Origin of the sequence: Streptomyces sp. NPDC088794, assembly GCF_044750545.1 — a bacterium.
GTDB lineage: Bacteria > Actinomycetota > Actinomycetes > Streptomycetales > Streptomycetaceae > Streptomyces.
Map to the genome: position 1 here is coordinate 230687 of NZ_JBIVKB010000013.1, position 114315 is coordinate 345001.

The window sequence follows — 114315 nt, forward strand, 5'->3', positions numbered from 1 at the left end:
TGGCCTACGGCGTGCCGGTGGGCCTCGGCTCGCACGTGCACTGGGACCGCAAGCTGGACGCCCGCCTCGCCGGTGCCCTCATGGGCATCCAGGCCATCAAGGGCGTCGAGATCGGCGACGGCTTCGAGCTGGCGCGGGTGCCCGGCTCGCAGGCGCACGACGAGATCGTGAAGACCGACGAGGGCATCCGCCGGGTCTCGGGCCGCTCCGGCGGCACCGAGGGTGGCCTCTCGACCGGTGAACTGCTGCGGGTACGCGCCGCGATGAAGCCCATCGCCACCGTGCCGCACGCCCTGCGGACCGTCGACGTGGTCACCGGCGAGGCCACGCAGGCCCACCACCAGCGGTCCGACGTGTCCGCGGTGCCGGCCGCCGGCATCGTCGCGGAGGCGATGGTCGCGCTCGTCCTCGCGGACGCGGTCGCGGAGAAGTTCGGCGGCGACTCGGTCCCCGAGACCCGCCGCAACGTGCGCTCCTACCTCGAGCACCTGGCCATCCGGTGAGCCCCGCACCCGTGGTCGTGCTGGTGGGCCCGATGGGGGTCGGCAAGTCGACCGTCGGACAACTGCTGGCCGAGCGCCTCGGCGTCGGCTACCGGGACACCGACGACGACATCGTCGCCGAGCAGGGCCGGACCATCGCCGAGATCTTCGTCGACGGGGGCGAGCCCGCCTTCCGGGCGATCGAGAAGGAGGCGGTGCGCCGGGCGCTCGCCGAGCACGACGGCGTCCTCGCCCTGGGCGGCGGCTCGGTCCTCGACGAGGACACCCGCGCGCTGCTGGCCGGGCAGCGGGTCGTCTACCTCTCGATGGACGTGGAGGAAGCCGTCAAGCGCACCGGCCTCAACGCCGCTCGCCCGCTCCTCATGATCAACCCGCGCAAGCAATGGCGCGAACTGATGGAGGTCAGGCGGCACTTGTACGAGGGGATCGCCACCGCGGTCGTGGCCACCGATGGCCGTACGCCCGAAGAGGTCACCCAAGTCGCCCTGGACGCACTGGAGTTGAAGGAAGCATGAGCGAGGCAGTGACCCGGATCCAGGTCGGCGGCACAGCGGGCAACGAGCCGTACGAGGTCCTGGTGGGCCGTCAACTCCTGGGCGAGCTCGCCGGGTTGATCGGCGAGAAGGCCAAGCGCGTGGCCGTCGTGCACCCCGAGGCGCTCGCCGAGACCGGTGAGGCGCTCCGCGCGGACCTGGCCGAGCAGGGCTTCGAGGCCGTCGCCATCCAGGTGCCCAACGCGGAGGAGGCCAAGACCGCCGAGGTCGCCGCCTACTGCTGGAAGGCGCTCGGCCAGTCCGGCTTCACCCGCTCCGACGTCATCGTCGGCGTGGGCGGCGGGGCCAGTACCGACCTGGCCGGATTCGTCGCCGCGACCTGGCTGCGCGGGGTGCGCTGGATCGCCGTACCGACCACCGTGCTGGCCATGGTGGACGCGGCCGTCGGCGGCAAGACCGGCATCAACACCGCCGAGGGCAAGAACCTGGTCGGCGCCTTCCACCCGCCGGCCGGCGTGCTGTGCGACCTGGCCGCGCTGGACTCGCTGCCGGTCAACGACTACGTCTCCGGACTCGCCGAGATCATCAAGGCGGGCTTCATCGCCGACCCGGTGATCCTGGACCTCATCGAGGAGGACCCCGAGGCGGCCCGCACGCCCGCGGGCCCGCACACGGCCGAGCTGATCGAGCGCTCCATCCGCGTCAAGGCCGAGGTGGTCTCCTCGGACCTCAAGGAAGCCGGTCTGCGCGAGATCCTCAACTACGGCCACACCCTGGGTCACGCCATCGAGAAGAACGAGCGCTACAAGTGGCGGCACGGCGCGGCCGTCTCCGTCGGCCTGCACTTCGCGGCCGAACTCGGCCGTCTGGCGGGCCGGTTGGACGACACGACGGCCGACCGCCACCGCACGATCCTCGAATCGGTCGGCCTGCCGCTGCACTACCGCTACGACCAGTGGCCCAAGCTCCTGGAGAACATGCGGGTCGACAAGAAGTCCCGCGGCGACCTGCTCCGCTTCATCGTCCTGGACGGCCTGGCCAAGCCGACCGTCCTGGAGGGCCCCGACCCGGCCGTCCTGCTCGCCGCGTACGGCGAGGTGGGTGAGTAAGTCCACTGGAGCGCCGTCCGTCCGAAATGCCGATCTGCCCTTGTGGGCACGGGCACTTCGGACCGCCCCCGGCCGTTCACCAAACGGCGGCCGGGGAAGGTACCGTTCGGTAGGGAGTGGGGGCCAGCCCCCGTCGCCAGCGCCAATTGCCTGTACGAGACGGAGTGGCACCGGATGCAGCACGCAGTGGGTTCTCCGCTGCCGCCGCCCCATCAGCCGGGGCACGGACCCGCCGCCGGCTGGTCGCCGGCCGCGCACCACCCGGGTCACCCGGGCCCGCACCAGGGCGCGGCCCCCGTGCCACCGCCGCCGCAGGCCCCGGGCTACCCGGGAGCGCCTCCTGCCATGGCCCCGCCGCCCGCACCACCCCAGGCCCCGACGCCGCCGCCACCGGTCCCGGACACCACCGGCCATGTCCCGCTGCCGCCCGGCGGCCCGGTCGCCATGCCCAGCGTCCCGCCGACCGCCACGGCCGGCGCGGACCCGACGTCCACGACCCTCGCCGTGCTGCTGATCGGCCCCGCGGGCGCCGGCAAGACGAGCGTCGCCAAGTACTGGGCGGACCACCGTCGGGTCCCCACGGCCCACATCAGCCTCGACGACGTGCGCGAATGGGTCCGCTCGGGCTTCGCCGACCCCCAGTCCGGCTGGAACGACCACTCCGAGGCCCAGTACCGCCTCGCCCGCCGCACCTGCGGCTTCGCCGCCCGCAACTTCCTCGCCAACGGCATCTCCTGCATCCTCGACGACGCCGTCTTCCCGGACCGCCCGGTCGTCGGCCTCGGCGGCTGGAAGCGCCACGTCGGCCCCGGCCTCCTCCCCGTCGTCCTCCTCCCCGGCCTCGAAGTGGTCCTGGAACGCAACGGCGAACGCGCGGGCAACCGCCGCCTCACCGACGAAGAGGTGGCCCGCATCCACGGCCGCATGGCGGGCTGGTACGGCTCGGGCCTCCCCATCATCGACAACTCCCAGTTGGACGTGGCCCAGACGGCAGCGGTCCTGAACGACGTATTGGCCCGCTCCATCGCAAGCCCCCCGAACTGGTAGATGCCGGGTGAGTGCACGTCCCTCAAGGGGCGCGGGGAACTGCGCGGCCAGCCCCCACCGGCCGTCAGTCGGGACACAACCGTCACCACCCCCCGCGTCCCCCAAACGGCACCCCTCCAACCGGCACAAATCACCCACCCCTCCTACGCTCATCTCATGTCAGAGATGTACGCGATCCGCCGAACCCGGCTCAGGGAACAGTGCAACGCCGCCGGCAACACGGCCGCGCTCGTCTCCCGCCCGGCCAACGTCCGCTACCTCGCAGGCGCGTCGCCCAAAGGCGCGGTCCTGCTCCTGGGGAAGACAGAAGACCTCCTCCTCTGCACCGGCCCCCCGGACGAAAGACCCACGGACGGCCGCCCCGACGAGACCATCCGCGTACAGAGCCTCCCGAGCAGCGCAGGCGACCCCGCGGTCGCGGCCGCGGGCCTCGCCAGGACTCAGGGCGCGGAATCCCTCGCCGTGGAGGAACACCACCTCACCGTCGCCCGGCACCGAGAGATCCGCTCGGTCGCACCGCGCATCCGCGTCGCAGACCTCGGCGGGGCGGTGGAACAGCTCCGGGTCGTCAAGGACGAGGAGGAGATCTCCTGTCTCCGCATCGGCGCGGAGATCGCCGACCAGGCCCTGGGCGAACTCCTGGAGTCCATCCTCGTCGGCCGCACCGAACGCCATCTCGCCCTGGAGCTGGAGCGCCGCCTGGTCGACCACGGCGCCGACGGCCCCGCCTTCGCCACCTCCGTCGCGACCGGCCCCAACGCCGGCCGGCGCGCACACCTGCCCACCGACCGCCGCGTGGAGGAGGGAGATTTCCTCTCCGTCTGCCTCGGCGCGAGGTACCGCGGCTACCGCTGCGAGATCGGGCGTACGTTCGTGATCGGGACCTCGCCGGCCGACTGGCAGATCGAGCTCTACGACCTCGTCTTCGCCGCCCAGCGCGCCGGCCGCGAGGCTCTGGCGCCCGGCGCCGCCTACCGCGATGTGGACCGGGCGGCACGCCAGGTACTGGACTCGGCGGGGCATGCGGAGAGGCTGTCGGCGCTGATGGGGCACGGGGTGGGGCTCGAAATCGACGAGGAGCCGCAGTTGGCCCCCGCGGCCATGGGTAAACTGGACGCCTGCGTGCCGGTCACCGTCGAACCGGGGGTCCACCTCCCGGGCCGGGGCGGTGTCAGGATCGATGACACGCTCGTCGTCCGCCCCGAGGCGGACGGCGGACCCGAGCTACTCACCATCACGACCAAGGAGCTCCTAGCGCTGTAACGCGCGTGCCCCGTGGTCGTCCACGTCAGTCCAGGAGATTCCGCAACCGTGGCTTCCACGAACGACCTCAAGAACGGCCTGGTGCTCAAGCTCGACGGAGGCCAGCTCTGGTCCGTCGTCGAGTTCCAGCACGTCAAGCCCGGCAAGGGCCCTGCCTTCGTGCGCACCAAGCTCAAGAACGTGCTGTCCGGCAAGGTCGTCGACAAGACGTTCAACGCCGGCGTCAAGGTCGAGACGGCCACTGTCGACAAGCGCGACATGCAGTTCTCGTACATGGACGGCGAATACTTCGTCTTCATGGACATGCAGACCTACGACCAGCTCATGGTCGACCGCAAGGCCGTCGGCGACGCCGCCAACTTCCTGATCGAGGGCTTCACGGCCACCGTGGCGCAGCACGAGGGCGAGGTGCTCTTCGTCGAGCTGCCGGCCGCCGTCGAGCTGGTCGTCCAGGAGACCGAGCCGGGCGTCCAGGGCGACCGCTCCACCGGCGGCACCAAGCCCGCGACGCTGGAGACGGGCCACCAGATCCAGGTCCCGCTCTTCATCACCACCGGCGAGAAGATCAAGGTCGACACCCGCACGAGCGACTACCTCGGCCGGGTGAACAGCTAACCGTGGCTGCTCGCAACACGGCCCGCAAGCGCGCCTTCCAGATCCTCTTCGAGGGCGACCAGCGCGGAGCCGACGTCCTGACGGTCCTCGCGGACTGGATCCGACTCTCCCGGGACGACACCCGGCAGCCGCCGGTGAGCGAGTACACGATGCAGCTCGTCGAGGGCTACGCCGAGCACGAGCGGCGCATCGACGATCTGATCTCCCAGTACTCGGTCGGCTGGACGCTCGACCGGATGCCGGTCGTGGACCGCAACATCCTGCGGCTGGGCGCGTACGAGCTGATCTGGGTCGACGAGACCCCGGACGCGGTCGTCCTCGACGAGATGGTGCAGCTGGCGAAGGAGTTCTCGACGGACGAGTCGCCCGCGTTCGTCAACGGTCTGCTGGCCCGCTTCAAGGACCTGAAGCCCTCGTTGCGCCGGGACGAGGAGTAGGCCTTCCGGTACGAAGAACGCCGGGGGCCCGCAGCGTGCTTGCTGCGGGCCCCCGGCGTTCTTGTCCGCCCAGGGGGTGGGTGGTGTCGTTGTAGGGCGGCTGCGGGCCGTCTGGGGCTTGTCGCGCCCGCGCGGCGGAGCCGCATATCGACACGGCCCCGCGCCCCTGGGAGCTGCCCTCACGTCTCCCGAGACGTGAGCGGCGATGGAGCACCGACAAAAGAACGCCGGGGCGCCCGGAACCCTAAAGTTCCGGCCACCCCGGCGGCACGTTTCTGCTCTTGTGCGGTACGGCTCAGTTCTCCTCGTGGGAGGCCACCGCGCGGCGGGCGTCCGCGTCCAGGACGCCCCAGCTGATCAGCTGCTCGGTGAGGACCGAGGGGGACTGGTCATAGATGACGGCGAGTGTGCGCAGGTCGTCCTGGCGGATCGACAGCACCTTGCCGTTGTAGTCGCCGCGCTGGGACTGGATCGTGGCCGCGTACCGCTGCAGCGGGCCCGCCTTCTCGGCCGGCACCGTGGCCAGCCGCTCCAGGTCGAGGACCAGCTTCGGCGGCGGCTCGGCGGCACCGCCCGGGGTCGTGCCCGGCAGCAGCTCCTGCACCGGCACACCGTAGAAATCCGCCAGCTCGGCGAGGCGCTGCACGGTCACGGCACGGTCACCGCGCTCGTACGACCCGACCACGACCGCCTTCCAGCGTCCCTGGGACTTCTCCTCGACACCGTGGAGGGAAAGGCCCTGCTGGGTGCGGATGGCCCGGAGCTTGGCCCCGAGCTGTTTGGCGTATTCGCTGGACATATAGCTCCCCGGACACTGGATCGACGCGACCGATGGTGTTTCCGAGCCGCGCGTCTGGTAACTCACTGTGAGGTTACGCAGCGTGACTCTCGCCCGTCAAGCCGAATGGTCCACACCGCCTCTTCTGGGGAACCCGTGGCTGATTACGCCAGGGGGGTGATCAGGGACGTCGTCCGGGCCTGCTACCGTGGATGGCGCAAATCCGACGTCCTTTAACGTCCGTCCCGTGAGGCGGAGAAGGAGGTCCGTTTCATATGGACAAGCAGGACAAGCACGACACGTACGCCTCCGATGCCCGGCCCGTGCTCGAAGGACCCGACATCGCGCGGGTGTTGACCCGCATCGCCCACGAGATCGTCGAACGCGCCAAGGGTGCCGACGACGTGGTGCTCCTCGGCATTCCGACCCGAGGCGTCTTCCTCGCCCAGCGGCTGGGCGTCAAGCTGGAGGAGATCACCGACCGCAAGATCCCGGTCGGCGCCCTCGACATCACCATGTACCGCGACGACCTGCGCATGCACCCGCCGCGTGCGCTGGCCCGCACGGAGATCCCCGGCGACGGCATCGACGGCCGCTTGGTCGTCCTCGTCGACGACGTGCTCTTCTCCGGTCGCACCATCCGCGCCGCCCTCGACGCCCTGAACGACATCGGGCGTCCGCGCGCGGTGCAGCTCGCGGTCCTGGTCGACCGCGGCCACCGCGAACTGCCCATCCGCGCCGACTACGTCGGCAAGAACCTCCCCACGTCGTTGCGGGAGACGGTCAAGGTCCTGCTCGCCGAGGAGGACGGTCGCGACACCGTGCTGCTCGGTGCGAAGCCGGCCGCCCCGGGCGCGTCGCAGTAGCACTCCGGCTCCCGCCGAAGTGCGCTCACGTATGCCCGTATGCCCGAAAACTCCTGAATTGCCTTACGGAGCCTGACAGATGCAGCGTCATCTCATCTCGGCCGCCGACCTCACCCGCGACGACGCCGTCCTGATCCTCGACACCGCCGAGGAGATGGCCCGGGTCGCCGACCGGCCGATCAAGAAACTGCCGACCCTGCGCGGCCGTACCGTCGTCAACCTCTTCTTCGAGGACTCCACGCGCACGCGTATCTCCTTCGAAGCCGCCGAGAAGCGCCTCTCCGCGGACGTCATCAACTTCACCGCCAAGGGGTCGAGCGTCTCCAAGGGCGAGTCCCTGAAGGACACCGCCCAGACCCTGGAGGCCATGGGTGTCGACGCCGTCGTCATCCGGCACGGCGCCTCCGGAGCGCCCTACCGCCTCGCCAACTCCGGCTGGATCGACGCGGCCGTCATCAACGCCGGTGACGGCACCCACCAGCACCCCACGCAGGCCCTGTTGGACGCCTTCACCATGCGCCGCCGGCTCATCGGGCGGGACGCCGGGATAGGGCAGGACCTGGACGGCAAGCGGATCACGCTCGTCGGCGACATCCTGCACAGCCGTGTCGCCCGCTCCAACGTCGACCTGCTGCACACCCTCGGCGCCGAGGTCACCCTCGTCGCCCCGCCGACCCTGGTGCCGGTCGGCGTCGAGTCCTGGCCCTGCGAGGTGTCGTACGACCTCGACAGCACGCTCTCCAAGAGCGACGCGGTGATGCTGCTGCGGGTCCAGCGCGAGCGCATGAACGCCGCCTTCTTCCCGACCGAGCGCGAGTACTCCCGGCGCTACGGCCTGGACGGCGACCGCATGGCGAAGATGCCCGAGCACGCCATCGTGATGCACCCCGGGCCGATGGTCCGCGGCATGGAGATCACCGCCGAGGTGGCCGACTCCGAGCGCTGCACCGCGATCGAGCAGGTCGCAAACGGAGTCTCCATCCGGATGGCCGTTCTGTACCTCCTGCTCGGCGGCAACGAACCCGCCGTCTCCCACGCCCGCACCATCGAGGAGAAGTAAGTCCCATGAGCAAGATCCTGATCCGTGGTGCGAAGGTGCTCGGCGGCGAGGCGCAGGACGTCCTGATCGACGGCTCGGTCATCGAGGCCGTCGGCCCGGGGCTGTCCGACGAGGGCGCCGAGGTCGTGGACGCCGAGGGCAAGGTGCTGCTGCCGGGCCTGGTCGACCTGCACACCCATCTGCGCGAGCCCGGCCGCGAGGACTCCGAGACGGTGCTGACCGGCACGCGCGCGGCGGCCTCCGGCGGCTACACGGCCGTGTTCGCCATGGCCAACACCTTCCCGGTCGCCGACACCGCCGGCGTGGTCGAGCAGGTCTACCGGCTCGGCCAGGAGCACGGCTACTGCGACGTGCAGCCCATCGGCGCCGTCACCGTCGGCCTGGAGGGCCGCAAGCTCGCCGAACTGGGCGCCATGCACGAGTCGGCCGCCGGCGTCACCGTCTTCTCCGACGACGGCAAGTGCGTCGACGACGCCGTGATCATGCGCCGGGCGCTGGAGTACGTGAAGGCCTTCGGCGGGGTCGTCGCCCAGCACGCGCAGGAGCCGCGGCTGACCGAGGGCGCCCAGATGAACGAGGGCGTCGTCTCCGCCGAGCTGGGCCTGGGCGGCTGGCCGGCGGTGGCCGAAGAATCGATCATCGCCCGGGATGTCCTGCTCGCCGAGCACGTCGGCTCCCGCGTCCACATCTGCCACCTCTCGACCGCCGGCTCCGTCGAGATCGTCCGCTGGGCCAAGTCCCGCGGCATCGACGTCACCGCCGAGGTCACCCCGCACCACCTCCTGCTCACCGACGAGCTGGTGCGCAGCTACAACCCGGTCTACAAGGTCAACCCGCCGCTGCGCACCGAGCGGGACGTGCTCGCCCTGCGCGAGGCCCTCGCGGACGGCACGATCGACATCGTCGCCACCGACCACGCGCCCCACCCGCACGAGGACAAGGACTGCGAGTGGGCCGCGGCCGCCATGGGGATGGTGGGCCTGGAGACCGCGTTGTCAGTGGTGCAGGAGACCATGGTGGACACCGGGCTCCTCACCTGGGCCGGGGTCGCCGAGCGCATGTCCGTCAAGCCTGCCGAGATCGGGCGGGCCAAGGGCCACGGCCGTCCCGTCTCGGCTGGTGAGCCCGCCAACCTCACGCTCGTCGACACGGCATACCGTGGGTCGGTGGACCCCGCGGGCTTCGCCTCGCGCAGCCGGAACACCCCGTACGAGGGGCGTGAGCTGCCGGGCCGTGTGACGCACACGTGGCTCCGGGGCAAGGCCACGCTCGTCGACGGGAAGCTCACGTGACATCTGCAACTCTGCTCGCCGCCGCATCGCTCGCCGCCGAGAAGAAGTCGGCCGACGTCACCGACTGGGCCGCCCGCATCGGCTGGCTCGTAGGCCTCGGCCTCTTCGTCGCGCTCGTCTACTGGCTGATGCGCGAGGGCTGGAAGTGGCGCGGCACGCTCCAGGGCGACCTGCCGGAGCTGCCCACCGCGCCGGACGACCCCGGTCCGGCGAAACTGACGATGAGCGGCCGCTACCACGGCTCCACCACGGCCGGTCAGTGGCTGGACCGCATCGTGGCGCACGGCCTGGGCACCCGCAGCCGGGTCGAGCTGACCCTGACGGACGCCGGCCTGGACGTCGTACGCCCCGGAGCCACCGACTTCTTCGTCCCGGCCGAGGCGCTGCGCGAGGCCCTGCTCGGCAAGGGCATCGCCGGGAAGGTGCTCAGCGAGGGCGGCCTGCTGATCGTCACCTGGGCGCACGGCGACAAGCTGATCGACTCCGGGTTCCGCTCCGACCACGCGGCCGAGCACGCCGAGTGGGTCGAGACTCTGAACAGCATGATCAACAACACGGAAGGCGCACGATGACGACCTCCATCCAGGGAGCGGCCTCGCAGAGGCACAAGGCAGCTCCCGCCGTACTCGTCCTGGAGGACGGCCGGATCTTCCGCGGCCGTGCCTACGGGGCCGTGGGGGTGACCTTCGGCGAGGCCGTGTTCTCCACCGGGATGACCGGCTACCAGGAGACCCTCACCGACCCGTCGTACGACCGTCAGATCGTCGTCGCGACCGCCCCGCAGATCGGCAACACCGGCTGGAACGACGAGGACGACGAGTCTGCCCGCATCTGGGTCTCCGGCTACGTCGTCCGCGACCCCGCGCGCGTGCCGTCCAACTGGCGGGCCAAGCGCTCCCTGGACGCCGAACTCGTCGCGCAGGGCGTGGTCGGCATCTCCGGCATCGACACGCGCGCGTTGACCCGGCACCTGCGCGAGCGCGGCTCGATGCGCGCCGGCATCTTCTCCGGCGAGGCCATCGTCCCCGAGACCGAACTGGTCGAGCAGGTGCAGGCCCAGCCCCAGATGAAGGGCGCCTCGCTGTACGAGGAGGTCGCCACCAAGGAGGCGTACGTCGTCCCCGCGATCGGCGAGAAGCGGTTCACCGTCGCCGCCGTCGACCTCGGCATCAAGGGAATGACCCCGCACCGCATGGCCGAGCGCGGCATCGAGGTGCACGTGCTGCCCGCCACCGCGAGCGTGGACGACGTCTACGCCGTCGAGCCGGACGGCGTGTTCTTCTCCAACGGCCCGGGCGACCCGGCCACCGCCGACGGCCCGGTCGCGCTGATGACCGCCGTCCTGGAGCGCCGGACCCCGTTGTTCGGCATCTGCTTCGGCAACCAGATCCTCGGCCGCGCCCTCGGCTTCGGCACCTACAAGCTGAAGTACGGCCACCGCGGCATCAACCAGCCGGTGCAGGACCGTACGACCGGCAAGGTCGAGGTCACCGCGCACAACCACGGGTTCGCCGTGGACGCGCCGCTCGACCAGGTCAGCGAGACGAAGTTCGGCCGCGCCGAGGTCTCCCACGTCTGCCTGAACGACAACGTCGTGGAGGGGCTCCAGCTGCTCGACCAGCCCGCCTTCTCCGTCCAGTACCACCCCGAAGCAGCGGCGGGCCCGCACGACGCGGCCTACCTGTTCGACCGCTTCACGTCTTTGATGGAGGGCCAGCGTGCCTAAGCGCACCGATATCCAGTCCGTCCTGGTCATCGGCTCCGGCCCGATCGTCATCGGCCAGGCCGCCGAGTTCGACTACTCCGGTACGCAGGCGTGCCGCATCCTGCGCGCCGAGGGCCTGCGCGTCATCCTGGTGAACTCCAACCCGGCGACGATCATGACCGACCCCGAGATCGCCGACGCCACCTACGTCGAGCCGATCACCCCGGAGTTCGTCGAGAAGATCATCGCCAAGGAGCGCCCCGACGCGCTCCTGCCCACCCTGGGCGGTCAGACGGCCCTCAACACGGCCATCTCCCTGCACGAGGCCGGCACGCTCGACAAGTACGGCGTCGAGCTGATCGGCGCCAACGTCGAGGCCATCAACAAGGGCGAGGACCGCGACCTCTTCAAGGGCGTCGTCGAGGCCGTCCGCCAGAAGATCGGGCACGGCGAGTCGGCCCGCTCGGTCATCTGCCACTCGATGGACGACGTCATCAAGGGCGTCGACACCCTCGGCGGCTACCCGGTCGTCGTGCGCCCCTCCTTCACCATGGGCGGCGCCGGCTCCGGCTTCGCCCACGACGAGGAGGAACTGCGCCGCATCGCGGGCCAGGGCCTCACGCTCTCGCCGACCACCGAGGTGCTCCTGGAGGAGTCCATCCTCGGCTGGAAGGAGTACGAGCTGGAGCTGATGCGCGACAAGAACGACAACGTCGTGGTCGTCTGCTCCATCGAGAACTTCGACCCCATGGGCGTGCACACCGGCGACTCGATCACCGTCGCCCCGGCGATGACGCTGACCGACCGCGAGTACCAGAACCTGCGGGACATCGGCATCGCGATCATCCGCGAGGTCGGCGTCGACACCGGCGGCTGCAACATCCAGTTCGCGATCGACCCGGTCGACGGCCGGGTGATCGTCATCGAGATGAACCCGCGTGTGTCCCGCTCCTCGGCGCTCGCCTCCAAGGCGACCGGCTTCCCGATCGCCAAGATCGCCGCCAAGCTGGCCGTCGGCTACACCCTCGACGAGATCCCGAACGACATCACGCGCGAGACCCCGGCCTCCTTCGAGCCGACCCTCGACTACGTGGTCGTCAAGGCCCCGCGTTTCGCCTTCGAGAAGTTCCCGTCCGCCGACTCCACCCTCACGACCACCATGAAGTCGGTCGGCGAGGCCATGGCCATCGGCCGGAACTTCACCGAGGCCTTCCAGAAGGCGCTGCGCTCCCTGGAGAAGAAGGGCAGCCAGTTCACCTTCGTCGGCGAGCCCGGCGACAAGGTCCAGCTCTTGGAGGAGGCCGTACGGCCCACCGACGGCCGGATCAACACCGTCATGCAGGCCATCCGCGCGGGCGCCACCCAGGAGGAGGTCTTCGACTACACGAAGATCGACCCCTGGTTCGTCGACCAGCTCTTCCTCATCAAGGAGATCGCGGACGAGTTGGCCGCCGCCCCCAAGCTCGACCCCGAGCTGCTCGCCGAGGCCAAGCGGCACGGCTTCTCCGACCAGCAGATCGGTGAGATCCGCGGGCTGCGCGAGGACGTCGTGCGCGAGGTCCGGCACGCGCTGGGCATCCGCCCGGTCTACAAGACGGTCGACACCTGCGCCGCCGAGTTCGCCGCGAAGACCCCGTACTTCTACTCGTCCTACGACGAGGAGAACGAGGTCGCCCCGCGCGAGAAGCCGGCCGTCATCATCCTGGGCTCCGGGCCCAACCGCATCGGCCAGGGCATCGAGTTCGACTACTCCTGCGTCCACGCCTCCTTCGCGCTGTCCGCCGCCGGGTACGAGACCGTGATGGTCAACTGCAACCCCGAGACCGTCTCCACGGACTACGACACCTCCGACCGCCTCTACTTCGAGCCGCTGACGCTGGAGGACGTGCTGGAGATCGTCCACGCGGAGCAGCAGGCCGGACCGATCGCCGGTGTCATCGTGCAGCTCGGCGGCCAGACCCCGCTCGGTCTGGCGCAGGCTCTGAAGGACAACGGCGTGCCGATCGTGGGCACTCCGCCGGAGGCCATCCACGCCGCCGAGGACCGCGGTGCCTTCGGGCGCGTGCTCGCCGAGGCGGGCCTGCCGGCCCCCAAGCACGGCACGGCCACCACGTTCGTGGGTGCCAAGGCCATCGCCGACGAGATCGGCTACCCGGTCCTCGTCCGGCCGTCGTACGTCCTCGGCGGACGAGGCATGGAGATCGTCTACGACGAGACCCGGCTGGAGTCCTACATCGCCGAGTCGACCGAGATCAGCCCCTCCCGGCCGGTCCTGGTCGACCGCTTCCTCGACGACGCCATCGAGATCGACGTCGACGCGCTCTACGACGGCCAGGAGCTCTACCTCGGCGGTGTCATGGAGCACATCGAGGAGGCCGGCATCCACTCCGGCGACTCGGCATGCGCCCTGCCGCCGATCACCCTGGGCGGCTTCGACATCAAGCGCCTGCGGATTTCTACGGAGGCCATCGCCAAGGGCGTCGGCGTGCGCGGCCTGATCAACATCCAGTTCGCGCTGGCCGGCGACATCCTCTACGTCCTGGAGGCCAACCCGCGCGCGTCCCGCACGGTTCCCTTCACCTCCAAGGCGACCGCGGTCCCGCTCGCGAAGGCCGCCGCCCGCATCTCGCTGGGCGCGACCGTCGCCGAACTACGCGCCGAGGGGCTGCTGCCGGCCAACGGCGACGGCGGCGAGCTGCCGTTCGACGCGCCGATCTCCGTCAAGGAGGCGGTCATGCCGTGGTCGCGCTTCCGCGACATCCACGGGCGCGGTGTCGACACGGTGCTGGGCCCGGAGATGCGCTCCACCGGCGAGGTCATGGGCATCGACTCCGTCTTCGGCACGGCGTACGCCAAGTCGCAGGCGGGCGCCTACGGTCCGCTGCCGACCAAGGGCCGCGCCTTCATCTCGGTCGCCAACCGCGACAAGCGCTCGATGATCTTCCCGGCCCGCGAACTGGTCGCGCACGGCTTCGAGTTGCTCGCGACCTCCGGCACGGCCGAGGTCCTCAAGCGCAACGGCATCAACGCCACGATCGTGCGCAAGCAGTCCGAGGGCACCGGCCCCAACGGCGAGAAGACCATCGTCCAGCTCATCCACGACGGCGACGTCGACCTCATCGTCAACACCCCGTACGGCACCGGCGGCCGCCTCGACGGCTACGAGATCCGTACGGCGGCCGTGGCGCGGTCGGTCCCGTGCCTGACGACGGTCCAGGCGCTCGCCGCCGCCGTCCAGGGCATCGACGCCCTCAACCACGGTGACGTGGGCGTCCGTTCACTCCAGGAACACGCCGAACACTTGACCGCGGCCCGCGACTAGCAGCCAAGAGGGGGACACCGGAAACGGTGTCCCCCTCTTCATGAGGACACCATGTACAAGATCTTCTTCAATCTCGTCTTCAAACGGATGGACCCGGAGCAGGCCCACCACCTCGCCTTCCGCTGGATCCGCCTCGCCGTCCGCGTCCCGGTGCTGCGCACCTTCGTCGCCGCCGCCCTCGCGCCCCGCCACAAGGAGCTGCGCACCGAGGCCTTCGGGCTGCGCATGCACGGCCCCTTCGGGCTCGCCGCCGGCTTCGACAAGAACGCGGTCGCCATCGACGGCATGACGATGCTCGGCTTCGACCACGTCGAGATCGGCACGGTCACGGGGGAGGCGCAGCCGGGCAACCCCAAGAAGCGCCTGTTCCGCCTCGTACCGGACCGCGCGCTCATCAACCGCATGGGCTTCAACAACGAGGGCTCGCTGGCCGTGGCGGCCCGTCTGGCGGCCCGTGAGCCGGTCTTCAGGACCGTCGTGGGCGTCAACATCGGCAAGACGAAGGTCGTGCCGGAGACGGAGGCCGTCGGCGACTACGTGAAGTCGACCGAGCGTCTCGCGCCGTTCGCCGACTACCTGGTCGTCAACGTCTCCTCGCCCAACACGCCCGGACTGCGCAACCTCCAGGCCACCGAGGCGCTGCGTCCGCTGCTGAGCGCCGTGCGCGAGGCGGCCGACCGTACGGTCACCGCTCGCCGTGTCCCGCTCCTGGTGAAGATCGCGCCCGACCTCGCCGACGAGGACGTGGACGCCGTCGCCGACCTGGCCGTCGAACTCGGCCTGGACGGGATCATCGCCACGAACACCACCATCGCGCGCGAGGGCCTCGGCCTGACATCCGAACCCTCACTGGTGAAGGAGACCGGCGGCCTGTCCGGCGCTCCGCTGAAGGCGCGCTCTCTGGAGGTGCTGCGCCGCCTCTACGCGCGCGTGGGCGACCGCATCACCCTCGTGGGCGTCGGCGGCGTCGAGAACGCCGAGGACGTCTGGCAGCGCATCCTCGCCGGCGCCACGCTCGTACAGGGCTACAGCGCGTTCATCTACGAAGGGCCCTTCTGGGGCCGCGCCCTTCACAAGGGACTCGCCGCGCGCCTGCGCACGAGCCCGTACGCCACCCTCGCCGACGCGGTCGGCGCCGACGTAAGGAAGCCGGTATGAGTCCTCTCGAACCCTTCGGCGCGCGACTGCGCCGGACCATGGACGAGCGCGGCCCGCTCTGCGTCGGCATCGACCCGCACGCCTCCCTGCTCACCGAGTGGGGCCTCAACGACGACGTGGCCGGCCTGGAGCGGTTCAGCCGCACGGTCGTCGACGCGCTGTCCGAGCGGGTCGCCGTCTTCAAGCCGCAGAGCGCCTTCTTCGAGCGCTTCGGTTCGCGTGGTGTCGCCGTCCTGGAGAAGACGGTGGAGGAGGCGCGGGCGGCCGGCGCGCTGGTCGTCATGGACGCCAAGCGCGGCGACATCGGCTCGACCATGGCCGCGTACGCCGAGGCCTTCCTGCGCAAGGACTCCCCGCTGTTCTCCGACGCGCTGACCGTGTCGCCGTATCTCGGCTACGGGTCGCTCTCGCCGGCGATCGAGCTGGCGCGCGAGAGCGGCGCGGGCCTGTTCGTGCTGGCGCTGACCTCCAACCCTGAGGGCGGCGAGGTGCAGCACGCGGTCCGCGCGGACGGGCGGACCGTCGGCGCGACGATGCTGGCCCATCTGGCGGCCGAGAACGCGGGGGAGGAGCCCCTGGGTTCCTTCGGGGCCGTCGTCGGCGCCACGCTGGGCGATCTGTCGTCGTACGACCTGGAGATCAACGGCCCGTTGCTCGCGCCGGGCGTGGGTGCCCAGGGAGCCACGCCGGCCGACCTGCCCGCGGTGTTCGGGGGCGCGCTGCCCAACGTCGTCCCGAACGTCAGCCGGGGCGTGCTGCGGCACGGACCCGACACGGGCGCGCTGCGGGCGGCCGCGGATCGTTTCGCCGAGGAGATCCGGGCCGCGCTCGCGGCCGCATGAGGTTCATGACCGGGTGAGTTCCGTGGTCGCGTGCGGCTCGTGACCGTATGAGGCTTTCGCGACGGTCGTCGCAGGCGTTCGAGCTGGTCGTCGGAGTCCTCCGATGAGTGGCTCGGTGACGGTCCGGGGAGCGCTTGAGCCTGAATACATCCTCAAATCCTGGGCATTATGTCCCTAATGTCCGGCCTGGCGGAGGCTGACCAGGACTTTTCCGCTGTTCTCGCTGACTCTGGCGTACTTGGCCGCTAGTCTCCGAGCAGAGTTAACGGGCAAGCGTGTTGCTCGTAGCTCCCCAGGTGTGGGGCGACTAGGTTCCTCACCGGTCCGTATCCGACAGTTCGACATCCGAGGTGACGTAGGCGTGGCTCTTCCGCCCCTTACCCCTGAACAGCGCGCAGCCGCGCTCGAAAAGGCCGCCGCGGCTCGCCGGGAGCGGGCCGAGGTCAAGAATCGACTCAAGCACTCCGGCGCCTCCCTGCACGAGGTCATCAAGCAGGGCCAGGAGAACGACGTCATCGGCAAGATGAAGGTCTCCGCGCTGCTCGAGTCGCTGCCCGGCGTGGGCAAGGTCCGCGCCAAGCAGATCATGGAGCGACTCGGCATCTCCGAGAGCCGCCGAGTGCGCGGTCTCGGCTCCAACCAGATCGCTTCCCTGGAGCGTGAGTTCGGCAGCACCGGCTCCTGAGTCCTGATCACTAGGACAGGGAGTCCCGGGCAGTCCGGGATTGCTGGAATAATCGCTGCATGGCTGCAACATTCCGGGGGACGACCCCCGAGCCCCCGGACGTACGTCCGCGGCTGACCGTGCTCTCCGGCCCCTCAGGGGTCGGCAAGAGCACGGTCGTCGCTCATATGCGCAAGGAACACGACGAGGCCTGGCTCTCGGTGTCGGCGACGACCCGAAAGCCCCGCCCCGGCGAGAAGCACGGCGTCCACTATTTCTTCGTCACCGACGAGGAGATGGACAAGCTGATCGCCAACGGCGAGCTGCTGGAGTGGGCCGAGTTCGCCGGCAATCGCTACGGCACACCGCGTGCGGCCGTGCTGGAGCATCTGGAGTCCGGCGTGCCGGTTCTGCTGGAGATCGATCTCCAGGGGGCCCGGCAGGTCCGCGAGTCCATGGCGGACGCTCTGCTGGTGTTCCTGGCTCCGCCCTCCTGGGAGGAGCTGGTGCGCAGGCTCACCGGACGGGGCACCGAGCCGCCCGAGGTGATCGAGCGCCGTCTGGAGGCCGCGAAGATCGAGCTGGCCGCCGAGCCGGAGTTCGACGTGACCCTTGTCAACACCTCCGTCGAGGACGTAGCACGCGAGCTGCTAGCCTTGATGGAAGTTGTGTGATCGTTTTTCCGATCTCATCCCATCTTTCGGAAGGCAGAGCGTGTCCTCTTCCATCACCGCTCCCGAGGGCATCATCAACCCTCCGATCGACGAGCTCCTCGAGGCCACCGACTCGAAGTACAGCCTCGTGATCTACGCCGCCAAGCGCGCCCGTCAGATCAACGCGTACTACTCGCAGCTCGGCGAGGGCCTCCTCGAGTACGTCGGTCCGCTCGTCGACACCCACGTCCACGAGAAGCCGCTCTCCATCGCCCTGCGCGAGATCAACGCGGGTCTGCTGACCTCCGAGGCCGTCGAGGGCCCCGCGACCTGAGACGTGTACGGCGTCGGCGGATAGTCGTATCCGCAGATCGCGACAGCTTTGTCCACAGGCCCGGCAGCGCGACTGTCGGGCCTGTGGTGTGTCATGGGGTTGTACGGTTTCCGAGCTCGGGGAGAGACGGTGGACAAGCCGAGGGTCGTGCTGGGGGTCAGCGGTGGCATCGCGGCGTACAAGGCGTGCGAGCTGCTGCGCAGACTGACGGAGTCGGGCCATGACGTCCGTGTCGTGCCCACCGCCTCCGCACTGCACTTCGTCGGCGCCGCCACCTGGTCCGCGCTGTCCGGGCACCCGGTCTCGACCGAGGTGTGGGACGACGTCCACGAGGTCCCGCACGTGCGCATCGGCCAGGGCGCCGATCTGGTCGTCGTGGCTCCCGCGACGGCGGACATGCTCGCCAAGGCGGCGCACGGCCTCGCCGACGACCTGCTCACCAACACCCTCCTCACCGCCCGCTGTCCGGTCGTCTTCGCACCCGCGATGCACACGGAGATGTGGGAACACGCGGCCACCCAGGAGAACGTGGCGACACTGCGCCGCCGTGGCGCCGTCGTCATCGAACCGGCGGTCGGCCGGCTCACCGGCGTCGACACCGGCAAGGGACGGCTGCCCGACCCCGCCGAGATCTTCGAGGTCTGCCGCCGCGTGCTGGCCCGCGGAGTGACCGAGCCGGACCTCGCGGGCCGGCACGTCGTCGTCAGCGCCGGTGGCACTCGCGAACCCCTCGACCCGGTGCGCTTCCTGGGCAACCGCTCCTCCGGCAAGCAGGGTTACGCCCTCGCCCGCACCGCCGCCGCGCGCGGCGCCCGCGTCACGCTCGTGGCCGCGAACGCCGGACTGCCGGACCCCGCGGGCGTGGACGTCGTCCCGGTCGGCACGGCGGTGCAACTGCGGGAGGCGGTCCTGAAGGCGGCCGCGGACGCGGATGCCGTCGTCATGGCCGCGGCCGTCGCCGACTTCCGCCCGGCGACGTACGCGACCGGGAAGATCAAGAAGAAGGACGATCACGACCCCGAGCCGATCGTCCTCGTACGGAATCCGGACATCCTCGCGGAGATCTCCACCGACCGCGCCCGCCCCGGGCAGGTGATCGTCGGCTTCGCCGCGGAGACCGACGACGTCCTCGCCAACGGACGCGCCAAGCTGGCGCGCAAGGGCTGCGATCTGCTGGTGGTGAACGAGGTGGGGGAGCGCAAGACGTTCGGCTCCGAGGAGAACGAGGCGGTGGTGCTGGGCGCCGACGGCAGCGAGACCCTCGTGCCGCACGGCCCCAAGGAGGCCCTGGCCGAAATCGTCTGGGACCTGGTGACGGGACGCCTGAGCTGAATGTTTCATTCGCCTCTCGGTCACCTCAAACCTCGACGACGAGGCGTGGCGACTCTGGCCAAGGCCGCTCGGTATTGGGCAGAATGCGCGTGCCGCAGGTCACAGCACTCCCGAGGCGCGAGACAGGGGGGCCGTTGGCCGAGTGCGACCGATAAACTGTTCTCGGACGATGCCGGGCGCAGCCTCCGAGCCCGTCCGCCAATGATCAGCCAGCAGCCGCTGCAACCCCAGGGAGCGTTGTGTCCCGTCGCCTGTTCACCTCGGAGTCCGTCACCGAGGGCCACCCCGACAAGATCGCTGACCAGATCAGCGACACCATTCTCGACGCGCTTCTGCGTGAGGACCCGACGTCCCGCGTCGCCGTCGAGACGCTGATCACGACCGGCCTGGTGCACGTGGCCGGCGAGGTCACCACCAAGACCTACGCGGACATCGCGACCCTCGTCCGCGGCAAGATCCTCGAGATCGGCTACGACTCGTCCAAGAAGGGCTTCGACGGCGCCTCCTGCGGCGTGTCGGTCTCCATCGGCGCGCAGTCCCCGGACATCGCGCAGGGCGTGGACACGGCCTACGAGAACCGGGTCGAGGGCGACGATGACGAGCTTGACCGCCAGGGCGCGGGCGACCAGGGCCTGATGTTCGGCTACGCGACGGACGAGACGCCGACGCTGATGCCGCTCCCGATCTTCCTGGCGCACCGCCTCGCCAAGCGCCTCTCCGAGGTCCGCAAGAACGGCACCATCCCCTACCTGCGCCCCGACGGCAAGACGCAGGTCACCATCGAGTACGACGGCGACAAGGCCGTCCGCCTCGACACGGTGGTCGTCTCCTCGCAGCACGCCTCCGACATCGACCTCGAGTCGCTGCTCGCGCCCGACATCCGCGAGTTCGTGGTCGAGGCCGAGCTGAAGACGCTCCTGGACGAGGGCATCAAGCTGGACACCGACGGCTACCGCCTGCTCGTGAACCCCACCGGCCGCTTCGAGATCGGCGGCCCGATGGGCGACGCCGGCCTCACCGGCCGCAAGATCATCATCGACACCTACGGCGGCATGGCCCGCCACGGCGGCGGCGCCTTCTCCGGCAAGGACCCGTCCAAGGTCGACCGCTCCGCCGCGTACGCCATGCGCTGGGTCGCGAAGAACGTCGTCGCCGCGGGCCTCGCCTCCCGCTGCGAGGTCCAGGTCGCCTACGCCATCGGCAAGGCCGAGCCGGTCGGTCTCTTCGTCGAGACCTTCGGCACCGCCAAGGTCGACACGGACAGGATCGAGAAGGCCATCGACGAGGTCTTCGACCTCCGCCCGGCCGCGATCATCCGCGACCTCGACCTGCTCCGCCCGATCTACGCCCAGACGGCGGCGTACGGCCACTTCGGCCGCGAGATCCCCGAGTTCACCTGGGAGAGGACGGACCGCGTGGACGCGCTGCGGAAGGCTGCGGGGCTGTAGGTCCCGCGACACCTTTCGAGGCCCGGTTTCCTTCGGGGAGCCGGGCCTCGGCGCGTCCCGGTCCTGGGCGGCCGGTCCGCCGATGTCAGTGCGGTTTGGTAAGAATGCAGGCGTGAGCAGCGAAGACGGGCAGGGGGGTGGCGGGGCCGAGGGGGCGCCGCCTGAGCAGCTTGCGTTGATTCGGGAGAGTGTGCGGAAGGCCGAGGTGCCGCGGGCCAAGCCGCGGACCTGGCGTGGGGCCGCCTTGGCCAAGGAGCTGCCGGTCGCGCGGGTGCTGGTCGACAAAGGGGTGCTGCATCTTGACCGGTACTTCGACTATGCCGTGCCTGAGGAGCTGGATGCGGACGCGCAGCCCGGGGTGCGGGTGCGGGTGCGGTTCGGGGCCGGGCGGCATCGGGTGCGGGACGGGCGGCGTGAGGGCGGGGGGCTGATCGACGGGTTTCTCGTCGAGCGGCTTGCCGAGTCCGATTACTCGGGACCTCTTGCCGCGCTGGCCCAGGTTGTTTCGCCTGAGCGGGTGTTGAGCGAGGAGTTGTTGGGGCTCGCGCGGGCCGTTGCCGATCGGTATGCGGGGAGTCTTGCCGATGTGTTGCAGCTTGCTGTGCCGCCGCGCAGTGCTCGGGCCGAGCAGCGGCCCTCGCCCGAGCTCTTGCCGCCGCCTACGGTGCCGGAGGCGGGGAGTTGGGTGCGGTACGAGCAAGGGGCCGCGTTCGTGGCGGCGCTGGCCTCGGGGGGCGCGCCGCGGGCCGTGTGGAACGCGCTGCCCGGGCCCGAGTGGAGCGACGAGCTGGCGCGGGCCGTGGTGGCTACCCTCGCGTCCGGGCGTGGGGCGCTCGTCGTGCTGCCCGACGGACGGGCCGTTGCGCGGGTCGACGCCGCGCTGACCGCCTTGTTGGGCGAGGGGCGGCACGCTGTGCTCACCGCCGACGCCGGGCCCGAGAAGCGGTACCGGGAGTGGCTGGCGGTACGGCGGGGGGCCGTACGGGCGGTGGTGGGGACCCGTGCTGCCATGTTCGCGCCGGTTCAGGATCTTGGGCTTGTGGCTATTTGGGATGACGGGGACGACAGCCACAGCGAGTTGCACGCGCCTCAGCCGCACGCGCGTGAGGTGTTGTTGCTGCGGGCCGCGCAGGACAAGTGCGCGTTTCTGCTGGGCAGTTGGAGCTGCACCGTGGAGGCCGCCCAGCTGGTCGAGAGCGGGTGGGCGCGGCCGGTGGTCGCCGGGCGGGAACAGGTGCGGGCGGCGGCGCCGCTCGTGCGGACCGTCGGGGATGGGGATCTGGCGCGAGACGAGGCCGCCCGGGCCGCTCGCCTGCCTACGCTCGCCTGGCAGGCCGTCAGGGAAGGGCTGCGGCACGGGCCGGTGCTGGTCCAGGTGCCCCGGCGGGGGTACGTGCCTCGGATGGCCTGCGCCAACTGCCGTGCGCCCGCGCGCTGTCGGCACTGCGCCGGGCCGCTGGAGGGGCAGGAGGCGGGGGCCGCGCTGCGGTGCGGGTGGTGCGGGCGGGACGAGAGCGCTTGGCACTGTGCCGAGTGCGGTGGGTTCCGGTTGCGGGCACAGGTGGTGGGGGCTCGGCGGACCGCCGAGGAGTTGGGGCGGGCCTTTCCCGCCGTGCCCGTGCGGACCTCGGGGCGCGAGCATGTGCTGGACACCGTGCCGGGCGCTCCCGCGCTGGTCGTGAGTACGCCGGGGGCCGAGCCCGTCGCCGAGGGCGGATATGCGGCGGCGCTGTTGCTGGACGGCTGGGCCATGCTCGGGCGGCCCGATCTGCGGGCCGGCGAGGACGCGCTGCGGCGGTGGATCGCTGCCGCCGCGTTGGTGCGGCCGCAGGGGGGTGCGGGTGCGCAGGGCGGTGGCACGGTTGTTGTCGTCGCCGAGCCGACGCTGCGGCCTGTGCAGGCGCTGGTGCGGTGGGATCCCGTCGGGCATGCGGTGCGGGAGCTTGCCGAGCGGGCCGAGCTGGGATTTCCGCCGGTTTCGCGGATGGCGGCCGTCACGGGTAGCGCGGAGGCTGTCGCGGAATTTCTGCGTACGGCTGAACTGCCGCGGGAGGCCGAGCTGTTGGGGCCCGTGCCGGTGCCGGACACTGCCGTGGGGCGGCCGCGGAGGGTGGGGGCGCCGCCGGTGGGGGAGCACTGGGAGCGGATGTTGGTGAGGGTGCCGCCGGGGAGCGGGGCTGCTTTGGCGGCTGCCTTGAAGACTGCGCAGGCTGCTCGGATGGCTCGGGGGAGTGGGGGCGGGGGTGGGAGCGGGGGGAGTGGCGGGGATTCTGTGGTGCGGGTGCGGATTGATCCGCCGGATATTGGGTGATGCGGAGGGTGCGTGGGGGTGCAGAACTCCTTTCACGCGTCTGCCCTCCCGGGGAGTTCCGGGAGGGCAGGAGAGGGAGGTGGGTCAGCCGTTGCGCGGGCCGGGGAACGCCGTGGGTCTGGCCTCGTCGCGCAGGACCGGGTCGCGCAGGACCGGACTGCCCGCCGTCGGCTGGGTCGGCATCGAGCGGGCCGCGGGGACCGTCGGCACGGTGGGGATACCGGTGTTGACACTGACCGGTCGGGCTCCCGTCGCCTCCGTGGTGCGCTCGGCCTCGGCGGCTGCCTGGGTCGCGGCGCGGCGTGCGCCGTAGCGGCGGTGCACCGCCTGCTTCGTGACGCCCAGCGCGGAACCCACCGCGTCCCACGAGAAGCCGAGGGAGCGGTCGAAGTCGACGGCGGCCGTGACCAGGGTCTCGACGCTGTCCCGGAGCTCCTGCGCGAGACGGACCGTGGGGGCGGGGGCGCGGCCGTAGACGACGAAGCCCGTGGAGGGGCCGGAGCGGCGCGGGCGGTAGACGTTGCCCAGCTGGGCGGTGAGCGTGCGCAACGCGTCCACCTGCCGGCGGACCCGCTCGATGTCCCGCACCAGCAAGTGCAGGCTGGCCCGAGCCTGGGCGTCGTGGGTTGCGTGGTCGGCCATGAACAAGCCTCTCGAACCGGCGTGAAAATGATCGGGCCGCGTGGTAGGCGGCCCGTTGTGGTCAACTCTTTCTTGACCAACGCGGGATCGCTCCGCGGGTCACGCAATGGGGGCGTGTGGGCATATGCGTACGCCCCTGGGGGTGGGTTTACGCCTCGGCCTTCGGCCATCGGGCGATCCTTTGCCCACCCACGCACCACCCGTTTCCAGTTGGGCAAGAAGCCAAGGTCGCCTGTGGGGGTACTGCGCCGTTGGCGGCTGATCCGCCGCGGCCCCTGGGCCGCTTCCCCTCGTCATAGACTGGGGCGTTGACCCGCCGTTCCCTCCCCCGTCCCACCCCGTCCGAGAGGCCCCCATCCACCCATGAAGCTTGTCTTCGCCGGTACGCCCGAGGTTGCCGTTCCCGCTCTGGACGCTCTTATCGCCTCCGGGCGGCACGAGGTGGCCGCCGTTGTCACGCGGCCCGACGCGCCGGCCGGGCGGGGGCGCAGGCTGGTGGCGTCACCCGTGGCGGAGCGGGCCGTGGAGGCCGGCATCGAGGTGCTGAAGCCGGGGAAGCCCCGTGACCCGGAGTTCCTGGAGCGGCTGCGGGAGATCGCACCGGACTGCTGTCCCGTCGTCGCCTACGGCGCCCTGCTTCCCCGGGTCGCCCTCGACATCCCCGCCCACGGCTGGGTCAACCTGCACTTCTCGCTGCTGCCCGCCTGGCGCGGGGCCGCGCCCGTGCAGCACTCCATCATGGGGGGCGACGAGATCACCGGAGCCTCCACCTTTCTGATCGAGGAAGGCCTCGACTCCGGGCCCGTCTACGGCACCGTCACCGAGGAGATCCGGCCCACCGACACCAGCGGTGACCTGCTGACCCGGCTCGCCTTCGCCGGCTCCGGGCTGCTCGCCGCCACCATGGACGGCATCGAGGACGGCACCCTGAAGGCCGTACCGCAGCCCGCCGACGGCATCACCCTGGCGCCGAAGATCACCGTCGAGGACGCCGAGATCGACTGGGCCGCGCCGGCGCTCCGGGTGGACCGGGTCGTGCGCGGGTGCACGCCCGCTCCCGGTGCCTGGACCACCTTCCGCAACGAACGGCTCAAGCTGATCCAGGTGGCCCCGGTGGCCGATCGGACCGACCTCCTGCCCGGGCAGCTCGCCGTCGGCAAGAACAGCGTCCATGTCGGGTCCGGGTCGTACGCCGTCGAGCTGTTGTGGGTGCAGGCCCAGGGCAAGAAGCCGATGCGGGCGGCGGACTGGGCGCGTGGCGTTCGGATCGCCGACGAGGAGCGGCTCGGCCGGTAGCCGGTAGCCCTTAGCCGGTGGCAGTCAAGTGGATGCCGTCGGCCGAGAGGGCAAGAATGTCCCGCCGACGTACCCTTGGTGCGTATCCCGCGCGCTGTCGTCGCGCTCTCGTCCTGATGTCCGGAGCACCTTTTTCGTGAGCGACACCTCCCGTCGGCCCCGTCCCAGCGGCAAGCCCTACCGGCGGCCCAAGAAGGACCCCGTCCGCATGATCGCCTTCGAGGCGTTGAGGGCGGTGGACGAGCGGGACGCCTACGCGAATCTCGTACTGCCTCCGTTGCTGCGCAAGGCGCGGGAGAAGGGTGACTTCGACGCGCGGGACGCGGCGCTCGCGACCGAGCTGGTGTACGGGACGCTGCGGCGGCAAGGGACGTATGACGCGATCATTGCGGCTTGTGTCGACCGGCCGTTGCGCGAAGTCGATCCGCCCGTGCTCGATGTGCTGAGTCTCGGGACGCATCAGCTGCTCGGGACGCGGATTCCTACGCATGCTGCCGTCTCCGCCTCCGTCGAACTCGCTCGGGTCGTGCTCGGGGACGGGCGGGCGAAATTCGTGAACGCCGTGCTGCGCAAGGTCGCTCAGGACGACCTCGACGGGTGGCTCGCGAAAGTTGCGCCGCCCTATGACGAGGATCCTGAGGATCATCTTTCCGTCGTGCACTCGCATCCTCGCTGGGTCGTCTCCGCGCTGTGGGACTCGCTGGGCGGCGGGCGGGCCGGGATCGAGGAGTTGCTGACGGCCGACAACGAGCGGCCCGAGGTGACGCTGGTCGCGCGGCCCGGCCGTTCCACCGTCGAGGAGCTGCTCGGCGAGGAGGCCGCTGTGGCCGGGAGCTGGTCGCCGTACGCCGTGCGGTTGTCCGAGGGCGGGGAGCCGGGGGCCGTCGAGGCCGTGCGGGACGGGCGGGCCGGTGTGCAGGACGAGGGCAGTCAGCTCGTGGCGATCGCCCTCGCCAACGTCCCGCTGGACGGTCCCGACGAGAAGTGGCTCGACGGGTGTGCCGGGCCCGGGGGCAAGGCCGCGTTGCTGGGAGCCCTCGCCGCCCAGCGTGGCGCCATGCTCCTCGCCGCCGAGAAGCAGCCGCACCGGGCCGGGCTCGTGGCCAAGGCGCTGGCCGGGAATCCCGGGCCGTACCAGGTGATCGCCGCCGACGGGACCCGGCCGCCGTGGCAGCTCGGTTCCTTCGACCGTGTGCTGATGGACGTGCCCTGCACGGGACTTGGCGCTCTGCGGCGGCGGCCCGAGGCGCGTTGGCGGCGCCGTCCCGGGGACCTGGAGGGGTTCGCGCCGCTTCAGCGCGCCCTGCTGCGTACCGCCCTGGAGTCCGTGCGGGTCGGCGGAGTCGTCGGCTACGCGACCTGCTCGCCGCATCTCGCCGAGACCAGGGCCGTCGTCGACGACGCGCTCAAGCAGTGGCCGGACGCCGAACTGATCGACGCCCGCCCGCTGTTGCCCGGCGTGCCGGACCTCGGCGACGGTCCCGACGTACAGCTGTGGCCGCATCTGCACGGGACCGACGCCATGTATCTGGCGCTCATCCGGCGGACCGGTTGAGCGCCGGATAGTCGACGGTCAATCGGCGGTCATTCGGAGGTCTGGCCGACCCGTTCCGCCTCCGTCGGTGCCGGGGTGTCGTCGTGGGCCAGGCGATGTGGCCACCAGACCTTCGGGCCGACGTCCAGGAAGAGGGACGTGACCAGGACGGAGCGGACGATGAAGGTGTCCAGGAGGACGCCGAGGGCGACCGTGAAGCCGATCTCCGCGAAGGCCACCATCGGGAGCGTGCCCAGCGCGGCGAAGGTGCCGGCCAGCACCAGACCCGCGGAGGTGATGACCGCGCCGGTGGCCGCGAGGCCCGTCACCACGCCCGTGCGGGTGCCCTGGTGGCCGGCCTCCTCGCGGATGCGGGTGGTCAGGAAGATGTTGTAGTCGATGCCCAGCGCCACCAGGAAGACGAAGACGAACAGCGGGAAGTCCGTCTGCTCGCCCGCGTAGTCGAACAGGTGGCGGAAGGCCAGTGCGCTGGCGCCGAGAGCCGCCGCGAAGGACAGCACCACCGTGCCGATCAGCAGCAGCGGCGCCACCAGGGCGCGCAGCAGCAGGCCCAGGATCAGCAGGACGACCACCAGGACCGCCGGGATGATCACCAGGTTGTCGTGCGTCGTCGCCGCCTCCATGTCGAGCAGCGACGCGGTGCCGCCGCCCACCCGGGCATCCGCGTCCGGCACGGCGTGCACGGCGTCCCGGACCCGGTCGACGGTGTGCTTCGCGGCTTCGCTGTCGGAGGGATCGGACATCGTCGCCTCGAACAGCACCTGACCCTCGTACGACGGTTTCGTGCCCGGTGGTACGGCGATGCTGTCGGGCACCACGCCCTTGGTGCCGGCGACCGCGGTGCGGACCTGGTCGGCCTGGGCCTCGTTGGAGACGATCACCAAGGGGTCGCCGCTGCCCGCGGGGAAGTAGCGCTCCGAGACTTTCTGGCCCGTGATCGAGTCCGGGGTGCCGGTGAAGGCGTCCGCGTTGCTGATGCCCTCGGCGCGCAGTTGCAGCAGGCCCAGGGAGAGGGCGGCCAGGACGAGGGCCGTGGCGGCCCAGACGGCGCGCGGGCGGCGGGCGATGGAGCGGCCCATCCGGGCCCAGATCCCGCGCTCGGTCGGGTCGGCCGAGCCGAAGTGCGGGATCGCCGGCCAGAAGATCCAGCGGCCGAAGATCAGCAGCAGGGCCGGGAAGAGCGTGATCATCGCCAGGAGGGCGACGGCCACGCCGATGGCGGCCACCGGGCCGAGGCCGCGGGTGGAGTTCATCTCGGCGGCCAGCAGCACCAGCATGCTGACGACGACGGTGGCGCCGGAGGCGAGGACGGCCGGGCCCGCGCGGTGCAGGGCGAGCGCCATCGCCTCGTGCCGGTCCTCGTGACGGCGCAGCTCCTCCCGGTAGCGGGCGACCAGGAGCAGGGCGTAGTCCGTCCCCGCGCCGAAGACGAGGACCGTCAGGATGCCCGCGCTCTGGCCGTTGACCGTCAGCCCCGCGTGTTCGGCCAGGAGGTAGATCAGCGCCTGGGCGGTGAACAGGGAGACGACCACGCCGATCAGCGGTACGAAGATGAGCGTCAGGCTGCGGTAGGTCAGCAGCAGCATCACGATCACGACGCCCATCGCCGAGAACAGCAGCGTCGAGTCGATGCCCTCGAAGGCCTTGGAGAAGTCGGCGGAGACACCGCCGGGGCCGGTGACGTGGACGGAGAGCTCGCCCGTGCTCTTGCCCGTCCGATCGCGGATGGAGTCGACGGCGGGGGCGATCTCCTCCCAGCCCTTCTCGTCCATCGTGATCGGGATGTAGATCTGGGCGGCCTCGGGCGCGGACTCGCTGTTGTAGACGGGACCGCGGACCTCGGAGCCGCGGATGCCGTGCGCGGTCAGCTTCTTGATCTGGTCCGCGTCCTGCGCGATCTTGTCCCGGTCCTGCGCGGTGAGCCCGCCCTCGCGCGCGTAGACGACGACGGCCGGGATCTGCTCGGGCCGGAAGCCGTTCGAGGTGTTGAGGACCTTGGTCGACTCCGCCGAGCCCGGCAGCCAGGACGCCGCGTCGTTGTCCTGGGCGTCGGTGAGCTTCGAGGCGAGCGGCGCGGCGACCACCAGCACCACCAGCCACAGGGCCACGATGACCCACTTGCTGCGGTGCCCGGTCACAAAGCCGATGAACCCCTGGCGGACATGGCGCCCATGGCCTTTGCCGTCCGTCTTCGGGCCCGTGTCCGTGTCCGCTTTGGCGTCTGCGTTGGTGTCTGTGTTTCCGTCCGTCATGGCGACCCCCGTCGACCTACGTCGTGCCGATCGGCGGCCCAGCATGGCACGCACGGTCCCGGTACGACATCCGATGAACGTCTTAGGTCTGGACCGGCGCGAACAAACGTGCCCGGACATGGCAGGCTTGGGGCATGGCCGCGCAGATCAACCCCAGCATCCTGTCCGCCGACTTCGCCCGCCTCGCGGACGAGGCGCAGGCGGTCGCGGGAGCCGACTGGCTCCACGTCGACGTCATGGACAACCATTTCGTCCCGAACCTCACGCTCGGGGTTCCGGTCGTAGAGTCGCTGGCCCGTGCGACGGACACTCCGCTGGACTGCCATCTGATGATCGAGGCCCCCGATCGGTGGGCGCCCCAGTACGTCGAAGCGGGTGCCTCTTCCGTCACCTTCCACGTCGAGGCGGCCGCCGCGCCGGTGCGGCTCGCCCGGGAGATCCGGGCCAAGGGTGCCCGCGCTTCCATGGGGCTGAAGCCCGCGACGCCCATCGAGCCGTACGAGGACCTGCTCCCCGAGCTCGACATGCTGCTGATCATGACCGTTGAGCCGGGCTTCGGCGGGCAGGCGTTCCTCGACATCATGCTCCCGAAGATCCGGCGAACCCGCGAGTTGATCAGCAAGCACGGTCTTGAGCTGTGGCTCCAGGTCGACGGCGGGGTCTCCGCGTCCACCATCGAGCGCTGCGCCGAGGCCGGCGCCGATGTCTTCGTCGCCGGTTCGGCGGTGTACGGCGCGTCCGACCCGGCCGCGGCGGTACGTGCACTGCGCACCCAGGCGGAGGGGGCGATCGCCCAGGCGTCCTGGGCATGCGACCACTGAGCCACAGGACGGTGAACAGCTACGTGAACGGCGCCCATCAGGGCGGATCAAGTGCGCCGGATCTGCAAGGATGAACGGCGAATCCAGAGTGTGAACAGCAGTGAGGAGAACGCCGTGTCGGGTATGTCGGCGGGCCGGTCAGCCGTGCGGATGGGACCCGCTGAGCTGGTGCAGGCGGCGGCCATGGCCCGCCGCTTCTACCTCGAGGGCAAGTCCAAGATCCAGATCGCGGAGGAGTTCGGCGTCAGCCGCTTCAAGGTGGCCCGGGTACTGGAGACTGCCCTCGAACGAGATCTCGTACGCATCGAGATCCGTGTCCCGGCCGAACTGGACGCCGAGCGCTCGGACGCGCTCCGCGCCCGCTACGGCCTGCGGCACGCCGTCGTGGTCGAGTCCCCGGCCGAACCCGACGAGTCGCCCGACCCCGAGAACCTCGGCGAGGTGGCCGCGGAGCTGCTCGGCGAGCTGCTGAACGAGGGCGATGTGCTGGGCCTCGCCTGGGGTCGCTCCACCATCCACATGGCCGCGGCGCTCGACCGGCTGCCGCCGTGCACGGTGGTGCAGTTGACGGGGGTGTACGACGCCGGGACCGCCGAGCGCGGCTCGGTGGAGGCGGTGCGCCGGGCGGCGCAGGTCGCCGGCGGCGACGCCCACCCGATCTACGCGCCGATGCTGCTGCCGGACGCGGCCACCGCGGAGGCGCTGCGCCACCAGACCGGGATCGCCCGGGCCTTCGAGTACTTCGACAAGGTCACGGTCGCCTGCGTCTCCATCGGCTCCTGGGAGGCCGGCATCTCGACGGTGCACGACATGCTCAGCGACGAGGAGCGGGGCCACTACGCCTCGCTCGGTGTCGCCGCCGAGATGTCCGCGCACCTCTTCGACGCGCAGGGCCGCCGGGTCGGGCGGGACCTCGGCGAGCGGTGCATCACGGTCAAGGCGGACCAGCTCCGCCGTATCCCCGAGGTCGTGGCGATCGCGGGCGGGGCGCGGAAGGCTGCCGCGATCGACGCGGTGCTGCGGTCGGGTCTGGTCACCAGCCTGGTGACGGACACGTCGGCGGCGGACGTGCTGATGACGTCGGGGCCGACGCCGAAGTCGGCGCTCAGCCGGACGGATCCGGACGGTCCCTGACGGGTCTTGACGCAGAGCGTGAGGGGACGGGTGGACCGGCATCGGTGAGATGCCGGTCCACCCGTCCCCTGTGTGCTTCCGGGCGTGGTCGTTCGCCGCGGTTCAGTTCTGGCGGTGGTCCCGGATCACCTCTTCGACGATTCTCGCCGCCTGTTCCGGGTGCTCCTCGAACCAGGTGCCGAGGTGTTCCTCGACGGCCTCTGCGACGCAGGCGCGCACGGGCGTATTGCCCAGCAACGTCCGTGTGGCGCCGCGGAATTCGAGATGGTCGAGCTTCACCGACACGACCGCCGTGAGGCGTGCGCCGACCCGGTCGTGGTCGAGTCCGGGATCCGGTGCCGACAGCAGCTCTCGCTTTCGCGCGTACGCGGTCATCGCGGCCGTCACTCCGTCGTAGAAGCCCTCCAGATGCGTGCCGCCCTCGTGAGTGGCAATGCTGTTGGCGAAGCTGTGCACCCGCTTGTGGCGGCTGTGCCACACGAGGGCGACCTCCATCGTCCCCGCCATCCGCGGGTCCTCCCGCTCGAAGCCGACGATGTCCGGAGGTGCGCCCAGCCCCGTCTCCGCATCCAGAGCGGCCGCGAAGTCCCTTACGCCCTCCGGGAATTGGAACCGCACCGACCGTAGCCCTCCCGTCGGGCGTTCGTCGGTCAGTGAGATCCGCAGGCCCCGATTGAGGAAGGTCACCTGTCGCAGACGCTCCGCCAGTACGGCGAACGAGCACTGCGTCGGCTCGAAGATCTCGGTGTCGGGCCAGAAGGTGATGGTCGTCCCGCTTCCGGTCGCCGGTCCCACGGTCGTGGGTGGGGCGAGAGCGACACCGCGCGCGTACTCCTGGACCCGATGCGTCCCCACGCGCCGCACCTCGGCCGTCAGTCGGCTCGACAGGGCGTTGACGACGAAGAGCCCCACACCGAGAGGGGCGAGGAACACGATGTGCCGACCGCTGGACTCGGGTCCGGTGCGCAAACTGGTCAGCAGGCTTTCGAGGCCCGGTTCACCGGTGACTCCCTCGTCCGGGTCCTCGAAGGGGACTCCGGGCCCGTCGTCGGCGACCCGCACTCCGCCGTCGGCCGTGAGCGTGACGTCGATATGTCCGCCTCCCTTGGCCACCGCTCCGTTCACTGCCTGGCGCACGGCATCGAGCACCATCTGCTGCAGGCCGCGTTCGGTCGTCGACCCGACCCACATCCCGGGCCGTTTGCGTACGGCCTCCAGCCCGTCCAAGACCTCGATCCGGGCAGCCTCGTACCCCGTGCCATCCCCACTCACGAAAACCCCTCCCATGGCGTCCGGCAGATGTCTCCACCCTAGGAGAAATCCAGGAAAACACCAGGTCAGAGCCCTCTTGTGGAGGTCGTGTACGGGCGGGTGAGGGCCCGTCGGAGGGAGCCCGGAACAGGGCGCGCGCACTGCGTCCGTCGTCCGTCCGGGGGCCCGCCCAGGCCGCGTACGACCCCGTTCAGGGTGCCGCTGAGGCCGCTGATTTTGCTCAGCACGTGGGTTCGAGATATCGCCGATGACGGTGGTGGACGGGCCCGGAGGTGCGTTCTGGGGCTTCGCGTACGTAAGAACAATCACCGGGCGACCACCCGGCTCGACGCAGGGAGAGCTCATGTACGGGGAAGAGGCAGCGAAGACCCACTTCGCTCAATGGCTGCTGGGCCACGCCCGGTCGGCCGGGTACGACGTGGAGGCCGCCGGTATGCGCGCGACGCTCCTGATCGTCACGTCGATGGCCCTGTCCGGTGGCCTGGACGCCGCGATCACGGCGAGCATGGCGGCCGGACTCGCCGTCACACCACAGGAGTTGACCGACGCCTACACCGAGGAGATGCACGAGTTCCTGCGCGCCAGACGGGAGTCGGAACTCGCGGACCTCCGGTCCCATCCGGACCTGGCCGGCCTGGAGGAGACGCTGGACCGGGTCGAGCGCGGCGCGTAGGGCTGTGCCGGTGCCGGTCGGCGATCCGGGCGCACTTGTGGGTCGGCGTCGAGTCGGTCGAGGGTAGTGGTGCGGGGCCCTGGGCCGGGATACAACTACGTGGGTGATCACCACAACTCGTTCAGGGCGGTACTGAGATGACGGACGACCGGCTCACGCAGGTGCTCAAGGGCAACGCGTCCGCGGGAGTCCTGTCCTGGCCCGCAGGCATGACGGCCGACGCGGCGCTGCGCGAGGCGCGTGACGCGGGCTGGGAGACGGCCGTACTGGATCTGTCCGGAGTCTCGGACAAGGCCGGTCTCATGCGGGCCTGCGCGGTCGCCCTGCGGCTGCCCGACTGGTTCGGCGCCAACTGGGACGCCCTGGCCGACTGCTTGAGCGACCTGGAGTGGTGGCCCGCGCAACGGGGGCGGCTGATCCTCGTCCGGAACTGGCAGGCGTACGCGACCGTCCGCCCCGAGGAGTGGGGCATTCTGCAGGAGCTCTTCGCCGACGCGGCGGCGCGCTGGCGTGACAGCGAGACCGGGCTGGTCGTCCTGATGGCACTCGACTGAGCGTGACCCTCCAGGAGTTCCGCGGCCAGTTGGAGCTCTTCGTGCTCGCCCAGCGGGCCCTCCGCCTCGGCGTGGCCCACTTCCCCGAACTGAGCGCCCTCGTGGAAGGCGCCTTCGTGGAACTGCCCTCCTTCGTGCAGCTCGCCCTCGCCGTGAGCGCCGAACCCGGCCTCCCCGTGACCGGCGAACTCGGGCTGTTCCGCGTGCGCGCCGAACTCCGCCTCGGCGCCCTGCGTCTCGTACTCGCCGGCCCCCTGCCTCTCGTACTCGCCGGGGATCTGCGCCTCCGCGCCGAACTCCAGCTCCTGCTCGTAGGACTCGCTCTCGTGGTAGGGGGTGAGCCCGTACTGCTGCATGCTCATCAGCTCCTCCCGGTCGCGGCGACCGTGGTCGGCCGGGCCCTCACCTGGGCTCCGGCCGCCAACGTAGGGAGACCGGCCGGGGGACCGCGTCAGTGACGGGCTCCAGGGCCGCCCCGGGATCCCGGGACCCGGTGGCCGGGGTGGCGGCCGGGGGTGGTCCCCGGGTCCGCCCGGGGGGCCGCCCAGGTCTGGGAGGATGCGACGAACGGGCCGCCCACCCGCCTGGACGTTCCGACCAGGCAGCGCATACCCGCCGACATGGGACAATGAAGTACGTGCTCTTCCCCCTGGCTGACCTGTCCGGGGACCACCTCTGATCGACTGGGATGTGCAGCACGTGCGTTTCCTCAACGACATCCAGCCCCCGTACGACCTGACCTACGACGACGTCTTCATGGTCCCGAGCCGTAGCGCGGTCGGCTCGCGGCAGGGCGTGGATCTCAGCTCCCCGGACGGCACGGGCACCACGATCCCGCTGGTCGTCGCCAACATGACCGCGATCGCCGGCCGGCGCATGGCCGAGACCGTGGCCCGGCGCGGTGGGCTCGTGGTCATTCCGCAGGACATCCCGATCGAGGTCGTCACCGACGTCGTCTCCTGGGTGAAGAGCCGCCACCTGGTTCTGGACACCCCGATCCGGCTGACCCCGCACCAGACCGTCGCCGACGCGCTCGCCCTGCTGCCCAAGCGTGCGCACAACGCCGGTGTGGTCGTCGACGACAGCGGGCGGCCGGTCGGCGTCGTCACCGACCAGGACCTGACCGGCGTCGACCGCTTCACCCAGATCGACCTGGTCATGTCCCGCGACCTGCTGCTGCTCGACGCGGACATCGACCCGGGCGAGGCCTTCAACCGGCTCGACGCGGCGAACCGGCGGTACGCGCCGGCGGTCGACAAGGACGGCCGGCTCGCCGGCATCCTCACCCGCAAGGGCGCCCTGCGCGCCACGCTCTACACCCCGGCCACCGACGCGCACGGCAAGCTGCGCATCGCTGCCGCCGTCGGCATCAACGGCGACTTCGTGCAGAAGGCGAAGCAGCTGCTGGACGCGGGCGTCGACACGCTCGTCATCGACACGGCCCACGGCCACCAGGAGTCGATGATCAGCGCGATCAAGCAGGTACGCGCCCTCGACCCGCGGGTCCCGATCGCGGCCGGCAACATTGTCGCCGCGGAGGGGGTCCGGGACCTGATCGAGGCGGGCGCCGACATCATCAAGGTCGGGGTGGGCCCGGGCGCGATGTGCACCACCCGGATGATGACCGGCGTCGGCCGGCCGCAGTTCTCCGCGGTGCTTGAGTGCGCGGCCGAGGCGAAGAAGTACGGCAAGCACGTGTGGGCCGACGGCGGTGTCCGGCACCCGCGTGACGTCGCGATGGCGCTGGCCGCCGGGGCGTCGAACGTGATGATCGGCTCCTGGTTCGCGGGCACGTACGAGTCGCCGGGCGACCTCCAGCAGGATGCCAACGGGCGGCTCTACAAGGAGTCCTTCGGCATGGCGTCCGCGCGGGCCGTGCGCAACCGCACCTCGGACGAGTCGGCGTACGACCGGGCCCGCAAGGCGCTGTTCGAGGAGGGCATCTCCACCTCCCGCATGTTCCTCGACCCGGCCCGGCCGGGCGTCGAGGACCTGATCGACTCGATCATCGCGGGCGTCCGCTCCTCCTGCACCTACGCCGGCGCCGGCTCCCTGGAGGAGTTCGCCGAGAAGGCGGTCGTCGGCATCCAGAGCGCGGCCGGCTACGCCGAGGGCAAGCCGCTGCACGCCAGCTGGAGCTGACCCGAGTCCCTTCTCGACGGCCCCTGTCGGACGACGGCCCCTGTCGGACGACGGGGGCCGTCGGTGTGTCCGGGGCCGAGGGATGGGATGCGGCCTCAGACACGACGCGTCAAGCCCCCTTGACGTCAAGCCTGCTTGACGAGAATCTGGAGCCATGACGACACCCCGGAGCATCGAGCCGCAGCACACCCTGCTCACCGCCGTCGCCCGCCTCGACGATCTGCGCATCCGCGAGTCTCTGGGACCGGAAGACCTCGAACGGGCCGAGCTGCTCGAACTGCTCGCGCTGAGCGAGGTCGTGGCCCAGAAGGCCGCGTACGGGCGGCAGTTGACGGTTCGGGCGGCTCGGGAGGCCGGGGCCTCCTGGTCGCAGATCGGGGCCGCGCTCGGCACCAGCAAGCAGGCCGCGTGGGAGGCGCACACCCGGTGGATCGACACGCAGGAGGCGGCCCACGGGCGGCCCGGGCAGCTGGGGTTCGACGCGGCCGACGCCGCCGAGGCGCGCGCTCTCGCCGGGGAGCCGGACGAGCGCTGAGCAGTGCTCGCCCGTGGTCTACTTCGTATACGGTCGGCGCCGCATCACCAACGGCCGCCGCCGCTTCCGTATTCGCGCCACCCGAGAAGTGAACGACCCACTGTGCTGAACGATCTCGACGAACGCATCGTGCACGCCCTCGCCGAGGACGCCCGCCGCTCCTACGCGGACATCGGGCAGCTGATCGGCCTGTCGGCGCCCGCCGTGAAGCGGCGGGTGGACCGGCTGCGGGCCAGCGGCGCCATCACCGGCTTCACCGTGCGGGTGGACCCGGCGGCGCTCGGCTGGGAGACCGAGGGGTTCGTCGAGATCTACTGCCGGTCCAACACCTCCCCGGAGACCATCCAGCGGGGCCTGGAGCGCTACCAGGAGGTCGTGGCCGCCTCGACCGTCACCGGTGACGCGGACGCCGTCGTGCAGGTCTTCGCCTCCGACATGCGGCACTTCGAGCGGGTCCTGGAACGGATCGCCGGGGAGCCGTTCGTCGAGCGCACCAAGTCGGTGCTGGTGCTGTCACCGCTGCTGCGCCGCTTCTCGTCGGGCTCGCCCACGTAATCCCGGGAGTAATCCCCGGACGGATCCGCCGACCGTGTCTACCATCGGTGACATGACCTGGCGACATTGATCCACCAGCCGTGCCTCCCGAGGACCGCCTCGGACGCCGTACCTCCGGCATCCGATCCGTCCCTGCGGGAAGGCCTCATGACACTCTCACCTGCGCGTGTGCCCGTCGGCACCGGCGTCCGCCGGCTCACGGCCACGCTGTACGGCTATGCGTTCCTGGACGACTTCGTCCTGCTCTACCCGGTGTACGCGCTGCTGTTCAGCGACACCGGACTGTCCGTCTGGCAGATCTCGTCCCTCTTCGCCCTCTGGTCGCTGACCGGCGTGTTCCTGGAGGTGCCCTCGGGCGCCTGGGCCGACGCCGTGTCCCGGAAGCTGCTGCTGTGGCTCGGTCCGCTGTTCACCGCGGCCGGCTTCGCCCTGTGGGTGCTCACGCCCTCGTACTGGGCCTTCGCCCTCGGCTTCGTGCTGTGGGGCGCGCGCGGAGCGCTGGGTTCCGGCGCGCTGGAGGCGCTTGTCTACGAGGAACTGGAGCACCTGGGTGCGGGCGACGGGTACGCACGCGTGATGGGCCGGGCCCGGGCCGCGGGCCTGGTCGCGGTGATGGCGTCGATGGGGCTCGCCGGTCCGGTCTTCGCGTGGGGCGGCTACCCGGCCGTGGGCGCGGCGAGCGTGCTGGCCTGTCTGGCGACCGCGGCGACGGCGACGCGGTTCCCGGAGCACCGGGTCGTCTCCCCTTCCGGAGGCGGGAGTTGGGCGGCGACCCTGCGCTCCGGGCTCGCCGAGGTCCGCAAGGACCGGTCGCTGCGCGGGGCGCTCCTGCTGATCCCGGCGGTGGGTGCCGTCTGGGGCGCCCTCGACGAGTACACACCCCTGCTGGTGCGCGACACCGGCGTCGCGGAGACGGCGGTGCCGTATCTGCTGTTGCTGATCTGGACCGGGGCCACGGCCGGGAGCCTGCTCGCCGGATCCTTCGAGCGGTTGGGTACGGCGGGACTCGCGGTGGTGCTCGCCGGTGCCGGGATCGCCCTGGCCGCGGGGGCGCTGACGCGGACGACGGCCGGTCTCGGCCTGGTGGCGGTGGCCTTCGGCGGCTTCCAGCTGGCGACCGTGCTGGCCGACGTCCGGCTCCAGCAGCGCATCGACGACGACGCCGGCCGGGCCACCCTGACCTCGGTCGCGAGCCTGGGCACCGAACTGGGCACGGTCGCCGTCTACGCCGGGTACGCGACGATCGCCACGGGCGCCTCCAACGGCACCGCTTTCGCGCTGTTCGCGGTGCCGTATCTCGTGACGGCGGCGGTGCTGGCCGTCGGCCGGTCGGCGCGGTCCCGGCGGACGGTCCCGTAGCTTGTGCGACGATTCACTACCGGTGAGTAGGAACAGTCGGTAACGTCATCCGCAAGGAATTCCGCACCTCTCGGGCAGCCGGTCACGCAGGCGCTGGTGCTGCTGCCCGAAGGGGTGTTGGCTGAGGGCGAGGACGGCACGTCTCGGCCTCCCCGCGTGGCCCTCGCGGCCCCGCGCGAGGAGAACTCCGAGGAGACGCGCGCCGCCTTCGGGGCCTTCCGACCGGGTCTCGCCCGAGGCCGCCGAGGCTTGCCCCCTGGACTCCGACCCCACGTGGCGAACCGACAACGAGAAAGGCAAGGCCCCCCGATGCCCCGTGACCGGAGGACCCCTGAACCCGCCCTCAGTCCCGCCACCCCCGCCGACACCCCGGGCACCGGCCTCGGCTGGCTGCTCGACGACCTCGTCGCCCGGACCGGCCAGGTCCGCCAGGCCGTGCTGCTCACGGCGGACGGCCTGCCGCTCAGCGCCTCGGACGGCATGCGCGCCCGGGACATCGAACACCTCGCCGCGATCTGCGCCGGCTTCCACGGACTGGCCGGTTCGGCGGGAGAGCGGTTCGGGGCGGGGGAGATCCGGCAGACCATGGTGATGCTCGACGACGCCTACCTCTTCATCACCCCGGCAGGCGACGGCAGCCGGCTGGCCGTGCTGAGCGAGGCCCGGACGGACGTCGGTCAACTCGCCCACGAGATGGGCCTCCTGGTCCGCCGCGTGGGCCGCCACCTGGCCGCCGCCGTACGGTCGGCCGAGGCCCCGGCAGGCCCGTGACCCGACGGTGAGAGACGAGCACTGGTACGAGGGCGAGACCGGGGCACTGGTACGCCCCTACACCGTCACCCGGGGCCGCACCCGCCCCTCCGGCCGGCATCACATCGACCTCATGTCGCAGGTCACGGCGCTGCACCCGGCCGGTAGGGCACCGGGCCCCGACCACGCGGCCGCGTGTCTGCTGGCGCTGCTCCGGCGCGGCCCGCGGCCCGTCGTGGAGCTCGCCGCGGACGCCGACCTGGCGCTGACCGTCGTACGCGTCCTGCTCGGCGATCTGGCCGAGGCCGGTCTCGTACGGATCGACCCGCCTCGGCCGGCGTCGACGGTGCTGCCGGCCGCCGACCCCGAGTTGCTGCGGGAGATCGTCGAGCGGTTGCGGGAGATCTAGCGCTCCGAACGCGGGGAGCTTCAGGGTCCTGTGTCTGCTTCAGGACCCCGGGTCTAGAAGTTCGGCTCCCACGGCACCACCGTGAAGTCGCCCGTGCCCTGCTTCACCTTCTCGAACGGGGCCGAACTGATGCATTTGGGCAGGTCCTTGGGGCCCAGGTCCTCGGTCGTGGCCCAGCTGTAGCCGAGCCGGTCGTGCCGGCCCAGGTCGTGGACCGTGACGCCGACCCGGGTGCCCTTGGCGACGGGGAGGTCGGAGTCGGTGACGATGCCGGAGACGACGGCCACCTTGCCGCCGGTGACCAGGCAGTCGACCTTGGCCTTCGCCCAGGCGCCGTCGCCGTTCAGATAGTGGCTCCACTCGAAGGTGCCGGTGGCCTTCATCGGGTCGGCGTTGTCCTTCGCCGCGAGGTGGGCGTCGAAGGAGAAGGTGATGTCGTCGCCGAGCGAGCGGTAGAGCTTCGCGGTACCGGTGAGGGCGGCGGCCTCGCGCTGCGGCCTGCCCTCGGCGCCGGACGCCGTGGCGGATCCCGCCGCCACGGCGGAACCCGTCAGACCGACGGTGAGCAGGAGCGCGACCCCGAGCACGGCGACCTTCGTACGACGCTGCATGACGGACCTTTCTGCAGGTGAAGCGGACGGTCACCACTCTCCCGGCGCCACCCCGCCGCCACATCGCGCCCGAGTAGGCACCCCACCTCCGCCGTCCGGCGGGGAACCGGCTGTGACCTGCGTCCCAAGGAGGACCGGAGGTGGTCCCCGGGGCGCGCAACGAATCTCCGCCGGACGGGTGGCCCGCGCAACGAACCGCTCACCGGCGCGCAACGGCTCCTTCTTGTCGCGCCGCCGTCCACGCCCGTACCGTCTAAGTGGGTCCCATAGGTGGCCCTTCCATCTTTTCCGGCACTTCGCCCCTCTCGTCCTGGTGAGGAACACGCATGCGCACCGCCCTGCTCCAGAGCTCCGGCCGCCCCGGCTCGATCGTCGAGAACCTGAAGGTCCTCGACGAGGCCGCGGGCCGGGCCGCCGCCGCGGGTGCGGCGCTGCTCACGGCGCCGGAGATGTTCCTCACCGGGTACGCGATCGGCGACGACATCGGCCGCCTCGCCGAGTCCGCCGACGGGGAGTCGGCCGACGCGATCGCCGAGATCACCGGTCGGCACGGACTCGCCATCGCCTACGGCTACCCCGAGCGGGACGGCGAAGCCGTCTTCAACTCCGCCCAGCTGATCTCCGCCGACGGCACCCGCCTCGCCAACTACCGCAAGACCCACCTCTTCGGCGGCTTCGAGCGCGACCACTTCACACCGGGCGAACAGCCGGTCGTCCAGGCCGAGTTGGACGGCCTGACCGTCGGACTGATGATCTGCTACGACGTCGAGTTCCCGGAGCCCGTCCGCGCCCACGCCCTCGCCGGTACCGACCTCCTGCTCGTCCCGACGGCGAACATGCACCCGTTCCAGATCGTCGCCGAGTCGGTGATCCCGGTGCGGGCCTGGGAGAACCAGATGTACGTGGCGTACGTCAACCGGATCGGCCGGGAAGGGGAGTTCGACTTCTTCGGCCTCTCCACGCTGGCCGGGCCCGACGGCATCGCCCGCGCCCGGGCGGGAGTCGGCGAGGAACTGACCTTCGCCGACGTCGACCGCGCCCAGCTCAACGCCTCCCGTGCCGCGAACCCGTATCTGACGGACCGCCGCCCCGGTCTCTACGGGTCGCTGTCCTGACGCGGGCCTTCCCCCCAACTTCCCTTCACCTTCGGTCTTTTCCAGCTTTTCGCGCAAGGAGTCCCACCCCATGACGTCCACGGTGCCCAACGCCGTCGAGCACGCCGACGAGCAGCAGCAGCCGCCGATCACCATGTTCGGGCCGGACTTCCCCTACGCCTACGACGACTTCCTGGCCCACCCGGCGGGCCTCGGCCAGATACCGGCGACCGAGCACGGCACCGAAGTCGCCGTCATCGGCGGCGGGTTGTCCGGCATCGTGGCCGCGTACGAGCTGATGAAGATGGGCCTCAAGCCGGTCGTCTACGAGGCCGACCGGATCGGCGGCCGGCTGCGCACCGTCGGCTTCGACGGCCCCGGCACCGAGGAACTGACCGCCGAGATGGGCGCGATGCGCTTCCCGCCCTCCTCCACCGCCCTCCAGCACTACATCGACCTGGTGGAACTGAAGACCCGGCCGTTCCCCAACCCCCTTGCGGAGGCCACCCCTTCGACCGTCGTCGACCTCAAGGGCGAGTCGCACTACGCCGAGACGGTCGCCGATCTGCCCCAGGTCTACCGCGATGTCGCCACCGCCTGGAACAGGTGCCTCGAAGAGGGCGCCGACTTCTCCGACATGAACCGCGCCCTGCGCGAGCGGGACGTGCCGCGCATCCGCGAGATCTGGGCGAAGCTGGTCGAACGGCTCGACAACCAGACCTTCTACGGCTTCCTCTGCGACTCCGAGGCCTTCAAGTCCTTCCGGCACCGCGAGATCTTCGGCCAGGTCGGCTTCGGCACCGGCGGCTGGGACACCGACTTCCCCAACTCCATCCTGGAGATCCTGCGGGTCGTCTACACCGAGGCCGACGACCACCACCGCGGCATCGTCGGCGGCTCCCAGCAACTCCCGGTCAGGCTCTGGGAACGCGAGCCGCAGAAGATCGTGCACTGGCCCTACGGCACCTCGCTGGCGTCCCTGCACGTGAACGGCGAGCCCCGCCCCGCGGTGACCCGGCTGCACCGCAGCGCCGGCAACCGGATCACGGTGACGGACGCGAACGGCGACATCCGCACCTACCAGGCGGCGATCTTCACCGCCCAGTCCTGGATGCTGCTCTCCAAGATCGCCTGCGACGACTCGCTCTTCCCGATCGACCACTGGACGGCGATCGAGCGCACGCATTACATGGAGAGCTCGAAGCTCTTCGTGCCTGTGGACCGGCCGTTCTGGTTGGACAAGGCCGTCGACGACAGGGGGAACCCGACCGGCCGGGACGTCATGTCGATGACCCTCACCGACCGTATGACGCGCGGGACTTACCTCCTGGACGACGGTCCGGACAAGCCTGCGGTCATCTGCCTCTCGTACACCTGGTGCGACGACAGCCTCAAGTGGCTGCCGCTGTCGGCCAACGAGCGGATGGAGGTCATGCTGAAGTCGCTCGGCGAGATCTATCCGAAGGTCGACATCAGGAAACACGTCATCGGCAACCCGGTGACCGTCTCCTGGGAGAACGAGCCTTATTTCATGGGCGCGTTCAAGGCCAACCTGCCCGGTCACTACCGCTACCAGCGGCGCCTGTTCACGCACTTCATGCAGGACCGGCTGCCCGCGGACAAGCGGGGCATCTTCCTGGCCGGCGACGACATCTCCTGGACGGCCGGCTGGGCCGAGGGCGCGATCCAGACCGCGCTGAACGCGGTGTGGGGCGTCATGCACCACTTCGGCGGCGGGACGGACGCGACCAACCCGGGTCCGGGTGACGTGTACGACGAGATCGCGCCGGTGGAGCTGCCGGAGGACTGAGCGGGGACGCGGCGCCGGTGTCAGTCGGGCAGCGGCGTGAGCATCATGCGGCTCGCGAAGCCCACCGCCGCGTCCAGCCGCTCGGTGAACTCCTCGGCCACATCGGGCAGTCCGCGCAGCGCCCACAGGGCCCGGGCCGCCGTCCAGGTGGCGTCCCGGGCACGGTCCAGACTCCACGAACCGAGCAGGTGGGTGAGCGGGTCGGCGATCTGGAAGAGGTCGGGGCCCGGCATCAGATCTTCGCGGATGCGCTCCTCCAGCGAGACGAGGAGATCACCCACGCGGTCGAACTCGTCCTCCACCTCGGCGGGTTCGCAGCCGAGCGTACGACACGTGTCCACCACGGCGAGCGCCAGATCGTGGCCGATGTGCGCATTGATGCCCGCGAGGGCGAACTGCAGCGGGCGTACGCCGGGATGACGGCGGAGCTGGAACAGCGGGCGCCAACAGGCGGGCGGGCGCCGGTCGTCCGTCGCCGCCTCCACGGCGGCCAGGTACCGCTCCGCGAACCGCACGTCCAGCGTGATCGCGGCCCGCGTGTCCCTGAAGGTCCCGGCGTCGATCCGCCGGTCGACCGCCTCCGTCACGGCGAGGTAGACGCGGTTGAAGACCGCGATCCCGTCCCGCCGCGGAAGAGCCGCGTCCAGGGCGCGCATCCGGGAGACGACGACGTCCACAGGTGTGGTGATCTGTTCCAATTGCGGCATGGGGGAAGGGTCCCAGTCATACGCTGACCGAAGTGCCGGCGGGACCGACGCTTCCCCAGAACGGGGGAACGCACCCGCCGTGGGGGAGGGGACACACCACCGTGTCAGGCTTGCGTGCCCAGCGGCTGGCCGAGCGCAGGGCCGAGCGCCGCCGCGCGACCCGGCGCTCCGCCATGCTCGCCGCTGCCTCCGTCGTGGTCGCCGTCGGCACCGCGACCGGCATGCTGTCCGCCCTCGGCGACGGACGCGGCACGGACCGGGCCGGATCCGAAGTGACCGACTCGCCGAAGGTGGAGCGCCTGCCCGTGGTGCCGTCCCCGTCGGCGACCGGCACCAAGGCCTCGCCCTCGCCGTCGCCCAAGAAGGCGGGTCCTTCCCCGAGTTCCTCCCCGAAGAGGTCGAAGAAGCAGCCGGCCGCCCCCGCTGCCGAAGGCCTCTACCGCTACCCGGACTCCCAGATCCTGGACTGGGTGCGCGCCAACCCCTCGGACCCGCGCACACCGGTCATCGAGTCCCGCATCGCCGACCGGCCGGCGGCGGTGTGGTTCGCCGAGTACGCGCCGGACACCATCGCCGCCCGCGTCCGCGCGGTCACCTCGGGCGCCGCCGGTCAGGACCGGGTGCCGGTCGTCGTGCCGTACGCGATCCCGGACCGCGACTGCGGCGGTGCCTCCCAGGGCGGGGCGCCCGATCTCGACGCGTACGACGCCTGGATCGACGCCTTCGCGCGCGGGCTCGGCTCCGCCGAGGTCATCGTCGTCCTGGAGCCGGACTCCATAGCCCAGGCCGACTGCCTCGGCGCCGGTCAACGGGCCGACCGCTTCGCCTCGTTGGCCCGGGCCGGCCGCGTCCTCAAGGCGGCCGACCCCAGGGCGCGGGTCTACTTCGACGCCGGCCACTCCGGCTGGAACCCCGCCGGCAAACAGGCCGAACTGCTCCGCCAGGCGGGTGCCGCCTCCACCGCCTCCTCCGACGGCGTCTTCAGCAACGTCTCCAACTTCCACACCACGTCGAACGAGATCGCCTACGACCGGCAGGTCCTCGCCGCGCTGGGCGGCCCCGCGAGTCTGGGCGCCGTCATCGACACCAGCCGCAACGGCAACGGCGCCCCGGCCGACGGCGAGTGGTGCGACCCGGCGGGCCGCAAGATCGGCCGCACGCCGACGCTCGGCACCGGCGAGGCCCGCATCGACGCCTACCTGTGGGTGAAGCTGCCGGGGGAGTCGGACGGCTGCAAGGGGAGCCCCGGGACGTTCAGCCCGTCGTACGCGTACGACTTGGCGTCGTCGTAGCGGACCCCGCAAACCGTTTCCGTACATGAATGCTGTCCGGACCATTGCCACAGCTATGGCCGAGATCTACGCTCGCACGGTCCTACTCATGAACTCTGTTCACATTCATGACCGTTCATGATCCGATCGCCTTTCTGGCCCACCGCTCTACGGATCGGAGTGTCTAGATGAGTGGAAGATCCCGTGCGGCCGTCGTTCTCGCCGCCGTGGTGACTCTCGCAGCCGTGCTCGTCCCCTCCGCACAAGCCACCAACACCATGCACACCAAGGGCAGGACCCCGGACACCGCCGTCCTCGACGGCGCCCGCCTCCAGCAGACCAAATCCCGGCTCGACCGCGGCGACACCCAACTGCGCCGCTCCGTACAGAACTTGACGACCCGCGCCGACAACTGGCTGAACCAGGGCCCCTGGACGGTCGTCGACAAGCCGAAGCCCGCCCCCGGCGGGGATGTTCACGACTATCTGAGCCAGGCGCCCTACTGGTGGCCGTCGACGACCCCCACCGCCGACAACCCCTGGGGCTGCCCCTACGTCCAGCGCGACGGACAGCGCAACCCCGAGGTCGACACCGGCACCGACCGCCAGGACGTCGAGAAGGTCTTCGACTCGACGTACGACCTCTCGCTCGCCTGGTACTACACCGGCAAGAAGAAGTACGCCGAGAAGGCCGGGCAGGTCCTGCGCACCTGGTTCCTGAACCCCGCCACGAAGATGAACCCCAACCTGAACCACGCCCAGTTCATCCCCTGCAAGTACGACGGCCGGGCGATCGGGATCATCGACTTCTCGCAGTCGTACACCAGCGTCGTCGACGCGCTCGCGCTGCTCGCCACCGGCGCCCCCGGCTGGACGAAGGCCGACCGCACCGGAATGAACCGCTGGAACTCCGACTTCCTCGACTGGCTGGTCGACAGCGACTTCGGCAAGCAGGAGGGGGCCGCGGCCAACAACCACGGCACCTTCTACGACATGCAGGTCGCCGCCCTCGCCTACGCGACCGGTGACACGGGCCTGGCCCGGCGGACCGTGCGCGACGCCGCCGCCAAGCGCCTCGACCCGCAGATCGCGGCCGACGGGAGCCAGCCGCAGGAGCTGGCGCGGACGCGGAGCTGGCACTACTCGACCTTCGACCTGGTCGCCTACACCCGGCTCGCCGCCATCGGCCGGCACGTCGGCGTGAACCTCTGGGCGCATCAAGGGCCGGACGGGCAGAGCCTGTTCAAGGCGGTCGACTATCTGCTGCCGGCCGCGACCGGAGCCGCGCCGTGGCCGCACCCGGAGCTGGAGTTCTACCGCTTCGCGGCCAGCGACGTGGTGCACGCGGCGGCGGACGCGGGCGACAAGGCCGCGCAGAAGGCCGTGCCGAAGCTGGAGGCACCGCCCGGCGGCGACCTCTGGGCGCTGCGCCCGGCCGCCGAGCAGCTGGACTCGATAGCCGGCTGACCGGAGCGGATCGACCGAGCCGACCGACCGGAACGGATCGACCGAGCCGGCTGACCGGAGCGGATCGACCGAGCCGACCGACCGGCGTGGATCGACCGGAGCCTGCTGACCGCACTGGGCTGACCTGGCCCTTCCCGACAGGGGCTCCTGAGCGTCCGCTTAGGATGGAGTGTCCCCACCGCTTCATCCGTGACGCCCAGGAGCCCCGCCGTGACCGCCGAAGCCCCGACCTCCGCCCCTCTGTCGTACGGCCGGCTCACCCCCGTCACCGTCCACTTCGACGACCTGGACGCCCTCGGCCTGCTGCACAACGCCCGCTACCCGCTGCTGGTCGAGCGGGCCTGGGGCGAGTTCCTGGAGGAGCACGGGTTCCGCTTCGCGGGCGACTGGGTGGCGGCCGGCGACGCCTGCAACGCGGTGAAGGAACTCCGGATCAGCTACGAGGCACCGGTCACCGAGCCGGGTACGTACGCCGTCCATCTGTGGCTGGACCGGCTCGGCACCACGGGACTGACCTACGGCTTCCGCCTCTGCTCGGCGGACGGCTCGGTGACCTACGCCCGCGGCACCCGGGTCCTCGTCCGGCTGGACCCGGTCACCAGGCGCCCGGCGCCGTGGAGCGAGGACTTCAGGGCCGCGGGTCGGGCACTGCTGCGCTCGGCCGACTGACCTTCGGCCGGTCCCGGTCGCCGGCCCGCAGCACCCCCGCGAACACGACGAGCCCGCTCGCCAGCACCGACACCAGCACGAACGACACCACCAGGCTCGACGCCTGCGCCACCCCGCCGATCAGGCTCGGCGCGATCAGACCCGAGGTGTACGTGATGGTCGCGACGCCCGCGATGGCCTGACTGGGGTTCGGGCCGCTGCGCCCGGCCGCCGCGAAGCACAGCGGTACGACCACGGCGATGCCGAGGCCCATCAGCGCGAACCCGGTCATCGCCACCGCCGGATGCCCCGCGACCACCACGAGCAGGCCGCCCGCGGCCGCGAGGAAGCCGCCGATGCGGACCGTGCGGACCGAGCCGAAGCGGTTGACCACCGCGTCGCCCACCAGCCGGGCCACCGCCATGGTGAGCATGAAGCCGGTCGTGCACGCCGCCGCCAGGCCCGCCGAGGAGTCCAGTTGGTCACGGAGATAGACCGCCGACCAGTCCAGGCTCGCGCCCTCCGCGAACACCGCGCAGAAACCGACGGCACCGATCAGCAGCGCCGACTTCGGCGGCAGCGCGAACCTCGGCGGCGGCTCCTCGTCCTCGGCCGGCTGAAGGTCGAGCACCCAGCGGCAGAACAGCATGCCGAGCGCGGTGAGCGTGGCCGCCGCCAGCGCGAAGTGCACGCGCGCGTCCGAGTCCAGGTGCGCGGCGAGGGTGCCGCCCGCCGAGCCGATCAGGGCGCCGGCGCTCCACATGCCGTGCAGCCCGGACAGGATCGACTTGCCGAGCAGCGCCTCGATCTCCACGCCGAGCGCGTTCATCGCGACGTCGGCCATGCCCGCGCTCGCGCCGTACACGAACATCGCCAGGCACAGCGTGTACAGGTTCGGCGCGAGCGACGGCAGGATCAGCGACAGGGTCCACAGGGCGAGCAGACCGCGCAGCGCCGTACGACTGCCGAAGCGGTGGCTGATGCGGCCCGCCAGCGGCATCGAGCAGGAGGCGCCGAACGCCGTGAAGGCGAGCGCGAAGCCCAGCTGGCCCGCGCTGAGATCCGCATGCTCCTGGATCCACGGCACACGGGTCGCGAACGAGCCGGTCACGGCGCCGTGCACGGCGAACACGGCGGCCACCGCGTACCGGGCCCGCCTCACCTCGTGCGCGTCGTATGCCACGTCGCTCATTCTCCGGTCCCTCCCAGAATCTCTTCGGCTCCCCACCTGCGCCGCGTAAACTATCAGGAACCCTGCCTGATAGATAGGGCAATAATGGCCGCGGGCGCTCGGGCCGAGTACCCGTCCCAACTGCCGTACGGCAGCGCCGATCTGGAAGGATCTCGGCATGCCCGCATCACCGAGCACCGCCCGGGCCATCAACGACCGGGCCGCCCTGCAACTGCTCCAGCAGGAGGGCCCGTTGACGGCGGGGCAGCTGAAGCAGCTGACCGGGCTGTCCCGCCCGACGGTCGCCGACCTGGTCGAACGGCTCGCCGTCTCCGGACTGATCACCGTCGTCGGCGAGGCGGGCGAGCAGCGGCGCGGGCCGAACGCGAAGCTGTACGGGATCGTCACCGACCGGGCCCAGTTGGCCGCCCTGGACGTGCGTACCGAGGGCGTCTGGGTGGTCGTGTCGGATCTCGTCGGGCAGGTTCTCGCCGAGGCGTCCGTGCCGATCGGCGACGACACCGGGACCGGACCCGCGGTGGAGCAGGCGGTCGCCCTGGTCGAGCGGGTGGTCAAGGAGGCAGGCGCCGACCGTCTGCACACCGTCGGCATCGGCGCGCCCGGCCTGATCGATCCGGTCACCGGCGAACTCCGTGACTCCTCCGGCCTGCCCGCCTGGCACCGCCGACTGGCCACCGCCCTTCAGGAACGGCTCCCCGAAGCCCGCGTCAGCGTCGAGAACGAGACCAACCTCGCGGCCCTCGCCGAGCAGCGCGACGGAGCGGCCCAGGACCGCGACACCTTCGTCCTGCTCTGGCTCGGCCACGGCACGGGTGCGGCGGTCGTCCTGGACGGCACCCTGCGCCGCGGTGCCTCCGGCGGCACGGGCGAGATCGGCTTCCTGCCGGTGCCGGGGACGGCGGGCCTGCCGTCCGCCACCGACTGCGAGGGCGGCTTCCACACGCTGGCGGGGTCGTCGGCGATCGCCGAACTGGCCGAGGAACACGGGGTGACGGCGGAGGCGGGCCCGTACGAGCCGGTCGCCGCGGGGCTCGTACGCGCTGCCGTGACCGATCGCGGTGCCGATGCCGACCGTTTCCTCGACGCGCTCGCCGACCGTGTCGCCGTCGGTGTCGCCTCCGTCGTCGCGATCCTCGACCCCGGCTGCGTGGTGCTCGGCGGTGAGGTCGGGCAGGCCGGGGGAGCGGAGCTGGCGGGGCGGGTGGAGGCGCGGCTGCGCCGGATGTCACCGCTGCCGACGGAGGTGCGGGCCGGTGCGCTGGGCGGTGGGGCGGTGCTGCGCGGGGCGCTGCTGACGGCGCGGGACCGGGCGCAGGAGGAGCTGTTCGCGCCGGGGCGGTGAGCCGTGCGCGCTCTCGATCGGCCGCTCGCCGCTCGCCGCGGCACGCGTTGGGTGGCCCGGCGACGGGCAAGGGCCGTCGTCACCGTCGCCGGACCGGTTCAGGGTACCGCGGAAAGGACTAGACCAAAGGGTTCCTCAAGGAATGCCCTGTTGAGAAGTCCAGCGACGTCGCCTGTGAGCCACCCCACATCGTTCGCCCGTATGGACCTGGATCAGGCGTGGCAGACTGGCCGTGTACCAGAAGCAGCGCACTCCGGGGTCGGTGAAAGTCCGAACCGGCGGTTACAGTCCGCGACCCGGTCACTTCCAGTGACCGGTTGACCAGGTGAAATTCCTGGACCGACGGTTAAAGTCCGGATGGGAGGCAGTGCGCGGCGGGCGAGCATCGTTTGTGTGCGCGCCGCCGTATCTGGGCTCGTCCTCTCGGGCGGGTCCCTTCGGCGTCGCCCCGGTGTTCTCGTTCGTTTCATTCTGTCGTCATCGACAGGCCCCGGAGTCCGTGCCCGATGTGGCAGGAGGACCCGGGAAGTGTTCACCGGAATCGTCGAAGAGCTGGGTGAGGTCACCGCCGTCGAGAATCTCGGCGACTCGTCCCGCTTCCGTCTGCGCGGCCCCGTCGTCACCGACGGAGCGAAGCACGGCGACTCCATCGCCGTGAACGGGGTCTGTCTCACCGTCGTCGAGCACGAGGGTGACGAGTTCACCGCCGACGTCATGGCCGAGAGCCTCAACCGTTCCAGCCTCGGTGCCCTCGCCGTCGGCTCCCGCGTCAACCTCGAACGCCCCACCGCCGTGGGCGACCGCCTGGGCGGGCACATCGTGCAGGGGCACGTGGACGGCACCGGCGCGGTGCTGGAGCGCAAGCCGTCCGAGAACTGGGAGATCATCAAGATCTCCCTCCCCGCGGACCTGGCCAGGTACGTCGTGGAGAAGGGTTCCATCACCGTCGACGGCATCAGTCTCACCGTCGTCGACGCGGGCCCGGACTACTTCACCGTCAGCCTGATCCCCACCACCCTCGCCCTGACCACGCTCGGCCTCAAGCAGCCCGGCGACCCGGTCAACCTCGAGGTGGACATCGTCGCCAAGTACGTCGAGCGGCTGCTCGCGTCGAGTCAGGGAGCGGGCAGGTGAACTCCCTCAACTCGGAGGCCTTCGTCCTGTTCGGCCAGCACATCCTCTGGTCGGACATGATCGGCAACATCCTCGGCCTGATCGCCCTGGCCCTCGGCTGGCGGCGCAACCTGTGGAGCTGGCCGGTGCAGTTCGCCTCCGGCCTCATCCTCTTCGGCGCCTTCTACGGCCACCTGACCGGCAGCGCCGGCAAGCAGGCCGTCGTCATGGTCGTCGCGCTGTACGGCTGGTGGCAGTGGAACCGCAACAAGGGCACGGCCGAAAACGGCGGTGACGGTCACATCGCCCCGCGGTTCGCCACCTGGCGCGAGCGCGGCGCGATGATCGGCGCCGCCGCCGTCGGCACGGTCGCGGTGGCCCTGCTCTTCAAGGCCTACCCGACCCTGTCCTGGGACCCCTGGCCGGACGCCTACATCTTCGTCGGCACCGTCGTCGCCATGTACGCCCAGGCGCGCGGCATGGTCGAGTTCTGGTTCGCCTGGCTCCTGGTCGACCTCGTCGGCGTCCCCCTCAACTTCGCCAACGGCTACGCCTTCTCCGGCTTCGTCTACGTCATCTACGGCGCACTCGTCCTGTGGGGCATGCGCGACTGGTGGCTGCGCTCCCGCGACGGCGCGCGGCCCGTCCTGGAAGGAGCGCCGGCATGACATCGGCACCGATTCTCTACAGCACAGACGGCATCGAGGACTGGTCCCTCGACCCGGTCGAGCAGGCCATCGCCGACATCGCGGCCGGCCGCCCGATCGTGGTCGTCGACGACGAGGACCGCGAGAACGAGGGCGACCTCGTCGTCGCCGCCGAGAAGGTCACGCCCGAGATCGTCGCCTTCATGATGAGCGAGTGCCGCGGCCTGATCTGCGCCCCCATGGAGGGCGCCGAGCTGGACCGGCTCCGGCTCCCGCAGATGGTCGAGGACAACACCGAGTCGATGAAAACCGCGTTCACAGTGTCGGTCGACGCCTCGGCCGTTCACGGTGTGACCACCGGTATCTCGGCCGCCGACCGCGCGACCACGCTCCGGCTGCTCGCCAGCGGCACGGCCCAGGCCGACGAACTCGTCCGCCCCGGCCACATCTTCCCGCTGCGCGCGCGGGACGGCGGCGTGCTGACCCGCAACGGCCACACCGAGGCCGCCGTCGACCTCGCCCGCCTCGCGGGCCTGCGCCCGGCCGGCGCCATCGTCGAGATCGCCGGCGAGGACGGCCGCATGCTGCGCCTGCCCGAACTGATCCCGTTCGCCCGCAAGCACGGCCTGACGATCATCTCCATCGAGGACCTGATCGCCTACCGCCAGGCCGCCGAGCCCACCGTCCGCCGCGAGGCCGAGGTCCGCCTGCCCACCAAGCACGGCGAGTTCACGGCGTACGGCTACCGCTCCACCGTCGACGGCGTCGAGCACGTCGCCCTCGTCCACGGCGAGATCGGCGAGGGCGAGGACGTCCTGGTCCGCGTCCACTCCGAGTGCCTGACCGGCGATGTCTTCCACTCCCTGCGCTGCGACTGCGGCCCCCAGCTGGAGGCCTCCCTGGAGCGCATCCAGGAGGAGGGCCGAGGCGTGGTGGTCTACCTGCGCGGCCACGAGGGCCGCGGCATCGGCCTGCTGTCCAAGCTCCGGGCGTACGAGCTCCAGGAGCGCGGCCGCGACACCCTCGACGCCAACCTCGAACTCGGCCTGCCCGCCGACGCCCGGGACTACGGCGCCGGCGCGCAGATCCTGGAGGACCTCGGGGTGCGCAGCGTGCGGCTGATGACCAACAACCCCGACAAGACGGACGCGTTGCTGCGGCACGGGCTCAAGGTCACCGGCCGAGAGCCGATGCCCGTACAGGCGGGCGAGCACAACCTCCGCTACCTGCGCACCAAGCGGGACCGGATGGGCCACGACCTGCCCTGGCTGGACGCGGCCCCCACGGCACCCCTCTCCACCTGCAACAACCAGTAACCGCAAGATCATTCGAGCCGGCCCGGGCCGGCACAGAGGAGACAAGAGAACGTGAGCGGCAAGGGCGCACCGGACCTGTCCGTACGCAACGTCGGAGACCTGCGGGTCGCCGTGATCGCGGCACAGTGGCACGAGAAGGTGATGGACGGACTGGTGGACGGCGCCCTGCGCGCCCTGCACGACCTGGGCATCGACGAGCCGACCCTGCTCCGGGTCCCCGGCAGCTGGGAACTCCCGGTCGTGGCAAAGGTGTTGGCGGGCCGGGGCTACGACGCGATCGTCGCCCTCGGCGTCGTCATCCGCGGCGGCACCCCCCACTTCGAGTACGTGTGCCAGGGCGTCGTGCAGGGCCTCACCCAGGTCTCGGTCGAGACCGGCGTCCCCGTCGGCATGGGCGTACTGACCTGCGACACCGAGGAGCAGGCCCTGGACCGGGCGGGCCTCGCGGGCTCCAACGAGGACAAGGGACACGAGGCGGTGACGGCGGCGGTGGCGACGGCGGCCACGCTCCGCTCAGTATCTGAACCCTGGAGGTAAGGGCCGCGCACTTGCGCATAGGCTTAGCCCCATCATGTCCAATAAGACGTTCGAGGAGCTCTTCACCGAGCTCCAGCACAAGGCCGCCACCGGCGACCCCGCCACTTCCCGCACCGCAGAACTGGTCGGCAAGGGCGTCCATGCCATCGGCAAGAAGGTCGTCGAAGAGGCCGCCGAGGTCTGGATGGCCGCCGAGTACGAGGGCAAGGAAGCGGCCGCCGAGGAGATCTCGCAGCTGCTGTACCACGTCCAGGTGATGATGGTCGCCCGCGGAATCTCGCTGGACGACGTCTACGCCCACCTGTAAGTCTCCAGGCCTGCAAGTCTCCTGGTTCCCCGTAAACCCGTACAAACCCGTCACGCGAAGGAAGCCGACCTCATGCTGCGCATCGCCGTCCCCAACAAGGGTTCCCTCTCAGGACCTGCGGCGGACATGCTCCATGAGGCCGGCTACCAGCAGCGCCGCGAGTCCAAGGAACTGCGGATCGTCGACCCGGTCAACGAGGTGGAGTTCTTCTACCTCCGCCCCCGTGACATCGCGATCTACGTCTCCTCCGGCCGCCTCGACATCGGCATCACCGGCGGCGACCTGCTGATCGACTCCGGCGCGAGCGCCGAGGCGATCCTGCCGCTCGGCTTCGCCCGCTCCACGTTCCGCTTCGCCTCCAAGCCGGGCGCCGCGAACACCCTCGCGGACCTCAAGGGCAAGACGGTCGCCACCTCCTACGAGGGGATCGTCGCCAAGTACCTCGCCGACAACGGCGTCGACGCCTCCGTCGTGCACCTGGACGGCGCCGTCGAGACCGCCATCGAGCTGGGTGTCGCCGAGGTCATCGCGGACGTCGTCGAGACCGGCACCAGCCTGCGCAACGCGGGCCTGGAGGTCTTCGGCGAGCCGATCATGAAGTCCGAGGCGATCGTGATCCGCCGCACCGGCGCGGACGCCGACGAGGCCGCCGAGCCGAAGGTGCAGCAGTTCCTGCGCCGCCTCCAGGGCGTCCTGGTGGCCCGCACGTACGTGATGATGGACTACGACTGCCGCGTCGAGCAGCTGGAGAAGGCCGTCGCGCTGACCCCGGGTCTGGAGTCGCCGACCGTCTCCCCGCTGCACAACGAGGGCTGGGTCGCCGTCCGTGCCATGGTGCCCTCCAAGGAGGCCCAGCGGATCATGGACGACCTGTACGACATCGGCGCGCGCGCCATCCTGACCACGGCGATCCACGCCTGCCGGCTCTGAGGGACGTACGAGTCATGTCCGATCTGCCTGTTCTCCCCGTCACCTTCCGGCCGGGCCGTACCCGTGCCGTGCTGCTCGTCGCCGGTGCCGTGATCTTCGTGGTCATCACGACGGTCGCGATGCTCCTGGAGCAGCTCGGCCCCGGTGAACGGCTGAGTTTCATCGTCACGGCCGCGTTGCTCTTCGGTGTCCTCGCGATGCTCGCCCGGGTGAAGGTCGTCGCCGACGAGGCCGGGGTGACCGTGGTCAACATCGCCAGCCGCCGCCGGCTCGCCTGGGCGGAGATTTTGCAGGTCAACCTGCGGCCGGGCGACCCCTGGGTGTTCCTCAACCTCAGCGACGGCACCAGCCTGCCCGCGCTCGGCATCCAGCCGGGCATCGCCAAGCAGCACGCCATCGCCGACGCGCGCGCCCTGAGGGCGCTCGCCGAAGCCCGCTCGACAAGGGATCTGCCCTAGAGACCCATGTCTTGATTAATCTGTTGGCGGAGGCGTTTTCGTTGCGCCTCCGCCACTGATGTTCCCACCGGTCCTCAGAGGCCCCCTGCTACCCGAGGAGTGACTCCCTCCAGCGATGGACGGATCGTCCTGTAGTACCTGCGCCGCCCCCTCACGACATATCGAGGCGGCGGCATCATGACCATCCCCTTGCTGCTTCTCGGAGCGGCATTCCTGTTGATCCTCGCCAACGGCTTCTTCGTGGCGGCCGAGTTCGGCCTGGTCACGGTCGAGTCGACGGACGCCGAGAAGGCCGCGGCCGAGGGCGACCGAAGGGCCCGCAGAGTCGCGGAATCCCTCAAAGAACTCTCCTTCCAGCTCTCCGGCACCCAGCTCGGCATCACCATCACCTCCCTCGTCGTCGGCATGCTGGCCGAACCGGCGCTCGCCGAGCTGCTGCACGGCCCGTTCACCGCGATCGGCCTGCCCGAAGGGGCAGTCCCGAGCGTCTCGGTGATCGTCGGCATGCTGCTGGCCTCGGCCGTGCAGATGGTGATCGGCGAACTCGTGCCCAAGAACTGGGCGGTGTCCAAGCCCATGCAGGTCGCGCGCTTCGTCGCGGGCCCGCAGCACGCCTTCGCCCGGCTGTTCCGCCCGGTCATCGCCGCGCTGAACACCGTGGCCAACCGCCTGGTGCGGGCCCTGGGCGTCGAGCCCGCCGAGGAGCTGGCCTCCGCCCGCACCCCGGGCGAACTCGTCTCCCTCGCCCGCCACTCGGCCCAGGCCGGCACCCTGGAACAGGACACGGCCGACCTCTTCGTACGGACCCTGTCGCTCGCCGAACTGACCGCGCAGCACGTGATGACCCCGCGCGTGAAGGTGAGCGCGCTCCAGTCGTCGGCGACCGCCGAGGACGTGGTCAACCTGACCCGCGCCACCGGCCTGTCCCGCTTCCCCGTCTACCGGGAGAAGATCGACGAGGTCGTCGGCATGGTCCATCTCAAGGACGCCCTCGCGGTCCCCGCGCACGACCGCCTGCGCACGCCCGTCGGCCGCATCGCCCGCCCGGCGCTGCTGGTCCCCGAGACCCTGCCGGTGCAGCCGCTGCTCAGCCAGTTGCGCAGCGAGCAGCCCATCGCGGTCGTCGTCGACGAGTACGGCGGCACGGCCGGCGTGGTCACGCTGGAGGACATCGTCGAAGAGATCGTCGGCGAGGTCCGCGACGAGCACGACGGGCAGGACGTGCCCGAACTCGCCGCCGCTCCGCCGGAGGACGGCAGGCTCGCGTGGGACGCCGACGGCAGCTGCCGGGTCGACATCCTGCAACGCATAGGCCTGGATGTGCCCGAGGGCCCGTACGAGACCGTCGCCGGTCTCGTCGCCGACCTGCTCGGCCGGATCCCGGCCGCCGGCGACCGGGCCGAACTGCCCGGCTGGCGGCTCACCGTGCGCCGCGTCGGCCACTACCGCGCCGAACGAGTCCGCCTGGTGCGGACCGGGTCGGTCGTGGAGGTCGCCCGATGAGCGTGCTCCAACTCCTGTTCGCCGGACTGCTCGTGCTCGCCAACGGCTTCTTCGTCGGCGCCGAGTTCGCCCTCGTCTCCGTGCGCCGCAGCCAGATCGAACCGCTCGGCACGGCCCGGTCCCGCCAGGTGCTGTACGGCCTGGAGCGGCTGCCGCAGATGATGGCCGCGGCCCAGTTCGGCATCACCGTCTGCTCGTTGACCCTGGGCGCGGTCGCCGAGCCGACGGTCGCCCACCTGCTGGAGCCGGTCTTCGAGTGGGTCCACCTGCCGCACGGCATGATCCACCCGCTCGGCTACGTCATCGCGCTCGCCGCCGTCGTCTTCTTCCACCTCGTGATCGGCGAGATGGTCCCGAAGAACCTCGCGATGGCGGCCCCGGAGAAGGTCGCGCTGTGGCTCAGCCCCGGCCTGGTCGCCTTCGCCCGCGTGTGCCGGCCCATCACCGTCGCCCTCGGCGCCTGCGCGGGGGCCATCCTGCGGCTCTTCGGTGTCGAGCCCAAGGACGAGGTCGAGGCGGTCTTCACCAGCGAGCAGCTCAACCGCCTGGTGGAGGACTCCGGTCAGGCGGGCCTGCTCGACCCCGAGGAGCAGGAGCGCCTGGAGGACGCCCTGGAGCTGGGCTCCCGCCCGGTGACGGACGTACTCCTCAAGCGCGAGTCCCTGATCACGGTCAGCCCCTCGGTCACGCCGGGGAAGATCGTCGAACTCACCGGCCGCACCGGCTACTCCCGCTTCCCGATCGCCGCCGACAACGGCGCCTTCATGGGCTACCTGCACGTGAAGGACGTCCTGGACCTGGAGGACTCCGACCGCGCGGTGCCGCAGCAACTGTGGCGCCCGATGACGACTCTGCGGGCCGAACTCCCCCTGGACGACGCCCTCACCGTCATGCGCCGGGCGGCCACCCACCTCGCCCAGATCGCGGACAACTCCGGCAAGGTACTGGGACTGGTGGCTCTGGAGGACGTTCTGGAACTCCTGGTGGGCGAGGTCACGGACCCGGCGCACCGAGAGACTCCGGAGGTCAAGGTGACGGAGCCGCGCGCGAGCGACAACGCGGAGCAGGCTTCGACCACCGCCGACTCGGAGCAGGCCTTGGCGCGCTGAAGCAGGCGGTGCCGACCGACGCAGTTCCCCCGCACCCACCCAGGGGCGCGGGGAACTGCGCGACCAGCCCCCACGCACCTGCAGCCGCGCATCACACAGAACCAACCGAGCTCTCGCGACCGCCTACATCCCGGCAGGGTCCTGCGGCCCCCGCCCGGACAACACCTCTCCGTACGCCTGCATGAGATCCGGCAGCCGCAACGTCGACAGATCATCGCGCGTCAGCACACCCGGATACGTCGACAGCCGAAGATCCCGATACGCGCAGCTCTTCTCGTAAAGCGTGCGCAGGAACCGCCCGTTGCCGAGTTCGTCGATCCACCCCTGATCCACCACGTGCCCCGCGATGGACCGCAGCTCGTCAAGAGCTTCCTCGTCCCACACGTCACCGTTCTCCGCCGCCAACACCTCGCCGATGGAGGTGAGTTCGAGGGGACGGTAGGACGGGAAGTCGACCCGGGTCGTGAAGCGCGACGACAGACCGGGGTTCGCGGCGAGCAACCGGTCCATCCCCTCGGGATACCCGGCCAGTATCACCACCAGGTGGTCGCGATTGTCCTCCGCCCGCTTCAACAGCACCTGCAACGCCTCGTCGCCGTACGCATCCCCTTTGCCGTAACCGGAGTTGGAGAGCGAGTACGCCTCGTCGACGAAAAGGACCCCGCCGATGGCGGAGTCGATCAGCTCGTTGGCCTTCACGGCGGTCTGCCCGAGATACTCGCCGACCAGGTCGGCGCGCTGGGCCTCCACGAGATGGTCGCCGCCGAGCAGGCCCAGCGCGTAGAAGACGCGGCCCAGGATGCGGGCGACCGTGGTCTTGCCGGTGCCGGAGGGCCCGGAGAAGACGAAGTGCCGCTTGGGCGGCTGGACCGGCAGGCCCTGCCCGGCCCGCAGTCGGGCCATGTTCAACTGCGCCGACAGCGCCTTGACTTGGCGTTTCACGGGCTCCAGGCCCACCATGCGCTCCAGTTCGGCGAGCGCCTCCTCGAGTAACGCGGGGTCGGTCGGACCGGTGGGCAGCGCCGACGACGACGTGGCGTTCTTCTCCCGCACGGTCGGATCGATCACCGACGGCAGCGGACCGGTGGGCGGCAACTCCGGCTCGGACAGCCGAAGGTCGCGGCCCTCGACGCCGAAGAGCGGGTCCAGGCTGTCCGGTCCCTCCAGCGCGTCCGCGCCGCCGGAGAGGGTGATCGCCGCGAGGTCGGTGGCCTCGTCGTACCCGTCGCCCTCGGAGATCGCCGCGAGCCGGGCCGAGGTGTCCATGAAGGCGGGGTCGACGCGGTGCACGGCCCGGTAGAGGGGGAGTGCGGCGGCGGAGCGGCCGGTGCCCTCGTGGGCCCGGGCGAGCCAGTAGCGCAGCTCCTTGCGCTGCGGCTGTTCGCTGCGACAGCGCATCAGCGCGGACGCCAGCAGCGGCTCGGCCTGGCCGTACATCTCCAGGCGGACCCGGGCCATGCCGCCGAACAGGCCCGCCTCGATGCCGAGCAGGGCGTCGTCGATCAACGGGTCGGTGTGCCGGACGAGTTGCTCCCAGTCCTTGACCAGGTAGGCCCGGCAGGCGTGCAGGAAGCGGACCTGGTGGTCGGCGTCCACCGGCGGCAGGCCCGCCAGGGCCCGGTCCAGTTCGGGGACATGCCGTCCGTCCAGCCAGTGCGAGGCGTGCGCGAGCAGCAGATCGCGCGGGCTCTCCAGCACGGGCTGCACCCACCAGCCCAGCCAGTACCAGGAGTTGAGGGAGCGCCGGTGCCGGGCGCGCTGTTCGCCGAAGCGGTCGCGGTGCCGGAACATCCGCAGCAGCGCGGTCGTCGTGTCGACGCGCAGCGCGTGCAGACCGAGCCATCCGTCGGCCATCCCGGGATCCATCCGCACCGCGGCCCGGAACTCCTCCTCCGCCTGCGGATAGGCGCCCATCGTGTAGGCATCCACACCTCGCAGCCAGGCGAGGTCGGCCGGGGCCTCGGGGCCCCGCGTGCCGAAGTCCATCACGTCCCCCACAAACCGTGCCCCCGTCGGTTGGCCGGCGGGCCGTTGCCCGTCGACCTCCTTGATCGAACCGCCGTGCCGCGGACCGGAGTTGCGGTGCGCGCAGCCGTCCGAAGGTCGCACCGAGGGCATCGTACCTGCGCAGGTGTCGCCCGCCGTAGGGTGCCGCACAGGCCGTTTGACGAGGTGGGAGCAGATGGGGCGCATCGGGAACGGTCACCGTGCGTGAGCGAATTGCGCCGTACAGCGTCCGGATGGCGGGACGCGGGCAGAACGAAGCCCCCGATCACGGGGGAACAACCGGGGGCTTCGCGTTTCTGGGCGGCTTCGCATGGCCGCACATTCAGAACGTAAGTCCTGTACGGCCCCCCGGTCAAGCCGAGTTGAGGCACTCCGGTAAGTTGCCGAACAGGCGTCTTCACAAGTTCAGCACAATGCGGATGGTCCGTCACCCAGCGTGAGTTCCTGGTCCGGTCCAGAGGTGTTCATCGGCCCCTGGAGCACCTCGTACCCCTTCGGACACTGCCGTACCAGGGCGTCGGCGAAGGGCCGTGAAGGATCCTCGGCGAAATGCAGGCGCTCCGCCGAGACCCATTCGCCCCAGAACTCCCGCTGTTCCTCCCCGTCCCTCCGGCGTCCTCGTGTCCACGACTCCTCGGCGGGCAACTCCATCCACAGCAGACACGCCAGATGCGGGCGCAGTGCGCGGCGGCCCGCGCCGACGCCCTCGATCAGGACGACCGCGGCGGGTGGGAGCCTGCGGGGCGGTCCGAAGCGGCGGGTGTGCCAGTCGTAGGGGTTGTACTCGGCGGTCTCGCCGCGGTGCAGCGGCTCGAGCGCCTGCGTCAGCAGTCGCCGGGTCCACGCGAACGGCTCGTCGTGGCTGGCGATGTCGTCGAGGTGCAGCACCGGGGCGTCGTCGAGGGCACGGCTCAACTCCCCGGCGAACGTGGTCTTTCCGGAGCCGGCGTGCCCGTCGACCGCGACCAGGCGGACCGGGCCGCAGGAGGCGGGGAGGCGACGGAGTCGGGAGGCGAGCTCGTGGATGGCTGATCCTTGGCTGTGCGGTGATGAAATGGGCTGATATGAGCTGAGCGGTGAGCAGTGTCTCACGGGGGTGTTCGGGAAGGGGTTCCCGGGGACGTTCCCCGCCGCGCCACCGAGTCGGTCACTCCAGTGGTCGAGACCAATATTCGTGGGCGTGCCATGGACGAAAGTGCTGTCAGGAGCTGTCACCTGCGGTCATAGTTGGCCCACAACCGTGCAGCACACCGTGCATGGGACCAGCATCGAATCGGACACACGGGGGTCTCTCCACCTATGAGCAGAGCCGAACAGCCGTCCCGCAGAACCGTCCTGGCCGCCGCCGTCGCCGCGGCCGTGGTGGGCAGCGCCGGGCCCGCGGTCGCCGCCGACGCGACCGACTCCGCGGACGCCGCCGACACCCCGGCTCGGCAGGGCCGCCAGGTCGACTACCGGGCCTGGACGACGTACACCGACTGGCGCGGTGGTAGCGCCAAGGGGGCCCGGGCTCTCGCGGGCGCCCGGCCCGGCGTGGTGATCGCGAAGCCGGCCGGTACGACCGACTACACCGACCCGCACACCGGCACGACCGCCGCCTGGGAGTACGCGACCTGGACGTCCCCCGTCCACCGGCTCGCCGTCCCGGCGACCGAGGTGATCTCCTCCTGGAACGCGCACACCCCGGCCGGCACCTGGCTCCAGGTCGAGCTGACCGGGACCTACTCCGACGGCACGGCCACGCCCTGGTACGTCATGGGCCGCTGGGCCGCCGGTGACGGGGACATCAAGCGGACCTCGGTCGACGACCAGACCGACGGCAAGAGCACCGTCTGGACCGACACCTTCGCCATCGACGACGCCACCACAGGGCTGCGCCTGGTGTCGTACCGGCTGCGGCTGACCCTCTACCGCAAGCCCGGCACCCGGCTCACGCCCACGGTGTGGCGGCTCGGCGCGATGGGCTCCGACGTCCCGGACCGCTTCACCGTGCCGGCCTCGACGCCGGGCCTGGCCCAGGAGTTGATCGTCCCGCGCTACTCGCAGGAGATCCACGTCGGCCAGTACGCCGAGTACGACAACGGCGGCGAGGCCTGGTGCAGCCCCACCTCCTCGCAGATGATCATCGAGTACTGGGGCGGCCGGCTCACCCCCGCGCAACTGGCCTGGGTGGACCCGGCGTTCGCCGATCCGCAGGTGTGCCACGCGGCCCGCTACACCTACGACTACCAGTACGCGGGCTGCGGCAACTGGCCGTTCAACGCGGCCTACGCGGCCACCTTCAAGGGTCTGCAGGGCGTGGTCACCCGCCTCGGCTCGCTGACCGACCTGGAGACGCTGATCGCCGCCGGCATCCCGGCCATAACGTCACAGTCCTTCCTCAAGGAGGAACTGACCGGGGCCGGGTACGGAACCTCGGGGCACCTGATGACGGTGATCGGCTTCACGGCCGACGGCGATGTGATCGCCAACGACCCCTTCTCGCCGAGCGACGCGGCGGTGCGGCGCGTCTACAAGCGACGGGAATTCGAGAACATCTGGCTCAGGACCAAGCGGTACAACGCCTCCGGCAAGGTCGTCTCCGGCACCGGCGGGGTCTGCTACCTCTACTTCCCGGCGGATCTCACCCACCGCCGGCGCAAGGCGCTCGCCGCGGTCGGCGTGCGCTGACCGGACCGCACCGGTGGGGGCCTCGGGAGACCGGGGCCCCCACCCGCATGTGACCAAGCTCTCGGCCGCAAAAGGGCTGATCAGTGGCAAGGTGGACGGATCGGTGGGGGGAATCCACCCAATGCATCCGACCTCAGCGAGCAGCCATGACGACACACTCAGCCACCGCCGCCCGTGCCCGTACCGGCGGCCCCAAGGACGACGGCCCGAAGGTCCTGGAGCACGTCATGGGCTGGACCCTCGTCGTGGTCGTCGCGATGCTCGTGGCCCAGCTCGGACTGCTGTGACCTGACACATACGACCTGCCATACTGCGGATGTCCCACCGCCCTTTGGAAACAGGGTCGAATTTGAACATCAGCCACCAGAGCGACGCTGTCCGCCCACGGGCGCGCGGCACGGAGCGCTCGCTGGCGCGCCGCGCCGAACTCATCGCCATCGGGCGGAAGTTGTTCGCCGACACGTCGTACGACGCGCTCTCGATGGACGACATCGCCCGGCAGGCGCATGTCGCCAAGGGGCTGATCTACTACTACTTCCAGTCCAAGCGCGGCTACTACCTGGCGATCATCCACGACTCGGTCGCCGACCTGATCACCTTCGCCGCGAGCGGACTCGAACTGCCGCAGGTGGACCGGGTCCAGCGCACGATGGACAGCTATCTGCGCTGGGCCGAGAACAACCAGGCCGCGTACCGCACGATCGTCAGCGGTGGCGTCGGCTTCGACGCCGAGGTGCACGCCATCCGGGACGGGGTGCGCGAGGCGATCGTCGCGACCATCGCCGACGGGGCGTACGGCCGTACCGACATCGCGCCGCTGCCCCGCATGAGCCTGTTCGCCTGGGTGTGCGGTGTCGAAGGGGCCACCCTCGACTGGATCGACCGCCCCTCGCTGTCCCGCGAGACCATGCGCGAGATCCTGGTCAAATCGCTCGGCGGCGCCATGCGCGCCACCGAGGAACTGGACCCCTCCTACCCGGCCCCGGCACCCGCGCGCCGCGACACCTGACGGAGAAGATCCGCCGGAGCGACTGACTGCGGGGCGGCGGTCCGTGGCCGGACCGCCGCCCCGAGTCACCCTCTGTTGAAGGTCAGTTGATGGCCCTGATCAGCTCGCCGTTCGTGGTGTCCCCGCTCAGCTCCCAGAAGAAGGTGCCGCCGAGGCCCTGCTGGTTCTTGTACGTCATCTTCGTGCCGATGGTCGCCGGGGTGTCGTAACTCCACCAGTTGTTACCGCACTTGGCGTACGCGGTGCCCGCCACGGTGCCGGTCGCCGGGCACTTGGTCTTGAGCACCTTGTAGTCGTCGATACCGGCCTCCCACGTGCCCGTCGCCGGGCCGGTCGCGGTGCCGCCGGGTGTCGCCTGCGTGACGCCGGTCCAGCCGCGGCCGTAGAAGCCGATGCCGAGCAGCAGCTTCGAGGCGGGGATGCCGAGACCCCTCAGCTTGGTGATGGTCGCCGAGGTGTAGTAGTTCGCCGTCGGGATGCCCGAGTAGGAGTTCAGCGGCGAGTGCGGCGCCGTCGGTCCGGTCGAGGCCCAGGCGCCGAAGTAGTCGTACGTCATCGGGTTGTACCAGTCGACGTACTGGGCCGCGCCCGCGTAGTCGGCCGCGTCGATCTTGCCGCCGGCGGTGGCGTCGGCGGTGATGGCCGAGGTGACCAGGTTGGAGGAGCCGAACTTCGAACGCAGCGCGGACATCAGGTTCTTGTAGGCGGCCCGCCCGCTGGTGTCGCAGGACAGCCCGCAGGAGTTCGGGTACTCCCAGTCGATGTCGATGCCGTCGAAGACGCCGGCCCACTTGGAGTTCTTCACCAGGTCGTAGCAGGACTGCGCGAACGCGGCCGGGTTCCTCGACGCCTCGCCGAAGCCGCCGGACCAGGTCCAACCGCCGAAGGACCAGAGGATCTTGAGGTTCGGGTGCTTCTTCTTCAGCTTCAGCAGCTGGTTGAAGTTGCCGCGCAGCGGCTGGTCCCAGGTGTCGGCGACACCGTCCACCGACTCGGCGGCGGTGTAGGTCCGGTCGGTCGCCGCGTAGGCGTCGCCCATGGCGCACTTGCCGCCGGTGACGTTGCCGAAGGCGTAGTTGATGTGCGTGAGCTTGGCCGCCGAGCCGGAGGTCTCGACGTTCTTGGCGAGGTACTTGCGGTCGTAGGTACCCCACTCGGTGAAGTAGCCGACGACCTTGGATCCGGCGGCGGCCTGCGCCGCGGGCGCGGCCGGTTTCGCGGTGGCGTTGGTGGCGCCGGCCAGCAGCCCGGCGCCGAGGACCGCGCAACACGCGGCCGAGAGGAGCGCCCGGAAGGGGGCGCGGGAGAAGTGCGGACGGTGCATCGGTGTCTCCTCCTGGGGGAGAGGGGAACGCACGGCGATTGGCATGAACGCGGTAAAGCGTTGGCAATGAACAGTAGGAGGACTAGACCAGTTCGGTCAATGGTGCGGACCAATCCAGCGGTGGTGCGGACCAACCCGGCGGCGCTGCGGCGGGGCTTGTCGGCGGCTCGCGATAGTCTTGAAGTGAGCGGTCGTTAACTGGTGACTGGCTGCCTTGGATCGGGCATACTCACAGCGCACAGCCGCTGGTCAGCAGCTTCCGAGACCCGGAAGCGGAGTACCGGCCAGGCTCCAGTACGACCCGGCGACGCCGCGTCCACCCAAGGCGCACGTCCGCCGATGTGCCCGAAACAGGGAGGAGAGCGTCGACATGCCCGACCGCGCCCCGCAGCCGGTGGACCGGCAACTGCCCACGGACGAGGCCCGGGAGCTGATCTCGCTCGTCCGCGACATCGCGCAGCACGAGATCGCCCCGAAGGCGGCCCAGGAGGAGGACTCCGGCCGCTTCCCGCGCGAGGTCTTCACCCTCCTGTCGCAGTCGGGACTGCTCGGACTTCCCTACGACTCGGAGTACGGCGGCGGCGACCAGCCCTACGAGGTCTACCTCCAGGTCCTCGAAGAGCTCGCCGCGGCCCGTCTCACCGTCGGCCTCGGTGTCAGCGTGCACACCCTCGCCAGCTACGCGCTCGCGGCCTATGGCACCAAACAGCAGCAGGTCGAGCACCTCCCCGCAATGCTCGGCGGCGGACTGCTCGGCGCCTACTGCCTCTCCGAGCCCTCCTCCGGCTCCGACGCGGCCTCCCTGCGTACGAAGGCGGTCCGGGACGGCGAGGAGTGGGTGATCACCGGCACCAAGGCCTGGATCACGCACGGCGGCATCGCCGACTTCTACACCGTGATGGCCCGCACCGGCGAGGAGGGCCCCCGGGGCATCACCGCCTTCCTGGTCCCCGGCGACGCCGAGGGCGTCAGCGGCGCGGCGCCCGAGAAGAAGATGGGCATGAAGGGCTCGCCCACGGCGCAGGTCCACTTCGACGGGGTCCGGGTCGGCGACGAACGACGGCTCGGCGAGGAGGGCCAGGGCTTCGCGATCGCGCTGGCCTCGCTCGACTCCGGCCGGCTCGGCATCGCGGCCTGCGCCATCGGCCTCGCCCAGGCGGCCCTCGACGAGGCGGTCGGATACGCCACCGGGCGCGAGCAGTTCGGGCGGCCCATCGCCGACTTCCAGGGGCTGCGGTTCATGCTCGCCGACATGGCGACCCAGATCGAGGCGGGCCGCGCCCTGTACCTGGCGGCGGCGCGACTGCGGGACGCGGGACGGCCGTTCGCCAAGCAGGCGGCCATGGCCAAGCTGCACTGCACCGACACGGCGATGAAGGTCACCGTCGACGCCGTCCAGATCCTCGGCGGGTACGGCTACACCGCCGACTTCCCGGCCGAGCGCTACATGCGCGAGGCCAAGGTCCTGCAGATCGTCGAGGGCACCAACCAGATCCAGCGGATGGTCATCGCCCGCCACCTAGCGGGTCCGGAGACCCGCTGAACTGACCCGGGGCGACCGTCGGGGCGGCCAGCCTGACCCACTCCGGGTCGTACCGCCCCGGCAGGGTGCGGCCGCGGTCGGACCAGGTGCGCAGCAGATCGCGGTAGATCGGCGGATCCAGCGGCTGCGGCGGCTGCGGCGCAGGCTGAACCGTTCCTGCGGGTGCCGGGACGAAGATATGGCGCCGTCTCTCGGTCGCCGGGTAGGCGGGGCTCGTGGGGGTCATACCAGGGCAACGCGGGGCGACCGGACAGGTCACCGATGCACGGAATCGAGCGTGAGTTCGCGGCCCGTCGGGTGCCGGTCCCGGCATCGGGCCCGGCCACCCGCGACCAGGTCCGGGTGCCGGTCCCCGCACCGAGTCTGGCCACCCACGTCCATCTGACGTACCGTCAGCCCAGCCGTCTCCAGGGAGGTTTGGCGTGGCCGACGACCGCCCCGTACCGCTCGACGAGTACCCCGTGCACCAGGTGCCCCTCTCCATGAAACACATGGCCACGGGCGACCGGAACGCCTACGACCGCTGCATCTTCCACGTCCTCGACCACGAGGGCCGGGCCCTGCTGATCCTCGGCCTCGGCGTCTATCCGAACGTCGGCGTGATCGACGCCTACGCGACCCTGCGCACCGGCGACACCCTGCACGCGGTCCGCGCCTCCGACGCCCTCGGCGAGGACCGCATGCGGCTCGAAGTGGGACCGCTGCGCATCGAGGTCGAGGAGCCGCTCGGCCGGCTGCGGCTGGTCTCCCGGGACGACTCACTGTCGTACGACCTCACCTGGACCGCCGGCTTCCCCGCGCTCTGGGAACCCCACCACCTCCAACGCCGGGGTGACCGGCTCACGTTGGAGGGGCGGCGCTTCGTGCAGGCGGGGAGCGTGGAGGGTTTCGTGCGGGCCGGAGGGGAGGAGTTCCGGGTCACCGCGGGGGAGTGGACCGGTACCCGTGACCGCAGTTGGGGGGTGCGGCCGATACCGGGGGAGGAGGGCGGCCGGCTCGCCGAGGAGCGCCCGACCGAGGGCTTCCACTGGATCTGGTGCCCGGTCCGCTTCGAGGACCGGTTCCTGATGGTGATCGTCCAGGAGGACGCGGACGGCTACCGCACGCTGAACGACGCGACCCTCGTCCGCCCCGGCCACCGCGACCGCCAACTCGGCTGGCCGCGACCGGAGATCACCTACCGCTCCGGCACCCGCCATCCCGAACGCGCCCTGGTCCACCTCGGCGACCCGCGCAAACCGCAGGAGCTGGAGGTGGAGATCCTCACCTCCTCCCCGCTCGCCCTCGGCGCCGGCTACCCGCCCGCCGACGACTGGCAGCACGGCACCTGGCAAGGCCGCGGCTGGACCGACCGGCGCACCTACGACCTCACCGAGGCCCACCCGCTCGCGGGCTACGGGGTCACCGACCACGCGGCGCGCTTCCGGCTGGACGGCCGGGTCGGCCACGGAATCTTCGAGCACGGCTCGTTCGGGCGACACGATCCGAGCGGCTTCACGGACTTCAACTCGGTCGCACCATAAGGGGGTTGCGCCATGGCCACGGCACCACGTCCGCGCACCAGCACCCGTGACCCGCAGGAGATCGGCCGTCGGCTCACCGCCTGGCTCGATGCCCGGCTGCCCGGCGCCAAGGCCACCGGGGTCACCGTCCCGGCCTCGAACGGCATGTCCAGCGAGACCCTGCTCTTCGACATCGAGCACCCCGAACCGCCCTTCACCGCCTGCGCGTTGCGGCTCGCGGCGGACCCGGGGGCGTACACCGTGTTCCCGGTCTACGACATGCCCCGCCAGTACCGCACGATGCGCGTGGTGGCCGAGCACTCCGACCTGCCCGTGCCGAAGGTGCGCTGGCTGGAGGAGGACCCGGGCCCGCTCGGGGCGCCGTTCTTCGTCATGGAGCGGGTCGAGGGGCGCGTCCCGCCGGACGTCATGCCCTACACGTACGAGGGCAACTGGCTGCACGCGGCGAGCGACGCCGAACGCGAGCGTCTGGAGGCCGCGTCGATAGGGCTGTTGGCCCGCCTGCACGACCAAGTCCCCTTGGAGGAGGCCGAGTTCCTGGCGTTCCCCGGCGAGGGTGACGCCCTCCGCCGTCACGTCACGGCCCAACGCGCCTACTACGACTGGGTGGTGGCCGGAGTCGCCCGCTCACCCCTCATCGAGGACGCCTTCGACCGGCTGGAGGAGCGATGGCCCGGCGACCCCGGCCCACCGGTGCTCAACTGGGGCGACGCACGCATCGGGAACGTCATCTACGACGGGTTCGACCCCGTGGCCGTCCTCGACTGGGAGATGGCGGCCCTGGCCCCGCGCGAGGTCGACCTCGGCTGGACCGTCTATCTGGCCCGCTTCTTCCAGGACCTGACCGCGGCCTTCGGACAGCCCGGCCTGCCGGACTTCCTGCGCCGCGACCGCGTCGAGGCCCGCTACGCCCGACTCACCGGCCACACACCGCGCGACATGGACTTCTACACCCTGTACGCGGCGCTGCGGCACGCGATCGTCATGCTGCGCGTCGCCTACCGACAAGTGCACTTCGGCGAGGTCGCCGTCCCGGCGGACCCGGACACACTGATCCTGCACCACGGCAGCCTGCGAGCCATGGTGCAGGGCAGTTACTGGGACTGAGCGAGGCGGCGGAAGAGTCAGGCGGCCTGGCGGCGCATCACCGGCACGCGCATCGGGCGCGAGCCCGCGCCGCCGACGTGCGAGAACGGCTGGGTCCGCCAGTCGAGTCCCTGAGGGAGCGTCAACAGCAGGGCGGTGTCCTGCTCCTGGGGCTCGGTCGACTCGTCGGCGGACGGCGCGTCGGACGCGCTGCGGCCGGTACCGGCACAGACCGTCAGCCCGAAGGGGTTCCACGGCGAGGCGCACAGCGCGTGCTCCGGCAGGACCTCCTCGTCCGCCAGCAGCGCGATGGGCTGCACGCAGTCCGGGCAGACCACCCGGTACATCTCGAACGTCTCGTACGCGTCAAGCTCGTCCACGTCGTAGTCGTCGGCTTCGACGCCCTCCGGTTCGGCCTCGACGACCGAGTGGAGGCGCTTGGGCGCGGTACGACCAGGGCGCTTAAGACTCTGCATAGGTTCTCCCCCTAGGGCTGGGCCGTGAAGGCGCTGCGGCCTCGACCACAGCAAGCACTTCCCGCCCCGTCTCGGCGGTAATCACGAGACCATCACGGAGAATCCCCGACGACTGTGGCGTTCGTCACATGCCGTCCGCAGGTGCCCGCCGCGGCCGTTTTGTCCCTCGGGCGACTCACAGGCCGCTCTCGGCCACATCACGAACCGGGTATGACCTGCGCCGCTCGGCTATCCCAGGAGATCAAGAGCCCTGTAGGTTCTTGCGCCATGGAGGAGCTGGACCGACAAATCGTGCAGCTGCTCGTCAAGGACGGGCGGATGAGCTACACAGACCTGGGCAAGGCCACGGGCCTGTCCACGTCGGCCGTGCACCAGCGGGTGCGGCGGTTGGAGCAACGGGGCGTCATCCGCGGATACGCGGCGGTGGTCGACCCCGAGGCCGTCGGGCTGCCGATGACCGCCTTCATCTCGGTGAAACCGTTCGACCCCAGCGCCCCCGACGACATCGCGGACCGCCTGTCCGGCGTCCCCGAGATCGAGGCCTGCCACAGCGTGGCCGGCGACGAGAACTACATCCTCAAGGTCCGCGTCTCCACCCCGCACGAACTCGAGGAACTGCTCGCCCGCCTGCGCTCACTGGCCGGCGTCTCGACCCGCACGACGGTGGTCCTGTCGACGCCGTACGAGGCACGCCCGCCGCGCATCTGACCGCCGCCGCACCGCGGCTCGCCGTTCCCGGTCCGGGCAACGGGTGACCTGCGTGCAACGGCGTCGTACCGAGGCGCGAGACTGTTCCCCATGAGTGAGCGCACCGACCCGCACCGCACCGTCCTGCTCCGCCGGGGCGAGGTCCACAGCCCCGCCGATCCCTTCGCGACCGCGATGGTCGTGGAGCGCGGCCAGGTGGCCTGGGTCGGCTCCGAGGGGGCCGCCGACGCCTTCGCGGACGGCGTCGACGAGACCGTCGATCTGGACGGCGCCCTGGTCACCCCGGCGTTCACCGACGCCCACGTGCACACCACGGCGACCGGCCTCGCCCTCACCGGCCTCGATCTGTCCGACGCGCCCTCGCTGGCGGACGCCCTCGTTCGCGTACGGGACTTCGCCGCCGCCCGCCCCGACGACCGCGTGCTGCGCGGCCATGGCTGGGACGCGGCCCGCTGGCCCGGCGGCCGCCCCCCGACCCGCGCCGAACTCGACGAGGCGACCGGCGGCCGCCCGCTCTACCTCAGCCGGATCGACGTCCACTCGGCGGTCGTGACCACCGCCCTGCTCGATCTCACCCCCGGCCTGGACGCGGCCGACGCCCCGCTCACCGGCGACGCCCATCACGCCGTCCGCGCCGCCGCGCTCGCCGCCGTCACCCCGGCCCAGCGCACCGAGGCCCAGCGCGCCGCCCTCGCCCACGCGGCCTCCCTGGGCATCGGCTCGCTCCACGAGTGCGCCGGGCCGGACATCTCCTCCGAGGACGACTTCACCGGCCTGCTCCGGCTCGCCGCCGAGGAGACCGGACCGCGGGTCGTCGGCTACTGGGCCGAGCAGGACGTCGAGAAGGCGCGTGCGCTGGGCGCGAGGGGCGCGGCCGGCGACCTCTTCGTGGACGGCTCCCTCGGCTCGCACACCGCCTGTCTGCACCAGCCCTACACCGACGCCGACCACACGGGCGCCGGCTACCTGGACGCCGACGCCGTCGCCGCCCATGTCGTCGCCTGCACCGAAGCGGGCCTTCAGGCGGGCTTCCACGCGATCGGCGACGCCGCCCTGGCCGCGGTCGTCGAGGGCGTCCGCGCGGCCGCCGAGAAGGTCGGCCTCGCCCGGATCCGCGCCGCCCGCCACCGCGTCGAGCACGCCGAACTGCTCACCCCCGAGACGATCGCCGCTTTCGCCGAACTGGGCCTCACGGCCTCCGTCCAGCCCGCCTTCGACGCCCTGTGGGGCGGCGAGGACGGCATGTACGCCCAGCGTCTGGGTGCCGAGCGGGCGCGCGCCCTGAACCCCTTCGCGGCCCTCCTGCGGGCGGGCGTGCCCCTCGCCTTCGGCTCGGACAGCCCGGTCACCCCCCTCGACCCGTGGGGCACGGTCCGCGCCGCCGCCTTCCACCGCACGCCGGAGCACCGCGTTTCGGTGCGCGCCGCGTTCACGGCGCACACGCGGGGCGGCTGGCGGGCCGTCGGGCGCGACGACGCGGGCGTCCTGGTGCCGGGCGCGCCCGCGGACTACGCCGTGTGGCGCACCGACGAGCTGGTCGTGCAGGCCCCCGACGACCGGGTGGCCCGCTGGTCCACCGACCCCCGCTCGGGCACCCCCGGCCTGCCCGACCTGACCCCGGGCCACGACCTCCCCGTATGCCTGCGCACCGTCGTCGGCGGCCGGACGGTGTTCGTAGGGCCGGGCGAGTGATCTCCCGGGGTGGCGCGGCTCGGATCTTGGGCCGCCGCCTCGACGCGCGACCTGCGCATCCTCTGCCCTGACCAGGCCATCGGCGAAGTATGAGCAGGTCAGACGGCTGTTGACAGGCGGCCGCAACGGGCCGGTAGGTTCGGCCGAGTCCACCACCGGACGCCCGACCGGGGAACGTCCGCGCACTCGTCGCGGCGCCGCTGGGTCAGGGACGGTGTGCCGCACCGGGGCACCGCCACTGGGAGCCAGGCTCAGTGCCCGCGCCGCAGCGAGGGAACGTTCCGGCCGGTCGGGGAGGTGTGACCCGGGTGGGGCCCGGACGCTCAGTAGACAACGGCTTTCGGTCGACCCGCAGCCAGCGGGCCCCAGGTCGGCCCGAAGGGCGCCGGGCCCCCATCCGCAGTACACGGGCGATCCACAGCTGACAAAAAACCCGAAAAGCCCATGCTTACCCAGCTCTTGTGGAAACGACACTGCCATACGAACGTTCTGTCACGTCATCGCAGGCGGCGGCCACTATGGTGGATGTCTGCGTACGGACACGAAGGGGCAGTAGTGAACGACGGCGACGGGACCCTCGCGGCATCGGACCGGGGGAGGCAGTTCGGGCCGCTCGGCACCGCCTTGGTGATCATCCCGACCTACAACGAGGCGGAGAACATCAAGGCGATCGTCGGCCGGGTGCGTGCCGCCGTCCCCGAGGCGCACGTCCTCGTGGCCGACGACAACAGCCCCGACGGCACCGGCAAGCTCGCCGACGAACTCGCCGTCGAGGACGACCAGGTCCAGGTGCTGCACCGCAAGGGCAAGGAAGGCCTCGGTGCCGCCTACCTCGCGGGTTTCCGCTGGGGTCTGGAGCACGGTTACGGCGTGCTGATCGAGATGGACGCCGACGGCTCCCACCAGCCCGAGGAACTGCCCCGGCTGCTCACCGCCCTCAAGGGTGCCGACCTCGTGCTCGGCTCCCGCTGGGTGCCGGGCGGCCGGGTGGTGAACTGGCCCAAGAGCCGCGAGGCCATCTCCCGCGGCGGCAGCCTCTACTCCCGGCTCGCCCTCGACCTGCCGCTGCGCGACATCACCGGCGGCTACCGCGCCTTCCGCCGCGAGACCCTCGAAGGCCTCGGCCTCGACGAGGTCTCCTCCCAGGGCTACTGCTTCCAGGTCGATCTGGCCCGCCGCTCGGTCAAGGCCGGCTACCACGTCGTCGAGGTCCCCATCACGTTCGTCGAGCGCGAGCTGGGCGACTCCAAGATGAGCAAGGACATCCTCGTGGAGGCGCTGTGGCGCGTCACCGCGTGGGGCGCGACGGAGCGGGTCGGCAAGGTCCTGGGACGCGACAAGAAGCAGCCCTGACGGCGGTACAGGCGGGCGGGTGTGCACGGCGTAGGGCTTCACAGCCCCCGTTGATCACCCGCTTATCCCGTACTGAGCCGGGTCCAGGCACACTGGATGCATGACGACTGGTGCGCAGACCCCCACCCATCCGGCCCGGCCCCGGCGCTCACGGCTGCGGACCTACCTGCCGCTGGGCGTCGCCGCCTGGCTGGTGCTGGAGATCTGGCTGCTGACCGTGGTCGCGGGCGCCTCCAGCGGGTTCACCGTGTTCCTGCTGCTGGTCGCCGGCTTCGTGGTGGGCTCCGCGGTGATCAAGAAGGCGGGCCGCCGTGCCTTCCAGAACCTGAACGAGGCCGTCCAGCGGGGTACCGCGCCGGCGAGCGGCGGCGGCAACGGCCTGATGATGCTCGGCGGCCTGCTCCTGATGATCCCCGGCCTGATCTCGGACGCGGTGGGCCTGCTCCTGCTGATCCCCCCGGTACAGAAAGCGCTGAGCCGCCTGGCGGAGCGCACGGTCGAACGCAAGCTGCGCGCGGCCGGTGCGGGAAGTCTGGGCGACGCCTTCACGCAGGCCCGCATCCACCGCCCCGACGGCAAGGTGGTCCAGGGCGAGGTCATCCGGGACGAGCCGAACGACTCGGCGCCGGAGCAGGGCCCGAGGCGCCCGCTGACCGGCTGAGCGCACTTGTATTTTTTCAGCCCGTCCGGCGTTTGAGGACGAGGCCCTCTGGGGCCGACGGGGGTCTGGGGGCGAAGCCCCCAGGAACCGCAGCCCCCACTCGGCCGCACCAAAGTCACCAGCCGCACCCAGCACAAACCGAGGGCGCCGTACGCAGACTTCGCGTACGGCGCCCTCGGTAACTTACGTGCGCTTGTGTTCCCCGCTCAAACCCCGTAGGGACTACGCCGACTTGCGGCTGTCCCTGGGGTGTACCGCGATATTCATCGCGCCGGAGCGGAGAACGGCCAGACGCTCCTCGAGGACCTCTTCGAGCTCCTCTCGGGTGCGCCGTTCCATCAGCATGTCCCAGTGCGTACGCGCGGGCTTGGCCTTCTTCTCTTCAGGGCCGTCGCCGTCAACGAGGAGAGCTTGGGCCCCGCAGACCTTGCACTCCCACTCCGGCGGGATCTCCGCCTCGACCGAGAAGGGCATCTCGAAGCGGTGCCCCTTCTCGCATGCGTACTCCACGGCCTGGCGCGGGGCCAGGTCGATGCCGCGGTCCGTCTCGTAGCTGGTCACCACGAGGCGCGTGCCGCGAAGAGCTCGCTCACTCATGAATCGTGCCTCCCGGGCTTGTCGCCCACAGGACAGGTGTCGCTGTCGTCGTCATCCGGTCAACGTCCGGTCGGCGGTAAAGATTCCCGTTCCGAGTCCCGTTCCGGGTCATGCGTCACCGTCGTAGTCGCCCCTTGTTGTACCCACCAGTGCCCTGTTTGTCACATCTGCTAGCAGATGTCACCCAGCGTTTCGGCATCTTTGACGCGCAGTAACGGTACGCCTGGCAGGCCAAACGCGTACACTACCGCCCTTTCGCGTCGAACGCTAAATCCTCTCGGGAACAGGATTGCCCGCGTCGCCGATCGCCCGCCGTACCGGGACCCGTGCGAGCAGCACGAACCCGATGACGAAGAAGGCCACCAGGGAGATGATCGCGTCGCGATAACTTCCTGTCAGCTGGTAGGTGATCCCGAACAGCAGAGGACCCAACCAGCTCATGCCCCGGTCGCTCATCTCGTACGCGGAGAAGTACTCGGCCTCCTTGCCGGGCGGGACGAGATGGGAGAACAGGGAGCGGGACAGGGCCTGGCTGCCGCCCAGGACGAGGCCGATGCCGGCCGCGAGGACGAAGAACCACACCGGCGCGCCGGCCGGCAGGAAGTACCCCGCCGCCAGCGTCACCGTCCACGCCACCAGGGAGCCGAGGATCGTGCGCTTGGCGCCGTACGTCCGGGCGAGTCGCCCCATGCCCAGCGCGCCCGCCACCGCCAGCACCTGGACCAGCAGGATCGCGGCGATGAGGGTGGACTGGCCGAGGCCGAGTTCCTCGGAGCCGTAGACCGAGGCCTGGGAGATCACCGTCTGGATGCCGTCGTTGTAGACCAGGTAGGCCAGCAGGAAGGAGAGGGTCAGCGGGTGCCGGCGCATGTGGCGGACCGTCGCCGCCAGTTGGCGGAACCCCGGGGCGGTCGGTTCGGTCCGCGGCCCGGAGCGGCGGTCGCGCAACCGGCTCAACGGGATCAGCGTGAAGGCGCCCCACCACAGTCCGGCCGAGGCCAGGCAGATGCGGACGGCCGTGGTCTCGGAGACACCGAAGGTGTCGTGCGCCAGATAAAGCACGAGGTTGGCGATCAGCACCAGTGAACCGGCCGCGTAGCCGAAGGCCCAGCCCCGGGAGGAGACCGCGTCGCGCTCCTCGGGCGGCGCGATCTGGGGCAGGTAGGAGTTGTAGAGCATCATCGCGACGGACTGCGCCGCGTTCGCGACGATCAGCAGCAGGCCGCCGAGCAGATAGCGGTCGCCGTCCAGGAAGAACATGGCGGTGGTCGCCGCCGCGCCGACATAGGCCGCCGCTCCGAGCAGCGGCTTCTTGCGCCCCGAGCGGTCGGCCGCCGCACCCACCAGGGGCATCACCAGCACGGCCACGATCACCGACAAGGACACCGAGTACGCGAAGAAGGACCCGGCGCGCACCGGTATCCCCAGCGGGTGCACGAACCCGTCCGCGTCCGCCGCGTCCTTGGCGACCGACGTCAGATAGGGGCCCAGGAACACGGTGAGCACGCTCGTCGAGTAGACGGAGCAGGCCCAGTCGTAGAAGTACCAGCCGCGCTGCTCGCGCCGCCGGTCCAGGCCTTCCGCCCGCACGGTGTCGGTGCTCACCCGTGCCCTCGCTTCCCCGCTGAGGTGCGAAGGCTCGGCGGGGTGGTCCAGGGCCTCAGGCCCAGACGCCACGCTCTTCCATGACCTTGCGCAACGTGTCGATGTGATCGGTCATGATGCCATCCACCCCCAGGTCCAGGAGCCGGTGCATGCGATCGGGTTCGTTGATGGTCCACACGTGCACCTGAATCCCGCGCGCGTGGGCGGTGCGGACGAAGCGCCGGTCGACGACCTGGATGCCCGACTGGGCCTCGGGGACCTGGGCGGCGATCGCGGAGCGGCGCAGCGCGGCGGGGACGCCCCAGGAGCGCAGCCGCAGATTGAGCACCCCGCGCGTGCCGTACGACGTCGCCAGGCGCGGTCCGGCCAGCCGCTGGGCGCGGATGACGCGCGCCTCGGAGAAGGAGCCGACGCAGACGCGGTCCCAGGCGTTCGTGCGCTCGATCAGCTCCAGGAAGGGGTGCAGCGAGGCCTCGGCCTTGAGGTCCACGTTCCAGCGCGCCTCCGGGAAGGTCTCCAGGAGCTCCTCGAAGAGCGGCACGGGCTCCTTGCCCGCCACGCGCGCGTGGCTGACGTCCTTCCACATCAGGTCGCCTATGCGTCCGCCGCCGTCGGTCACCCGGTCCAGCGTCGCGTCGTGCAGGGCGACCAGTTTGCCGTCCGCCGTGGCGTGCACGTCGGTCTCCAGATAGCGGTAGCCCGCCTGTACCGCCCGCCGGAACTGCAGCGCGGTGTTCTCCAGACCGTCCGCCGCCCCGCCCCGGTGGGCGAAGGGGATCGGGCCGGGGTGGTCGAGGTAGGGGTGGCGTATCGGCGTGCTCACCGACGCAGTATCGCCCGCCGCGGTTGCACGCCGGCAACGACCGTGCTGCCGCCGGATGCCGCGGGGACGTCGAACACCCGCAGGAAGAGCTGGGCCAGCGGTCCGATCGACACCGCGTACAGGACCGTGCCGATGCCGACGGTGCCACCGAGGGCGAAGCCGGTCGCGACGACCACGATCTCGATCGCCGTCCGCAGCAGCCGGATCGAGCGGCCGGTACGCCGGTGCAGTCCCGTCATCAGGCCGTCCCGCGGTCCCGGGCCGAGGCGGGCGGCGATGTAGAGGCCGGTGGCCGCGCCGTTGACCACGACGGCGGTGAGCATCAGGGGGATCCGTACGGCCAGGGAGTGCGCCTCGGGGACGAGGGCGAGCGTGCCGTCCATGGCGAGGCCGACCACGAAGACGTTGGAGACCGTACCGAGGCCCGGTCGCTGGCGCAGCGGGATCCACAGGAGCAGCACGGCCGCGCCGACGATGATCGACACGACACCGATCGTCAGCCCGGTGAGCTCGGCGAGGCCCTGGTGCAGCACGTTCCAGGGTTCGAGCCCCAGACCCGCCACCACGAGAAGCGCGGAGCTGGCTCCGTACAGGACGAGCCCGACGTACAGCTGGATCAACCGTCTCGGGAGACGGCTCTTCGTGGACAAGGGGATCCTCCAGTGGTCCTAGTGGCCTGCTTCGTGTCACCCTGTGGCTTGGGTGGGGACATCATCCATGGCCAATTCGAGGAAGGTGGACTGGTTTCCATGGCGCAGTGGACCTCGGCGATGGGGGCGGCTCAGCTCGCCCGGCTGCTCAACTCCCAGCAGGACCGCCCCGCGGGCCCCGGCACCCGCCGGCCGCCGGCCTACCGGGCGCTCGCCGACGGCGTACGGCTGCTGGTCCTTGAGGGCCGGGTGCCGGTGGCCGCCCGGCTGCCCGCCGAGCGCGAGCTGGCGCTGGCCCTGTCCGTCAGCCGTACGACGGTCGCGGCGGCCTACGAGGCGTTGCGCGCCGAGGGGTTCCTGGAGTCCCGGCGGGGCGCGGGCAGTTGGACCGCCGTGCCGGCCGGAAACCCGCTTCCCGCGCGCGGGCTGGAGCCGCTGCCCCCCGAGGCGCTCGGCTCCCTCATCGACCTGGGCTGCGCGGCCCTGCCCGCCCCCGAGCCGTGGCTGACCCGGGCCGTCCAGGGCGCCCTGGAGGAGCTGCCGCCGTACGCGCACACGCACGGCGACTACCCGGCCGGGCTGCCCGCGCTGCGCGCGATGATCGCCGATCGGTACACCGCGCGCGGGATTCCGACGATGCCCGAGCAGATCATGGTCACCACGGGAGCCATGGGCGCCATCGACGCGATCTGCCACCTCTTCGCGGGCCGCGGCGAGCGGGTCGCCGTCGAGTCGCCGTCGTACGCCAACATCCTTCAGTTGATGCGGGAGGCGGGGGCGCGTCTGGTGCCGGTCGCGATGGCCGAGGGGCTGACCGGCTGGGACCTGGACCGCTGGCGGCAGGTGCTGCGCGAGGCCGCGCCGCGCATCGCGTACATCGTCGCCGACTTCCACAACCCGACCGGCGCGCTCGCCGACGACGACCAGCGCCGCAAGCTCGTGGAGGCGGCCCGTTCCGCGGGGACGGTGCTGATCGCCGACGAGACGATGACCGAGCTGTGGCTGGACGACGACGTCGAGATGCCGCGGCCCGTCTGCGCCTTCGACCCCGCCGGGTCCGCGGTGATCACCGTCGGCTCGGCCAGCAAGGCCTTCTGGGCGGGCCTGCGCATCGGCTGGGTGCGCGCCGCGCCGGACATCATCCGCAGCCTGGTCTCCGCCCGCGCCTATGCCGACCTGGGCACACCGGTGCTGGAGCAACTGGCCGTGAACTGGCTCTTCGGAACCGGCGGTTGGGAGCAGGCCGTGCAGGTGCGGCGCGCGCAGGCGCGGGAGAACCGGGACGCCCTGGTCGCGGCCGTGCGACGGGAGCTGCCCGGCTGGGAGTTCGAGGTGCCCAGGGGCGGACTCACGCTGTGGGTGCGCACCGGGGGACTGTCGGGCTCGCGGATCGCCGAGGCGGGGGAGCGGGTCGGGGTACGGGTGCCGTCGGGGCCGCGGTTCGGGGTCGACGGCGCCTTCGAGGGGTATGTGCGACTGCCGTTCACCGTGGGGGGCGCGGTGGCGGAGGAGGCGGCGACCCGGCTGGCCGCCGCGGCGAAGCTGGTGGAGAGCGGGGGCTCCGGGACGGGCGAGGCGCCCCGCACGTTCGTGGCGTAGGACGTGTGAAACGGCGGAGCCCCGGGCGACCGACAGTCACCCGGGGCTCCGACCGACGATCCGCTACGAGCCCTCCGTCGCCATGACGTCCGCGGGCACGGGCTCCGCTCCCGTCGGCTCCTGGGCGGCCTCCACGCCCTCGGAATCCGCCGGTGTCGTCCGCGGCGGCAGCAGCGCCAGTACCGCCTGCCGGTCCGCGTCGCTCGTCGCGTCGTCGTAGGGGTCCGGGGTCGCCGGGACCTGGAGGCGATGGACCGGGCCCGTGCCGAGGCGGGCGTAGCCGCGGCCGGGCGGGACCTGGGTGACCGGCGTGGTGTGCGGCGGGGTGCCCAGGACCGCTTCCAGCTGGCCGGCGGTCGCCGGTCCGAGGACGACACGCGCGCGTGTGTGCTGCCGTACCGGCTCGCTCAGCGCGTCCGCGGTGTCGAACTGGTCGGCCACCACCACCGTCACGTTCGCCGCGCGGCCGTGCCGCAGCGGCACCTGGAGCAGGGACTGCGGGTCCCGCTGGGCGTCGGCGGCGGCGAGGTGGGTGAAGGCGCTCGGGCGGTCCAGGAGGATCCACAGCGGGCGCTTGGTGTCGTCCGGCGGCGGGTGGCCCGCCTGCCGGGCGCGGTTCAGCGCGATCAGTCGGCGCTCCGTCTCGTGGGCGGCCCACTCCAGGCTGGCCAGCGCCCCGGCGAGCCCGCACTCGACGGCGAGAACACCGTCGCGGCCGGTCAGGCACGCGTACTCGCCGGTGCCGCCGCCCTCGACGATCAGGACGTCGCCGTACTGGAGGGCCTGCAGGGCGATGGAGCGCAGCAGGGTCGAAGTGCCGCTGCCGGGCTGGCCGACGACCAGCAGGTGCGGCTCGGTGGAGCGGATGCCGGTGCGCCAGACGACCGGGGGGACGTCGCGCCGCTCCTCGCCGTGGGTGAGCGGGAGCGTGCGCTGGACCTCGGAGGGGTCGGTGAAGCCGAGGACCGTCTCGCCCGGTGCCGTGACGAAGCGCTGGGCGGCGATGTCGGTGGGCAGCGGGGACAGGACGGTGATGGTGAGCTGGTTGCCCTCCTCGTCCCACGCGAAGCGGTACTCGCGGCCGCGGCCCGACTTGGCGTGCAGCAACTGCTCGATCCGCGCGCGGGAGTCGGGCTCGCCGTCGGTGAAGTACGCCGGGTAGCGGACCGTGAGATGGGTGACACGGCCCGACCCGTCGAACTCGTAGGCAGGGAAGGCCTTCTCCCACTCGCCGCCGTGGGCGAAGAGCGGGGCGGGGTCCTCCGGGATGGAGAAGTACGGCACCAGGGCCTCGTACAGGGACTGGAGGCGCTGGGTCTGCGACTCGTCCGGGCCGTCGGGCTCCGGCTCGGTGCGGTCGCGGCCCTGCCATGCTGCCGCCGCCATCAGGGCGATGACGGCGAGCAGCGGACCGTACGGCACCAGCGCCACGACCAGGACCACCGACGCCACGAAGAACAGCAGCGGCCCGCGCTTGTCCTTCGGGGTGTCGGCCCATCTGCGCCGCCCGGCCGCCGCCAGCCGGCGCAGACCGCGGGAGACCGTGATCAGCGGATGGAGGACATCGGTGGCGCTGTCGGCCGCCGTCCGGGCCAGCTCCCGGCTCCGGGCGATCTGCGTGCTGCCTGTGCTCAGGATGCGGGGGAGGGGGCGCCGGGCCACTGCTGTCTCCTGAAGGTGCGTACGGACGGAGGGAACGGCGTCAGAACTTGATGCCGCCGAGCAGACCGGCCAGGCTCTCGCCGCCGGCCTTGATGCTCGGGGCGATCGCCGTGCTCGCCAGGTAGAAGCCGAACAGCGCCGACACCATGGCGTGCGACGCCTTCAGGCCGTCCTTGCGGAAGAAGAGGAAGACGATGATGCCGAGAAGGACCACGCCTGAGATGGACAGGATCATTTGGGATCTCCTGGTTCGCGGGGACAGTCACCATGAGTACTTCCAGGCTCACAGGATGTATCCATACGATAAAAGGTGCAACAAGGTGAATTTCGGCGAATTTCCCCCGGATGGCGGAGCGCTTCGGGGGCGTTGAGCAGGGCACTTGCGTCCGACCGGGTCTGCCGTGATCTTTACCTCGGGCACTTCGGGTCATGTACGTCGTGAGCCAGTACCCTGGCGATTCACCTGAACGGTTGTATGAGAGGCGGACCGGCCGATGACTGAAGCCCCCGACCCCGAGGTCGTGGAGCTGGCGACCAAGATCTTCGATCTGGCCCGACAGGGGCAGACCGAGGCGCTCGTGGCGTACGTCGACGCGGGCGTTCCGGCCGACCTCACCAACGACCGGGGCGACTCCCTCGTGATGCTCGCCGCCTACCACGGGCACGCGGAGGCGGTACGCGCGCTGCTCGCCCGGGGTGCGGAGGCGGGCCGGATCAACGACCGGGGACAGACCCCGCTCGCCGGAGCCGTCTTCAAGGGTGAGACGGAAGTGATCGAAGCCCTCCTGGAAGGTGGCGCCGACCCCTCCGAGGGCACCCCGTCGGCCGTCGACACGGCCCGGATGTTCGGCAAGACAGAACTGCTCGAGTTGTTCGGCGCACATTGATCCGCATGTTCTGACCAGCGAAGACACAGACAACGGGGGAGGCGGTACAAGGCCGCCGAAATTTCGGTCGCGGCAGGCCGAAGTGCCGGGTCATCATGACGTCGTGATTCACGGACGCGATGGCTGGGCAGGTGTTGCCGCACCGCGCGGGCCGTGATGCGGTCCGCATGGGCCACCGACGAGAGGCAGAGGAAGATGGTCTACAGCAAGCAAGAGACGGCGGGCGCTCCGACGTTGTGTCACGCGGCCAGGTAATGCGTGCTCCCCGGTTGCGTCGACGCTTGATGTGAGGCTGTTTCCCATGTTCGATCCGGTCATAGCGCCCAGCGGAACCCTGCTCGGCCTCCTTCAGAGGGGCCGTGGCGACGGCACGCTGCACGCGCTCACCGCACCGCGCGCCGAGGCGCTCGCGGCACTGAACCACTGCGTGCTGCGCGATCCACGCCACGACTGGCAGGTGGAGAACCGCTCCCTGTACTACGCCCGTCTCTACCTCGACCTCAACGGCGAGCTGGACGAGATCGAGGCGCACCTCTTCGATGTCGAGGACGTCTTCGACACCGAGGAGTCACGCACCGGCCTGGCCCTCGCGGTCCTCGGCCATCTCGCCTCCTACGGCAGGCTGGACGCGCTCGAACTGCTGCGCAGGTACGCCGCCTCCGGCTCCAACTGGGCCTGGGCCCTGGACGAGCTGGCACTGCGGGACGACGACGCCGGGCTGCGTGCCCTGGCCGCGCCCGTGCTGGCCCGGTTCGCCACCGACGCCGAGGGCGAGGCCGAACTCGCCGCCGTCGTCCGCGACGCCTTCGAGCCCCGGCCGTGGCGGTTGTGGGCCGACGATCCGCGCGAATCGGTCGCCACGCGTGTGCGTGCCGCACAGGAGGCCGGCTGCTTCGACCGCTGGCAGCGGCAGATGCGACCGAGTGGGCCCCGTCCGGGGTGGAGCGTGCAGGCGGTGTTCGAGTGGGCCCAGCAGGGCCTCGAACGCGGTACCGAGCTGCACATCCCGGCCGCCCGCTGCCTCATGGCCGTCGCCGGGCCCGAGGACCGGCCCGAGATCCTGCGGGCCGCCGTGGACGGCACCGACGGAGCCCGCTGCACGGCCGTGCGGTATCTGGCCGACAGCAACGACCCGGACGCCCTCGACCTGATCGAGCGGGCCGTGACCACCGGTTCGCCGACTGTCGTGGAGGTCGCCGTCGCCGCCTTCGAACGGATGCGCACCGTCGCCGCCGTCGACCGCGCCCGCGGCTGGGCCCACCGGCCCGACCCGCTGGGCGCCGCCGCGGGCCGCATGCTCGCCTGTCGGGGCGGTGTCGAGGACCGGGACCTGGTCCTGGGCGCCCTGCGCGAGGCCGTACGAGGCGAGGGTCCCGACGCCCCGACCCTGTGGACCCTCGTCGACGGCACCGGCCGGCTCGGCATCGTCTGCGCCGCCCCCGTCCTGCGCCACATCTATCGCGAGACCGCCTCCTCCCAGCTCCGAGGCCGGGCCGCCCGCGCCCTCGCCGCCACCGACCCCTCCTTCCCGGCAGGCTTCGCCGTCGAGTGCCTCTGGGACTGCGAGGAGACCACCCGGGAGATCGCCGCACGGCACGCCGAGACCGGTGACACCCGCGTCGTCGAGCAACTGCGCCGACTGGCCGCCGACCCGGCCGAGGAGGCCGAGGTCCAGACCGCCGTACGCAGCCGGATCGGACCGGACGGACCCGCCGTTTGACCCGCCGTTTGACCCGTCGTTTGAGCCATCTCCGACGCGGAGAACAGGCGTCGGCGCGGGCTCCGGATGAACGAGAGGTGACCCGCGGGTCAGCCGGGCGTGGACGCGGTCCGACCTGCTCGGGCGTGGCGTGCAACGCTCATGGGACGTTTGTATTTCGTAAAGATCCACTTTGACGCGTCCACGTCCGGCGCGGCGACAACACGGGTATGCGTGTCGTCATCGTGACCGAATCCTTTCCCCCCGACGTGAACGGCGTGGCCCACTGCGCGCTCCAGACCGCCCGGCACCTCGTAGATCGCGGTCACGCCCCCGTCGTCGTTGCCCCGGCCCCCGCGCCCGGCAACCGGCCCGACGCCTCGGCGCCGTGCCCCGTCGTCCATGTCCCCTCCCTCCCGCTCCCCGGCTACCCCCAGGTGCGCGTCGCCCTCCCCAGCCGACGCCTCGCCGCCACACTCGTCGAGCACCGTGCCGACGTGGTCCACCTGGCCAGCCCCTTCATCCTCGGCGTCCGCGGCATGGCCGCCGCCGCCCGGCTCGGCATCCCCGCCGTCGCCGTCTACCAGACCGACCTCGCCGGCTACGCCCGCACCTATGTGGGCGCCGGCGAGGCCGCGGCCTGGCGTCGTATCCGCTCCGTCCACTCCGCCGCCGACCTCACCCTCGCCCCGTCCAGCGCCGCGATGCACGACCTGGAGGCACACGGCGTGCCCCGGCTGCGGCTGTGGCAGCGGGGCGTGGACACCGTGCGCTTCCGTCCCGACCTGCGCGACGAGGCGATTCGTCGCGAACTCGCCCCGAACGGCGAGCTGATCGTCGGCTACGTCGGCCGGCTCGCACCGGAGAAGCAGGTCGAACTGCTCGCCGGCGTGTGCGCGCTGCCCGGCGTCCGGGTCGTGGTCACCGGCGACGGACCGAGCCTGCCGAACCTCCAGGAACAGCTGCCCGGCGCCGTCTTCCTCGGCCGCCGCACCGGCGACGAACTGGCCAGGATCTACGCCTCCTTGGACGTGTTCGCGCACACCGGGCCCTTCGAGACCTTCTGCCAGACCGTGCAGGAGGCCATGGCGAGCGGCGTGCCCGTGGTCGCCCCCGCCGTCGGCGGTCCCCTCGACCTGGTCGACCACGGCCGCACCGGGTTCCTGGTCCCGCCGCGCGACGCAGACGCCGTGACGCAGGCGGTGGCCTCCCTGGCCGCCGACGCCGGGCTGAGGGCCTCCTTCGGGGCCGCCGCGCGCACCACCGTGGAGGGCCGCACCTGGGCGGCCGTCGGCGACCAGCTGATCGACCACTACGGGGCCGTCCTGGCCGCGCGCAAGACGGTGGTGGCGGCGTGAGCTCCCTGCGCATCGTGCGGCTGGCGAACTTCGTCGCCCCCTCCTCCGGGGGCCTGCGCACCGCGCTGCGCGAGCTGGGCAAGGGCTTCAAGGAGGCCGGGCACGACCCCGTGCTGATCGTCCCCGGCGAGCGGGCCGACGACCGGGAGACCGAGCAGGGGCGCGTGATCACCCTGCCCGGTCCGCTGCTGCCCGGCACGGGCGGCTACCGCGTCCTGACCGACAAGCGGCGCGTGGCCGGGCTCCTGGAGGAGCTGGCCCCCGACCGCCTGGAGGTCTCCGACCGTACGACCCTGAGGTGGACCGGCAAGTGGGCGCGACGCGCGCGCGTGCCCGCCGTGATGGTCTCCCACGAGACCGCCGACGGCGTCCTGCGCACCTGGGGCCTGTCCGAGGCGGCGGCCCGGTGCGCCGCCGACGCCCTCAACGTCCGTACGGCACACACGTACTCGCGCGTGGTGTGCACCACCGAGTTCGCCGAGCGCGAGTTCGTCCGGATCGGCGCCCGCAACGTCGTACGCGCCCCGCTGGGCGTCGATCTGGTCGAGCGGCATCCCTCGCTGCGGGACCCCGGTCTGCGGGCCCGGTACGCGCGCGTGGACGAGACGCTGCTCGTGACGTGCACCCGGATGTCCGTGGAGAAGCGGCCCGGCACCGCCCTCGACGCCCTGGAGTCGCTGCTGCGGCGCGGCCGCAAGGCGGTGCTGGTGGTCGCCGGGGACGGGCCGCTGCGGCCGCGGCTCGAAGAGCGGGCGCGCGAGCGGCGGCTGCCCGTGACCTTCCTCGGCCATGTCTCCGACCGGGACGCGCTGGGCGCGCTCCAGGCCTCGGCGGACGTGTGTCTGGCGCCCGGGCCCGCCGAGACCTTCGGGCTCGCCGCGCTGGAGGCGATGGCCTGCGGCACGCCCGTGGTGGTCAGCACGTCGTCCGCGCTGCCGGAGGTGATCGGCTCCGCCGGCGCGGTCGCGGCCGACCGCGGGGACGCCTTCGCGGACGCCGTCGACATGCTCCTCGAACTCCCCGAGGGGCAGCGGCGGGAGGCCGCACGCGCGCGTGCGGAGTGCTTCGGCTGGCACACGGCCGTGGACGCCTTCCTCGCCGCGCACGACGCGGCGGTGCCGGTACGGCCCTACGCGCCCGGGGGCGTGGCATGAGAACGGTGCGTTTCGTGGCCCTCGGTGACTCGCTCACCGAGGGCGTGGGCGATCCCGTCGGCGACGGGTGGCGCGGCTGGGCGGCGCTGCTGGCCGACGGGCTCGCCGAGCGGGGAGCGGGGGCCGAGGGGGCGGCCTGGACCATGAAGTCCACGGAATCCCTTGAGGACCTGACCTCCGTGGAGTTCACCAACCTCGCGGTCAGCGGGGCGCAGACGCGGGAGGTGCTGGAGCAGCAGACGCCGGCCGCGCTGGCCCTGCGCCCCGACGTTGTGTCGGTGGTCATCGGCGTCAACGACACTCTGCGCTGCACCTTCGACATCCACGCCGTCGCCGAACGGCTCGACAAGGTGTACGCCGCCTTCACCGAGCAGGGCGCGGTCCTGCTCACGGCCTGTCTGCCCGACCCGGGCGTCACGCTCAACCTGCCGGGCGCGCTGGCGCGTCCACTGGCCCGCCGGCAACGGGCGGTCAACACCGTGGTGCACGCGCTCTCCGAGCGGTACGGCGCGGTCCATCTGCACGCGGCCGAGGGCGCCTGGCTGATGGACCGGGCGATGTGGAGCGCGGACCGGCTGCACCCGGGCGAGCGGGGACACCGGCAACTGGCGCTCCGCTTCCACGCGTTGCTGGCCGAGGAGGGCCTCGCGACGGGCACCGCGCCCTCGCCCGAGCCCGAGTTCCCCGAGCCCACCACGTCGGCGAGCCTGCTGTGGCTGGCCACCGCGGGCACCGGCTGGGTGGCCCGCCGCTGCACCGACCTGCTGCCGCAGCTCCTCAGGCTCGCCGCCGACGAGATGCGCCACCGCGCCCGCGGCACCAGCGCCCGACTCGACCTGCGGACGGCGGCAGCGGTGTCGTCGGCCCTTGCAGCGTTGTCGGTGGGGGAGCAGCGGCAGCCGGACACGGCGTAAGGCGTGGGCGGGGCGGGCCGGAGAACCACGTCACGGCCGCGACCTTGCTCGCGTAGCCACAGTCGGTCGCGGCGATGTGGGCGCGCCGACCGCGCCGGGAGACGTGGAGCGGGCGGTCCGGGCGTGGGCGAGCGGCCTTTGGCGCGGATGGGCGCATGCCGGTCCGGGCTACGGGCGTACGCCTGAGCGCGTCCCCTGGGCCCGGAACGCCGACCGCTCCCTCGACGCCCGGCCCGCCCCAGCGGCTCAGCGCCTCCGTACGGTCACGAAGCGGACCGGTGTGCCCGGTGCCGCCTGGGCCGCGGGTGGCAGGTCGACCGCGTGGACGACGGCGATCACCGGGTAGCCCCCGGTGGTCGGGTGGTCGGCGAGGAAGACGACCGGTCTGCCGTCGGGCGGGACCTGGACCGCGCCCAGGACCATGCCCTCGCTGGGGAGTTCACCGGTGCGGGCGCGTTCCAGGGCAGGGCCCTCCGTACGGAGGCCGATGCGGTTGCTGGACGGGGAGACCCGGTACGCGCGCGAGGTGAAGGCGCGTACGGCGTCCGGGGTGAACCAGTCGTCGCGCGGGCCCGGGGTCACCCGCAGCACCAGCTCCTGCGGGGGAGCCGGCTGCGGGGCGACGTCCACGCGTGCGTAGTGGCCCTGTGGATCCCCCAGGGGCAGCACCTGGCCGTCCGCGAGCGGTGGCGGGCCGAGGCCGGACAGCAGGTCCGCGGAGCGGCTGCCGAGCACCGGTTCCACGGCGATACCGCCGCGGACCGCGAGGTAGCTCCGTACGCCCCGGATCACCGTGCCCACCTCCAGGACCGCGGCGGCCGGCACGGGCACGGGCGCTCCCCAGGCGACCGGCCGGCCGTCCACCCTGACCGCGCACGGGGCGCCGGTGACGGCCATGGTGACCGTCGAACGGGGGCGTACGGCACAGCCGTTGACGGTGGTCTCCAGGACGGCCGCGCCGGGCGCGTTGCCGACCAGGCGGTTGGCGAGGGCCGCCGCGGGGCCGTCCAGGGCACCGGAGTGGGGCACGCCGAGGTGGGCGTGCCCGGGACGCCCCCGGTCCTGGACCGTCGTGAGCGCTCCCGCCCGTACGACGAAGAGCGCGCTGTCCGTCATGAGGGCCCCACCGGGACGAAGCGCACGCGCGTGCCCGGTGACAGCAGCGCGGCCGGCACGCGCGCGTGGTCCCACAGGACGACGTCCGTGCGCCCGATCAGCTGCCAACCGCCGGGCGAGGAACGGGGGTACACGCCCGTGTAAGCCCCCGCCAGCCCGACCGAGCCCGCCGGGACGGCCGTACGGGGTGTCGCCCGGCGCGGGACGTCGTAGCGCGGCGGCAGGCCGGTCAGGTAGCCGAAGCCGGGCGCGAACCCGCAGAAGGCGACGGTGAATTCGGTGTCCGCGTGGATGCGGACCGCCTCCCGTTCGTCGACGCCCCAGAGCGCGGCGACGTCGGCCAGGTCCGGTCCGTCGTAGCGCACCGGGATCTCGATCGCCGTACCCGCGCGTGGGGGAGCGGGCGGTACCTCGGACGCGGTCAGGTCGGAGGCGAGGCGGGCCGGGTCGTCCAGTCCGTCGAGGAGGACCGTGCGGGCCGCGGGGACGATCTCGCGGACCGCCAGCGTGCCCTCCGCACGGCGACGCAGCAGCTCCGCGTGCAGCGCCTGCGCCTCCTCGCCGGAGGACACCTCGACGAGGAGGGCGTGGTCGCCGACGGGCAGCGCCCTCATACGAAGGCCTCCACCCGCACGCCCGACGACTCCAGACGCGCCCGGACCAGCCGGGCCAGCTCGACGGCCCCCGCTGTGTCCCCGTGCACGCACAGAGAACGCGCGCGTACGTCGATCCGGTTCCCGGAGCGGGAGGTGACCGCTCCGTCGCGGGCCAGGCCCACCGAGCGCTCCACGACCGCCGCCGGATCGGTCACCACGGCGCCCTCCTCGCCGCGCGGCACGAGCGTGCCCTGATCGGTGTACGCGCGGTCGGCGAACGCCTCGGTGACCGTCGGGAGCCCTGCCTTGCCCGCCAGGTCGAGCAGCCGGGAGCCGGGCAGGCCGAGCACGGGCAGCGTGGCGTCGGCGAGCCGCACGCCGGCCACGACCGCGCCCGCCTGTTCCTCGTCGTGCACGACCCGGTTGTAGAGCGCGCCGTGCGGCTTGACATACGCCACGCGCGTGCCCGCCGCCCGCGCGAAGACCTCCAAGGCGCCGATCTGGTACGCCACTTCGGCCGTGAGTTCAGCGGACGGCACGTCCATCGCGCGCCGCCCGAACCCCGCGAGGTCCCGGTAGGAGACCTGGGCGCCGATCCGCACCCCCCGCTCGGCGGCCAGCTCGCACACCCGCCGCATGATGACCGGGTCCCCGGCGTGGAATCCGCACGCCACGTTGGCGCTGGTGACGACGGACAGCAGCTGTTCGTCGTCGGTCAGCCGCCAGTGGCCGAAGCCCTCGCCGAGGTCGGCGTTCAGGTCGATCGCGGTCATGTGTCCATTCTCTGCTCAGGCCACGCGGTACTGCTCGTCGCGGGCGTCGGTCAGCAACATCTGCCCCGGTGCGTGGGTGATGGCGAAGGGCGGACGCGAGGCCATCACGGCCGCCTGCGGGGTCACTCCGCAGGCCCAGAAGACCGGGATGTCGTCCGGCTCGGCGGCCACCGGGTCACCGAAGTCGGGCCGGTCGAGGTCGCCGATGCCGAGCCCCGCGGGATCGCCGCAGTGCACGGGGCTGCCGTGCACCGCCGGGAGCAGGCTGGTCTCCCGGATCGCCGCCGCCAGCCGCTCCGGCGGCACCGGCCGCATGGACACCACCAGCGGGCCGTGCAGCCGTCCCGCCGGGCGGCACTGCCGGCCGGTCACGTACATGGGGACGTTGCGTCCCTGCTCGATGTGCCGGATCGGCACGCCTGCCTCGCCCAGTGCCCACTCGAAGGTGAAGCTGCACCCGATCAGGAACGACACCAGGTCGCCGCGCCAGTACGCGCGCACGTCCGTCGGCTCGTCCACCAACTCGCCGTCCCGCCACACCCGGTAGCGCGGCAGATCGGTGCGCAGGTCCGCCCCGTCCGCCAGCACGGTCGTGAAGGAACCGGCGTCGGTGACGTCCAGCACCGGGCAGGGCTTGGGGTTGCGCTGACAGAACAGCAGCATGTCGTACGCCCAGTCCGCGGGCACCGAGATCAGGTTGACCTGGGTGTGGCCCGCCGCGACCCCGGAGGTCGGCCCGGTGAGCCCCCTGCGGAAACGGGCCCGGGCGCTCTTCGGGCTCCACGCGTGCGCGTGCTCGTCGACGAGGGTCAAGGGGCGGTCTTCCGTACGGTTCACGCGAGTTCCCGCCCCTTCGTCTCCGGCAGGCCGAACAGGGCCAGTGCCGCGATGCCGTAACCGATCGCGCCGAACACCAGCGCGCCGCCCACACCCCAACTGTCGGCCAGGAAGCCGACGGTGGTGGGGAAGACGGCGCCCACGGCGCGCCCGGTGTTGTAGGTGAAGCCCTGGCCGGTGCCCCGGAGGGCCGTCGGGTACAGCTCGCTGAGGAAGGACCCGAAGCCGCTGAAGATCGCCGACATGCAGAACCCGAGCGGGAAACCGAGCACCAGGAGCAGGCCGTTGGCGCCGTCCGGGATGTTCGCGTACGCCAGGATGCAGACCGCCGAGAGCAGGGCGAACAGCCAGATGTTGCGCTTGCGGCCAAGCCGGTCGGTGAGATAGCCGCCGGTCAGGTAGCCGAGGAAGGCGCCGGAGATCAGGAACGTCAGATAGCCGCCGGTGCCGACGACCGAGAGGCCGCGCTCGCTCTTCAGGTACGTCGGCACCCAGGTGGCCAGCGTGTAGTAGCCGCCCTGGACGCCGGTGGAGAGCAGCCCGGCGAAGATCGTGGTGCGCAGCAGTCCGGGTTTGAAGATCGCCGTGAACGAGCCCTTCTCGGTGCTCTGTTCGCGTACGGCCACCGCCTGCGGGGCGTCGTGCACCCGGCGCCGCATCCAGATCACCAGCAGCGCCGGCAGGGCGCCCGTCCAGAACATGATCCGCCAGGCCAGGTCGTCGCTCGCGAACGAGAACACCAGGGTGTACATGATCGCGGCGAGCGCCCAGCCCACGGCCCACGAGCTCTGCACCGCGCCGAGGGTGCGGCCCCGGTGCTTGGCGCTCGCGTACTCGGCGACGAGGATCGCCCCGACCGCCCACTCACCGCCGAAACCGAGGCCCTGGAGGGCCCGGAAGACCAGCAGGGTCTCGTAGTTGGGCGCGAAGCCGCAGGCCACGGTGAAGACCGCGTAGGTGATCACCGTGATCATCAGCGCCTTGACCCGGCCGACCCGGTCCGCGATCACTCCCGCGAGGGCGCCGCCGACCGCGGACACCACGAGTGTGACGGTCGTGAAGAGGCCGGTCTGGCCGCTGTCCAGGCCGAAGTACGCGGCCAGCGCGACCATGCTCAACGGGAGCGTGAAGTAGTCGTACGAGTCCAGGGCGTAGCCGCCGAAGGCGCCCGCGAAGGCGCGCCGGCCGCGCGGTCCGAGGGCGTGCAGCCAGTCCAACGCGCCTTCTTTTTCGGTGAGTTCACCGGTGGGCGGGTCGGTGGTCAGGGCCTGGGGTGGAGGGGTCGTGCTCATGGGCACCTCGCAGTGGGAGGACGGAGGGTGCGTGATTGAGCCGTGCGGTGAGAAGCACCTTAGGGAATCGTTCAACGATTGAGCAAGGGGTGTGTTGTTTCGTTCTCGTGTCTGCGGTTGAATTCCGGGCATGGCAGAGCAGTTGAGCGAACTGGCCGACGACCGCGCCCTCCTGGGCCGCACCAGCACGGCCGAACGGGTCTCGGACGTCCTCAGAAGCCGCATCGCCGAGGGCTACTTCCCGCCCGGCACCCGGCTGTCGGAGGACAGCATCGGAGGCGCGCTCGGGGTCTCCCGCAACACCCTGCGCGAGTCGTTCCGACTGCTCACCCACGAACGCCTGCTCGTCCACGAACTCAACCGGGGCGTCTTCGTCCGGGTCCTGAGCGTCGAGGACGTCGAGGACATCTACCGCACCCGCGCCCTCGTCGAGTGCGCCGTCGTCCGCGGCCTCGGCGCACCGCCGTACGCCCTCGACGCCCTCACCGCGGCGGTCGACCAAGGGCGGACGGCGGCCCGCGAAGGTGACTGGAAAACGGTGGGTACGGCCAATATCCACTTCCACCGCGAACTCGTGGCCCTGGCCGGAAGCGAGCGCACCGACGAACTCATGCGCAGCGTCTTCGCCGAACTGCGCCTCGCCTTCCACCTCGTGGACGACCCACGCCGCCTGCACGAGCCGTACCTGGCCCGCAACCAGCAGATCCACGAGGCGCTCCAGGGCGGCGACAAGGGCGAGGCCGAAAAGCTGTTGTCGGTCTACCTCGGCGACTCCCTGGAACGCGTGGTCGAGGTGTACCGGCGAAGGGTCGGCGACGGAAACACTCCGTAGCGATTCGATCACTTGGTGATACCCGTGAGGTGATCCGAGTCGTTTGGGCCGATGTCAGACCGAGGACCTAGTCTGTGCACCGTGACTTCGCCTGCATCGACGGACAGCGTTCCGCCCCAGCTCAGCGCGGGGCCGCGCCCCGCACCAGGGCCAGCCGCCGACGAGGGACTGGCGCGGCGGCTGCGCGCGCTCGCCTGCACCGCGCCGCTGCACGACCTCGACGTGCGCAAGGCCAATCTCGCCGGTGAGTACTCGGTGTACGGCATGGCAGAGGTGGCCCTGGCCGCCATCGACCTGGTCACCCTGAACATGGACTTCGACACGGGCGCCGACCACGACCAGATAGTGGCCAGGCTCATCCCGCGCATCGCCGCCCAGGCCCCGCAGCGCCCCGTCGCCGAGCACGAGCGCGTGGCCCGCTGGGTCCTTGAGAACCTGATCAACGTCGGCAGCGTCGACCGCGGCTTCCGCGCGGTGTACGGCACGTTCACGCCGGAGGGCAACTACGTCCGCCGCGACTACGACTTCAAGCTGATCGAAGAGGTGCCGGGCCCCGGCGGCACGGTCTACCTCCGCACCACGGACGAAGCCGTCAACGTCCTGGTGGGCGCACTCGACACGGACGTCACCAGCGCCCAGATCGCGGCCGAGGTCAAGCTGGAGGTCCTGATCAACCGGGGCCGGCTCGCCGACGCCCAACTCGCCGCCGAACAGGCCCGGTACCGGACCGTGCAGTACTCGGAGACGCTGCGCCGCGCCCTGGACGCCACCCGGCGCAACGTCCGCGCGGTGGACTGGCTCAACTCCGTGCCCGACATGATCGCCGAGGCTCTCGACCACGTGGCCGACCGCTACCGCCACGAGAACGCGATCCTCACCAACATCCGCAAGGCACGCGACGAGACCGAGGACGCCGAGCACAAACGGCGGGCCGCCGAGCTCGTCGACATCGTCAAGGACTGCATCCGGCGCCACACGCAGTTGCAGTCGCGCCTGCTGGAGGCGGGCCCCCTGTTCCGCGCCGAGCAGGACCGCCAGGCGTTCGCCACCCCGATGGCGTCCTCGGGGATAGACCTCTACGGGCATCTCGTCGCGCCCGTGCTGCCGTTGCCCCTGGAACAGGCGGTCCGGGTCACGGACGCCTTCTTCGCGCGGGGGACCGGGCTGCGTACCCCGGCGTCCGTGCGGGTCGGCGACCTCGTCGACATACTGCTGACGCCGCCGGTGGAGCGGGAGCACCTCGGCGCGGAGATGCCCGAGCCGGACCTGATCGCCACCCCGGACGACAGCCGCTTCAGCGAGGAACAGCTCACCGTGGCCAAGGAGTTGCTGGACCTGCCCGCGGACGCGCCGCGCCGGCTGTCCGGGCTGCTCGCCGAGGCCCGCCGCAAGGATCCGGAACTGCCGTACCTGGTGGCGCTGTTGGCGGTCCACGCGGCCAGCCCGGCGGTCGGCACCGCCTACCGGCAGGGCGAGGAGAAGCTGTTGTTCGCCGTGGACGACGGCATGGAGCTGGACGACCCGGAGTTCGGCGGGGCCGATCTCATCGTCGGCACGGCCCTGCTCGACTCGGCGGGGATGGCGGCGGACAGGACGGAAGCGGCATGAGCCGGACCGGAAACCGTATGCGTATGCGTAGGCACGAGCAGCACAGCGACAGGGGGTACCGACCGTGAGCGAGATCGCCGACCGGAGTGAGACGGATGTCGCCGCCGCACCGGCGAGCGCCGCTGTCACACCCGCCGACGCCGCCGACGCGGCCCGGCTCGTCGCGTTCGGGCTGCAGCCCAAGACGCAGCCCGCGCGCGACCAGGAGTACGCGGAACTGCTGCGCCGCTACCGCGAGGACCCGCCGTTCGCCCGTCTCGCGGACGCCGTGGCCGCCGGGCTCGGTCTGGTGGTCCTCGAGGTGTCCCCGCGCGCGGGGATGGCGGTGACCGCCGCCGAGGACTCGGTGTTCGCCGTCCGCATGGGCGACTACGCGCGTCGCACGTCCGCCGACGGCAGCGACCGGTTCCTGCACGGCCTGGCCCATCTCGCCGTCGCCGCCATGGCGTTCCCGCGGCCCGAGGACCTCGCCGACGACGGCTACATCGGGCGCGTGACGGTCAACGGCGTCGACACCTTCGTACGGCAGGCCTGCCGTCGGCTCGAGGAGCGGGCCGAGGAGCACGGGGAGAACACCGACCCGGCGACCGACGCGCCAGGCCTTGAGGCCGCCTGGCGGGTCTGGGCCAGACGCAGCGCCGCCGGCGCCACCAAGGACGCGCGCAGACTCGCCGGGTCCACCACCGGCATCGTCGGCAAGGCCGCCGCGTTCCTCACCGACTCCGGCTTCCTCCAGCGCACCGGAGACGACCACGGCGGCACCTACCGCACCACGGCCCGCTACCAGCTCCAGGTGCGGGACATGGCGGGTACCGCGGCCCTGACCGAACTCCTCGAACTGGGCGTCGTCCCGGTGACCGACGGCACCCCCACCCTGCTGCCCGCCGAGGACACCGACGCGTCGGAGCTGGTGGCCGACGCCGGACTGCCGTTCCACTCCTGAACCCCCCTGCCCTGCCGAAGACTTACGAGAGTCCGCCATGTACGAGCTGTCCAGGGTCCGCCTCTACTCGATCGGACCCGCCGGTGCGCGCTACGCCGACACCGTTCTCGACCTGCGGGGCGTCGGCGCGCCCGTGCCCGACCCCGCGCCCACCCAGGCGGAGTTCTTCGCGGACGAGCCCGTCGGCCCGCCGCGCCGCCCCGCGCCCGCCGGCGTGCTCTTCCTGGAGAACGGCGGCGGCAAGTCCGTCCTGCTGAAGCTGATCTTCTCCGTGATGCTGCCGGGCCACCGCAACACCCTGGGCGGCGCCAGCTCCGGCGTGCTGCGCAAGTTCCTGCTCGCCGACGACTGCGGGCACGTGGCCCTGGAGTGGCAGCACACGCTGACCGGCGAATGCGTCGTCGTCGGCAAGGTGAGTGAGTGGCGCGGGCGCCAGGTCTCCAACGACCCGCGCAAGTTCGCCGAGGCCTGGTACTCCTTCCGGCCCGGACCCGGACTGAGCCTCGACAACCTGCCCGTCGCCGAGGCGACTTCCGTACGGCCGCCCGTCGAGGGCGCCTCCGGAGCGCAGGGGCGACGGCGCACCATGAAGGGCTTCCGGGACGCCATGACGGAGGCGACCAAGGCGTATCCGCACCTGGAGGTGCACTGGGAGGAGATCCACGACCGCTGGATCGAGCACCTCGGCGACCTCGGCCTGGACCCCGAACTCTTCCGCTACCAGCGGGAGATGAACGCCGACGAGGGCGAGGCCGCAGGACTCTTCGCGGTCAAGAAGGACTCCGACTTCACCGACCTGCTGCTGCGGGCGGTCACCGACACCCGGGACACGGACGGCCTTGCCGACCTGGTCGGCGGGTTCGGCAACAAGCTGGGGCGGCGGGCCGAGCTGATCGCCGAACGGGAGTTCACCGCGGGCTCCGTCGACCTGCTCGGACGGATCGTGGAGGCCGCCGAGGCGCGGGCACGCGCGCGTGACATCCACACCGCCGCCGAGCGCCGCACCCGCACCCTGGCACGGCGGCTGTCCGCGCGGGGCGGGCAGGAGCGGGTACGGGCCGCCGAACTCGCCCGGCGCGTCACCGAGACCGCGTACACGGTCACCCAGTCGGAAGCGGCGCGGGAGCGCAGTGCGCTGATCGCCGCCGAACTCGCCTACCGCAACGCCTCGTTGGCGCTCGCGGTGGCGGAGAAGTCGGCCGCGGCGCAGAAGCGCGAGCTGGCCGACGCGCGCACCCTGCACTCCGCCTGGCAGGCCGCCGAGGCCGTGCTGCGCCACCGCGCCGCCGCCGACCGCGGCGCGCGCGTGGCCGCCGCCATCCAGGAGGCCGAACGGGACGCGGCCCCGGCGCTCGCCGCCCGCGCCAAGGCCGCCGTGGATCTCGTACGGGCCCTGCACGGGGCCGCCGAGAGCGCCGAGAACCTCGCCAACGAGGAGGAGGAGCGGTCCGGCTCACTCCAGGAGGTCGGCGAGTCGGCGCACCGGGACGCGACCGCCGCCGCGACCCAGGCGCAGCGCGCCCGCAGCGAGGTCGGGCATCTGCGCCAGCGGCTGAGCGAGGTCGAGCAGGAGACCGCCGAGGCGGTGCGGGCCGGCTGGCTCGACGACAGCGCGCCCGACGCCGACCCGGCCCGCGCCGCCCTCGCGGCCAGCGACGCCGAGAAGTCGGCCGTCACCGCCTGGGACGCGGCCCGGGAGGCCTCCCGCAAGGCGACCGAGCACGCCCGCGAGGCCGCCTCCGCCGAGTCCCGCGCCGAACTGACGGCGGCCCGCGCGGCGGACGCGGCGACGGCTGCTCGGCGCTCGTACGAGGCCGAGCGCCGGATCGCCGAGGCGCTGGCCGCGGAGGAGCGGCTGGCCGAGCTGCTGAGCCTGTCCGGCACCGGACCGCGGTCCGGGGTCCCGCATCCCCGGCACGAGGTGGAGGACGCCGAGGCGGCCTTCACGCCCGAGGAACTCGACCGCTTCGCCGACGAGTTGCGCGAACTCCTCGACGACTCCGTCTCCGCCGCCGAACGGCAGCTCTTCGAGCTGCGCACGGCCGCCGCCGACGACTCCCGGATCCTCGGCGCGCTCGGTGACGGCGGGCTGCTGCCGCCCGGGCCCGATGTGCTGGCCACCGTGGAGTTCCTCGGCGAGCGCGGCATCCCGGCGCTGCCCGGCTGGCGCTACCTCGCCCAGGCCGTCGACCCCGCCGACCACGCGCGCGTGCTGGCCGCACGCCCCGAGCTGGTCGACGGCGTGATCATCACCGACCCCGACACACACGCGCGTGCCCGTGACGCCCTCGGCGACGCGGCGCTGCTGCCGCGCTCGGCCGTGGCCGTCGGCACCGCGGCCGCCCTCCTCGCGCCCACGCCGCCCGACGACGGCACTCCGGGCGACGTCTTCCTCGTACCGCCGAACCCGGCCATGCACGACGAGCACGCCGCCGACGAGGAGCGGCAGGCGCTGCGCGGGCGGGCGACCGAGCGGGACGAGGAGATCCGGACGCTCGCCGCGCGGCTCGGCAAGGACCGGGAACTGGCGGCACGGCTGGCGTCGTGGCGTACCGGCTGCCCGGCCGGACGACTCGTCGAGCTGGCGCAGGCCTCGCACGACGCGGGCGAGTTCGCCGAGGAGTCCGAGGCGGAGCTGGCCGAGGCGCGCACCGCGCGGGCCGAGGCCGACGAGGCCGCCGCCGAGACCGGGCAGGTCCGGGACGAGCGGCAGGAGGCCGCGCAGAAGGCCCGGCGCGCCGCCGACGCCCTCGCCGGGCTCGCCTTCCGGCTGCGCGAGCGGGCCGGCTGGCAGGTCAAGCTGCGTGAACTGGCCGACGAGGCCGCCGAGTCGGAGGCCCGCGCTCAGGCCTGCCTGGAGCGTGCCCGCGCCGCCGACGAGGACCGGCGCGCCGCCCAGCGGGCCGCCGACGACGCCCGCCGCACCGCTCGCGCGCTGCGCGCCGAGCGCGCCGAGGTCGCGGGCGCGCCCGACGACGTGCCGGAGGGCGACTCCGACGACCCCAGCGCGTCGCTGCCCGCCTTCCGCGAGGCCTATCGGGCCGCGTCCCAGTTGTACGAGAAGGTCGGCGTCGGCGCCGATCTGCGCGCCGAGCAGGCCCGCGCGGAGAGCGACGAGAGCGCCGCCCGGACCGACCTGGACCGGCTGAGCAACAAGGTACGCACGCGTGCCGCGCAGCTCCTCCAGTCGCCGGACGGCTCCGACGGGCCCTCCCGGCAGGCCGCCGTCGCCCGGGCCGAGGAGCTGGTGCAGCTCCTGGAGACCCGGATGTCCACCGCGAGCGAGCAGCTCGGCCGGCTGCGCGGCGAGGCCGAGCGGCACGCGCCCGAGGACGGCGAGACCCACACCGAACTGACCGAGGAACTCCAGCCGCGCGACGCCGAGCACGCCCAGGCGCTGCTGCGCACAGCGACCGCCGAACTCGCTACGCGCGCCGAGACGTTGACCCAGGCGCGCGAGGCGCACGCCGAACTCCTCGACTCCCACCGGGCGGCCGAGGACGGGGCCGGCGGCTTCGAGGAGGTCGCGGCGATGCTCCGCGACCTGCTGCGCGAGCACATCTCCGACGACGAGCAGGAGGAGCCGGAGCCGTATCCCGGCACCCTGGAGGAGGCCCGGCACTCCGCCGCCGAGGCCCGCAGGTCGCTGCGCGGCTGCGCCGCCGATCTGTCGGCCGCCGAGTCCGGTGTGCGCGAGGCGAGCGACATCCTCGTCCGGCACGCCAACGCCACGCGCTACGAGCAGGTCCGCACCCCCGCGCGCCAGCAGATCCGCGAGCTGCCCGCGTCCTCGCTGCCCGAGCACGCCCAGAAGTGGGCGGACGCCTTCGCGCCCCGACTGCGGGTGCTGACGGACGAGTTGGCGCAGCTGGAGCGCAACCGGGACTCGATCGTGGACCGGCTGCGGGGGCTCGTCGAGTCGGCGCTGGCCACCCTGCGCTCCGCCCAGCGGCTGTCCCGGCTGCCCGAGGGGCTCGGCGAGTGGTCCGGGCAGGAGTTCCTGCGCATCCGCTTCGAGGAGCCCGACCAGGCCGTCCTCACCGAGCGGCTCGGCGAGGTCGTCGACGAGGCGACCCGGGCCGCCGTGAAGAAGAACTCCGACCTGCGCCGGGACGGCATGTCCTTGCTGCTGCGCGGTGTGGGCGCGGCGCTCCAGCCCAAGGGGGTCGCCGTCGAGATCCTCAAGCCGGACGCCGTCCTGCGCGCCGAGCGCGTGCCCGTCGGGCAGATGGGCGACGTCTTCTCCGGCGGCCAGCTGCTCACCGCGGCGATCGCGCTGTACTGCACGATGGCCGCGCTGCGCTCCAACGACCGGGGGCGCGACAAGCACCGGCACGCCGGCACGCTGTTCCTCGACAACCCGATCGGGCGGGCCAACGCCACGTATCTGCTGGAGCTCCAGCGGGCCGTGTCGGACGCGCTCGGTGTGCAACTCCTTTACACCACCGGCCTGTTCGACACGACGGCGCTGGCGGAGTTCCCGCTGGTCATCCGGCTGCGTAACGACGCGGACCTCAGGGCGGGGCTGAAGTACATCAGCGTGGAGGAACACCTCCGGCCGGGGCTCCCTGAGGAGGGCCCGGCCGGAGAAGGTGACGCGGTGCGCAGCGAGATCACGGCGACGCGGATGTACAAGCGGCCGGCGCCGAGCACAGGTTGATCAACCTGTTGATCAATGTCTGTGCGGACAACGTGACTAGGCATCCTCCTTGATCAAGTCCGCGCACTTCTCGCCGATCATCATCGTCGTGATGCACGGGTTGACCGAGATCAGGTCCGGCATCGCCGAACCGTCCGCGACCCGGAGTCCCTCGACCCCCTTGACCCGCAGGCGCGCGTCGAGCGGGGCCGAGGGGTCGTCGTCCGCGCCCATCTTCACGGTGCAGGACGGGTGGTAGACGGTGTTGTGGGTCTTGTGGATGTAGTCGAGGAGCTCCTCGTCGGACTGCACGTCCGGACCGGGGGCCAGTTCGGCGCCCGCCCAGCCGCTCAGCGCGGGTTGGGAGGCGATCTTCCGGGCCAGCTTGAGGCCGAACGTCATCACGCGCGCGTCGTGCTCATGGGTGAAGTAGCGCGGGTCCACCTTGGGCTTGTCCCGGTAGTCGCGGGTCCGCAGCCGCACCGTGCCCCGTGACTTCGCGCGCGTCACGTTCGGGGTGAGACAGAAGGCGTTCTCCGAGGTGGGGTAGCCCCAGCGCGCGGTGTTCATGTCGAACGGCACCGACCCGTAGTGGAACATCAGGTCGGGCCGGTCCAGGCCCTCCTCGGTGTCGTAGAAGATGCCCGCCTCCCACCACTGGCTGGACGTGGTGGGCATCGGCTGTCTGGCGTCCCACATGATGACGCCCTCGGGGTGGTCCTGGAGGTTCTCGCCGACGCCCGCCGAGTCGACGACCACCTCGACGCCGACCTCGCGCAGGTGCTCGGCCGGACCGATGCCGGAGAGCATCAGGAGTTTCGGGGTGTCGATCGCGCCGCACGACACGATGACCTCGCGCCGGGCCCGTACCGTCCGATGGTGGATCAGGTCCGGGTCCAGGTACTCGGCGCCGACGCAGCGCCGCCCTTCGAGGACGAGCTTCTTGGCGCGTACGCCCGTGCGCACCTCCAGGTTGGGGCGCTTGCCCAGGATCGGGTGGAGGTAGGCCACCGAGGACGACTGGCGGGTGTTGTTCTCGTCGGAGTTGATCTGGAACCAGTTGGCGCCCCGGATCACCGTCTTCCCGGTGTTGAAGGCGGTGGTGGGGATGCCGGCCTGGGCGCACGCCTCCAGCAGGGCCGTGCCGCACGGGTCGTCGCTCTTGAGCGTGCGCAGCTTGACCGGGCCGTTGCGGCCGTGGTGGTCGCCGGGGGCGTCGTTGTTCTCCAGGCGCCGGTAGAGCGGGAAGAGGTCCGCCGCGCTCCAGCCCGTACAGCCCTCAGCCGCCCAGTCGTCGAGGTCCTCGGCGGGCGCCCAGAAGGCGATACAGGAGTTGTGCGAGGAACAGCCGCCCAGCACCCTGGCACGCGCGTGCCGCATGAAGCTGTTGCCGCTGGACTGCGGCTCGACCGGGTAGTCCCAGTCGTAGCCGGACTCCAACAGGCCCATCCAGCGGTCGAGTTTGAGGATGTCGTCGTCGCCGACGTCGCTGGGTCCCGCCTCCAGGACGCAGACGGTGACCGACGGATCCTCGGAGAGCCGGGCCGCCACCACGTTGCCCGCGGTGCCGCCGCCGACCACGACGTAGTCGAACTCATCGGTGCTCATGAGTTGTTGACCTCCTTCAGTCGGCCGCCGGAGCGGCGAAGGGAGTGGCCACGTCGGCCTCGTTCTCCAGGCGGTGCTCCGCGAGCACGCCGGTCCGGTGCCGCTGGACGAACCAGTAGTAGGCGAAACCGCCGCCCATGATCACGCCGACGAACAGGAGCGCGCCCCACTGGAGGTACCAGTGGAAGGGGGCGGTCGCGTTGTAGACGGCGGCGCGCGGCCAGATCAGGTTGAGCGTCATGCCCGCGCCCCACAGCACGGCCACGATGTTGACCAGCAGACCCCAACGGCCCAGTGAGAACTTGCCGTCGCCGGCCGGCTCCCACTTGCCGCGCAGCCGCGCCACCAGCATCGGCCCGGTGACACCCAGGTAGGCGAGGTAGATCATGATGATGCCGATGCTGGTGACGACCGTGAAGATCTGCGGCTGGCGGATGTTGACCACCAGGATCGCCAGCGCCAGGATGCCGATGATCACGGCCGGCAGCACCGGCGTCTTGAAGCGCGGGCTGACCTTGGCGAGCTTGGAGGACGCGGGCAGGTTGTTGTCCCGGGACATCGCGAACGCCAGCCGGATCGCCGCCGTGTGCACGGCGAGCGCGCAGACGGTGACCGCGATCAGCACGCACCACAGCATCGCCTTGCCGGCCGTGGAGCCGAGCACGTCCAGGACGATGTACTGCAGACCGTCGACGGACAGCTTCCCGCTCTTCAGGCTGGACACGCTCATCAGCGCGAGCAGCAGGACAAGGCCGCCCAGGACGAAGGACGCGACGATCGCCCGGATGATCGCGCGGGGCGCGTTGCGGGACGGGTCCACGGACTCCTCACCCAGCGAGGCCGCCGTGTCGAAGCCGTACATGACGTACGCCGAGGCCAGCGAGGCCACCAGGAACGCGCCCAGATAGCCGGCGCCGTATCCGGCCCCGGTGCCGTTGGTCTCCATGACCACCTGCGGGCCGCGGGTGATGTGGACGGCGAACAGGACGATCAGTACGACCGTGGCGATCAACTCGATGAACACGCCCGCCGAGTTGATCGTGGCCATCAGCTTGACGCCGAAGGCGTTCACGAGGGTCGTGAACAGGATCAACACCGCGGCCAGGATGACCGCGTTGGTCGCCACGTCGTACTTGCCCGTTCCGTCGCCGACGATCTGGAACACGTGGGAGATCTGCGGCAGCGTGAGCTGGTAGGCGAGTGCCACGGCCGCGATCGACACGATCGACGCGATGAGCATCGTCCAGCCGGCCAGCCAGCCCAGGTGCGGATTGCCTATCTTCTTCGACCAGTTGTAGACCGAGCCCGCGACGGGATAGCGGGCGGCCAGTTCGGCGAAGCAGAGGGCGACCATGAACTGGCCGACGAAGACCATCGGCCACGACCACCAGTAGGCGGGGCCGCCGCTGCCGTAGCCGAAGTAGAACAGCTGGAAGGTGCCGGTCAGGATCGAGATGTAGCTGATCCCGGCGGCGAAGGTGTGGAAGTTGCCGAGGGTGCGCTTGAGCTCGGGTTTGTAGCCGAACTCGGCGAGTTCGGTGTCGTCGTGGCCGTGTGATCCGGATGGTGGTTGCTCGGTTGTCGTCATGAGCGGACTCCTGGTGGGCCTGGGGAGGGAGGGGAGCGGCTCTGCGGGTGCCGGGACCGGTGCGGGGGGGTGATCGATCAAGAGTTGATCGGTGAGGGGTTGGTTATACGTGGGGCTCATGTGCGCGTTGTTACGCGGGAGTTAGGCGCATGCGCCTCGCGGCGCTAGTCGAACCAGCCCTGCGGCTTGGGGGCCGTGTTGCGCCAGATGTGCTTCGTCTCGCGGTACTCGGCGAGTCCGGAGGGTCCGAGTTCGCGTCCGAAGCCGGACTGCTTGAAGCCACCCCATTCGGCCTGCGGCACGTACGGGTGGTAGTCGTTGATCCAGACCGTCCCCAGACGCAGCCGCGAGGCGACGCGCGCGGCCTTGCCCTCGTCGGTCGTGAACACGGCGCCCGCGAGACCGTAGATCGTCCCGTTGGCCAGTCGTACGGCCTCGTCCTCGTCGCTGAAGCGTTCCACGGTCAGCACCGGTCCGAAGGACTCCTCCTGCACCACGTGCATCCCCACGGAGCAGTCGCCCAGGACGGTGGGCGGGTAGTAGAAGCCGTCGTCGTACTCCGCGCCGGTGGGCCGCGCGCCGCCGCAGCGCAGCACCGCGCCCTCCTCCAGCCCCCTGGCCACGTACGCCTCGACCTTGGCCCGGTGTGCCGCCGAGATCAGCGGCCCGGCCTGCGCGCGCTCGTCGAAGGGGCCGCCGAGCCGGATCTCCTGGGCCCGGCGGACGACCTCGTCGACGAACCGGTCGTGCAGCGAGTCCTCCACCAGCAGGCGCGCCCCCGCCGAGCAGACCTGCCCGGAGTGCAGGAAGACCGCGGTCAGCGTCATGTCCACGGCCGTGTCGAAGTCGGCGTCGGCGAAGACGACGTTGGGGTTCTTGCCGCCGAGTTCGAGGGCGACCTTCTTGACCGTCGGAGCCGCCACCGCCATCAGATGGCGGCCGGTCTGCAGGCCGCCCGTGAACGACACCATGTCGACGTCCGGGTGGTCACCGAGCGGGGCGCCCGCCTCGGGACCCGCGCCGAGGACCAGGTTGGCCACGCCCGCCGGCAGCCCCGCCTCCTCCAGCAGCCGCATCAGGTGGATGGCCGTGTGCGGGGTCAGCTCGCTCGGCTTCAGGACGAAGGTGCACCCCGCCGCGAGGGCCGGGGCGACCTTCCAGGCCGTCTGGAGGAGCGGGTAGTTCCACGGGGTGATCAGCGCGCAGACGCCGACGGGCTCGTACACCACCCGGCTGTCGACGCCCTCGGCCCCCGTGTCGATCACCCGGCCGGTTTCGCTCGCCACGAGTCGGCCGAAGTAGCGGAAACAGTTGACGATGTCGTCAATGTCGTACTCGCTCTCCACATACCGCTTCCCGGTGTCCAGGGACTCGGCACGCGCGAGTGCCTCCTTGTCGCGGGCCAGGAGGTCGGCCACCCGCAGCAGCAGATCGCCGCGCTCGTTCGGGGAGGTGCCCGGCCAGGGGCCCTCGTCGAAGGCGCGCCGGGCGGCCGCGATGGCCTCCACGGTGTCCTTGCCGCCGGCCTCGTCCACCACGGCGACCAGGGAGCCGTCGGCCGGACAGCGGATCTCGCGCGTACGTTGATCGACCGCGCTCCGCCAGCTTCCGTCAATGAACAGGTCCGGCATGGCCGCCTCCCAGCTGCTCCAGGACCCACTCGTGGAAGATCCCGATGTGGTGCTCGTTGGGAACCAGCACACCACCCCTGCGGTACGCCCGCGACGCCATGGCCGGTTGTGTCCGTTCACATGCTTCGAAATCCTGTTCGTTCACCCTGTGGAACAGCTCCACCGACTTCGAGACGTCGGCGCCCGAGGCGACCACCTCCGGCGCGTACAGCCAGTCGCACTCCACGATCGTGCGGTCCTCGGCCAGCGGGAACATGCGGTGCAGGATGACGTGGTCCGGTACGAGGTTGATGAAGACCGTCGGCTTCACCGTGATGGCGTAATAGCGCCGGTCCTGGTCCGCGGAGACCTGCGGCAGCTTCGCGAAGCCCTCGCTGCCGTCGACCGTGAAGCCCTTGACCTCGGCGCCGAACTCGGCGCCGTGGCCCACGTAGTACTGGGCGGCGTAGCCCTCCGCGAACTCCGGGAGCACGTCGGTCAGTTCCGGGTGGATCGTCGCGCAGTGGTAGCACTCCATGAAGTTCTCGACGATCAGCTTCCAGTTCGCCTTCACGTCGTACGTGATGCGCTTGCCGAGGGCCAGGTCCTCGGTGCCGTAGTGCTCGATCGCGGCCGGGTCGCCGAGCCGTTCCACGGCCGCGTGCGTGACCGTGTCCTCGAAGGAGGGCGGCTCGTCCGCCAGGCACACCCAGGCGTAGCCGAGCCACTCCCGCAGTGACACATTGATCAAACCGTACTCGACCCGATCAACATCAGGCATCTTGATCAAGTTGGGTGCGGCGATCAATTTGCCGTCCAGGTCGTACGTCCATGCGTGGTACGGGCACTGGAGGCTGCGCCGGACCTCGCCGGCCTCCTCCATGCACAGCCGGGCCCCGCGATGGCGGCAGATGTTCAGGAACGCGCGCAGCTCACCCTTGCGCGTCCGGGTGATGATCACGTTCTCGCGGCCCACCTGGACGGTCCGGAACGCGCCTGGTTTGGCCAGGTCGGCGCTGCGGACGGCACAGATCCACATCGACTCGAACAGGCGCTGCTGCTCCTGACGGAAGATCTCCGGGTCGGTGTAGTAGTGCCCGGGGAGGGTGGAGATCAGGCTGGGGGTGTCGGGGAGGGGGACGGGGGACATCGGGATCGTCGTCACGAGGCTGCTCCTCAGGCGGGCGCGGCGGCGAGGCGGGCGGGGTCGAACAGGCCGATGGGGTGCTCGGTGGCGCCGGTCAGGGCCAGATCGGCGACGATCTCGCCGACGACGGGTACGAACTTGAAGCCGTGCCCCGAGAAGCCGCAGGCCACGGTCACCGACTCCGGGTGCGCGGGGTGCCGGGCGATCACGAAGTGCTCATCGGGGGTGTTGGAGTACATGCAGGTCGCGGCCTTGAGGAAGGTGCCGGGCAGATCCGGGATGCAACCGGCCATGTGGCCGGCCATGACCTGGATCTCCTCCTCGTGCACGGTCCGGTCGATGGTCTCCGGGGTGGTGACCTCGCCGCCCTTGCGGAAGAAGGCGACCTTCGCGCCCAGTTCGGGACCGTCGATGGCCGGGAAGCCGTACACCTGGACGCCGGCCGCGTCCTCCCAGATGTAGATCGGGTGGTTCGCGGGGACGAAGGGATCGACCCCGCCCCTCGGCTGGAACCAGTACATGACCTGCCGCTCGATGGTGAACGGCACCCCGAGGTCGGTCAGCAGCTGCGGTGCCCAGGCACCCGGGCAGATCACCAACTGCCCTGCCGTGTAGGTGTTCTCGGAGGTGTGCACGCGGACGCCGTCCTTGTACGGCTCCCAGCGCGTCATCGGCTCCTCGAAGTGCAGGTCGGCGCCCTGCCGGGTGGCCAGTTGGAGATGGGCCGCGACCGTGTTCTCGGGCCGCAGCAGCCCCGCCTTCTTCTCGTACAGGGCGACCTCGTCGTCCTTCGGCGCGAGCGTGGGGAAACGGCGGCGGATCTCCTTGGCGTCGAGCATCTCGTGCGGCAGGTCCCACTGTTGGGCCGACAGGAGCGACCCGGAGACGGTCCGCGAGTCGGGACGGCCGACCATCACACCGCCGGGCAGGATCGCGACCTCGCGGCCGGTGGCCCGGTGCAGGTCCTCGTACAGCTCGTAGGCGCGCAGCAACAGCGGTACGTACGCCGGGTCCTCGAAGTAGGACTGCCGGGTGATCCGCGAACCGCCGTGGCTGGAGCCGCGGTTGTGGACCGGGCCGAACTTCTCCAGGCCGAGGGCACGGGCGCCACGGGCGGAGAGGTGGTGGGCGGCGGCGCTGCCCATGCCACCGAGACCGATGACGATCACGTCGTAAGTGGGGGACACGGACTGCCTCCTATCGGCGGATGCGGGTCATCTTCGGGTCGAACAAGGGCTCTTCGGCCACGGTCGCCGGGACCTTCTCGCCGAAGTACTCGATGTGCACGGCGGCTCCGGTGGGGAGCACCGGCAGCCAGGCGTACGCGACGCAGCGGCCCAGCGTGTAGCCGTACGAGGCGCTGGTGACGTAGCCGGCGGGGGCGCCGTCGACGAGGACGGGCTCCTTGCCGAGGACCACGGCGGCGGGGTCGTCGAGGAGCAGCGGGGTCAGCTTGCGGGTGACCGGCGTGTCCGAGAGGGCCTCGCGGCCGACGAACACCTTGTCCATGCGCACCGCGAAGCCGACGCCCGCCTCGAACGGGCTGTGCTCGTCGGTCATGTCGGTGCCCCAGGAGCGGTAACCCTTCTCCAGGCGCAGGGAGTTGAAGGCGGAGCGCCCGGCCGCGACCACGCCGTGCTCCTGGCCGGCCGCCCAGAGTGTGTCCCACAGGCGCAGGCCAAGGTCGGCGGTGGTGTACAGCTCCCAGCCCAGCTCACCGACGTACGACAGGCGCATGGCGGTGACCGGGACGTGCCCGATGTACGTCTCCTTCGCGCGGAAGTAGCCGAAGGCCCCGTGCGAGAAGTCGTCGCGGGTCAGCGGCTGGACGAGGTCGCGGGCGAGGGGGCCCCAGACGCCGATGCAGCAGGTGCCGGAGGTGATGTCCCTGATGTGCACGCCCTCGGGGGCGTGCCGGGTCAACCAGTCGAGGTCCGCGGGGGAGTTGGCGCCGACCTGGAAGCGGTCCGGGGCGAGGCGGGCCACGGTGAGGTCGGAGCGGACACCGCCGGTCTCGTCGAGCAGGAGGGTGTAGGTGACCGCGCCGGGCTTCTTGCGCAGGTTGTTGGTGGTCATGCGGTCGAGGAAGTCGAGGGCGCCGGGCCCGGTGACCTCCAGGCGGCGCAGCGGGGTCATGTCGTACAGGGCGACCTTCTCGCGGGTCGCGCGGGCCTCGGCGGCGGCGATCGGGGACCAGTAGCGGGCCGACCAGGCATCGCGCTCGGGGAGCGCGTCGAGGCCGTCCACGAGCGGGGCGTTGGCCTCGTACCAGTGCGGCCGCTCCCAGCCGCCGCCCTCCAGGAAGAACGCGCCGAGCTGCTCCTGGCGGACATGGAAGGGGCTGACGCGGAGCGGGCGCGGGCTCTCCATCGGCTGGAGGGGGTGCAGAACGTCGTACACCTCGACGAACTGCTGTGAACCGCGTTCACGGACGTACGACGGTGAACGCTGTGCTTCCTCGAACCGCGTGAGGTCGCACTCGTGCAGGTCGAGCGAGGGCCGCCCGTCGACCATCCACTCGGCGACCGCCCGCGCGACCCCCGCGGAGTGGGTGACCCAGACCGCCTCGGCCAGCCAGAAGCCGCGCAGCGCCCGTGACTCGCCGAGGACCGGCATGCCGTCGGCGGTGAAGGAGAAGACGCCGTTGAAGCCCTCCTCGATCTCCGCGTCCCGCAGCGCCGGGACCAGCCACCGGCAGTCCTCCCAGCTCGGCGCCCAGTCCTCCGCGGTGAACGGGAACGAGGACGGCATGTCCATGTCCCGGGCGCGCGCCTCGTCGTACGGCAGGATCGCGAACGGGTCGACGGGCAGCGGCTGGTGGGCGTAGGAGCCGATGCCGATGCGGTCGGCGTGCTCGCGGAAGTAGAGGTCGCGGTCCTGGAAGCGGAGGATGGGCCGGGTGGCCTCGGCCGTGGCTTCGGCGAGTTCGGGCAGCGGCTTCGTCTTCGCGTACTGGTGCGCGAGTGGTTGGAGCGGTACGTCGAGGCCGGCCATGCGTCCGATCACCGGGCCCCAGAAGCCGGCCGCGGAGACGACGTGGTCGGCGGGGAAGGTGCCCTGGTCGGTGATGACGCCGGTGACGCGGCCGTTCTCCTGCTCGATGCCCGTGACCGTGTGGCGCTCCAGGAACCGGGCGCCCCGCTCGGTGGCCCGCTCCAGCTGGGCGCGGGACGCGAGCAGCGCGCGGGCCAGGCCGTCGTCGGGGGTGTGGAAGCCGCCGAGGACGACCGACTCGTCGACCAGGGGCCACAGTTCCTTGCAGCGGGCGGTGCTCACGACCTCGCCGCGGATGCCCCAGGCCGCCGCGTAGCCGGCCCGGCGGTGCAGGTCGGCGAGGCGCTGAGGGGTGGTGGCCAGTTCAAGGCCGCCGACCTGGTTGAAGCAGGGGACGCCGTCGACCTCGAGCGAACTGAACTTCTCCACCGTGTACTTGGCGAACTCGGCGAGGGTCTTGGAGGGGCTGGTCTGGAAGACGAGACCGGGCGCGTGCGAGGTGGAGCCGCCGGGGGCGGGCAGGGGGCCCTGTTCGAGGACGGTGACGTCGGTCCAGCCGCGGGCGGTCAGTTCGTCGGCGAGCGAGCAGCCGACGATGCCGGCGCCGATGACGACGACACGGGGACCGTGCGGGCGGGTTTCGGGCGTGCTGGACATGCCCCTCCTTGCCGGGGTGGGGGTGAACGCGCTGGGGGAGTAGGGGTGTTGAGGGGACGGGGGCGTTCAGACGGCGGCGGTCACAGGACGACCACCGAGCGCAGTACCTCGCCGCGGTGCATCTTGGCGAACGCCTCCTCGACCTGATCGAGGGCGATCGTCTCGGACACGAAGGCGTTGAGGTCGAGGAGTCCGTACAGGTACTGGTCGATGAGATAGGGGAAGTCGCGGCTCGGCAGACAGTCGCCGTACCAGGACGACTTGATGGCGCCGCCGCGCGAGAAGACGTCGATCAGCGGGAGTTCGACCTTCATCTCGGGGGAGGGGACGCCGACCTGGACCAACAGGCCCGCGTGGTCGCGCATGTAGAAGGCCTGGGTGAAGGTCTCGGGGCGGCCCACCGCGTCGATCGCGATGTCGACGCCGTGTCCGTCGGTGAGTGCGCGGACGGCCTCGATCGGGTCCGTGCCACGGGAGTTGACGGTGTGCGTGGCGCCGAACTTCTCCGCCTGGTCGAGTTTCCTGTCGTCGACGTCGACGGCGATGACCTTCATCGCGCCGTTGAGGCAGGCGCCCGCGATGGCCGCGTTGCCGACGCCGCCGCAGCCGATGACGGCGACCGAGTCGCCGCGCCCGACGTTGCCGGTGTTCACCGCGGCGCCGTAACCGGCCATCACACCGCAGCCGATGAGACCCGCGGCCTCGGGGCGGGCCGCCGGGTCGATCTTCACCGCCTGCCCGGCCGCGACCAGCGTCTTCTCCGCGAAGGCGCCGATGCCGAGGGCATTGCTGAGCGGGGTGCCGTCGAGCAGGGTCATCGGCTGCGTGGCGTTGCGCGAGTCGAAGCAGTACCAGGGGCGGCCGCGGCGACAGGAGCGACAACTGCCGCAGGGCGCGCGCCAGGCGAGCACCACGTAGTCGCCGGGCTTGAGATCGGTGACGCCCGCGCCGACCTCCTCGATCGTGCCGGCCGCCTCATGGCCCAGCAGGAAGGGGAAGTCGTCGTTGATCGCGCCCTCCCGGTAGTGCAGGTCCGTGTGGCAGACACCGCAGGCCTGTACGGAGACGAGGACCTCTCCGGGACCGGGATCGGGGACGACGATCGTCCGCACCTCGACGGGTGCGCCCTTTTCGACAGCGACTACGGCACGGACCTCGTGTGGCACGACCAAGCTCCTCTGCTGTTGCGCAGTGCACTTTGGGTTGCGCGATGAGGAACATATTGAGAACGCCATCATGGGGTCGTCAAGAGGTGGGCGTTAACCCTTGGCAAAAGGAACGGGGCGGCCGAAATCTGCCGGATACACAGCGGCGCGGGACCAGGAGATTCCGGTCCCGCGCCGTCGGCGGTTCTCTCGCGTGTCTGCCCCGGGGTCGGTCAGAAGCCGTACCCCATCCGGCGGGACAGGTCGGCCCCCGCCGCCACCGTGCGTTTGGCCACCTCGGGCAGCCGGTCGCCGTTCAGCCGGTACACCGGGCCCGAGACGCTGAGCGCGGCGATGACCTTGCCGTCGTGCGCGCGGACCGGGACGGCCACCGCGGCGAGCCCCAGCTCCAGCTCCTCGATCGTGACCCCGTAGCCCTGCTCGACGACCGCCTCCAACTCGCCGCGCAGCGCCGACGACCCGGTGATGGTCCGCTCGGTGAAGCGCGGCAGGGTGCGGGCGAGCAGGCCCTCGCGCAGGGTGGGCGACATGTGCGCGAGCAGCACCTTGCCGCTGGAGGTCGCGTGCAGCGGGGTGCGCCGGCCGAGCCAGTTCTGCGCGGTCACGGACGCGGTGCCGCGGGCCTGCATGATGTTGACGGCCGCGTCGTCGTCGAGGACCGCGATGTTCACGGTCTCGCCCAGCTCGTCGGCGAGTTCCCGGCACACCGGGACGCCCTCCTGCGAGATGTCCAGGCGTACTGCCGCCGCCCCCGCCAGGCGTAGTACACCGGCCCCCAGGTAGTACTTTCCGCGGTCCTTCGCCTGGGCCACCAGGCCGCGGTTCTCCAGGACGCCGAGCAGTCGGAAGGCGGTGGACTTGTGCACGTCCAGCTCGTCGGCGATCTCGGTGACGCCCGCCTCTCCGTGCCGGGCGAGGATCTCCAGCACGCTCACGGCACGGTCCACCGACTGGACGGCGCTGGCCGTGCCTCTGCCGCTCTGCTTCTCCGAGCTTCCCAAGGGCTCCTCGCCACGGTCAGGCTGCTTCTGCGTTCGGGTCATGGGTCAACTCTCACCACCTGACGGCCATCTTTGGGCCGCATCTTCGGGAAACCCTTGACGCGACGGTTGTCCCGACCGGATTCTGTTGCGCATGGCGCGGGTTCGTGCGCTATACGAAACTTCATGTTACCGAAGCGTCCGATCTCCGGAAGGGGGCCGGACCGCCCGGACCTGTGAAGGTCCGGCACATCCCGGCCGCCGGACCGAAGACGCCCCGGTGCCTGTACCACCGCCGGACCGACGAAGGTCCGCGCTCCCGAACCGCACTCCTGATCCGCATCCGCCAGGACCACACAGGTCCCGGACCGAGTGTCCCGGACCGAGAGGGGGGCCCGTGATTCCCGTCTGCCGCCTCGAAGACCTCCCCCAGGGCGAATCCGTCCGCCTCGAGACGACCCCGCCCGTCGCGGTGTTCCACACCGACGAGGGCGAGTTGTACGCCATCGACGACACCTGCACCCACCAGGACGCCTCCCTCTCCGAGGGCTGGCTGGAGGGGTGTCTGGTCGAATGCCCGCTGCACGCCGCCTCATTCGATCTCCGTACCGGCGAGCCGACCTGCCTCCCGGCCCGTCGCGCCGTCCGCACCCACCGCGTCACCGTGGACGACGGTGTCGTCCATGTCCACCTCGCCGCGCAGGAGGGCACCGCCGCATGAGGACCGTGACCGTCGTCGGCGCCTCCCTCTCCGGCCTGTACGCCGCCCGGGAACTGCGCGCCCAGGGCTTCGACGGCAGGCTGGTGATCGTCGGCGACGAACCCCACCGCCCCTATGACCGTCCCCCTCTCTCCAAGGACTTCCTCACCGGACGGGCCGACGAGGACCACCTCGCGCTCACCGACGACGAGGAGACCGGCGAACTCGACGCCGAGTGGCTGCTGGGCACCCGCGCCCGCGGACTCGACGCCCGCGGCCGTACCGTCCTTCTCGACGGCGGCCGTACGGTCTCCACCGACGGTGTCGTCATCGCCACCGGCGCCCGCGCCCGCCGCCTCCCCGGCGACGACCTGGCCGGCGTCCACACCCTGCGCAGCCTCGACGACGCCCGAGCCCTGCGCGAGGAACTCACCCGGGGGCCACTCCAGGTCGTCGTGATCGGCGGCGGATTCATCGGCGCCGAAACCGCGTCTTCCTGCGCCGCCCTCGGCCACACCGTCACCGTCGTCGAGGCCGCCCCGCTGCCGCTCGTGCCCCAACTCGGCGCCGAGATGGCCGCCGTGTGCGCCACCCTGCACCGGCGCGGCGGCGTGGACCTGATCACCGGCACCGGCGTGGCCGGACTGCGCGGCACGGCGGCCGTGACCGCCGTGGAACTGTCCGACGGCCGCACCCTCCCCGCCGACGTCGTGATCGTCGGCATCGGCGCCACCCCCAACACCGGCTGGCTCGCGGGCTCGACGCTCGCCCTGCACGACGGTGTCCTGTGCGACGACGGCTGCGTCACCTCGCTCCCGCAGGTCGTCGCCGTCGGTGACGTGGCCCGAGTCGGCGGAGCCCGCGCCGAGCACTGGACCTCGGCGACGGAGCAGCCCCGGGTCGCCGTGGCCAACCTGCTCGCCGGGCGCACCGCGCGGACCGCGCGCTCACTGCCGTATTTCTGGTCGGACCAGTACGGCGCCCGCATCCAGTTCGCCGGCCGCCGTCAGGACGGCGACACCGTCCGGATCGCCGAGGGCGAACTCACCGACGGCGCGTCGGCCGAGGGCGGCTTCCTCGCCCTCTACGAACGGGACGGCCGTACGACCGCCGTGCTGTCCATGGACCGACCGCGCCCCTTCACGCGGGCCCGCCGTGAACTGGCGCGCGCGGAGAACGAGACGCAGCAGGAGCCTGCGGCGCTTTGAGGGTGCGTGTCTTGAGGGCACGCCCCCTCGGGGGCGGCGGACTCCCGCCCTCCGGGCCCGAGGACACCCGCCCCGGCCACCGGAGGGCACGCACGCTCAAGACCTCAAGAGTGCGAGAGCTGGCCCGCGTTGCCGCCGCGCCTGCGTATCCGGGCCTGCGCCCGCTCAGTGGCCCTCGCCTGGCGGCGGGCCTGACGGCGCTCGCGGCGCAGGGTGCGGGCGGTGCTGCTGGGAATCGACACCACGCCGTTGCGCTGGTTCCAGACCTGGCGGGTCACCCAGATGTCGAGCGCGCCCCAGGTGGCCACCACCGTGCTGACGATGGCGCTGATGACCATCGGGAAGGCCAGCCAGGACTCGGCCATGGTGCAGAAGAAGGCGACCATCGCCAGGAGCAGGGTCACCGCGATGATGATCACCGCCCGCACCGCCGACGTGCGGACCGGGTCGGGCATTCGGCGCCGCTTGGCCGGCTCCTCGATCCACAATGGCTGGTAGGCAGACTGCACCTGTTCCGCGACCCGGTCCGCCCCCACGACGTACTGCGTGCTCTGTTCCGTGTCCTGTGCGATCGGCGCCTCGCGCGCACCGGTCGGGATGTCGTGATCGGACGTCTCCGGGCCCCGCTGTGCCTTCAGGCGCGTCCCCAGGTCGTCCCCGGGCGCCTCGCGCCGCTCCGCCGTGCCCATCACCGTGTCACTCCCCACTGCCGGCAACCCCTCGCACCGTGTCAGATGACACGGCTCCCCTCTGGGTTGCCCGGCTTGCGCTGTTTTACGCTGCCGGGGTGCAGGATGCGGCTCCTGGAGCCGATTCCGCCCCCCATTTCTCACAGACAAGGACGAACGGCACGTCCTGAAGATTCCCGGCGGGCGAAAAAATCCGGCCAACTGTTCGCGTGCGTACGGTGAAAGAGTTCCGGCGATCATCGAGCCCTGGCGGGCGGCAACATCCGCCCAACACCGGACAACTCTCCATGTGTCGTCGCCCACACGGCAGTTCAGCTTCCGGAACGGTCTTCGAGATACGCGTGTGACGGTAGTAGGCTCGCGCCGTTTGTTGACGTACATATGTGCCCCCGGCCGGCGGGGGTCGAGCTGGGGGAGGCCATGCGCTTTCGCGGGAAGTCCATCCGCCGGAAGATCGTGGCGCTGCTTCTCGTGCCGCTGCTGTCGCTGACCGCGATCTGGGCCTTCGCCACGGTCCTCACCGGACGTGAGGCGGAACAGCTGTTCAACGTCTCCGACGTGACCGAGAAGATCGGTTACCCGATCGAGGACACCGTCCGCGTGCTGCAGCAGGAGCGCCGGCAGAGTCTCGTCTACCTCGCGGACCCGCGGGCCTCCGACGGACTCGGTGACCTCAGGCGCAGCCGGACCGCCACCGACCAGGCCGTCGCGAAGATCCGCAAGAACGCGCGGAACCCCGACGTCCGCGACGCGATGGGCTCCGGTACCGGCGAGAACCTGAGCGCGGTGCTCGACGCCTTCGACGGCATCGACTCCCTGCGCCGCAGCGTCGAGGACGGCACCGTCGACCGGGCCCAGGCCCTCGACCTCTACAACCGTCTGGTCGACCCCTGTTACGTCCTGCTCACCAACCTCCACGTCGTCGACAACGTCGAGATGGACAAGCAGTACCGCGCGCTGGCCAACCTCGCCCGCGCCCGCGAGTTCCTCTCCCGCGAGGACGCCCTGCTCGGCTCCGCCCTCGTCGTGGGCAAGCCCTCGCGCACCGAACTGCGGGAGGTCTCCGACCTCGTCGCCCAACGCGACCTT

The 114315-nt window shown here is 71.3% G+C and carries 103 protein-coding genes and 1 riboswitch (2 of these 104 only partly in view); of the genes, 72 read left to right on the forward strand and 31 right to left on the reverse strand.

Features of this window, described 5'->3' with window-relative positions; all coding sequences use genetic code 11:
• From aroC to nusB, 7 genes are all read left to right on the forward strand, one after another.
• Positions 1–503: the 3' portion of a chorismate synthase gene (gene aroC / locus ACIP6U_RS32525; protein ID WP_401725289.1), read on the forward strand. It extends 682 nt beyond the left edge of the window; only the last 503 of its 1185 coding nucleotides appear in the window; its start codon lies beyond the left edge, outside the window; the stop codon is at positions 501–503.
• 32 nt (positions 504–535) lie between these two features.
• Positions 536–1018 (forward strand): shikimate kinase, encoded by a 483-nt coding sequence (locus ACIP6U_RS32530; protein ID WP_401725615.1) that lies wholly within the window; start codon positions 536–538, stop codon positions 1016–1018.
• A complete protein-coding gene (gene aroB / locus ACIP6U_RS32535) occupies positions 1015–2106 on the forward strand; it encodes a 3-dehydroquinate synthase (protein WP_401725292.1) in 1092 nt (363 codons plus the stop codon). The genes ACIP6U_RS32530 and aroB overlap by 4 nt, the downstream gene beginning before the upstream one ends.
• Positions 2107–2280: 174 nt before the next feature.
• Positions 2281–3153 carry a Pro-rich N-terminal domain-containing protein gene (locus ACIP6U_RS32540; protein WP_401725295.1) on the forward strand — a complete coding sequence of 291 codons (873 nt, stop codon included), beginning with the start codon at positions 2281–2283 and terminating at the stop codon, positions 3151–3153.
• A 156-nt stretch (positions 3154–3309) separates the two neighbouring features.
• Positions 3310–4416: an aminopeptidase P family protein gene (locus tag ACIP6U_RS32545; protein WP_401725298.1), complete on the forward strand. Its 1107-nt coding sequence runs from the start codon at positions 3310–3312 to the stop codon at positions 4414–4416.
• Positions 4417–4464: 48 nt separating this feature from the next.
• Positions 4465–5031, forward strand: coding sequence for an elongation factor P (gene efp, locus ACIP6U_RS32550; protein WP_401725301.1), 567 nt, complete (start codon positions 4465–4467; stop codon positions 5029–5031).
• A 2-nt stretch (positions 5032–5033) separates the two neighbouring features.
• Complete coding sequence (nusB, locus tag ACIP6U_RS32555) at positions 5034–5468, forward strand: transcription antitermination factor NusB (RefSeq protein WP_401725304.1); 435 nt, start codon at positions 5034–5036, stop codon at positions 5466–5468.
• Between the two features lie 295 nt (positions 5469–5763).
• Here nusB and bldD read toward each other — a convergent pair whose 3' ends face one another.
• Complete coding sequence (gene bldD / locus ACIP6U_RS32560) at positions 5764–6267, reverse strand: transcriptional regulator BldD (RefSeq protein WP_124002855.1); 504 nt, start codon at positions 6265–6267, stop codon at positions 5764–5766.
• A 254-nt stretch (positions 6268–6521) separates the two neighbouring features.
• On the opposite strand from bldD, the gene pyrR reads away from it, so the two are divergent.
• From pyrR to ACIP6U_RS32630, 14 genes are all read left to right on the forward strand, one after another.
• Entirely contained in the window at positions 6522–7112 is a 591-nt protein-coding gene (gene pyrR, locus ACIP6U_RS32565; RefSeq protein WP_401725307.1) for a bifunctional pyr operon transcriptional regulator/uracil phosphoribosyltransferase PyrR, read from the forward strand.
• Between the two features lie 79 nt (positions 7113–7191).
• Positions 7192–8172 (forward strand): aspartate carbamoyltransferase catalytic subunit, encoded by a 981-nt coding sequence (locus ACIP6U_RS32570; protein ID WP_124002857.1) that lies wholly within the window; start codon positions 7192–7194, stop codon positions 8170–8172.
• 5 nt (positions 8173–8177) lie between these two features.
• Positions 8178–9464, forward strand: coding sequence for a dihydroorotase (locus ACIP6U_RS32575; protein ID WP_401725310.1), 1287 nt, complete (start codon positions 8178–8180; stop codon positions 9462–9464).
• A complete protein-coding gene (locus ACIP6U_RS32580) occupies positions 9461–10036 on the forward strand; it encodes a hypothetical protein (protein ID WP_401725312.1) in 576 nt (191 codons plus the stop codon). The genes ACIP6U_RS32575 and ACIP6U_RS32580 overlap by 4 nt, the downstream gene beginning before the upstream one ends.
• Positions 10033–11190 (forward strand): glutamine-hydrolyzing carbamoyl-phosphate synthase small subunit, encoded by a 1158-nt coding sequence (gene carA, locus ACIP6U_RS32585; RefSeq protein ID WP_401725315.1) that lies wholly within the window; start codon positions 10033–10035, stop codon positions 11188–11190. Before ACIP6U_RS32580 ends, carA begins: the two co-directional genes overlap by 4 nt.
• Positions 11183–14491, forward strand: coding sequence for a carbamoyl-phosphate synthase large subunit (carB, locus tag ACIP6U_RS32590; protein ID WP_401725318.1), 3309 nt, complete (start codon positions 11183–11185; stop codon positions 14489–14491). Before carA ends, carB begins: the two co-directional genes overlap by 8 nt.
• A 51-nt stretch (positions 14492–14542) precedes the next feature.
• Positions 14543–15649, forward strand: coding sequence for a quinone-dependent dihydroorotate dehydrogenase (locus ACIP6U_RS32595; RefSeq protein WP_401725320.1), 1107 nt, complete (start codon positions 14543–14545; stop codon positions 15647–15649).
• The gene (pyrF, locus tag ACIP6U_RS32600) at positions 15646–16491 is read left to right on the forward strand and encodes an orotidine-5'-phosphate decarboxylase (protein ID WP_401725323.1); all 846 of its coding nucleotides are present in this window, start codon (positions 15646–15648) and stop codon (positions 16489–16491) included. Before ACIP6U_RS32595 ends, pyrF begins: the two co-directional genes overlap by 4 nt.
• A 361-nt stretch (positions 16492–16852) precedes the next feature.
• Positions 16853–17176: an integration host factor gene (locus ACIP6U_RS32605; protein WP_003977346.1), complete on the forward strand. Its 324-nt coding sequence runs from the start codon at positions 16853–16855 to the stop codon at positions 17174–17176.
• Between the two features lie 59 nt (positions 17177–17235).
• Entirely contained in the window at positions 17236–17829 is a 594-nt protein-coding gene (gene gmk / locus ACIP6U_RS32610; RefSeq protein WP_401725326.1) for a guanylate kinase, read from the forward strand.
• 40 nt (positions 17830–17869) lie between these two features.
• Positions 17870–18142, forward strand: coding sequence for a DNA-directed RNA polymerase subunit omega (rpoZ, locus tag ACIP6U_RS32615; RefSeq protein WP_019059732.1), 273 nt, complete (start codon positions 17870–17872; stop codon positions 18140–18142).
• A gap of 129 nt (positions 18143–18271) precedes the next feature.
• Positions 18272–19474 carry a bifunctional phosphopantothenoylcysteine decarboxylase/phosphopantothenate--cysteine ligase CoaBC gene (gene coaBC, locus ACIP6U_RS32620; protein WP_401725329.1) on the forward strand — a complete coding sequence of 401 codons (1203 nt, stop codon included), beginning with the start codon at positions 18272–18274 and terminating at the stop codon, positions 19472–19474.
• Between the two features lie 239 nt (positions 19475–19713).
• Positions 19714–20922 carry a methionine adenosyltransferase gene (metK, locus tag ACIP6U_RS32625; protein ID WP_401725332.1) on the forward strand — a complete coding sequence of 403 codons (1209 nt, stop codon included), beginning with the start codon at positions 19714–19716 and terminating at the stop codon, positions 20920–20922.
• Between the two features lie 112 nt (positions 20923–21034).
• A complete protein-coding gene (locus ACIP6U_RS32630; protein WP_401725334.1) occupies positions 21035–23233 on the forward strand; it encodes a primosomal protein N' in 2199 nt (732 codons plus the stop codon).
• An 84-nt stretch (positions 23234–23317) separates the two neighbouring features.
• Here ACIP6U_RS32630 and ACIP6U_RS32635 read toward each other — a convergent pair whose 3' ends face one another.
• Entirely contained in the window at positions 23318–23875 is a 558-nt protein-coding gene (locus tag ACIP6U_RS32635; RefSeq protein ID WP_401725336.1) for a hypothetical protein, read from the reverse strand.
• Between the two features lie 363 nt (positions 23876–24238).
• Between ACIP6U_RS32635 and fmt the strand changes: the two genes are divergently transcribed.
• Together fmt and ACIP6U_RS32645 are read left to right on the forward strand one after the other, a co-directional pair.
• A complete protein-coding gene (gene fmt / locus ACIP6U_RS32640; RefSeq protein WP_401725339.1) occupies positions 24239–25171 on the forward strand; it encodes a methionyl-tRNA formyltransferase in 933 nt (310 codons plus the stop codon).
• Positions 25172–25307: 136 nt separating this feature from the next.
• Complete coding sequence (locus tag ACIP6U_RS32645; RefSeq protein WP_401725341.1) at positions 25308–26726, forward strand: RsmB/NOP family class I SAM-dependent RNA methyltransferase; 1419 nt, start codon at positions 25308–25310, stop codon at positions 26724–26726.
• A 29-nt stretch (positions 26727–26755) separates the two neighbouring features.
• Here ACIP6U_RS32645 and ACIP6U_RS32650 read toward each other — a convergent pair whose 3' ends face one another.
• Complete coding sequence (locus tag ACIP6U_RS32650) at positions 26756–28978, reverse strand: MMPL family transporter (RefSeq protein WP_401725344.1); 2223 nt, start codon at positions 28976–28978, stop codon at positions 26756–26758.
• 134 nt (positions 28979–29112) lie between these two features.
• Here ACIP6U_RS32650 and rpe point away from each other — a divergent pair, with 134 nt between their 5' ends.
• Together rpe and ACIP6U_RS32660 are read left to right on the forward strand one after the other, a co-directional pair.
• Entirely contained in the window at positions 29113–29799 is a 687-nt protein-coding gene (gene rpe / locus ACIP6U_RS32655; RefSeq protein WP_401725347.1) for a ribulose-phosphate 3-epimerase, read from the forward strand.
• Positions 29800–29889: 90 nt separating this feature from the next.
• Positions 29890–30933 (forward strand): sugar-binding transcriptional regulator, encoded by a 1044-nt coding sequence (locus ACIP6U_RS32660; RefSeq protein WP_401725350.1) that lies wholly within the window; start codon positions 29890–29892, stop codon positions 30931–30933.
• Between the two features lie 102 nt (positions 30934–31035).
• Here the strand turns inward: ACIP6U_RS32660 and ACIP6U_RS32665 are convergent, their stop codons facing one another.
• Positions 31036–32205 (reverse strand): ATP-binding protein, encoded by a 1170-nt coding sequence (locus ACIP6U_RS32665; RefSeq protein ID WP_401725353.1) that lies wholly within the window; start codon positions 32203–32205, stop codon positions 31036–31038.
• Positions 32206–32548: 343 nt separating this feature from the next.
• Here ACIP6U_RS32665 and ACIP6U_RS32670 point away from each other — a divergent pair, with 343 nt between their 5' ends.
• From ACIP6U_RS32670 to ACIP6U_RS32710, 9 genes are all read left to right on the forward strand, one after another.
• Positions 32549–32878 carry a hypothetical protein gene (locus ACIP6U_RS32670; RefSeq protein ID WP_401725356.1) on the forward strand — a complete coding sequence of 110 codons (330 nt, stop codon included), beginning with the start codon at positions 32549–32551 and terminating at the stop codon, positions 32876–32878.
• 137 nt (positions 32879–33015) lie between these two features.
• Positions 33016–33432 (forward strand): barstar family protein, encoded by a 417-nt coding sequence (locus ACIP6U_RS32675; protein ID WP_401725359.1) that lies wholly within the window; start codon positions 33016–33018, stop codon positions 33430–33432.
• 2 nt (positions 33433–33434) lie between these two features.
• Positions 33435–33890 carry a hypothetical protein gene (locus ACIP6U_RS32680; protein WP_401725362.1) on the forward strand — a complete coding sequence of 152 codons (456 nt, stop codon included), beginning with the start codon at positions 33435–33437 and terminating at the stop codon, positions 33888–33890.
• 241 nt (positions 33891–34131) lie between these two features.
• The gene (locus ACIP6U_RS32685; RefSeq protein WP_401725618.1) at positions 34132–35574 is read left to right on the forward strand and encodes a GuaB1 family IMP dehydrogenase-related protein; all 1443 of its coding nucleotides are present in this window, start codon (positions 34132–34134) and stop codon (positions 35572–35574) included.
• 154 nt (positions 35575–35728) lie between these two features.
• Positions 35729–36109 carry a hypothetical protein gene (locus tag ACIP6U_RS32690; RefSeq protein ID WP_401725365.1) on the forward strand — a complete coding sequence of 127 codons (381 nt, stop codon included), beginning with the start codon at positions 35729–35731 and terminating at the stop codon, positions 36107–36109.
• A 102-nt stretch (positions 36110–36211) separates the two neighbouring features.
• The gene (locus tag ACIP6U_RS32695) at positions 36212–36664 is read left to right on the forward strand and encodes an Lrp/AsnC family transcriptional regulator (RefSeq protein WP_401725368.1); all 453 of its coding nucleotides are present in this window, start codon (positions 36212–36214) and stop codon (positions 36662–36664) included.
• Positions 36665–36811: 147 nt separating this feature from the next.
• A complete protein-coding gene (locus ACIP6U_RS32700; RefSeq protein ID WP_401725371.1) occupies positions 36812–38023 on the forward strand; it encodes an MFS transporter in 1212 nt (403 codons plus the stop codon).
• A gap of 309 nt (positions 38024–38332) precedes the next feature.
• Positions 38333–38794 carry a roadblock/LC7 domain-containing protein gene (locus tag ACIP6U_RS32705; RefSeq protein ID WP_401725374.1) on the forward strand — a complete coding sequence of 154 codons (462 nt, stop codon included), beginning with the start codon at positions 38333–38335 and terminating at the stop codon, positions 38792–38794.
• A gap of 7 nt (positions 38795–38801) precedes the next feature.
• Complete coding sequence (locus tag ACIP6U_RS32710) at positions 38802–39182, forward strand: DUF742 domain-containing protein (RefSeq protein WP_401725376.1); 381 nt, start codon at positions 38802–38804, stop codon at positions 39180–39182.
• Between the two features lie 53 nt (positions 39183–39235).
• Here ACIP6U_RS32710 and ACIP6U_RS32715 read toward each other — a convergent pair whose 3' ends face one another.
• Positions 39236–39793 (reverse strand): Repetin, encoded by a 558-nt coding sequence (locus tag ACIP6U_RS32715; RefSeq protein ID WP_401725379.1) that lies wholly within the window; start codon positions 39791–39793, stop codon positions 39236–39238.
• A gap of 326 nt (positions 39794–40119) precedes the next feature.
• Here ACIP6U_RS32715 and ACIP6U_RS32720 point away from each other — a divergent pair, with 326 nt between their 5' ends.
• Both ACIP6U_RS32720 and ACIP6U_RS32725 read left to right on the forward strand, forming a co-directional pair.
• Entirely contained in the window at positions 40120–40908 is a 789-nt protein-coding gene (locus ACIP6U_RS32720; protein ID WP_401725381.1) for a carbon-nitrogen hydrolase family protein, read from the forward strand.
• A gap of 70 nt (positions 40909–40978) precedes the next feature.
• A complete protein-coding gene (locus ACIP6U_RS32725) occupies positions 40979–42697 on the forward strand; it encodes a flavin monoamine oxidase family protein (RefSeq protein ID WP_401725384.1) in 1719 nt (572 codons plus the stop codon).
• Between the two features lie 20 nt (positions 42698–42717).
• Here ACIP6U_RS32725 and ACIP6U_RS32730 read toward each other — a convergent pair whose 3' ends face one another.
• Positions 42718–43404 carry a DUF5995 family protein gene (locus ACIP6U_RS32730; RefSeq protein ID WP_401725386.1) on the reverse strand — a complete coding sequence of 229 codons (687 nt, stop codon included), beginning with the start codon at positions 43402–43404 and terminating at the stop codon, positions 42718–42720.
• 173 nt (positions 43405–43577) lie between these two features.
• On the opposite strand from ACIP6U_RS32730, the gene ACIP6U_RS32735 reads away from it, so the two are divergent.
• The 3 genes from ACIP6U_RS32735 to ACIP6U_RS32745 all read left to right on the forward strand — a co-directional run bounded on the left by ACIP6U_RS32735 (position 43578) and on the right by ACIP6U_RS32745 (position 46810).
• Positions 43578–44696: a glycoside hydrolase family 6 protein gene (locus ACIP6U_RS32735; protein ID WP_401725620.1), complete on the forward strand. Its 1119-nt coding sequence runs from the start codon at positions 43578–43580 to the stop codon at positions 44694–44696.
• Between the two features lie 167 nt (positions 44697–44863).
• Complete coding sequence (locus ACIP6U_RS32740) at positions 44864–46141, forward strand: alginate lyase family protein (RefSeq protein WP_401725389.1); 1278 nt, start codon at positions 44864–44866, stop codon at positions 46139–46141.
• Between the two features lie 210 nt (positions 46142–46351).
• Positions 46352–46810 carry an acyl-CoA thioesterase gene (locus ACIP6U_RS32745; protein ID WP_401725391.1) on the forward strand — a complete coding sequence of 153 codons (459 nt, stop codon included), beginning with the start codon at positions 46352–46354 and terminating at the stop codon, positions 46808–46810.
• Here ACIP6U_RS32745 and ACIP6U_RS32750 read toward each other — a convergent pair.
• Positions 46770–47981 (reverse strand): MFS transporter, encoded by a 1212-nt coding sequence (locus ACIP6U_RS32750; RefSeq protein WP_401725393.1) that lies wholly within the window; start codon positions 47979–47981, stop codon positions 46770–46772. The genes ACIP6U_RS32745 and ACIP6U_RS32750 overlap by 41 nt on opposite strands.
• A 157-nt stretch (positions 47982–48138) precedes the next feature.
• On the opposite strand from ACIP6U_RS32750, the gene ACIP6U_RS32755 reads away from it, so the two are divergent.
• From ACIP6U_RS32755 to ACIP6U_RS32800, 10 genes are all read left to right on the forward strand, one after another.
• Positions 48139–49323 (forward strand): ROK family transcriptional regulator, encoded by a 1185-nt coding sequence (locus ACIP6U_RS32755; RefSeq protein ID WP_401725396.1) that lies wholly within the window; start codon positions 48139–48141, stop codon positions 49321–49323.
• Between the two features lie 244 nt (positions 49324–49567).
• Positions 49568–49698, forward strand: a riboswitch (FMN riboswitch).
• A 153-nt stretch (positions 49699–49851) separates the two neighbouring features.
• Complete coding sequence (locus ACIP6U_RS32760) at positions 49852–50457, forward strand: riboflavin synthase (protein ID WP_124002900.1); 606 nt, start codon at positions 49852–49854, stop codon at positions 50455–50457.
• The gene (locus tag ACIP6U_RS32765) at positions 50454–51104 is read left to right on the forward strand and encodes a nicotinamide riboside transporter PnuC (protein ID WP_401725400.1); all 651 of its coding nucleotides are present in this window, start codon (positions 50454–50456) and stop codon (positions 51102–51104) included. Before ACIP6U_RS32760 ends, ACIP6U_RS32765 begins: the two co-directional genes overlap by 4 nt.
• Complete coding sequence (locus tag ACIP6U_RS32770; protein ID WP_401725403.1) at positions 51101–52399, forward strand: bifunctional 3,4-dihydroxy-2-butanone-4-phosphate synthase/GTP cyclohydrolase II; 1299 nt, start codon at positions 51101–51103, stop codon at positions 52397–52399. The genes ACIP6U_RS32765 and ACIP6U_RS32770 overlap by 4 nt, the downstream gene beginning before the upstream one ends.
• A gap of 51 nt (positions 52400–52450) precedes the next feature.
• The gene (gene ribH, locus ACIP6U_RS32775; protein WP_124002903.1) at positions 52451–52936 is read left to right on the forward strand and encodes a 6,7-dimethyl-8-ribityllumazine synthase; all 486 of its coding nucleotides are present in this window, start codon (positions 52451–52453) and stop codon (positions 52934–52936) included.
• Between the two features lie 34 nt (positions 52937–52970).
• The gene (locus ACIP6U_RS32780; RefSeq protein ID WP_006378313.1) at positions 52971–53243 is read left to right on the forward strand and encodes a phosphoribosyl-ATP diphosphatase; all 273 of its coding nucleotides are present in this window, start codon (positions 52971–52973) and stop codon (positions 53241–53243) included.
• Positions 53244–53315: 72 nt separating this feature from the next.
• Positions 53316–54173 (forward strand): ATP phosphoribosyltransferase, encoded by an 858-nt coding sequence (hisG, locus tag ACIP6U_RS32785; RefSeq protein ID WP_401725408.1) that lies wholly within the window; start codon positions 53316–53318, stop codon positions 54171–54173.
• A gap of 14 nt (positions 54174–54187) precedes the next feature.
• Entirely contained in the window at positions 54188–54631 is a 444-nt protein-coding gene (locus tag ACIP6U_RS32790; RefSeq protein WP_401725411.1) for a PH domain-containing protein, read from the forward strand.
• A gap of 177 nt (positions 54632–54808) precedes the next feature.
• Positions 54809–56134 (forward strand): hemolysin family protein, encoded by a 1326-nt coding sequence (locus ACIP6U_RS32795; protein WP_401725414.1) that lies wholly within the window; start codon positions 54809–54811, stop codon positions 56132–56134.
• Complete coding sequence (locus ACIP6U_RS32800) at positions 56131–57243, forward strand: hemolysin family protein (protein WP_401725415.1); 1113 nt, start codon at positions 56131–56133, stop codon at positions 57241–57243. The genes ACIP6U_RS32795 and ACIP6U_RS32800 overlap by 4 nt, the downstream gene beginning before the upstream one ends.
• Before the next feature lie 123 nt (positions 57244–57366).
• Here the strand turns inward: ACIP6U_RS32800 and ACIP6U_RS32805 are convergent, their stop codons facing one another.
• On the reverse strand, positions 57367–59229 hold the full coding sequence (locus tag ACIP6U_RS32805) for an AAA family ATPase (protein ID WP_401725622.1): 1863 nt from the start codon (positions 59227–59229) through the stop codon (positions 57367–57369).
• A gap of 426 nt (positions 59230–59655) precedes the next feature.
• Positions 59656–60306, reverse strand: a complete 651-nt coding sequence (locus ACIP6U_RS32810) for a uridine kinase (RefSeq protein ID WP_401725625.1) — start codon at positions 60304–60306, stop codon at positions 59656–59658.
• A gap of 243 nt (positions 60307–60549) precedes the next feature.
• Between ACIP6U_RS32810 and ACIP6U_RS32815 the strand changes: the two genes are divergently transcribed.
• The 3 genes from ACIP6U_RS32815 (at position 60550) to ACIP6U_RS32825 (ending at position 62929) form a co-directional block, all read left to right on the forward strand.
• A complete protein-coding gene (locus tag ACIP6U_RS32815) occupies positions 60550–61920 on the forward strand; it encodes a peptidase C39 family protein (protein WP_401725418.1) in 1371 nt (456 codons plus the stop codon).
• A gap of 146 nt (positions 61921–62066) precedes the next feature.
• On the forward strand, positions 62067–62207 hold the full coding sequence (locus tag ACIP6U_RS32820) for an SCO1431 family membrane protein (protein WP_124002909.1): 141 nt from the start codon (positions 62067–62069) through the stop codon (positions 62205–62207).
• Positions 62208–62269: 62 nt separating this feature from the next.
• A complete protein-coding gene (locus ACIP6U_RS32825; RefSeq protein WP_401725422.1) occupies positions 62270–62929 on the forward strand; it encodes a TetR/AcrR family transcriptional regulator in 660 nt (219 codons plus the stop codon).
• 82 nt (positions 62930–63011) lie between these two features.
• Here ACIP6U_RS32825 and ACIP6U_RS32830 read toward each other — a convergent pair whose 3' ends face one another.
• Entirely contained in the window at positions 63012–64253 is a 1242-nt protein-coding gene (locus ACIP6U_RS32830; RefSeq protein ID WP_401725425.1) for a glycoside hydrolase family 18 protein, read from the reverse strand.
• Between the two features lie 370 nt (positions 64254–64623).
• Between ACIP6U_RS32830 and ACIP6U_RS32835 the strand changes: the two genes are divergently transcribed.
• The 3 genes from ACIP6U_RS32835 (at position 64624) to ACIP6U_RS32845 (ending at position 68426) form a co-directional block, all read left to right on the forward strand.
• Positions 64624–65796: an acyl-CoA dehydrogenase family protein gene (locus tag ACIP6U_RS32835; RefSeq protein ID WP_401725428.1), complete on the forward strand. Its 1173-nt coding sequence runs from the start codon at positions 64624–64626 to the stop codon at positions 65794–65796.
• A gap of 422 nt (positions 65797–66218) precedes the next feature.
• Positions 66219–67319, forward strand: a complete 1101-nt coding sequence (locus tag ACIP6U_RS32840; protein WP_401725431.1) for a hypothetical protein — start codon at positions 66219–66221, stop codon at positions 67317–67319.
• 12 nt (positions 67320–67331) lie between these two features.
• The gene (locus tag ACIP6U_RS32845; RefSeq protein ID WP_401725434.1) at positions 67332–68426 is read left to right on the forward strand and encodes a phosphotransferase family protein; all 1095 of its coding nucleotides are present in this window, start codon (positions 67332–67334) and stop codon (positions 68424–68426) included.
• A gap of 17 nt (positions 68427–68443) precedes the next feature.
• On the opposite strand, the gene ACIP6U_RS32850 is transcribed toward ACIP6U_RS32845, so the two are convergent.
• Complete coding sequence (locus ACIP6U_RS32850) at positions 68444–68881, reverse strand: hypothetical protein (protein WP_401725437.1); 438 nt, start codon at positions 68879–68881, stop codon at positions 68444–68446.
• Positions 68882–69148: 267 nt separating this feature from the next.
• On the opposite strand from ACIP6U_RS32850, the gene ACIP6U_RS32855 reads away from it, so the two are divergent.
• From ACIP6U_RS32855 to fxsA, 4 genes are all read left to right on the forward strand, one after another.
• Entirely contained in the window at positions 69149–69589 is a 441-nt protein-coding gene (locus ACIP6U_RS32855; RefSeq protein WP_124002917.1) for an Lrp/AsnC family transcriptional regulator, read from the forward strand.
• Positions 69590–69679: 90 nt separating this feature from the next.
• Complete coding sequence (locus ACIP6U_RS32860) at positions 69680–71281, forward strand: amidohydrolase (protein WP_401725440.1); 1602 nt, start codon at positions 69680–69682, stop codon at positions 71279–71281.
• Between the two features lie 555 nt (positions 71282–71836).
• Complete coding sequence (locus tag ACIP6U_RS32865) at positions 71837–72634, forward strand: polyprenol monophosphomannose synthase (protein WP_401725443.1); 798 nt, start codon at positions 71837–71839, stop codon at positions 72632–72634.
• 100 nt (positions 72635–72734) lie between these two features.
• Entirely contained in the window at positions 72735–73295 is a 561-nt protein-coding gene (gene fxsA, locus ACIP6U_RS32870; protein ID WP_401725445.1) for an FxsA family membrane protein, read from the forward strand.
• Positions 73296–73517: 222 nt separating this feature from the next.
• Here fxsA and ACIP6U_RS32875 read toward each other — a convergent pair whose 3' ends face one another.
• The 4 genes from ACIP6U_RS32875 to ACIP6U_RS32890 all read right to left on the reverse strand — a co-directional run bounded on the left by ACIP6U_RS32875 (position 73518) and on the right by ACIP6U_RS32890 (position 76970).
• Positions 73518–73892, reverse strand: a complete 375-nt coding sequence (locus tag ACIP6U_RS32875) for an RNA polymerase-binding protein RbpA (protein WP_003977404.1) — start codon at positions 73890–73892, stop codon at positions 73518–73520.
• A 267-nt stretch (positions 73893–74159) separates the two neighbouring features.
• Entirely contained in the window at positions 74160–75497 is a 1338-nt protein-coding gene (locus ACIP6U_RS32880; protein WP_401725448.1) for an MFS transporter, read from the reverse strand.
• Positions 75498–75552: 55 nt separating this feature from the next.
• The gene (locus ACIP6U_RS32885; RefSeq protein WP_401725450.1) at positions 75553–76320 is read right to left on the reverse strand and encodes a glycerophosphodiester phosphodiesterase; all 768 of its coding nucleotides are present in this window, start codon (positions 76318–76320) and stop codon (positions 75553–75555) included.
• Positions 76317–76970, reverse strand: coding sequence for a YitT family protein (locus ACIP6U_RS32890; RefSeq protein WP_401725453.1), 654 nt, complete (start codon positions 76968–76970; stop codon positions 76317–76319). The genes ACIP6U_RS32885 and ACIP6U_RS32890 overlap by 4 nt, the downstream gene beginning before the upstream one ends.
• Positions 76971–77069: 99 nt before the next feature.
• Here ACIP6U_RS32890 and ACIP6U_RS32895 point away from each other — a divergent pair, with 99 nt between their 5' ends.
• Positions 77070–78569, forward strand: a complete 1500-nt coding sequence (locus tag ACIP6U_RS32895; protein ID WP_401725456.1) for a PLP-dependent aminotransferase family protein — start codon at positions 77070–77072, stop codon at positions 78567–78569.
• 63 nt (positions 78570–78632) lie between these two features.
• On the opposite strand, the gene ACIP6U_RS32900 is transcribed toward ACIP6U_RS32895, so the two are convergent.
• Together ACIP6U_RS32900 and ACIP6U_RS32905 are read right to left on the reverse strand one after the other, a co-directional pair.
• Complete coding sequence (locus ACIP6U_RS32900; protein ID WP_401725459.1) at positions 78633–80231, reverse strand: ATP-binding protein; 1599 nt, start codon at positions 80229–80231, stop codon at positions 78633–78635.
• Positions 80232–80271: 40 nt separating this feature from the next.
• Entirely contained in the window at positions 80272–80466 is a 195-nt protein-coding gene (locus tag ACIP6U_RS32905) for a hypothetical protein (RefSeq protein ID WP_121404479.1), read from the reverse strand.
• Positions 80467–80725: 259 nt separating this feature from the next.
• On the opposite strand from ACIP6U_RS32905, the gene ACIP6U_RS32910 reads away from it, so the two are divergent.
• The 5 genes from ACIP6U_RS32910 to ACIP6U_RS32930 all read left to right on the forward strand — a co-directional run bounded on the left by ACIP6U_RS32910 (position 80726) and on the right by ACIP6U_RS32930 (position 86243).
• The gene (locus ACIP6U_RS32910) at positions 80726–81118 is read left to right on the forward strand and encodes an ankyrin repeat domain-containing protein (RefSeq protein ID WP_124002926.1); all 393 of its coding nucleotides are present in this window, start codon (positions 80726–80728) and stop codon (positions 81116–81118) included.
• Between the two features lie 301 nt (positions 81119–81419).
• Positions 81420–82838 (forward strand): HEAT repeat domain-containing protein, encoded by a 1419-nt coding sequence (locus tag ACIP6U_RS32915; RefSeq protein WP_401725463.1) that lies wholly within the window; start codon positions 81420–81422, stop codon positions 82836–82838.
• Between the two features lie 209 nt (positions 82839–83047).
• Positions 83048–84175, forward strand: coding sequence for a glycosyltransferase family 4 protein (locus ACIP6U_RS32920; protein ID WP_401725466.1), 1128 nt, complete (start codon positions 83048–83050; stop codon positions 84173–84175).
• On the forward strand, positions 84172–85329 hold the full coding sequence (locus ACIP6U_RS32925; RefSeq protein WP_401725469.1) for a glycosyltransferase: 1158 nt from the start codon (positions 84172–84174) through the stop codon (positions 85327–85329). Before ACIP6U_RS32920 ends, ACIP6U_RS32925 begins: the two co-directional genes overlap by 4 nt.
• A complete protein-coding gene (locus ACIP6U_RS32930) occupies positions 85326–86243 on the forward strand; it encodes an SGNH/GDSL hydrolase family protein (RefSeq protein ID WP_401725472.1) in 918 nt (305 codons plus the stop codon). The genes ACIP6U_RS32925 and ACIP6U_RS32930 overlap by 4 nt, the downstream gene beginning before the upstream one ends.
• Positions 86244–86489: 246 nt before the next feature.
• On the opposite strand, the gene ACIP6U_RS32935 is transcribed toward ACIP6U_RS32930, so the two are convergent.
• Genes ACIP6U_RS32935 through ACIP6U_RS32955 form a run of 5 tightly spaced genes read right to left on the reverse strand, consistent with a single transcriptional unit; the run spans position 86490 to position 90857 of the window.
• Positions 86490–87359 (reverse strand): biotin-dependent carboxyltransferase family protein, encoded by an 870-nt coding sequence (locus ACIP6U_RS32935; RefSeq protein ID WP_401725475.1) that lies wholly within the window; start codon positions 87357–87359, stop codon positions 86490–86492.
• Entirely contained in the window at positions 87356–87973 is a 618-nt protein-coding gene (pxpB, locus tag ACIP6U_RS32940) for a 5-oxoprolinase subunit PxpB (protein ID WP_401725478.1), read from the reverse strand. Before pxpB ends, ACIP6U_RS32935 begins: the two co-directional genes overlap by 4 nt.
• On the reverse strand, positions 87970–88728 hold the full coding sequence (locus tag ACIP6U_RS32945; RefSeq protein ID WP_401725481.1) for a LamB/YcsF family protein: 759 nt from the start codon (positions 88726–88728) through the stop codon (positions 87970–87972). The genes pxpB and ACIP6U_RS32945 overlap by 4 nt, the downstream gene beginning before the upstream one ends.
• Before the next feature lie 15 nt (positions 88729–88743).
• Positions 88744–89565 (reverse strand): putative hydro-lyase, encoded by an 822-nt coding sequence (locus ACIP6U_RS32950; RefSeq protein ID WP_401725484.1) that lies wholly within the window; start codon positions 89563–89565, stop codon positions 88744–88746.
• Positions 89562–90857, reverse strand: a complete 1296-nt coding sequence (locus tag ACIP6U_RS32955) for an MFS transporter (protein ID WP_401725487.1) — start codon at positions 90855–90857, stop codon at positions 89562–89564. The genes ACIP6U_RS32950 and ACIP6U_RS32955 overlap by 4 nt, the downstream gene beginning before the upstream one ends.
• Before the next feature lie 130 nt (positions 90858–90987).
• Here ACIP6U_RS32955 and ACIP6U_RS32960 point away from each other — a divergent pair, with 130 nt between their 5' ends.
• The 4 genes from ACIP6U_RS32960 to ACIP6U_RS32975 all read left to right on the forward strand — a co-directional run bounded on the left by ACIP6U_RS32960 (position 90988) and on the right by ACIP6U_RS32975 (position 98900).
• Entirely contained in the window at positions 90988–91689 is a 702-nt protein-coding gene (locus ACIP6U_RS32960) for a GntR family transcriptional regulator (protein WP_401725490.1), read from the forward strand.
• An 81-nt stretch (positions 91690–91770) separates the two neighbouring features.
• Entirely contained in the window at positions 91771–93297 is a 1527-nt protein-coding gene (locus ACIP6U_RS32965) for a hypothetical protein (protein WP_401725493.1), read from the forward strand.
• A 64-nt stretch (positions 93298–93361) separates the two neighbouring features.
• A complete protein-coding gene (locus tag ACIP6U_RS32970) occupies positions 93362–94240 on the forward strand; it encodes a hypothetical protein (protein WP_401725496.1) in 879 nt (292 codons plus the stop codon).
• A 37-nt stretch (positions 94241–94277) separates the two neighbouring features.
• Entirely contained in the window at positions 94278–98900 is a 4623-nt protein-coding gene (locus tag ACIP6U_RS32975; RefSeq protein ID WP_401725499.1) for a hypothetical protein, read from the forward strand.
• Positions 98901–98936: 36 nt separating this feature from the next.
• On the opposite strand, the gene ACIP6U_RS32980 is transcribed toward ACIP6U_RS32975, so the two are convergent.
• The 8 genes from ACIP6U_RS32980 to ACIP6U_RS33015 all read right to left on the reverse strand — a co-directional run bounded on the left by ACIP6U_RS32980 (position 98937) and on the right by ACIP6U_RS33015 (position 110692).
• A complete protein-coding gene (locus tag ACIP6U_RS32980) occupies positions 98937–100487 on the reverse strand; it encodes a GMC family oxidoreductase (RefSeq protein WP_401725502.1) in 1551 nt (516 codons plus the stop codon).
• Positions 100488–100503: 16 nt separating this feature from the next.
• On the reverse strand, positions 100504–102075 hold the full coding sequence (locus ACIP6U_RS32985; protein WP_401725505.1) for an APC family permease: 1572 nt from the start codon (positions 102073–102075) through the stop codon (positions 100504–100506).
• 164 nt (positions 102076–102239) lie between these two features.
• Positions 102240–103706, reverse strand: a complete 1467-nt coding sequence (locus ACIP6U_RS32990) for an aldehyde dehydrogenase family protein (RefSeq protein WP_401725508.1) — start codon at positions 103704–103706, stop codon at positions 102240–102242.
• A complete protein-coding gene (locus ACIP6U_RS32995) occupies positions 103687–104850 on the reverse strand; it encodes an aromatic ring-hydroxylating dioxygenase subunit alpha (RefSeq protein ID WP_401725511.1) in 1164 nt (387 codons plus the stop codon). Before ACIP6U_RS32995 ends, ACIP6U_RS32990 begins: the two co-directional genes overlap by 20 nt.
• Before the next feature lie 11 nt (positions 104851–104861).
• Complete coding sequence (solA, locus tag ACIP6U_RS33000; protein ID WP_401725513.1) at positions 104862–106019, reverse strand: N-methyl-L-tryptophan oxidase; 1158 nt, start codon at positions 106017–106019, stop codon at positions 104862–104864.
• 10 nt (positions 106020–106029) lie between these two features.
• Positions 106030–108483 carry an FAD-dependent oxidoreductase gene (locus ACIP6U_RS33005; protein WP_401725516.1) on the reverse strand — a complete coding sequence of 818 codons (2454 nt, stop codon included), beginning with the start codon at positions 108481–108483 and terminating at the stop codon, positions 106030–106032.
• 80 nt (positions 108484–108563) lie between these two features.
• Complete coding sequence (locus tag ACIP6U_RS33010; RefSeq protein WP_401725518.1) at positions 108564–109649, reverse strand: S-(hydroxymethyl)mycothiol dehydrogenase; 1086 nt, start codon at positions 109647–109649, stop codon at positions 108564–108566.
• A 212-nt stretch (positions 109650–109861) separates the two neighbouring features.
• On the reverse strand, positions 109862–110692 hold the full coding sequence (locus ACIP6U_RS33015) for an IclR family transcriptional regulator (protein ID WP_401725521.1): 831 nt from the start codon (positions 110690–110692) through the stop codon (positions 109862–109864).
• A gap of 334 nt (positions 110693–111026) precedes the next feature.
• On the opposite strand from ACIP6U_RS33015, the gene ACIP6U_RS33020 reads away from it, so the two are divergent.
• Together ACIP6U_RS33020 and ACIP6U_RS33025 are read left to right on the forward strand one after the other, a co-directional pair.
• Positions 111027–111350 carry a bifunctional 3-phenylpropionate/cinnamic acid dioxygenase ferredoxin subunit gene (locus ACIP6U_RS33020; protein WP_401725523.1) on the forward strand — a complete coding sequence of 108 codons (324 nt, stop codon included), beginning with the start codon at positions 111027–111029 and terminating at the stop codon, positions 111348–111350.
• Positions 111347–112537 (forward strand): NAD(P)/FAD-dependent oxidoreductase, encoded by a 1191-nt coding sequence (locus tag ACIP6U_RS33025; RefSeq protein WP_401725526.1) that lies wholly within the window; start codon positions 111347–111349, stop codon positions 112535–112537. The genes ACIP6U_RS33020 and ACIP6U_RS33025 overlap by 4 nt, the downstream gene beginning before the upstream one ends.
• 104 nt (positions 112538–112641) lie before the next feature.
• Here the strand turns inward: ACIP6U_RS33025 and ACIP6U_RS33030 are convergent, their stop codons facing one another.
• Positions 112642–113244: a hypothetical protein gene (locus tag ACIP6U_RS33030; RefSeq protein ID WP_401725529.1), complete on the reverse strand. Its 603-nt coding sequence runs from the start codon at positions 113242–113244 to the stop codon at positions 112642–112644.
• Positions 113245–113646: 402 nt separating this feature from the next.
• Between ACIP6U_RS33030 and ACIP6U_RS33035 the strand changes: the two genes are divergently transcribed.
• A protein-coding gene (locus ACIP6U_RS33035) for a nitrate- and nitrite sensing domain-containing protein (protein WP_401725532.1) crosses the window boundary here: on the forward strand, positions 113647–114315 show its beginning. The gene runs 2238 nt beyond the window's last position; the window shows 669 of its 2907 coding nt (coding positions 1–669); the start codon lies at positions 113647–113649; its stop codon lies off the right edge, out of view.

Excerpts from the sequence above, each read along its gene's own strand:
- ACIP6U_RS32730 (WP_401725386.1), bottom strand. The coding sequence starts at position 43,404 with ATGCCGCAATTGGAACAGATCACCACACCTGTGGACGTCGTCGTCTCC.
- ACIP6U_RS32705 (WP_401725374.1), top strand. The coding sequence starts at position 38,333 with ATGCCCCGTGACCGGAGGACCCCTGAACCCGCCCTCAGTCCCGCCACC.
- ACIP6U_RS32750 (WP_401725393.1), bottom strand. The coding sequence starts at position 47,981 with ATGAGCGACGTGGCATACGACGCGCACGAGGTGAGGCGGGCCCGGTAC.
- ACIP6U_RS32855 (WP_124002917.1), top strand. The coding sequence starts at position 69,149 with ATGGAGGAGCTGGACCGACAAATCGTGCAGCTGCTCGTCAAGGACGGG.
- ACIP6U_RS32795 (WP_401725414.1), top strand. The coding sequence starts at position 54,809 with ATGACCATCCCCTTGCTGCTTCTCGGAGCGGCATTCCTGTTGATCCTC.
- ACIP6U_RS32805 (WP_401725622.1), bottom strand. The coding sequence starts at position 59,229 with ATGGACTTCGGCACGCGGGGCCCCGAGGCCCCGGCCGACCTCGCCTGG.
- ACIP6U_RS32675 (WP_401725359.1), top strand. The coding sequence starts at position 33,016 with ATGACGGACGACCGGCTCACGCAGGTGCTCAAGGGCAACGCGTCCGCG.
- ACIP6U_RS32595 (WP_401725320.1), top strand. The coding sequence starts at position 14,543 with ATGTACAAGATCTTCTTCAATCTCGTCTTCAAACGGATGGACCCGGAG.
- ACIP6U_RS33005 (WP_401725516.1), bottom strand. The coding sequence starts at position 108,483 with ATGTCCAGCACGCCCGAAACCCGCCCGCACGGTCCCCGTGTCGTCGTC.
- ACIP6U_RS32930 (WP_401725472.1), top strand. The coding sequence starts at position 85,326 with ATGAGAACGGTGCGTTTCGTGGCCCTCGGTGACTCGCTCACCGAGGGC.
- ACIP6U_RS32720 (WP_401725381.1), top strand. The coding sequence starts at position 40,120 with ATGCGCACCGCCCTGCTCCAGAGCTCCGGCCGCCCCGGCTCGATCGTC.
- ACIP6U_RS32740 (WP_401725389.1), top strand. The coding sequence starts at position 44,864 with ATGAGTGGAAGATCCCGTGCGGCCGTCGTTCTCGCCGCCGTGGTGACT.
- ACIP6U_RS32860 (WP_401725440.1), top strand. The coding sequence starts at position 69,680 with ATGAGTGAGCGCACCGACCCGCACCGCACCGTCCTGCTCCGCCGGGGC.
- ACIP6U_RS32800 (WP_401725415.1), top strand. The coding sequence starts at position 56,131 with ATGAGCGTGCTCCAACTCCTGTTCGCCGGACTGCTCGTGCTCGCCAAC.
- rpe (WP_401725347.1), top strand. The coding sequence starts at position 29,113 with ATGGCCGCGCAGATCAACCCCAGCATCCTGTCCGCCGACTTCGCCCGC.
- ACIP6U_RS32575 (WP_401725310.1), top strand. The coding sequence starts at position 8,178 with ATGAGCAAGATCCTGATCCGTGGTGCGAAGGTGCTCGGCGGCGAGGCG.
- fxsA (WP_401725445.1), top strand. The coding sequence starts at position 72,735 with ATGACGACTGGTGCGCAGACCCCCACCCATCCGGCCCGGCCCCGGCGC.
- aroB (WP_401725292.1), top strand. The coding sequence starts at position 1,015 with ATGAGCGAGGCAGTGACCCGGATCCAGGTCGGCGGCACAGCGGGCAAC.
- ACIP6U_RS32845 (WP_401725434.1), top strand. The coding sequence starts at position 67,332 with ATGGCCACGGCACCACGTCCGCGCACCAGCACCCGTGACCCGCAGGAG.
- ACIP6U_RS32635 (WP_401725336.1), bottom strand. The coding sequence starts at position 23,875 with ATGGCCGACCACGCAACCCACGACGCCCAGGCTCGGGCCAGCCTGCAC.
- ACIP6U_RS32700 (WP_401725371.1), top strand. The coding sequence starts at position 36,812 with ATGACACTCTCACCTGCGCGTGTGCCCGTCGGCACCGGCGTCCGCCGG.
- ACIP6U_RS32905 (WP_121404479.1), bottom strand. The coding sequence starts at position 80,466 with ATGATCCTGTCCATCTCAGGCGTGGTCCTTCTCGGCATCATCGTCTTC.
- ACIP6U_RS32990 (WP_401725508.1), bottom strand. The coding sequence starts at position 103,706 with ATGCCGGACCTGTTCATTGACGGAAGCTGGCGGAGCGCGGTCGATCAA.
- ACIP6U_RS32985 (WP_401725505.1), bottom strand. The coding sequence starts at position 102,075 with ATGACGACAACCGAGCAACCACCATCCGGATCACACGGCCACGACGAC.
- pxpB (WP_401725478.1), bottom strand. The coding sequence starts at position 87,973 with ATGAGGGCGCTGCCCGTCGGCGACCACGCCCTCCTCGTCGAGGTGTCC.
- ACIP6U_RS32735 (WP_401725620.1), top strand. The coding sequence starts at position 43,578 with ATGCTCGCCGCTGCCTCCGTCGTGGTCGCCGTCGGCACCGCGACCGGC.
- hisG (WP_401725408.1), top strand. The coding sequence starts at position 53,316 with ATGCTGCGCATCGCCGTCCCCAACAAGGGTTCCCTCTCAGGACCTGCG.
- ACIP6U_RS32530 (WP_401725615.1), top strand. The coding sequence starts at position 536 with ATGGGGGTCGGCAAGTCGACCGTCGGACAACTGCTGGCCGAGCGCCTC.
- ACIP6U_RS32975 (WP_401725499.1), top strand. The coding sequence starts at position 94,278 with ATGTACGAGCTGTCCAGGGTCCGCCTCTACTCGATCGGACCCGCCGGT.
- carA (WP_401725315.1), top strand. The coding sequence starts at position 10,033 with ATGACGACCTCCATCCAGGGAGCGGCCTCGCAGAGGCACAAGGCAGCT.
- ACIP6U_RS32955 (WP_401725487.1), bottom strand. The coding sequence starts at position 90,857 with ATGAGCACGACCCCTCCACCCCAGGCCCTGACCACCGACCCGCCCACC.
- ACIP6U_RS33025 (WP_401725526.1), top strand. The coding sequence starts at position 111,347 with ATGAGGACCGTGACCGTCGTCGGCGCCTCCCTCTCCGGCCTGTACGCC.
- gmk (WP_401725326.1), top strand. The coding sequence starts at position 17,236 with ATGGCTGCAACATTCCGGGGGACGACCCCCGAGCCCCCGGACGTACGT.
- ACIP6U_RS32945 (WP_401725481.1), bottom strand. The coding sequence starts at position 88,728 with ATGACCGCGATCGACCTGAACGCCGACCTCGGCGAGGGCTTCGGCCAC.
- ACIP6U_RS32690 (WP_401725365.1), top strand. The coding sequence starts at position 35,729 with ATGACGACACCCCGGAGCATCGAGCCGCAGCACACCCTGCTCACCGCC.
- ACIP6U_RS32770 (WP_401725403.1), top strand. The coding sequence starts at position 51,101 with ATGACATCGGCACCGATTCTCTACAGCACAGACGGCATCGAGGACTGG.
- ACIP6U_RS32570 (WP_124002857.1), top strand. The coding sequence starts at position 7,192 with ATGCAGCGTCATCTCATCTCGGCCGCCGACCTCACCCGCGACGACGCC.
- ACIP6U_RS33015 (WP_401725521.1), bottom strand. The coding sequence starts at position 110,692 with ATGACCCGAACGCAGAAGCAGCCTGACCGTGGCGAGGAGCCCTTGGGA.
- bldD (WP_124002855.1), bottom strand. The coding sequence starts at position 6,267 with ATGTCCAGCGAATACGCCAAACAGCTCGGGGCCAAGCTCCGGGCCATC.
- ACIP6U_RS32850 (WP_401725437.1), bottom strand. The coding sequence starts at position 68,881 with ATGCAGAGTCTTAAGCGCCCTGGTCGTACCGCGCCCAAGCGCCTCCAC.
- pyrR (WP_401725307.1), top strand. The coding sequence starts at position 6,522 with ATGGACAAGCAGGACAAGCACGACACGTACGCCTCCGATGCCCGGCCC.
- ACIP6U_RS32910 (WP_124002926.1), top strand. The coding sequence starts at position 80,726 with ATGACTGAAGCCCCCGACCCCGAGGTCGTGGAGCTGGCGACCAAGATC.
- fmt (WP_401725339.1), top strand. The coding sequence starts at position 24,239 with ATGAAGCTTGTCTTCGCCGGTACGCCCGAGGTTGCCGTTCCCGCTCTG.
- ACIP6U_RS32790 (WP_401725411.1), top strand. The coding sequence starts at position 54,188 with ATGTCCGATCTGCCTGTTCTCCCCGTCACCTTCCGGCCGGGCCGTACC.
- ACIP6U_RS32980 (WP_401725502.1), bottom strand. The coding sequence starts at position 100,487 with ATGAGCACCGATGAGTTCGACTACGTCGTGGTCGGCGGCGGCACCGCG.
- pyrF (WP_401725323.1), top strand. The coding sequence starts at position 15,646 with ATGAGTCCTCTCGAACCCTTCGGCGCGCGACTGCGCCGGACCATGGAC.
- ACIP6U_RS32540 (WP_401725295.1), top strand. The coding sequence starts at position 2,281 with ATGCAGCACGCAGTGGGTTCTCCGCTGCCGCCGCCCCATCAGCCGGGG.
- ACIP6U_RS32835 (WP_401725428.1), top strand. The coding sequence starts at position 64,624 with ATGCCCGACCGCGCCCCGCAGCCGGTGGACCGGCAACTGCCCACGGAC.
- ACIP6U_RS32915 (WP_401725463.1), top strand. The coding sequence starts at position 81,420 with ATGTTCGATCCGGTCATAGCGCCCAGCGGAACCCTGCTCGGCCTCCTT.
- ACIP6U_RS32935 (WP_401725475.1), bottom strand. The coding sequence starts at position 87,359 with ATGACGGACAGCGCGCTCTTCGTCGTACGGGCGGGAGCGCTCACGACG.
- ACIP6U_RS32815 (WP_401725418.1), top strand. The coding sequence starts at position 60,550 with ATGAGCAGAGCCGAACAGCCGTCCCGCAGAACCGTCCTGGCCGCCGCC.
- ACIP6U_RS32960 (WP_401725490.1), top strand. The coding sequence starts at position 90,988 with ATGGCAGAGCAGTTGAGCGAACTGGCCGACGACCGCGCCCTCCTGGGC.
- ACIP6U_RS32830 (WP_401725425.1), bottom strand. The coding sequence starts at position 64,253 with ATGCACCGTCCGCACTTCTCCCGCGCCCCCTTCCGGGCGCTCCTCTCG.
- ACIP6U_RS32895 (WP_401725456.1), top strand. The coding sequence starts at position 77,070 with ATGGCGCAGTGGACCTCGGCGATGGGGGCGGCTCAGCTCGCCCGGCTG.
- ACIP6U_RS32755 (WP_401725396.1), top strand. The coding sequence starts at position 48,139 with ATGCCCGCATCACCGAGCACCGCCCGGGCCATCAACGACCGGGCCGCC.
- ACIP6U_RS32820 (WP_124002909.1), top strand. The coding sequence starts at position 62,067 with ATGACGACACACTCAGCCACCGCCGCCCGTGCCCGTACCGGCGGCCCC.
- ACIP6U_RS32875 (WP_003977404.1), bottom strand. The coding sequence starts at position 73,892 with ATGAGTGAGCGAGCTCTTCGCGGCACGCGCCTCGTGGTGACCAGCTAC.
- ACIP6U_RS32920 (WP_401725466.1), top strand. The coding sequence starts at position 83,048 with ATGCGTGTCGTCATCGTGACCGAATCCTTTCCCCCCGACGTGAACGGC.
- ACIP6U_RS32725 (WP_401725384.1), top strand. The coding sequence starts at position 40,979 with ATGACGTCCACGGTGCCCAACGCCGTCGAGCACGCCGACGAGCAGCAG.
- ACIP6U_RS32650 (WP_401725344.1), bottom strand. The coding sequence starts at position 28,978 with ATGACGGACGGAAACACAGACACCAACGCAGACGCCAAAGCGGACACG.
- ACIP6U_RS32545 (WP_401725298.1), top strand. The coding sequence starts at position 3,310 with ATGTCAGAGATGTACGCGATCCGCCGAACCCGGCTCAGGGAACAGTGC.
- ACIP6U_RS32715 (WP_401725379.1), bottom strand. The coding sequence starts at position 39,793 with ATGCAGCGTCGTACGAAGGTCGCCGTGCTCGGGGTCGCGCTCCTGCTC.
- ACIP6U_RS32670 (WP_401725356.1), top strand. The coding sequence starts at position 32,549 with ATGTACGGGGAAGAGGCAGCGAAGACCCACTTCGCTCAATGGCTGCTG.
- ACIP6U_RS32780 (WP_006378313.1), top strand. The coding sequence starts at position 52,971 with ATGTCCAATAAGACGTTCGAGGAGCTCTTCACCGAGCTCCAGCACAAG.